At 71.7% G+C, this 101,413-nt stretch carries 82 protein-coding genes, 2 tRNA genes and 3 pseudogenes (1 of these 87 only partly in view); 51 read left to right on the forward strand and 36 right to left on the reverse strand.

Annotated elements, in window-relative coordinates:
* The 5 genes from AC067M_RS24825 to AC067M_RS24845 form a co-directional block, all read left to right on the forward strand.
* Positions 1-801, forward strand: the 3' portion of a protein-coding gene (locus AC067M_RS24825; RefSeq protein ID WP_478699219.1) for a permease. It extends 234 nt beyond the left edge of the window; the window shows 801 of its 1,035 coding nt (coding positions 235-1,035); the start codon falls outside the window, past its left edge; the stop codon is at positions 799-801.
* Positions 798-1,562 (forward strand): TIGR03943 family putative permease subunit, encoded by a 765-nt coding sequence (locus AC067M_RS24830; RefSeq protein WP_478699220.1) that lies wholly within the window; start codon positions 798-800, stop codon positions 1,560-1,562. Before AC067M_RS24825 ends, AC067M_RS24830 begins: the two co-directional genes overlap by 4 nt.
* Before the next feature lie 40 nt (positions 1,563-1,602).
* Positions 1,603-2,670 carry an effector-associated domain 2-containing protein gene (locus AC067M_RS24835; RefSeq protein ID WP_478699221.1) on the forward strand — a complete coding sequence of 356 codons (1,068 nt, stop codon included), beginning with the start codon at positions 1,603-1,605 and terminating at the stop codon, positions 2,668-2,670.
* A 127-nt stretch (positions 2,671-2,797) separates the two neighbouring features.
* Positions 2,798-2,962 carry a hypothetical protein gene (locus AC067M_RS24840; RefSeq protein ID WP_393624871.1) on the forward strand — a complete coding sequence of 55 codons (165 nt, stop codon included), beginning with the start codon at positions 2,798-2,800 and terminating at the stop codon, positions 2,960-2,962.
* A gap of 38 nt (positions 2,963-3,000) precedes the next feature.
* Positions 3,001-4,872 carry an HEXXH motif domain-containing protein gene (locus tag AC067M_RS24845; protein ID WP_478699222.1) on the forward strand — a complete coding sequence of 624 codons (1,872 nt, stop codon included), beginning with the start codon at positions 3,001-3,003 and terminating at the stop codon, positions 4,870-4,872.
* A 44-nt stretch (positions 4,873-4,916) separates the two neighbouring features.
* Here the strand turns inward: AC067M_RS24845 and fxsT are convergent, their stop codons facing one another.
* The 3 genes from fxsT to AC067M_RS24860 form a co-directional block, all read right to left on the reverse strand.
* Positions 4,917-8,939 carry an FxSxx-COOH system tetratricopeptide repeat protein gene (fxsT, locus tag AC067M_RS24850; protein WP_478699223.1) on the reverse strand — a complete coding sequence of 1,341 codons (4,023 nt, stop codon included), beginning with the start codon at positions 8,937-8,939 and terminating at the stop codon, positions 4,917-4,919.
* Between the two features lie 273 nt (positions 8,940-9,212).
* Positions 9,213-10,730: a VMAP-C domain-containing protein gene (locus AC067M_RS24855; protein ID WP_478699224.1), complete on the reverse strand. Its 1,518-nt coding sequence runs from the start codon at positions 10,728-10,730 to the stop codon at positions 9,213-9,215.
* A gap of 108 nt (positions 10,731-10,838) precedes the next feature.
* Positions 10,839-11,147 (reverse strand): trypco2 family protein, encoded by a 309-nt coding sequence (locus AC067M_RS24860; protein ID WP_478699225.1) that lies wholly within the window; start codon positions 11,145-11,147, stop codon positions 10,839-10,841.
* Between the two features lie 551 nt (positions 11,148-11,698).
* Between AC067M_RS24860 and AC067M_RS24865 the strand changes: the two genes are divergently transcribed.
* Entirely contained in the window at positions 11,699-12,661 is a 963-nt protein-coding gene (locus tag AC067M_RS24865) for a glycosyltransferase 87 family protein (RefSeq protein ID WP_478699226.1), read from the forward strand.
* 74 nt (positions 12,662-12,735) lie between these two features.
* Here AC067M_RS24865 and AC067M_RS24870 read toward each other — a convergent pair whose 3' ends face one another.
* Positions 12,736-13,644: an NAD(P)-dependent oxidoreductase gene (locus AC067M_RS24870; protein ID WP_478699227.1), complete on the reverse strand. Its 909-nt coding sequence runs from the start codon at positions 13,642-13,644 to the stop codon at positions 12,736-12,738.
* Between the two features lie 114 nt (positions 13,645-13,758).
* Between AC067M_RS24870 and AC067M_RS24875 the strand changes: the two genes are divergently transcribed.
* Both AC067M_RS24875 and AC067M_RS24880 read left to right on the forward strand, forming a co-directional pair.
* Positions 13,759-14,355 (forward strand): TetR/AcrR family transcriptional regulator, encoded by a 597-nt coding sequence (locus tag AC067M_RS24875; RefSeq protein ID WP_478699228.1) that lies wholly within the window; start codon positions 13,759-13,761, stop codon positions 14,353-14,355.
* 294 nt (positions 14,356-14,649) lie between these two features.
* A complete protein-coding gene (locus AC067M_RS24880; protein WP_478699229.1) occupies positions 14,650-15,777 on the forward strand; it encodes a hypothetical protein in 1,128 nt (375 codons plus the stop codon).
* 53 nt (positions 15,778-15,830) lie between these two features.
* On the opposite strand, the gene AC067M_RS24885 is transcribed toward AC067M_RS24880, so the two are convergent.
* Genes AC067M_RS24885 through modA form a run of 3 tightly spaced genes read right to left on the reverse strand, consistent with a single transcriptional unit; the run spans position 15,831 to position 18,576 of the window.
* Positions 15,831-16,919 (reverse strand): ABC transporter ATP-binding protein, encoded by a 1,089-nt coding sequence (locus AC067M_RS24885; RefSeq protein WP_478699230.1) that lies wholly within the window; start codon positions 16,917-16,919, stop codon positions 15,831-15,833.
* Entirely contained in the window at positions 16,916-17,764 is an 849-nt protein-coding gene (modB, locus tag AC067M_RS24890; protein WP_478699231.1) for a molybdate ABC transporter permease subunit, read from the reverse strand. Before modB ends, AC067M_RS24885 begins: the two co-directional genes overlap by 4 nt.
* Positions 17,761-18,576: a molybdate ABC transporter substrate-binding protein gene (modA, locus tag AC067M_RS24895; RefSeq protein WP_478699232.1), complete on the reverse strand. Its 816-nt coding sequence runs from the start codon at positions 18,574-18,576 to the stop codon at positions 17,761-17,763. Before modA ends, modB begins: the two co-directional genes overlap by 4 nt.
* A gap of 167 nt (positions 18,577-18,743) precedes the next feature.
* Here modA and AC067M_RS24900 point away from each other — a divergent pair, with 167 nt between their 5' ends.
* Together AC067M_RS24900 and AC067M_RS24905 are read left to right on the forward strand one after the other, a co-directional pair.
* Positions 18,744-19,715 (forward strand): ATP-binding cassette domain-containing protein, encoded by a 972-nt coding sequence (locus AC067M_RS24900; protein WP_478699233.1) that lies wholly within the window; start codon positions 18,744-18,746, stop codon positions 19,713-19,715.
* Positions 19,712-20,506: an ABC transporter permease gene (locus tag AC067M_RS24905; RefSeq protein WP_478699234.1), complete on the forward strand. Its 795-nt coding sequence runs from the start codon at positions 19,712-19,714 to the stop codon at positions 20,504-20,506. The genes AC067M_RS24900 and AC067M_RS24905 overlap by 4 nt, the downstream gene beginning before the upstream one ends.
* Here the strand turns inward: AC067M_RS24905 and AC067M_RS24910 are convergent.
* Genes AC067M_RS24910 through AC067M_RS24925 form a run of 4 tightly spaced genes read right to left on the reverse strand, consistent with a single transcriptional unit; the run spans position 20,484 to position 25,866 of the window.
* A complete protein-coding gene (locus tag AC067M_RS24910) occupies positions 20,484-23,675 on the reverse strand; it encodes an ATP-binding protein (protein WP_478699235.1) in 3,192 nt (1,063 codons plus the stop codon). The two genes, AC067M_RS24905 and AC067M_RS24910, sit on opposite strands and share 23 nt — an antisense overlap.
* A gap of 42 nt (positions 23,676-23,717) precedes the next feature.
* Positions 23,718-24,047 carry a TfoX/Sxy family protein gene (locus AC067M_RS24915; RefSeq protein ID WP_478699236.1) on the reverse strand — a complete coding sequence of 110 codons (330 nt, stop codon included), beginning with the start codon at positions 24,045-24,047 and terminating at the stop codon, positions 23,718-23,720.
* 7 nt (positions 24,048-24,054) lie between these two features.
* Positions 24,055-24,504, reverse strand: coding sequence for an SRPBCC family protein (locus AC067M_RS24920; protein ID WP_478699237.1), 450 nt, complete (start codon positions 24,502-24,504; stop codon positions 24,055-24,057).
* Between the two features lie 30 nt (positions 24,505-24,534).
* Positions 24,535-25,866, reverse strand: a complete 1,332-nt coding sequence (locus AC067M_RS24925; protein ID WP_478699297.1) for a hypothetical protein — start codon at positions 25,864-25,866, stop codon at positions 24,535-24,537.
* A 161-nt stretch (positions 25,867-26,027) separates the two neighbouring features.
* On the opposite strand from AC067M_RS24925, the gene AC067M_RS24930 reads away from it, so the two are divergent.
* Complete coding sequence (locus AC067M_RS24930) at positions 26,028-27,269, forward strand: molybdopterin-dependent oxidoreductase (RefSeq protein ID WP_478699238.1); 1,242 nt, start codon at positions 26,028-26,030, stop codon at positions 27,267-27,269.
* 316 nt (positions 27,270-27,585) lie between these two features.
* Here AC067M_RS24930 and AC067M_RS24935 read toward each other — a convergent pair whose 3' ends face one another.
* The 3 genes and pseudogenes from AC067M_RS24935 to AC067M_RS24945 all read right to left on the reverse strand — a co-directional run bounded on the left by AC067M_RS24935 (position 27,586) and on the right by AC067M_RS24945 (position 29,998).
* Positions 27,586-28,350: a class I SAM-dependent methyltransferase gene (locus AC067M_RS24935; RefSeq protein WP_478699239.1), complete on the reverse strand. Its 765-nt coding sequence runs from the start codon at positions 28,348-28,350 to the stop codon at positions 27,586-27,588.
* A 293-nt stretch (positions 28,351-28,643) separates the two neighbouring features.
* Positions 28,644-29,252 (reverse strand): annotated as a pseudogene (locus AC067M_RS24940) (TIGR04282 family arsenosugar biosynthesis glycosyltransferase); the annotation flags it as partial.
* A gap of 50 nt (positions 29,253-29,302) precedes the next feature.
* Positions 29,303-29,998, reverse strand: coding sequence for a glycosyltransferase family 2 protein (locus AC067M_RS24945; RefSeq protein WP_478699240.1), 696 nt, complete (start codon positions 29,996-29,998; stop codon positions 29,303-29,305).
* Between the two features lie 122 nt (positions 29,999-30,120).
* On the opposite strand from AC067M_RS24945, the gene AC067M_RS24950 reads away from it, so the two are divergent.
* Complete coding sequence (locus AC067M_RS24950; protein WP_478699241.1) at positions 30,121-30,870, forward strand: response regulator transcription factor; 750 nt, start codon at positions 30,121-30,123, stop codon at positions 30,868-30,870.
* A complete protein-coding gene (locus AC067M_RS24955; protein WP_478699242.1) occupies positions 30,863-31,975 on the forward strand; it encodes a sensor histidine kinase in 1,113 nt (370 codons plus the stop codon). The genes AC067M_RS24950 and AC067M_RS24955 overlap by 8 nt, the downstream gene beginning before the upstream one ends.
* Before the next feature lie 20 nt (positions 31,976-31,995).
* Here AC067M_RS24955 and AC067M_RS24960 read toward each other — a convergent pair whose 3' ends face one another.
* Entirely contained in the window at positions 31,996-32,997 is a 1,002-nt protein-coding gene (locus AC067M_RS24960) for an NAD-dependent epimerase/dehydratase family protein (protein WP_478699243.1), read from the reverse strand.
* A gap of 144 nt (positions 32,998-33,141) precedes the next feature.
* On the opposite strand from AC067M_RS24960, the gene AC067M_RS24965 reads away from it, so the two are divergent.
* The gene (locus AC067M_RS24965; RefSeq protein WP_478699244.1) at positions 33,142-33,873 is read left to right on the forward strand and encodes a flavodoxin family protein; all 732 of its coding nucleotides are present in this window, start codon (positions 33,142-33,144) and stop codon (positions 33,871-33,873) included.
* Positions 33,874-33,995: 122 nt separating this feature from the next.
* Positions 33,996-35,228, forward strand: coding sequence for a PP2C family protein-serine/threonine phosphatase (locus AC067M_RS24970; RefSeq protein WP_478699245.1), 1,233 nt, complete (start codon positions 33,996-33,998; stop codon positions 35,226-35,228).
* 130 nt (positions 35,229-35,358) lie between these two features.
* Here AC067M_RS24970 and AC067M_RS24975 read toward each other — a convergent pair whose 3' ends face one another.
* Positions 35,359-37,278 carry a WD40 repeat domain-containing protein gene (locus AC067M_RS24975; RefSeq protein WP_478699298.1) on the reverse strand — a complete coding sequence of 640 codons (1,920 nt, stop codon included), beginning with the start codon at positions 37,276-37,278 and terminating at the stop codon, positions 35,359-35,361.
* On the reverse strand, positions 37,278-39,320 hold the full coding sequence (locus AC067M_RS24980) for an nSTAND1 domain-containing NTPase (RefSeq protein WP_478699246.1): 2,043 nt from the start codon (positions 39,318-39,320) through the stop codon (positions 37,278-37,280). The genes AC067M_RS24975 and AC067M_RS24980 overlap by 1 nt, the downstream gene beginning before the upstream one ends.
* A gap of 200 nt (positions 39,321-39,520) precedes the next feature.
* Here AC067M_RS24980 and AC067M_RS24985 point away from each other — a divergent pair, with 200 nt between their 5' ends.
* Together AC067M_RS24985 and AC067M_RS24990 are read left to right on the forward strand one after the other, a co-directional pair.
* Complete coding sequence (locus AC067M_RS24985) at positions 39,521-39,952, forward strand: hypothetical protein (protein WP_478699247.1); 432 nt, start codon at positions 39,521-39,523, stop codon at positions 39,950-39,952.
* 170 nt (positions 39,953-40,122) lie between these two features.
* Entirely contained in the window at positions 40,123-40,698 is a 576-nt protein-coding gene (locus tag AC067M_RS24990) for an AMIN-like domain-containing (lipo)protein (RefSeq protein WP_478699248.1), read from the forward strand.
* 156 nt (positions 40,699-40,854) lie between these two features.
* Here the strand turns inward: AC067M_RS24990 and AC067M_RS24995 are convergent, their stop codons facing one another.
* Complete coding sequence (locus tag AC067M_RS24995) at positions 40,855-41,790, reverse strand: helix-turn-helix domain-containing protein (RefSeq protein WP_478699249.1); 936 nt, start codon at positions 41,788-41,790, stop codon at positions 40,855-40,857.
* Between the two features lie 127 nt (positions 41,791-41,917).
* Between AC067M_RS24995 and AC067M_RS25000 the strand changes: the two genes are divergently transcribed.
* Together AC067M_RS25000 and AC067M_RS25005 are read left to right on the forward strand one after the other, a co-directional pair.
* A complete protein-coding gene (locus AC067M_RS25000; protein ID WP_478699250.1) occupies positions 41,918-42,961 on the forward strand; it encodes a saccharopine dehydrogenase family protein in 1,044 nt (347 codons plus the stop codon).
* A gap of 31 nt (positions 42,962-42,992) precedes the next feature.
* Positions 42,993-43,172 (forward strand): annotated as a pseudogene (locus AC067M_RS25005) (site-specific integrase); the annotation flags it as partial.
* Between the two features lie 278 nt (positions 43,173-43,450).
* Here the strand turns inward: AC067M_RS25005 and AC067M_RS25010 are convergent.
* The 3 genes from AC067M_RS25010 to AC067M_RS25020 all read right to left on the reverse strand — a co-directional run bounded on the left by AC067M_RS25010 (position 43,451) and on the right by AC067M_RS25020 (position 45,368).
* A tRNA-Pro gene (locus AC067M_RS25010) sits at positions 43,451-43,524 on the reverse strand.
* Positions 43,525-43,566: 42 nt separating this feature from the next.
* The gene (locus AC067M_RS25015) at positions 43,567-44,355 is read right to left on the reverse strand and encodes a Pr6Pr family membrane protein (protein WP_478699251.1); all 789 of its coding nucleotides are present in this window, start codon (positions 44,353-44,355) and stop codon (positions 43,567-43,569) included.
* A 77-nt stretch (positions 44,356-44,432) separates the two neighbouring features.
* Positions 44,433-45,368 (reverse strand): metallophosphoesterase, encoded by a 936-nt coding sequence (locus tag AC067M_RS25020; protein WP_478699252.1) that lies wholly within the window; start codon positions 45,366-45,368, stop codon positions 44,433-44,435.
* A gap of 283 nt (positions 45,369-45,651) precedes the next feature.
* Between AC067M_RS25020 and AC067M_RS25025 the strand changes: the two genes are divergently transcribed.
* A complete protein-coding gene (locus tag AC067M_RS25025; RefSeq protein ID WP_478699253.1) occupies positions 45,652-46,116 on the forward strand; it encodes a GatB/YqeY domain-containing protein in 465 nt (154 codons plus the stop codon).
* Positions 46,117-46,216: 100 nt separating this feature from the next.
* Here the strand turns inward: AC067M_RS25025 and AC067M_RS25030 are convergent, their stop codons facing one another.
* Entirely contained in the window at positions 46,217-48,484 is a 2,268-nt protein-coding gene (locus AC067M_RS25030; protein WP_478699254.1) for a transglycosylase domain-containing protein, read from the reverse strand.
* A gap of 408 nt (positions 48,485-48,892) precedes the next feature.
* Here AC067M_RS25030 and wblA point away from each other — a divergent pair, with 408 nt between their 5' ends.
* Complete coding sequence (wblA, locus tag AC067M_RS25035) at positions 48,893-49,231, forward strand: transcriptional regulator WblA (RefSeq protein WP_478699299.1); 339 nt, start codon at positions 48,893-48,895, stop codon at positions 49,229-49,231.
* Positions 49,232-49,285: 54 nt separating this feature from the next.
* On the opposite strand, the gene bagB is transcribed toward wblA, so the two are convergent.
* Together bagB and bagA are read right to left on the reverse strand one after the other, a co-directional pair.
* Positions 49,286-50,653: an ATPase BagB gene (bagB, locus tag AC067M_RS25040; RefSeq protein ID WP_478699255.1), complete on the reverse strand. Its 1,368-nt coding sequence runs from the start codon at positions 50,651-50,653 to the stop codon at positions 49,286-49,288.
* Positions 50,650-51,627 carry an ATPase BagA gene (gene bagA, locus AC067M_RS25045; protein WP_478699256.1) on the reverse strand — a complete coding sequence of 326 codons (978 nt, stop codon included), beginning with the start codon at positions 51,625-51,627 and terminating at the stop codon, positions 50,650-50,652. Before bagA ends, bagB begins: the two co-directional genes overlap by 4 nt.
* 107 nt (positions 51,628-51,734) lie before the next feature.
* Here bagA and AC067M_RS25050 point away from each other — a divergent pair, with 107 nt between their 5' ends.
* The 4 genes from AC067M_RS25050 (at position 51,735) to AC067M_RS25065 (ending at position 54,118) form a co-directional block, all read left to right on the forward strand.
* Positions 51,735-51,896, forward strand: a complete 162-nt coding sequence (locus AC067M_RS25050; RefSeq protein ID WP_003975360.1) for a Sp36 family protein — start codon at positions 51,735-51,737, stop codon at positions 51,894-51,896.
* On the forward strand, positions 51,893-52,360 hold the full coding sequence (locus tag AC067M_RS25055; RefSeq protein ID WP_478699257.1) for a RidA family protein: 468 nt from the start codon (positions 51,893-51,895) through the stop codon (positions 52,358-52,360). The genes AC067M_RS25050 and AC067M_RS25055 overlap by 4 nt, the downstream gene beginning before the upstream one ends.
* A 61-nt stretch (positions 52,361-52,421) precedes the next feature.
* The gene (locus AC067M_RS25060) at positions 52,422-53,291 is read left to right on the forward strand and encodes an NUDIX hydrolase (RefSeq protein WP_478699258.1); all 870 of its coding nucleotides are present in this window, start codon (positions 52,422-52,424) and stop codon (positions 53,289-53,291) included.
* Positions 53,288-54,118 carry an MBL fold metallo-hydrolase gene (locus AC067M_RS25065; protein WP_478699259.1) on the forward strand — a complete coding sequence of 277 codons (831 nt, stop codon included), beginning with the start codon at positions 53,288-53,290 and terminating at the stop codon, positions 54,116-54,118. The genes AC067M_RS25060 and AC067M_RS25065 overlap by 4 nt, the downstream gene beginning before the upstream one ends.
* Positions 54,119-54,245: 127 nt before the next feature.
* Here the strand turns inward: AC067M_RS25065 and AC067M_RS25070 are convergent, their stop codons facing one another.
* Complete coding sequence (locus AC067M_RS25070; RefSeq protein WP_478699260.1) at positions 54,246-55,064, reverse strand: nucleotidyltransferase domain-containing protein; 819 nt, start codon at positions 55,062-55,064, stop codon at positions 54,246-54,248.
* 73 nt (positions 55,065-55,137) lie between these two features.
* Positions 55,138-55,812, reverse strand: coding sequence for a Crp/Fnr family transcriptional regulator (locus tag AC067M_RS25075; RefSeq protein WP_389422541.1), 675 nt, complete (start codon positions 55,810-55,812; stop codon positions 55,138-55,140).
* A gap of 276 nt (positions 55,813-56,088) precedes the next feature.
* Here AC067M_RS25075 and nth point away from each other — a divergent pair, with 276 nt between their 5' ends.
* The 3 genes from nth (at position 56,089) to AC067M_RS25090 (ending at position 59,085) form a co-directional block, all read left to right on the forward strand.
* Positions 56,089-56,964: an endonuclease III gene (gene nth / locus AC067M_RS25080; protein WP_478699261.1), complete on the forward strand. Its 876-nt coding sequence runs from the start codon at positions 56,089-56,091 to the stop codon at positions 56,962-56,964.
* Positions 56,965-57,103: 139 nt separating this feature from the next.
* Positions 57,104-57,799, forward strand: a complete 696-nt coding sequence (locus tag AC067M_RS25085) for an NUDIX hydrolase (protein ID WP_478699262.1) — start codon at positions 57,104-57,106, stop codon at positions 57,797-57,799.
* Between the two features lie 86 nt (positions 57,800-57,885).
* On the forward strand, positions 57,886-59,085 hold the full coding sequence (locus tag AC067M_RS25090; protein ID WP_478699263.1) for a MarP family serine protease: 1,200 nt from the start codon (positions 57,886-57,888) through the stop codon (positions 59,083-59,085).
* Between the two features lie 43 nt (positions 59,086-59,128).
* Here the strand turns inward: AC067M_RS25090 and AC067M_RS25095 are convergent, their stop codons facing one another.
* From AC067M_RS25095 to acs, 5 genes are all read right to left on the reverse strand, one after another.
* Positions 59,129-59,308 (reverse strand): hypothetical protein, encoded by a 180-nt coding sequence (locus AC067M_RS25095; RefSeq protein WP_133928446.1) that lies wholly within the window; start codon positions 59,306-59,308, stop codon positions 59,129-59,131.
* 128 nt (positions 59,309-59,436) lie between these two features.
* Positions 59,437-60,375 (reverse strand): alpha/beta fold hydrolase, encoded by a 939-nt coding sequence (locus AC067M_RS25100; protein WP_478699264.1) that lies wholly within the window; start codon positions 60,373-60,375, stop codon positions 59,437-59,439.
* Positions 60,372-60,860 carry a phage holin family protein gene (locus tag AC067M_RS25105; protein WP_478699265.1) on the reverse strand — a complete coding sequence of 163 codons (489 nt, stop codon included), beginning with the start codon at positions 60,858-60,860 and terminating at the stop codon, positions 60,372-60,374. The genes AC067M_RS25100 and AC067M_RS25105 overlap by 4 nt, the downstream gene beginning before the upstream one ends.
* Before the next feature lie 106 nt (positions 60,861-60,966).
* A complete protein-coding gene (gene nhaA / locus AC067M_RS25110) occupies positions 60,967-62,436 on the reverse strand; it encodes a Na+/H+ antiporter NhaA (RefSeq protein WP_478699266.1) in 1,470 nt (489 codons plus the stop codon).
* 171 nt (positions 62,437-62,607) lie between these two features.
* A complete protein-coding gene (acs, locus tag AC067M_RS25115) occupies positions 62,608-64,566 on the reverse strand; it encodes an acetate--CoA ligase (RefSeq protein WP_478699267.1) in 1,959 nt (652 codons plus the stop codon).
* Between the two features lie 235 nt (positions 64,567-64,801).
* On the opposite strand from acs, the pseudogene AC067M_RS25120 reads away from it, so the two are divergent.
* Positions 64,802-65,143 (forward strand): annotated as a pseudogene (locus AC067M_RS25120) (RNA polymerase sigma factor); the annotation flags it as partial.
* A complete protein-coding gene (locus tag AC067M_RS25125) occupies positions 65,121-65,693 on the forward strand; it encodes a hypothetical protein (RefSeq protein WP_478699300.1) in 573 nt (190 codons plus the stop codon). The pseudogene AC067M_RS25120 and the gene AC067M_RS25125, both read left to right, overlap by 23 nt.
* Positions 65,694-65,750: 57 nt before the next feature.
* Here AC067M_RS25125 and AC067M_RS25130 read toward each other — a convergent pair whose 3' ends face one another.
* A complete protein-coding gene (locus tag AC067M_RS25130) occupies positions 65,751-68,315 on the reverse strand; it encodes a bifunctional SulP family inorganic anion transporter/carbonic anhydrase (RefSeq protein ID WP_478699268.1) in 2,565 nt (854 codons plus the stop codon).
* Between the two features lie 334 nt (positions 68,316-68,649).
* On the opposite strand from AC067M_RS25130, the gene AC067M_RS25135 reads away from it, so the two are divergent.
* Positions 68,650-69,927 carry a polysaccharide deacetylase family protein gene (locus AC067M_RS25135; RefSeq protein WP_478699269.1) on the forward strand — a complete coding sequence of 426 codons (1,278 nt, stop codon included), beginning with the start codon at positions 68,650-68,652 and terminating at the stop codon, positions 69,925-69,927.
* A gap of 3 nt (positions 69,928-69,930) precedes the next feature.
* On the opposite strand, the gene AC067M_RS25140 is transcribed toward AC067M_RS25135, so the two are convergent.
* Positions 69,931-70,911 (reverse strand): ATP-binding protein, encoded by a 981-nt coding sequence (locus tag AC067M_RS25140; protein WP_478699270.1) that lies wholly within the window; start codon positions 70,909-70,911, stop codon positions 69,931-69,933.
* Positions 70,912-71,012: 101 nt separating this feature from the next.
* Between AC067M_RS25140 and AC067M_RS25145 the strand changes: the two genes are divergently transcribed.
* Positions 71,013-71,837, forward strand: coding sequence for a Fic family protein (locus AC067M_RS25145; RefSeq protein WP_478699271.1), 825 nt, complete (start codon positions 71,013-71,015; stop codon positions 71,835-71,837).
* Positions 71,838-72,253: 416 nt separating this feature from the next.
* Here AC067M_RS25145 and AC067M_RS25150 read toward each other — a convergent pair whose 3' ends face one another.
* On the reverse strand, positions 72,254-73,087 hold the full coding sequence (locus AC067M_RS25150) for an HAD family hydrolase (RefSeq protein WP_478699272.1): 834 nt from the start codon (positions 73,085-73,087) through the stop codon (positions 72,254-72,256).
* Positions 73,088-73,658: 571 nt separating this feature from the next.
* Here AC067M_RS25150 and ssd point away from each other — a divergent pair.
* From ssd to AC067M_RS25185, 7 genes are all read left to right on the forward strand, one after another.
* Positions 73,659-74,771, forward strand: coding sequence for a septum site-determining protein Ssd (gene ssd, locus AC067M_RS25155; protein ID WP_478699273.1), 1,113 nt, complete (start codon positions 73,659-73,661; stop codon positions 74,769-74,771).
* Positions 74,768-75,955, forward strand: coding sequence for a TadA family conjugal transfer-associated ATPase (locus AC067M_RS25160; protein WP_478699274.1), 1,188 nt, complete (start codon positions 74,768-74,770; stop codon positions 75,953-75,955). The genes ssd and AC067M_RS25160 overlap by 4 nt, the downstream gene beginning before the upstream one ends.
* A complete protein-coding gene (locus AC067M_RS25165; protein WP_478699275.1) occupies positions 75,955-76,815 on the forward strand; it encodes a type II secretion system F family protein in 861 nt (286 codons plus the stop codon). The genes AC067M_RS25160 and AC067M_RS25165 overlap by 1 nt, the downstream gene beginning before the upstream one ends.
* A complete protein-coding gene (locus tag AC067M_RS25170) occupies positions 76,812-77,597 on the forward strand; it encodes a type II secretion system F family protein (RefSeq protein ID WP_478699276.1) in 786 nt (261 codons plus the stop codon). Before AC067M_RS25165 ends, AC067M_RS25170 begins: the two co-directional genes overlap by 4 nt.
* A 90-nt stretch (positions 77,598-77,687) precedes the next feature.
* Positions 77,688-77,897 carry a DUF4244 domain-containing protein gene (locus AC067M_RS25175; RefSeq protein WP_478699277.1) on the forward strand — a complete coding sequence of 70 codons (210 nt, stop codon included), beginning with the start codon at positions 77,688-77,690 and terminating at the stop codon, positions 77,895-77,897.
* Between the two features lie 22 nt (positions 77,898-77,919).
* Entirely contained in the window at positions 77,920-78,249 is a 330-nt protein-coding gene (locus AC067M_RS25180; protein ID WP_478699278.1) for a TadE family type IV pilus minor pilin, read from the forward strand.
* Positions 78,250-78,280: 31 nt separating this feature from the next.
* A complete protein-coding gene (locus tag AC067M_RS25185) occupies positions 78,281-78,820 on the forward strand; it encodes an Rv3654c family TadE-like protein (protein ID WP_478699279.1) in 540 nt (179 codons plus the stop codon).
* Here the strand turns inward: AC067M_RS25185 and AC067M_RS25190 are convergent.
* The gene (locus AC067M_RS25190; RefSeq protein WP_478699280.1) at positions 78,763-81,333 is read right to left on the reverse strand and encodes a DEAD/DEAH box helicase; all 2,571 of its coding nucleotides are present in this window, start codon (positions 81,331-81,333) and stop codon (positions 78,763-78,765) included. The two genes, AC067M_RS25185 and AC067M_RS25190, sit on opposite strands and share 58 nt — an antisense overlap.
* Before the next feature lie 82 nt (positions 81,334-81,415).
* Between AC067M_RS25190 and bldG the strand changes: the two genes are divergently transcribed.
* The 12 genes from bldG to AC067M_RS25250 all read left to right on the forward strand — a co-directional run bounded on the left by bldG (position 81,416) and on the right by AC067M_RS25250 (position 99,852).
* Complete coding sequence (gene bldG / locus AC067M_RS25195; protein WP_010986038.1) at positions 81,416-81,757, forward strand: anti-sigma factor antagonist BldG; 342 nt, start codon at positions 81,416-81,418, stop codon at positions 81,755-81,757.
* A gap of 146 nt (positions 81,758-81,903) precedes the next feature.
* Positions 81,904-82,335, forward strand: a complete 432-nt coding sequence (locus tag AC067M_RS25200; protein WP_478699281.1) for an ATP-binding protein — start codon at positions 81,904-81,906, stop codon at positions 82,333-82,335.
* 276 nt (positions 82,336-82,611) lie between these two features.
* Positions 82,612-85,017 (forward strand): sodium-translocating pyrophosphatase, encoded by a 2,406-nt coding sequence (locus AC067M_RS25205; RefSeq protein WP_478699282.1) that lies wholly within the window; start codon positions 82,612-82,614, stop codon positions 85,015-85,017.
* A 194-nt stretch (positions 85,018-85,211) separates the two neighbouring features.
* Positions 85,212-85,814 (forward strand): small secreted protein, encoded by a 603-nt coding sequence (locus tag AC067M_RS25210; RefSeq protein WP_478699283.1) that lies wholly within the window; start codon positions 85,212-85,214, stop codon positions 85,812-85,814.
* Positions 85,815-85,853: 39 nt separating this feature from the next.
* Entirely contained in the window at positions 85,854-87,371 is a 1,518-nt protein-coding gene (locus AC067M_RS25215) for a DUF7059 domain-containing protein (RefSeq protein WP_478699284.1), read from the forward strand.
* A 191-nt stretch (positions 87,372-87,562) separates the two neighbouring features.
* Entirely contained in the window at positions 87,563-89,728 is a 2,166-nt protein-coding gene (locus AC067M_RS25220; protein ID WP_478699285.1) for a serine/threonine-protein kinase, read from the forward strand.
* A 141-nt stretch (positions 89,729-89,869) separates the two neighbouring features.
* Positions 89,870-90,067: a hypothetical protein gene (locus tag AC067M_RS25225; RefSeq protein ID WP_478699286.1), complete on the forward strand. Its 198-nt coding sequence runs from the start codon at positions 89,870-89,872 to the stop codon at positions 90,065-90,067.
* Between the two features lie 276 nt (positions 90,068-90,343).
* Positions 90,344-93,172, forward strand: coding sequence for a type I DNA topoisomerase (gene topA, locus AC067M_RS25230; protein WP_478699287.1), 2,829 nt, complete (start codon positions 90,344-90,346; stop codon positions 93,170-93,172).
* A gap of 172 nt (positions 93,173-93,344) precedes the next feature.
* Positions 93,345-96,593 (forward strand): dTMP kinase, encoded by a 3,249-nt coding sequence (gene tmk, locus AC067M_RS25235; protein ID WP_478699288.1) that lies wholly within the window; start codon positions 93,345-93,347, stop codon positions 96,591-96,593.
* 110 nt (positions 96,594-96,703) lie between these two features.
* Positions 96,704-97,909, forward strand: a complete 1,206-nt coding sequence (locus AC067M_RS25240; protein WP_478699289.1) for a DNA polymerase III subunit delta' — start codon at positions 96,704-96,706, stop codon at positions 97,907-97,909.
* 181 nt (positions 97,910-98,090) lie between these two features.
* Complete coding sequence (locus AC067M_RS25245) at positions 98,091-99,671, forward strand: alpha/beta hydrolase (RefSeq protein ID WP_478699290.1); 1,581 nt, start codon at positions 98,091-98,093, stop codon at positions 99,669-99,671.
* A 107-nt stretch (positions 99,672-99,778) separates the two neighbouring features.
* Positions 99,779-99,852, forward strand: a tRNA-Thr gene (locus tag AC067M_RS25250).
* Between the two features lie 45 nt (positions 99,853-99,897).
* On the opposite strand, the gene AC067M_RS25255 is transcribed toward AC067M_RS25250, so the two are convergent.
* A complete protein-coding gene (locus AC067M_RS25255) occupies positions 99,898-101,304 on the reverse strand; it encodes a tyrosine-type recombinase/integrase (RefSeq protein ID WP_478699291.1) in 1,407 nt (468 codons plus the stop codon).
* Positions 101,305-101,413: the final 109 nt, after the last annotated feature.

The following is a 101,413-nucleotide window of genomic DNA, read 5'->3' on the forward strand; positions in this document are numbered from 1 at the left end:
CTGGTGCTCGGGGTCCTGCTGTCGGCGGCGATCGCCGTGTTCGTACCGCCGTCCTTCTTCGCCCGCGCCCTGCCGAAGCGGCCCGCGCTCGCGGTGCCGGTGGCCGGTTTGGCGGGCGCGGTGCTGCCGGGCTGCGAGTGCGCGTCGGTCCCCGTGGCCGGGGCGCTGGTCCGGCGGGGAGTGACGCCTGCGGCCGCGCTCGCCTTCCTGCTCTCCGCTCCCGCCATCAACCCGATCGTGCTGACCGCGACCGCCGTCGCCTTCCCCCGCAACCCCGAGATGGTCCTGGCCCGGTTCGTCGCGAGCCTGCTGGTGGCGTGCGCGATGGGCTGGCTGTGGCAGCGGCTCGGCCGCACCGACTGGCTGCGGCCGCCGTCGCACTCCTCGTACGAGGGGCAGGGCAGGGGCGCGGCGTTCTGGGGCTCGGTCCGGCACGACGTGATGCACGCGGGCGGTTTCCTGGTCGTGGGCGCCATGGCCGCCGCCACCCTCAAGGCGGTCACGCCCGAGAGCTGGCTCCGCACGGCCGCCGACAACCCCCTCTTCTCCATCCTCGCGCTCGCGATCCTGGCGGTGGTGCTGTCGATCTGCTCGGAGGCGGACGCGTTCGTCGCCGCGTCACTGACCCAGTTCTCGCTCACCGCCCGCCTCGCCTTCCTGGTCGTCGGCCCGATGATCGACCTGAAGCTGTTCGCGATGCAGGCGGGCACCTTCGGCCGCGGTTTCGCCGTGCGCTTCGCCCCGGCCACGTTCGTACTCGCCGTCACCGTCTCGGTGCTGACCGGGGCGGTGCTCCTTTGAACCGCCAGGCACAGGCGGCGGTCCTGTTCCTCCTCGGCGCGGCCCTGCTGCACGCGGGCTTCACCGACCTCTACCTGCGCTACGTCAAGGCCGGCCTGCAACCCCTGCTCCTGGCGTCCGGCGCGGTACTGATCGCGGCGGCGCTGGCGACGGCGTGGTACGAGTGGCGACAGACGAAGGGGGCACGCTCGGACGAGGCGGCGCGTGCGGACGAGGCGGCACACGCGGACGGTGAACACGGTCACGGACACCGCGAGCCCCGGGTCTCCTGGCTCCTCGTCCTCCCCCTCTTCGCCCTCATCCTCGTCGCCCCGCCCGCCCTCGGCTCCTACAGCGCGACCCGCACGGGTACGGCCCTGCAAGAGCCCCTCGCCTACCCCTCCCTCCCGGCGTCCACCGGCCCCCTGCGCCTCGCCGTGGCCGACTACGCGGGCCGCGCGGCCTACGACCACGGCCGTTCCCTCGCCGGTCGCCGCATCGAACTCACCGGCTTCGTCGCCCTGGACCGCGCCGGCACCCCCTACCTGGTGCGCATGGCCCTCAACTGCTGTGCCGCCGACGCCCAGCCGGTCAAGGTCGGCCTGACCGGCCGGATCCCCCCGGTGCTGCAACCGGACACCTGGCTGACGGTGACCGGCACCTACACCGCCCGCCAAACCAGGGACCCGGTCAACAACGGCCGGATCCCGTTCATCGAGGTCACCGCGGCCAAGCCGGTACCGGTGCCGCACGACCCGTACGACGAGACGTGGAACAACTGACACCGGCGTACCCGCGTGGGGCAGCGGGTAAGGGGGCCCCATGGGGGAAACGGGGCAGGGGCTCCAGCCGGGGCGGGTCGCCGAGGTACTGGTGCGAAGGCCGGGCGGGTTGCCCGGGGCGCGCGGTTCCGGTTACCGGGTGAGTGAGTCGTCTGTGCTGACGGCCGCTCATGTCGTGGGCGGCCCGGTGCGGTCGGTACAGGTCCGCTTCGACGCCGACCTGCCGGGGGAGTGGAGCGCCGAAGCCCGCGTGGTCCTGCGGTCCGAGGCCGCGGACGTGGCCCTGCTGGAGCTGGCCTACGTACCCGCCGCACGACGTGACCAGGCCCTGCCGCCCCGCTACGCCGCGGTCCCCGACGCCGACGTGGTGCTGCCGTTCACGGCGGTCGGCTTCCCCCGCTTCAAGCTGCGCAAGGACACGCTGAGGCCGCACCTCGACGACGCGTCACCGGGCCAGTACCGCGACTCCTGCCACCTCTGCGGAACCGTCTCCGTGCTGTCCAACCGCCGCGAGGGCACACTCGAACTGGCCGTCGTCGCCCCGCCCGCCGACGTCGAACCGGAACGCTCGCCCTGGGAGGGGATGTCGGGGTCCGTGGTGTGGAGCGAGGGTGCCGTGATCGGTGTGGTGAGCGCCCACCACCGTGCCGACGGCCTGGGTCGGCTCGCGGCCCGCCGTCTGGAACGCTGGTACGACACCCTGTCGCCCATCGAACTCGACCTGCTGACCCGCCACGCCGGCCTGCCCCCGCGCGACTCGCTCGGCGCGCCCGGCGAGACCCACCAGGTCAGCTCCCTCGCGCGCCTCCCGACCGACCTGCCGCTGCGCGAACTGATGCCCCTCGTCGACGCCCTGACGGCCCTGCCGACCCTGCGCGGCCCCGGCGGCATGGCCCTCGTCCTGGACTGCATCAGCTCCCAGATCGCCGCCAACAGCCCACGCGACCCCCGGCTGCGCCTCGACGTCTTCGGCATCGTACGCACCTGCCTGAGCTACCCGGGAACACTGGACCAGCTCCTGGAAGCCGTACGACTCCTGGAGGGCCCGTCGACGGAAGTGGAACGAGTGAACACCGCGGCGGACCAACTGTCCCGGCACCACAGCTGACTTGATCTCGCGGGCGCGGCGTGGATATGGGGTTTCGCGGGGTGGCCCGCTGGGCCATGATGGTTGAGGCACCGGCAGCGCTGACACATCGTTAACGGGAGGGGACTTGGCAGCCTTGGAGGAACCGATGTCTGCCGTCGAGTCCGCTGTCGTGGATCTCTCGGGGGTCTCTCTCGCAGCGCTGCGCTCCATGGACGACACGGCCGTCGCCGAGTCGCTGGAGCAACTGCTGCACCACATCGACGGCCCGCAGGCCATCACGGTCTCGTACAACCCGTCCCGCTTCGACTGACTCGACCGAGGGGATCGGCACGGTGCTGTGGAGGACGCGTGGCCGCTGACGCCACGACAACGGGGGATCCCCTGACGTTCCACCGGCTCTCGGCGTCCGCCGCCCTGGCCCTCGCGCGCGGTGAGGGCGACGAAGCGGTGACGGACGAGCTGCTGAACGCCGAACGCAGCCGACGGCTGTTGCTGCTACGCGCGTTGGACAGGGAACTCGCCTCACTCACCCGGGACGACGGCCCCGAACTGCCGTACGCCGAGGCGTGGGCGCTGCTGGAGCGCGCGCAGCAGAAGGTACCCGAGGTGTTCGAGGACGTGCTGATGTCCCCGGGCACCGGCATGTGGGTGTCGCTGGCGCTGCGCCGGCTCAGGGGCCGCTCCTACGAGGACGCGCCGGCCTGGGTGGTCCTGGGCCATCTGACCTCACTGGCCGCGGCCGCCGGAGCGCGGGCCGGGCTGGACTTCGAGATCACCGTACCGGTGCGGCGCGGCCTCGTCCCCCTGCCGACGCTGGGCTGCGCCCGGTTGCCGGCCCCGCAGGCCTGGGGCACGGCGCGGGTCGTGGCGCGTGAGGGTCGGCTGCGGATCAGTGCGGCGGGCGGGGAGGTCGAGGTCGCTCCGGACGGTGGCGGCCCCGGGTGGCTTCCGGTGCGCCGGTTGTCGCTGGGGTCCGGGGAGCGGGCGAAGACGATGGTGCTGGAAGAGCTGGACCCGTACCGCACGTTCCCCCGGCCGAGTGAGCCACGGCTGTTGTCCGAGGACGAAGCGGAATCCTGGCAGACGCTGCTGGCGGGTGCCTGGGACGTGCTGCTGCGCGACGAACCGGAGAGTGCCGGGGCGATGCGTCGCGGACTGAAGTCGCTCGCGCCGACGCCGGGGAGAGAAAGGTTTCGGCCGTACAGCGGCACGGCCGGGGACGCGTTCGGCGGGGTCACCGCGTCCCGCCCCGACGACGTCCCCCAGCTGGCCGCGACCCTCCTCCACGAGTTCCAGCACACCAAGCTCGGCGGCCTGATGCACCTGGGCCAGCTGAGCCTGCCCGCCGACCGGGAGACGCCCGAGCAGCTCTTCTACGCCCCCTGGCGCGACGACCCCCGCCCACTCGGGGGCCTCCTCCAGGGCATCTACGCCTTCCACGGCGTGACCCGCTTCTGGCGCACCCACCGACACGTCGCCGACCCGGGATACGCGCCCCTGGCCCACTTCGAGTTCGCGCTGTGGCGCGCCCAGGTGTGGCCGACGCTGAACGCGGTGCGCGGGCACGCACGGCTGACACCGCTCGGCCGCGATGTCTTGGACCGCCTGGGTGAACGGCTGGCGGAGTGGATGACGGAAGAGGTGCCCGAGACGGAACTGCGCCTCGCCCTGGAGTGCGCCGCCGACCATCGGGCCCGCTGGCGCGCCCATCACCTGCGGCCGCCCGCCGAGGCCGTCGACGAGGCGGTACGGGCCTGGCGGCGTGGTGACGCCCTGCCGCCTGCCGCCCTGGGCGCCGCGCCCACGATCGTTCCCGACACCGAGATGCGGTTCCTGGACGGCGCTGCCGTCCTGGCCCGCCACCGGCTCGCCGACCCCGACGGCGACTGGCGGCACCACGCCGCGTCCCGCGACGGCGACTCCGGGGGCGTCGACGGCGCCGACACGGCCGACGTCCTGCTGGCCTGCGGCGACCACACCGCCGCCCGCGCCGACTTCACCGCACGCCTCGCCACGAAGGGCGCCCCGGTGGCCGCGTGGGTGGGGCTGGGACGCACGCTCCCCGCCGACACCCCCGCCGCCCTCCTCCTCCGCGACTTCCCGGAGCGGGCCCGCGCCGTCCAGGACGCCCTCCAGGCGACGACGGACGACGGCGCGGACCCGGTGGCACTGGCGGCCTGGCTGGCGGGCGGGGAGCCCACGGCGAGCCGGCGGGCGTAGGCGGGCATAGGAGAAAAGGGGGGCCGGTCCAGGCCCCCCTCACTTCACAGCGGCAGCGGGTCGATGTCGCAGTTGGCCCGCTCGCCCGCTCGGTACTGGACCGTCGCCGGGTGTGGCGTGCCCGACTCGATCTGTAGGCGTGGGGCGTCGAGCACACGCTCCATGCGCTCCAGGGTGTCCTCGCGCAGGGCCCTTGCCTGGGCCTCGGCGCCGGTGGCGGCGAGGTCCAACGCCAGGTTCCCGGCGCAGGCCAGCGTTGTCGGGTGGTCCTCCCCGAACGTCACCCGGCACAGCGCCAGCGTGTCCTCGCCCCGGCGCCGCGCCTCCTCGTACTGCCCCAGCGCGGCCAGGTCGCTGGCGAGGTTGATGGCGCAGACGAGGGCGAGGGGGTGCCCCGCGCCGAGCCGGTCGGTGAGCGAGCCGAGCGCCGTCTCGTCGAGCCGCCGCGCCTCCTCCGCCTGGCCGAGCAGCCGCAGGGTCACGGCGAGGTCGACGTCGGCGGAGAGCACGTGCGGGTGGTGCGGGTCGTAGATCTGCCGGTACCCCTCGGCCGCCTTCACGCCCCGCGTCCGGGCCGCCTGCAGATCGCCGTTCTGACGCAGGGCCACCGAGAGGGTCAGCGCCGCGGACAGGGAACGCGGGTGGGTCTCGCCGTAGCGCCTGATGAACTGGGCGTGCGCCTCGGTCGCCAGCTCCAGCGAACGCGTGTGGTCGCCCTCCTTGCGGCAGGACTCGCTCAGCTGGCGCATCGCGTCGACCGTCGTGGGGTTGCCGAGCCCGAACACGTCCCGGTACGCCCCCTGCACGGACTCGTGCAGGGAACGCGCACCGACGTAGTCGCCGGTCTCACGCACGTCGATGGCCATGTTGTACTCGGTGATCAGCGTCCGCCGGTCGTCCCGTCCGAACAGCCGCAACTTCAGGCCCAGCGTGCGCCGGTCCAACTCCAGGGCCTGCCGGAAGTCACCCGCGAGGCGCAGGCTCACGCCGAGGTTGTGGGTGATGTTGAGCGTGGTCGGGTCGTCCTCGCCGAACGCCCTGCGCGCCCGCTCGTAGGCGATCTTGTCCAGCTCGGCGCCCGTGGCGAACCTGCCCTCGACCCGTCGTACGGCGGCCTCCAGCTGGATCGCGTCGAGCGCGTCCTCCCGGATGTCGTCGCCGTCGGGCGGGGCGGTGCGCTCGTAGACCTCGCGGAGGTGGGAGACCAGCCGGGCGGCGTCGTCGAAGCGGCCCACCACCCAGTACATGAAGCAGAGCCACTGCCCCATCAGCAGCGTCTGCTGGTCCTCCTCGCCGAAGACGGTGAGCCAGGCCTCCCACGCCTGCTCGGAGAAGTCGAGCGACACGTCGTGGTCGCCCCAGTAGTACAGGTACTCGGCGACGTTGCGGACCAACTGGCGCACCCAGGGCTGGTCGGACTTGATCGCGTCGGAGGCGATGACATGGCTGTACAGCTCCGCGTACCGGGGCCAGCTCCCGGGATTCGAGGGAGTCTTCGGGTCGGCGGCTGCCAGCAGGGTGTGAGCGCCATGGCGCATACGGGACTGCTCCTGGGGAGACATGCGGTTGTTCAGGACGAGCTGCACCAACCGATGCATCTCGATCGAGTTCGTACGATGATCGATCCGCGCCAGCGAATACCGGTTCACCTCCCTTATCGCACGCGCAAGCCGGATCGGGTCGTTCAGCGCCGCATCGAGCTCGGGGAAGATGCTGCTGTTCCCGAGCCCGGAGAAGATGGACCGGGAGATCGGGTCGGGCGCGAAGTAGGAGCACAGCTGCAACAGCCGCAACGCCGCGGGACTGCGGGTCTCCAGGTGGTCGAGGGAGACGTTCCAGGCGGCGGCGACGGGGAGTTGGTAGTCCGGCGGAGGGGCGACCTCCAACAGCTCCATGCGCTTGGACTCGAACAGGCGTAGGTATTCGGACGCCGGCATGCCGGTCTCCGCACGCCACGCCGCCGCCTGTTCCAGCGCCAGCGGCAGATCGCCGAGCGCCTCGGCCAGCTGGTCGGCCTCCTCCTCCTGGAGCGGCGGCCCGGAGCGGCGCAGCAGCTCCTTGCTCTCCTCGCGGGTGAACACGTCCACCTCGAGGGAGCCGCCGACCTGCCCCCAGCGCCGGTTGCGGGAGGTGACGAGGATCGTGCCGTTGCCGCCCTGCGGGAAGTAGTGGCGGACCTGTTCGGGGTTGTCCGCGTTGTCGAAGATCAGCAGCCACCGCGAGTACGGCCGTCCCTCACGCAGCGCCTCCCGGACCGCGGGGCCCGCGATGTTCGCCTCGGGGGAGGTCTCCAGGCCCAGCCGCTGCGCCAACTCGACCAGCGCCTGGCCGATCTGGCCGGGCCGCTCGGCGGGGATCCACCACACGACGTCGAAGTCACTCTGGTGGCGGTAGGCGTACTCGATGGCGAGCTGTGTCTTGCCGACGCCGCCCATGCCGTGGATGGCCTCCGGCAGCACCGTCGTCGTGCCCTCCCGCAGCCGCTGGTCGAGCAGCTCCAGCAGGGCGCTGCGCCCGGTGAAGTTCGGATTGCGGGGCGGCAGATTCCCCCAGACACGCGGTTGTGCCGTGCGGTCCCCCTCCACGGTCCGCTGGGGTGTTGTCGACATCTGAGGGGCTCCTTCGGAAGCGGTCCGGGATGCGCGCGCCGCTTCGGGGCCGACCGCCGCCGAGGTCGGGCCTGACGGCGCTGGTCCCGTCGGAATGCGTGATGGTTTCTCCAGGCTGACTGCGTATCGCCGATCGTGCCAGCTCAGCACCTTCGCCAACATGGCGGCACGCTGGGCGTACCTGCCCGACAGGGCTCGTAGAGCGGTCAGCTCCACGCGGAGGAAGGCGATGTTGCGGCGGTTGACGCGGGGCATCGCCAGGGTGTCCAGCGGTTCTTGTGGAGAGGGCAACAACGCGCTGCTCGACCGGTGTTCGGCGAACAACGCGCGTACGTCGTGCAGGACCCGTGCGGTGGCGCTGCGGCGGCCCAGCGCCAGCAGTTCCTCCCGGGTGTTCGGGGCGAACCTGAAGGTCACGTCGGCCGGGCCGGCGCCCTCCGTACGGGTGGGCCGGACCAGTCCGCTCATCAGCAGTTCGGAGACGTGGACGGGGCCCGCTTCCGGGGTGGTGTCGACGACCCTGCGGATGGCGGGCAGGCTCAGCGGCGCGGCGGCCAGCCGGGTGGCGAGCGCGAACGCCGTGGGGCTGGCGGCGGCGCGGAAGTCGGAGACACGTTCGGCTGCGGGCACCGTGCTGTGCGGGTCGGGCACGTCCTCGGCCCAGGGCAGGGCGCGCGCCGCGTCGGGCCTGCGCTTCCACTCCCTGGCCTGGATGGCGGACAGGTCCAGCCACTCGGGCTCCCGCCCGGACACCAGCCGGGTCAGGGCCTCGGCCCAGCGGTTGGTGAGGGCGAGGACGGGGACGACGACCGGGTCGGACGCGGCCTCGGAGGAGTCGTTGCGAGCGTCGGTCTCGGCGCCGGCTCCCGCCTCAGCCTCCGCGTCGGCCCCCGTCTCGGGGCCGGGTGTCTCGGGCGCGTCCCGTAAGCCCGCCGGAACCTCCCGCTCCGCCCAGTCCCAGGCGCTGTTGGCCGACCACGGGCGGGCTGCGCGGATGCGGACGCGGTACACGTCGAGGCCGGTGCGGAACCACAGGTGCTGGGGAAGCAGATGCACCACGGCGACGGGACAGGTGCGCCCCCACTCGCGCAGCAGCGGCTGCACGGCGCCGAGCCGCCACCCGAGTGCGAGCGCGTCGGTCAGTACCAGCACCACCCGGCGCACGTCGGCCGGCGTGGCACCGAGGGGTTCCTCCGGGGCCACCCGGGCCGGGTCGGTCTCGTCGGTGCCCAGGAGTCGTAACACCCGCACCCGGGTGAAGTCCCCCGCTTGGCGCAGCTCTTCGGCGAGGTCGTCGACGGCCCGGTCCCACACCCGCATCGTCGGATGGGCGTCGATGACGAGGACCGCCTCGGCGGGCTCGGGCCCGTCCGGCTGTGCGAGCCTGCTCAGGACGTGGGCGGCCTCCCGTCGCGCCCGCGCCGCCTGTGCCGGTCGCCGACCGTCGTCATCGTGCATGGGAGCTCTCAAGGCGTCGCGGGGACGGCGAGAGTGACGCGGAGTCGCGCAGACCCCGGGCATGCGTGACATCCACGGGCAAAGCCTTGCAGTGCGTCCACCTCCGAGGCAAGTGCGTACGGGGGCTCATGCGCAGGGTGCGCACAAGCATGCCGGAGGCAGGAAGACCGGCTCGGGACCGATACCGGCCGGTGGATGCGCGTGGGTTCATTGCGGGGCACGTCCTCTCGCCGTCGGGCCACGGTCCGCGCCCCCGTGACCCGGCCGACCGGTTCACCGCTGCACCGGCGCATGGTCGGTGCCCGGCGGGCCGGGTCTGCGCTCCGGGTCGTCGAGCAGGATCGCGAGGTGGCGTCCCACGTGGTTGTCCCATCCCTCGGGGCCGACCGCCAGCGCCTCTCTGCGCCATCTTTCGGTCCGCTCCAGAAGGCTGCCCAGTCCACGGTCCTGCACGATGTCCGCGACGGCCTCCCGGAACGCGGGATCGGAGCAGTCGCCGCGGTGCCAGATCATGGCCGGGATCCCGGCCCGCAGACCCGCCTCGAACTCCTGGCGGCTGGCGGGGGAGTCCCCGCCCGGCGGCTCGCTGAGCACCAGGCAGACGGCCTGCTCGTCCTCCTTCAGCTCCCGCTCCAGATGGAAGTGCGAGCTGCCCGGACGGTTGCGGTAGGCACTGCTGTTCGCGGGCTGGTCCTTGAGCCGGCGCCACTTGTTGTGCCAGGGCCGGTGCCAGGACGCCTTGCGCAGGCGTTCGAAGCTGCGGAGCAGGACGGTGTAGTCCAGTACCAGGGGCGTCGGGGAGGTGGAGTCCGACTCCTTGTTCCACCACTCGACCGGCTCACCGAGCAGTTCCCACGGCAGGATGAATTCCAGGACGACCGGTTGGCGCAGGTCCGACCAGCGTTCCTCGGTCTGTTCGACGAGCCGCTCGACCTCGGAGGGCAGCTCGTCGCGGTGCAGGTGCACCGGCTCGCCGGGGACGGGGTGCCAGCCCTCCGCGTCCGACTGCCGCCAGTGGGAGAGGAAGTAGCGGTCGGTGTCCACGCCGTCCGGCTCGAACTGGATCATCAGATACGCCGGTACCAGTGACGGCGGCGGCAGGACGGCACCGGTGTGCTGCCACTCGGCCATCCGGTCCTCCAGGCCCCGGGCGAGGGCCTGCTTCCGGTTCCAGCGCCGCAGCTCCTCCGCGGCCTCGGCCTTGCCGTCCTCCATGAGCTGGTCGGCGGCCAGGGACAGGAACGCCATGCTCACGGGCAGTTCGTTCGCCGCCGCGTTGTCGCCGGCCAGTCGTAGGAACACCGCCCAGGCCGTGTCGCACCACACCGGCAGCTCCTGGGTGCGTGACCGGCTCGCCCGGCGCGCCATCGCCGTCAGGGCGGCCGTCGACCGCATCTCCAGCAGGACGGGCCGCAGCGGGTGCAGGTCGGCCCCTTCGTAGAAGTCCACCGCCTCCCACTCGTCCACCAGGCGCCGCAGCGCCGTGACGGCCGCCGACTGCTGCTCCACGTATCCCAGGCACCGCACCAGGACGGCCAGCCCGTCCGGGAACCCCGCGCAGCGCTCGACGAGTTGGAGGAGCTCCGTCCGCAGCATCCCGCTGCGTTCGAGTTCCACAGGAGCGCCCAGCTCCTGGCCGAGCATGCGCAGCACCAGGTCGGAGCCGGCCGTGTTCCGCATCGCGTTCGACTGCTGGAGCACGTCGACGACCTCGGCCACCAGCTCGTTGCGAACTCGCGCAGGGCTGCGCCCTTCCACCCCCGTGACCTCCCGATCGCCCGCGACCGTCATCGAGCCCGTCCTGACCGCGCGGACCAGCGTACGGCCCGGCGTCCCCCCACGTCAGGAGGGCGCAAGGCCGGAACGGGTGCCCGGACTGCCAGGCCGTGTCCCAGTCGGTCAGCGCTCATCGTCGGCCTCGTCCCCGGAGATCAGCACGGTGTGGTGGACGCCGTCGGGGGCGACCAGCTTCGGTTGCAGGGTGAGGTTGACGCGGTGGGTGCGCAGGGTTCCCGTCGAGCCGTCGGCGCCCGCCTCGACGACGTAGAACCGCACCTTGCCGGCCGCCCCGCCCTTCCGGTCGACCGCGACGGTCGCCTCGATCTCGACGGGCCCGAGCTCGAACCGCACCGGTCCGCCCGCCCCGTCCGCCATCGCCGCGTTCAGCTCATGCCTCAACTGCCGGATCATCTCCGCGAGTTCGATCACACTGCCCTCCCCAGAGGATGCACGAGGATGCACCTCCCTCAGTTCTACAGGTGTCGGCTGAGGCACGCCCGGGCTTGGCTCAACAGGCCCCTCACCAGTGACGGGCGGACGTCGGCCGAAAGGCCGACCGGCGCGGCTTCGGGCCGGTGAACGGTGGCCGATCGGCCGAGGTGACGACCCCGTCCCTGACGCGAGATTGGTGCTCCCCTCCTCCAGGAGTACGCCCATGCCGACCCCTCTCGTCGCCGAAGAACCAGCCGTCACCGCCCTCGCCCCCGCCCGTGTGCTGGGGCGTGACGCTCCTTCGCGCACCGCCGCCGTCGTCATCCGCTGGGACGCGCTGTACTGGCTGGGATGCGCGGTGTTCGCAATGCTGCTGGCGCTGCTGACGACCCTCACCCCGCACCGCGTATGGGGTGCCTGCGCGGCGGTCGGGTACGCCACGGCGGCCGTGCTCGCCCGCCGGGCGCCGCGCGCCTGGAGCAGCCGTACCGCTCCGGTCGCCGCCCTCGCCGGGGCGGTCGTCCTGCCGCTGCTGATCCTCATCGGGGGTGGGCGCCGCACAGACGGAGGTCCACGTCGTCGAGCGCGCGGGCGGCCTGCTGCTGCACTCGGGCAGCCCCTACGTCCCCCATCCGACCGACGTCGACGACTACAACCCGTACCTGCCCGGAATGGCCGTCCTCGGCATCCCCCACGCCCTGCTGGGCGACACCCCGCCGGCGGACGCCCGGCTGTGGTTCTGCGCGGCGTTCCTGGCGGCGATGGGCCTGGCGACGGCGGGCCTGGCGGCACGCGGCGGTGGGGTGAGACGACCGAGCGGCGACGGGGGGAGGTGGCCGAGCGGCGGCGGGGGGAGGCGGCCGGGTTCTACGTCCGCCGCCGTCCCCCTCCTCGCCGCCTTCCCCGCGGTCGCGCTGCCCCTGGCCGTCGGCGGGGTCGACCTGCCGGTGATCGGTCTGATGTGTCTGGCGCTGGCCCTGGCGTGCCGGGGCGGCACCGGTACGGCTGCCGGGCTGGCGATGGGCGCGGCGGCCGCCCTGAAGTGGACCGCGTGGCCGCTGCTGCCGGTGGGCCTGGTGCTGCTGGCGCACACCGCCGGGCGCAGGGCGGCCGTACGCGCCGCCGTGGTGGCCCTGCTGCCTGCCGCCGTGGCCGTGATACCGGCCGCCCTGGCCGATCCGCACGCCTTCCTGGAGCAGGTGGTGATGTTCCCGCTGGGCAAGGGCGGCGTCCACTCGCCCGCGACGAGCCCGCTCCCCGGCCACCTGCTCGCCACGTACGTCCCCGGCGGTTCCTTCCTCGCCCTGGCGGCCCTGGCGGCGGCGGCTGTGGCCGTGGCGGTGTCCCTGCGGGTCCGCCCGCCCCGAACCGTCGTGGCGGCGGCCGACCGTCTGGCCCTCGGCCTCGGACTCGCCATGTGCCTGATCCCGGCCACCCGCTTCGGCTACCTCGTCTACCCGCTGGTCCTCGCGGCCTGGTTTAGTCGGCCGGGGGTGCCCACCCGTGACTGAACACGACAGGCGGCACCTCGTCCTGGTCACGGTCCTCGCGGTCGTCGCCCTGCTCGCGACACTGTGCCTGCCGCTCAGGTGACAGGCCCCTCAGCCCCGGCCCCGCGTGCCTCGGGGCCTGTCCGGACCTCCAGCGCACGCAGCACCGCCACCATGTCCTCCCCGCCGTGCCCCTGTGCCACGGTCTCCTCGAAGAGGGCGTGGCAGACGTCGAGGAGCGGCGAGGCCAGGTCGGCCTTCCGGGCGGCCTGGGCGATCAGGAGGTTGTTCTTCAGTACGTCCGCTGCCGCGGCCTGCACGGTGAAGTCACGCGTGAGCAGCTTGGGGGCCTTCATGCGGGAGACGGAGCTGGCCATCGGGCCTGCGTCCAGCACGTCCAGGAGCAGGCGTTGGTCGAGTCCGTGCCGGTCGGCGAAGTGGAACGCCTCGGTCAGGCCGGTCACCAGCGTGATCAGGAACAGGTTCACCGAGAACTTCATCAGCAGCGCCCCCGGGACGGCACCGCAGTCGAACGTCTCCCGGCACATGGGGGCGAGCAGGGGCCGTACGGCCTCCCGGGCGGGACCGTCACCCGCCAGCATCGCCACCAACTGCCCCTGTTCCGCGGGCACGCGGGAACCGGAGACGGGCGCCTCGACGTAACTCCCGCCCGCGGCACGGATGTCGGCCTCCAGGCCGCCCGAGTACTCCGGCGAGGTCGTGCCCATGTGGACGAGGGTGCGCCCGCCGGCGCGCGCGGCGAACTCCGGGGTGCCGCGTCCCAGGACCGCGTCGATCGCGGTCTCGTCGGCCAGCATGAGGATCACGACGTCGGCTCGCCCGAAGACCTCCGCGGGGTCCGCCGCGACCTGCGCACCGGCGGCCCGCAGGGGCTCGCAGCGGGCGGGGGTGCGGTTCCAGACGACGAGGGGCGTCCCGGCGCGGGCGAGGTTGAGCGCCATGGGCTGCCCCATGACGCCGAGGCCGACGAAACCGACGTACACGCTGCACCGCCGTCCACTTGTGGTCGTGAGTTATGACGACGGTCATAGTAGCTGCTGCTATGACAGCGGTCATAGAGTGAACGCCGGGTTGTTCGAGTGAGGTGGAGGTCGAGGATGGCGACGCCCGAGAGAGGCCCACGCGAGCGGATGGTCTTCAGCGCGGCCCAGCTCATACGGCGCGACGGTGTCGCCTCCACGGGGATGCGCGAGGTCGCCGCCCACGCGGGGGCGCCGCGCGGGTCGCTCCAGCACTACTTCCCCGGCGGCAAGGAACAGCTCGTCAACGAGGCGGTGGGCTGGGCCGGCCGCTACGCGGGCAACCGCGTCGCCCGCTTCCTCGCGGCGCTGCCGGAGCCGACCCCCGGCGGGCTGTTCGCCGAGATGGTCCGCCAGTGGACCGACGAGTACGAGACCAGGGGCTTCGCGGGCGGCTGTCCCGTCGCCGCCGCCACGGTGGACTGCGCGGAGTCCACCGAGTCCACGCGGGAGGCGGCGTCCGCCGCGTTCGCCACCTGGACCGGTCCGGTGTCCCGCGCCCTGACCGACATGGGCGTCCCCCCACACCGCGCCGAACCCCTCGCCACGCTCATGATCAGCACCCTGGAGGGCGCGATCCTCATCGCCCGCGCCGAACAGGACACCCGCGCCCTGACGGCCGTCTCCCGGGAGCTCGGTCCCCTTCTCGACGCGGCGGTGACCAGGAGCGACTGAGCGCCGCCGGCCTTGAGCACCCGGAGGCTCCGGTCGCGCAGTTCCTCGATGAGACCGAGCAGCTGACTGGTCTGCTCCAGGCCCAGGGAAGTGGTGGGCTCGTCGAGCAGGAGCAGCCGGGGCGCGCCGAAGAATGCGCGAGAAGCCCCGCCCCCGGCACCGAGACCCATCTTCGGTTCCTTCGATCTGGCCGACTTTGCCCCGCAAAGGGAGCTTGGTCCCTAACCTGTCCGTGCCGTCGCCGCCCACCCGTTCCCGCACGTGGAGCGGCCGCCACCTGCCAAGCTCGGGTACGTGACGTACGTAGTGACCGTGGACACCTGCATCCCGGAGGACACTCCGGAGATGGACGCCCTGCAACGAGCGGGCGCCGTGGCGCTCATCGAGGAGGGATTCGAATCCGTCAGGTCCGTCGAGGGGCCGGACGGCGTGGAGGTCGATCTCCTCGACAGCATGGTGGCCGTCCACCCGGGCGGCGCCCTGCTGAAGGTCGTCGTGGACGCTCCGGCGCTGGAGGCCGCCGAGGAGGCGGTGCACGCGCTGGCGGACGAGCTGCTGGAACGCTCCGAACTCCTGGCGGACTGGAAGATCGAACGGTGCGAGGTCGAGCTCCACCAGGACCTGGCCAAGGTGAGCCTCGACGCGGCCGACGGGCCCGACGCCCCGCCCGACGACCCGGCCGCTCGCAAGGCCCGGCACACCGCGAGCGTGACCGCCGAGAGCGTCGACGAGGGCCACGAGGTCGAGGCGAAGGCCACGGCCGTGCGCAGCCAGATGCTGGAGTCGGCGGCCCAACTCCGCTCGTTCTCCCCCGCGATGTTCGGCGTACTCGACGACGAGGACGGCCACGCGGGAGTCGCCGTCTCGCCGGAGGCCGCCGAACTCGCCGCCGGCGCCCTGGTCCACGCGACCGACATCCTGGTGGACGAGCTGTTCGAAGACCTGCAGGTGCTGACCCAGGAGGACACCAGCGTCGCCGAATGCGAGGGCCCCCTGTGGCACTTGGAGCGCCTGCCCGACCGGTACGCCCTGCGCTACGACGCCCCTTTCGCCCGCCGATTCCTGGTGACCGTGATCGCCATGACCACCCGCCTCACCGACGGAAGCTTCCAACGGCTCAGCTGCGTGGCCGAGGAGCTCGCCCTGAGGTTCCTGCTGGGCGCGGCGACCACGGCGCTGGAGCTGTACGGACTTCTCGACGACGAGGTGTCCGCCGCCCTCGACGCGTTCGCCGCCCACGTGTACGAGGACATGGACCACGAGTGGCTCTACGACGACTCGCTGGACGGCATCGACGAACAAGCCACCGGCACGGCTCTCGGGGGCGTGCCCATAGCGCTCGGTTCGTGGTTCACGCCGTTCGACGAAGGCAGGTACGTCCACCCGTCCGCGGCGGACGAACCGGAAACGGCGCAGCAGTGACGTGGCGGAACGTTCATGCGGAACACTCGCGCGGGCACCGCACTCGTGCGCCCTCAGACGGGGTACGCGTGCGTCTGCGCCGCCTTCACCGTCGCCCAGACCTCCGCGCCCGGGTGCAGATCGAGTTCGGCGGCGGCGACCGTGGTGAGGTCGGCGGCGAGGGGGAGTTCGCCGGTGAGGTCGGCGCGGATCTGGTCGCCGTGGGTCTCCAGCCCGGCCACCTCGCAGCGCCAGAGGTTACGGGCGCTGGAGCCGGTCGGGCGGTCACGGTAGAGGGTGACCGCGCTCGGCGGGAACGCCACGAACACCGGGCCGGACAGCACCTCCGTCGTCGTGATGGGCGGCCCGGAATCGAGCCGGACGGTGTGGCCGTCGGACTGGCCCCGGTAGAGGTTCAGGCCGACCAGCTGGGCGATGTAGTCCGTACGGGGATGGCGGGCGATGTGGGACGGGCTGCCCTCCTGGACGACCCGTCCGTGCTCGACGACGACCAGACGGTCGGCCAGGACCATGGCGTCCAGGGGGTCATGGGTGACGAGTACGGCGACTGCCTCGAACTCGGCGAGATGGCGGCGGAGTTGGGCGCGCACCTCCAGGCGGGTACGGGCGTCCAGCGCCGCCAGCGGCTCGTCGAGGAGCAGCAGGCGGGGGCGGGTGGCCAGGGCGCGGGCGAGGGCGACGCGCTGGGCCTGGCCGCCGGAGAGCCTGCGGGGCTTGGCACCGGCGTGGTCGGCGAGGCCCATCCGCTCCAGCCACTCGGCGGCCCGCGCTCGCGCCTGAGCCCGGGTCGCGCCCTGGCAGCGCGGCCCGAAGGCCACGTTGTCGAGGGCGGTGAGGTGAGGGAAGAGCAGGTAGTCCTGGAAGACGACGCCGACCGGCCGGGACTCGGGCGGCGTACGGTCCAACTCCGTGCCGTCCAGCCGCAGACGACCACCGGTGAGCGGGGTCAGCCCGGCCAGGGCGCGCAGGGCGGTGGTCTTGCCGGCGCCGTTCGGGCCGAGCAGGGCGACCACCTCGCCGGGTGCGACGGTCAGCGCCACGTCGAGCCGGAAGGCACCGCGGTCCACCACGAGGCGGGCGTCGAGCCCGTCCGCGACGGGGTCGGTGTGGACGTCGTGGGCGGCGTCGTGAGGCCCGGTCATCGCGCTGTCATCCAACGGTCGCGCAACCCGGCCAGCACCGCGATCGACACGGCCAGCAGCACCAGGCTGAGGGCGATCGCGGCCTCCGGGTCGCTCTGCAGGGCCAGGTAGACGGCCAGCGGCATGGTCTGGGTCCGGCCGGGGAAGTTGCCGGCGAAGGTGATCGTCGCGCCGAACTCGCCGAGCGCGCGGGCCCAGGCGAGTACCGCGCCGGCCGCGATGCCGGGGGCGATCAGCGGCAGGGTGACCCGGCGGAACGCGGTGAAGCGGGAGGCGCCCAGGGTGGTGGCCGCCTCCTCGTAGCGCGGATCGGCGGCACGCAGCGTGCCCTCGACGCTGATGACCAGGAACGGCATGGCCACGAACGCCTCCGCCACCACGACCCCCGCCGTGGTGAACGGCAGCGTGATCCCGAACCACGAGTCCAGCCACTGCCCGACGACGCCGTTGCGGCCCAGCGCCATCAGCAGCGCCACACCGCCGACGACCGGCGGCAGCACGAGCGGCAGGGTCACGAGAGCCCGTACGACACCACGGCCGGGGAACTCGACCCGGGCCAGCAGCCAGGCCAGCGGCACACCGAGCACCAGGCTCACCGCGGTCGCCGCGGTGGCGCAGACCAGGGACAACTGGAGCGCCTGCCACACCTCGGCGCTGGTCAGCTGCTCGGGCAGACTGCGCCAGGGGGCCCGTACGAGCAGGGCGATCAGCGGCACGATCAGGAACGCCAGGCCGATCAGCGCGGGGAACAGCAGGGGCAGCGGAACGCCCGCCCGGACGCGCCGACGCCGCGGCCCGCCCCTAAGGGTGTCGGTCGCGGCGTCGGCTTTGCCGGTCGAGGTCACGGCTTGAGGAACCCGGCCCCGCTCAGGACCTTCTGGCCCTGCGCGGACCGCACCAGCGCGATGAACGCCTGGGCGGCCTCGGCGTGCTTCGCGTCCTTGAGCTGGACGATCGGGTAGTCGTTGACGGCGTCGGCGGACTCGGGGAACTCCACGCCCTCAACCTTGCCACCCGCCGCGCGCACGTCGGACTTGTACACCACCGCCGCGTCGGCCTCCTTCAGTTCCACCTTCGTCAGGGCCGCCTTGACGTCCTGCTCATAGGAGACGGGGGTGAGCTTGAGCTTGCCTGCGTCGAGGGCCTTCTGCGCGGCGGCGCCACAGGGCACCTCCTTGTCGCAGAGCACGACCTTCAGGTTCGACGTGGTGAGGTCCTTCAGGGAGGAGACCTTGTCCGGGTTGCCGGGCAGGGTGGCGATCTCCAGCTGGTTGCGGACGAAGGTGGCGGGCGGGCCCGAGGCGTCCCCCGCATCCGTGACGATCTTCATCGTCTTGGGGCTGGCCGAGGCGAACACGTCCGCCGGGGCACCGCCGGTGATGCTCGCGGCGAGGGAGTCGCTGCCACCGAAGCTGAAGGTGACCTTCGTACCGGGGTGCTCCTTCTCGAACCGCCGGCCCAGCGTCGTGAAGCTCTCCTTCAGAGACGCGGCGGCGAAGACGGTCACCGTGCCGGAGAGCTTCGACGACGAGGAGGCCGAGGAGTCGGACGTGTCGGAGGAGCCCGAACAGGCGCTCAGAGCGAGGACGGCGACGGCGCCCACACCGGTCACCCGCAGGCCCCTGCGGTGCCGGTGCGCGGTACGGGGGGTACGCATGCGCCGATGATAATGCCGCAGATGCCAGGTGAAACCCTCTGTGGATGCGTATGAGCAGCAACTGTGACCTATGAGGCTGGCATGTGCGTTTCTACGAGATGTGGGCCCCGGGGCGCTGAAACCGCGCTGAAGCCGACCTGAACCGCCCCGGCCGCACGCTGTGCCGCATGAAGACGACAGGTGACGAACACGCGATCGCGGCCACCGGACTGCGCAAGTCCTACGGGGACAAGACGGTCCTCGACGGCATCGACATCGAGGTGCCGGCGGGCACGATCTTCTCGCTTCTCGGGCCGAACGGCGCGGGAAAGACCACGGTGGTCAACATCCTGTCCACCCTGATCGCCGCCGACGGCGGACAGGCGCGGATCGCCGGGCACGACCTCGCCGCCGACCCACAGGCGGTGCGGTCCGCGATCGGTGTCACCGGGCAGTTCTCCGCCGTGGACGGCCTGATCACCGGTGAGGAGAACATGCTCCTGATGGCGGACCTGCACCATCTCTCCAAGCGCGAGGGACGGCACGTCACCGCCGAGCTGCTGGAGCGCTTCGACCTCACCGAGGCCGCGAGGAAGCCCGCCTCCACCTACTCCGGCGGCATGAAGCGCCGCCTGGACATCGCCATGACGCTGGTCGGCGACCCGCGGATCATCTTCCTCGACGAGCCGACCACCGGCCTCGACCCGCGCTCCCGCCACACCATGTGGCAGATCATCCGCGAACTGGTCTCCGGCGGCACCACCGTCTTCCTCACCACCCAGTACCTGGAGGAGGCCGACGAACTCGCCGACCGCATCGCCGTGCTCAACGGCGGCAAACTCGTCGCCCAGGGCAGTGCCGAAGAGCTCAAACGGCTCGTGCCCGGGGGCCACGTACGACTGCGGTTCTCCGACCCGGTGGCGTATGAGCAGGCGGCCACCGCACTGCGCGAGACCACCAGGGACGACGAGGCGCTGGCCCTGCAGATCGCCAGCGACGGAACCCAGCGCGAGTTGCGCGCCATCCTCGACTGGCTCGACACGGCCGGGATCGAGGCCGACGAACTGTCCGTGCACACCCCGGACCTGGACGACGTGTTCTTCGCCCTGACCGGCAGTTCCGTACCCGCCCAGCCCGCTGACAAGGAGACCGTCCGATGAGCGCCGCTCCCCACGCCTCCCGCGACAACCTCACCATGCTGCGGCGCAACCTCCTGCACGCCCGCCGCTACCCCTCCCTCACCCTCAACCTCCTGCTCACCCCGGTCGTCCTGCTGCTGCTCTTCGTGTACGTCTTCGGCGACGTGATGAGCGCCGGCATCACCGGCGGCCCCGCGGACCGTGCCGACTACGTCGCCTACCTGGTCCCCGGCATCCTTCTCCTGACCGCGGCCATGACCACGCTCGGCACCGCCGTGTCCGTGGCCAACGACATGACCGAGGGCATCGTCGCCCGGTTCCGCACCATGGCGATCTCCCGCGCCTCCCTGCTGATCGGCCATGTGATCGGCAGCGTGATCCAGACCCTGATGGCCCTGGCCCTGCTGTTGGGCATCGGGCTGGCCATCGGGTTCCGGCCCGACGCGACGCCGGTGGAGTGGATCGCGGCGGCCGGACTGCTGGCCCTGTTCAGCCTCGCGCTGACCTGGCTCATGGTCGGCGTCGGCCTGGTGAGCCCCAACGCGGAGGGGGCCAGCAACCTCGCACAGCCGGTGGTGATGCTGCCGTTCCTGTCCAGCGCGTTCGTGCCGGTGGACGCCATGCCGGGCTGGTCCCGCTGGTTCGCCGAGTACCAGCCGTTCTCGCCCGCCATCGAGACCCTGCGCGGGCTGCTGCTGGGCACCGAAATCGGCACGACGAACGCCGTGCTCGCCGTCGGCTGGAGCCTGGGCCTGACCGTGCTGGGCTACCTGTGGTCCACGGCGCGGTTCAACAGGGAGCCCCGGCGCTGAGCTCCCGCAGGGCCACCGCCCGCAACTCCTCCCGCCCCAGGGCGGCGTATCTCGACACCGCGTCGGCGTACGCCGCCCTGTCGGCGTCCTGGGCCGCCTTCCGGGACCGGGCGTAGGACAGGGTGGGGAACTCCCGCACCGCCGGCATCCGCTCCGCCAGCGCCACCAGCCGTACGGCCGCCGCGTCACCCCGGGCGAGCCCGACGAAGCCGAGCGCCAGCAGTACGCTCCCGTACACCGGCAGGTCCACGGGACCACCGCCACCGGGGGACTTGGTGGAGCGGGGTGAGCCGGAGGGCCCCGCGGCACCGGGCGGGCCCGAGGGGCCGGCCAGCATCTCCAGCAGGCGTTCCCGCAGTTGGCCGGCGAGCTCCGTCACCGGCTCCAGCCGGCCGTGCTGGGCGTGTGCCGCCAGTGCGGCCGACCGTATCTGGAGCGACCACGGGTCCAGGAACGGATCGTCGTTGTGCCGCAGGCTGTACTCCCGCATCTGTTCCGCCGCCTGCCGCCACAGCCCGAGCCCGACCTCGGTCAGCCCCCGGGCCAGCGCGATCTCCGCCCGCGCCGTCAGCTCGTTCATGGCGCCCTCCGGCTGCTGCTGCAGGGTCGCGAGTCCCAGCCAGTACTCCGCCTCGTCGACCTCCCCGCGCTGCAGACAGGCCAGCACCAGCCCCCAGTGGACGCCGATCAGGTCCGGCCAGTCGCCGAACCCGCCGAGCGCGTCCAGCGCGGCCCGCAGATGCCCGTACGCCTCCGCGCCCCGTTCGGACTGCAGGCACAACTCGCTCAGCCGCCCCCGACTCAGCAGCTGCAGAGCCGGATTGCCGAGCGGCACCAGGGCGTCGAACATCCGTCGGGCGGACTCCAGCGCACGCTCCACGTCGTGCTCGGATTCCCATACATAGCCGGCGACGCCCGAGGCGATGCCCGCCAGCAGCGGCTCGTCGGCGTCGCAGAGCTCCCGCAGCCGCGCGTAGTCGGGCGGGTACATGTCCGGGACGGCACACAGCACGACGGCCAGCGCCCGTGCCGCGGTGTCCGGCGCGGCGGGTGGCAGCCGGCGCAGCGTGACGAGGTGTCGTACGGCGTGCGGGCCGAGACCCATGAAGAGGCTGGCGGTGCACACCGCCGCCGCACTGCGGGCCGTCTCCACGTCATCCGTGTCCTCGGGGTCCGGGCGGAAGTGGGACAGCGGCCCTGCGGTCTCGGCGGCGAGGGTGACGAGCCGGGCGTAGTTGGAGCCGGTGGCCCACAAGGAGGACAGCACGGCGGTGGTGGCCGCGATCGTGGGCCCGTCGTCGCGGGCCAGCGCGAGCCGCAGGGCCAGGACGAGGTTGTCCTGCTCGGCCCGGGCGGGCCTCCAGGCGGACAACGGGCCGTCCCCGAACAGCACATCGCGGTGGGCGCGGCCGAAGTCCCGGGCCCAGCTGAGGAACCGGTCGGTCACCGCCTCCTCCTCGCCGGCCTCGGCACGCCGGGCGGCGCTGAACTCGCGCAGCGTCTCCAGCATGTGGAAGCGCGTTCCGGAAGGGCTGTCGCCCACCCTGATCAGGGACTGGTCGGCGAGCTGTTCCAGCAGGACCAGCGTGTCCCCGGTCCCGTCGAGCACGTACTCCGCCGCGTGCTCGGTGAAGCCGCCGGGGAACACCGACAGCGCGCGGAGCGCCGCCCGGCCGTCGGGCTCCAGCAGGTTCCAGGACCACTCGACCACGGCCCGCAGCGTGCGATGCCGTTCCGGTGCGTCGCGGGCGCCGCCGCGCAGCAGCGCGAAGCGGTCCCGGAGGCGGTGGGAGATGTCGGCCACGGACAACACCCGCACCCGGGCCGCGGCGAGTTCCACGGCGAGGGGCAGTCCGTCCAGGTGGCGGCAGATCTCGGCCACCGTGCCGGCGGGGAGTTCCACGCCGGGCCGGGCCGCCCGCGCCCGCTGCCCGAACAGCTCGACCGAGGTCGCCAGGGACAGTTCCGGCAGGGCGTACACGGACTCCGAGGTCAGCCCGAGCGGAGCCCGGCTCGTGGCCAGCACCCGCAGCTCCTTGGACCGCGACACCAGCGCCTGTACGAGAGCGGCCGCGCCGGCGATCACATGCTCGCAGTTGTCCAGCACCAGCAGCGCGGGGCCGCTGCCCAGCGTGGCGACGATCCCGCTCACCGCGTCCCCGCCGCCGGCGAACTGCCGGCCTTCCCCCGCGCCGACGGCGGAGGCCACCTCACCGGCGACGTCGTCGTCGGTGGTGACACCGGCCAGGGGCACGAAGTGCACCACAGGCTGCTCGGCCGCGCGGCTCACCGCGTGGGAGAGACGGGTCTTGCCCAGACCGCCCGGCCCCATGACCGTGACCACGCGGGCCGCGCGCAGCAGCCCGGCCACGGCGGCGATGTCGGTGTCCCGCCCGAGCAGTGCGTTGGGCTCGTGCGGCACCCCCTGGCGGACCCGAGGCACATCCGCGCTCAGCAATTCCTGATGCACGGATTTCAGCTCAGGACCCGGATCCGCACCCAGTGCCTCACGCAGCCCGCGGCGATAGGTGTCGTACCGGGTCAGCGCCGCGGCCCGACCCGCCGTGCGGGCCTCGCAGCGCAGCAGCTGCGCCAGCACCTCCTCGTCCCGCGGCAGCTCCCGGGCCAGCTCGGCGAGCGGCCCCGCCGCCTCCTCCCGCCGCCCCAGCCGGGCGAGGGCGAGCGCCCGGGACCGGACCAGCGAACGGAAAGCCCGCACCCGATCGGCGCGAAGCGCCACCACCGGATCGTGCAGAGTCTCTCCGGCCCCCGCGCCCACATTCCCGTCCCAGAGAGCCAGGCCCGCCTCGGCCTGCGCCAGGGCGCCGTCGTGATCCCCCGCCCGCGCGCGCTCGGTGCTCGCCGCCTCGTGCAGCAGCAACGCGGAACTGTCGACCTGCGTCCCGTCCAGCGCCAGCCGGTACCCCGTCGCCGTGCTCACGATCAGCTCGGCACCCACCTGCGCCCTGAGCCGCGACACCAGGATCTGCACCGCCTTGCCGGGCCGCTCGGGCAACTCCTGCGCCCACAGCCCCTCCACCAGCCGCCCCGTGCTGCACCCGGTGCGCAGATCCTCCGCGAGCAACGCGAGCAGCCCGCGCAGCCGCGGCGCGGTGATCTCCCTCCCGCGGCAGGCGACCCGGGACAGCAGAGCCAACTCGGTGGTCACGCCTGAAGGTTAGCCAACAGGCGTTGTCTCACCGGCGCTGCCTCACTTGGGCGGCAGGCTCGCGGCGAAGGCGCGTCCCTCGTCGAGCCATGCGCCGAGCGTGTCGTCCTCCGCGACCGCGGGGCCGTCGACCACGACCCAGCCGCGCATCGGGCGGCCGGTCATGTCGAAGACACGCGTCCCCGGCCTGGCCAGTGCTGCCTCGGTCGCGTCCGGGCCGACCCTGACCATGAGGTCGTCGCCGGTGACGCCGACGGCCATGTTGCCCCGGTACAGGAACGCCACCCCGCCGAACATGTGCTTCTCGTCGGCTTCGGGGTCCGCTGCCCAGCGCTCCCGGATCCGCTGGGCGAGTCCTTCGTCGTACGCCATCGTCGGCTCACTCCTGTGCCACGAGTCTCGCTTCGAGGTCGCGCAGGTCCTTGGCCAGGTTGCCACGGACCTGCCGGGCCAGCAGCGGTGCCGCGAGCCGGTAGAAGCCTCCCTCGCCGCCGCGCACCCGGATGCGGGCGTGGGTGCCGCGCGGGTGGGGCTCGAAGGTGTAGGTGACGTGCATGGGCATCGGGCCGGCCACGGAGACCATGTCCAGCTGCCGTGGCGGGTCGTAGGTGGCGACCCGCAGGACGTAGTCGATACGGCGGCCCAGGAAGTACGCCGTGCGGGTGACCTCGGCGCCGGTTCCGAAGCCGCCCCCGGCCGCCTCCGCGGTGAGTTCCGCCGTGCGGATGCCCTGGGTCCAGTCGGCGTCATGGCGCCAGTCCATGGCGTACGCGGCCACGCGTTCGGGCGGCAGGGGGATGACGCGCTCGGCCGTCACGTCGATCGTCATGGGATCGAGCCTGCGCCTCCTCGGGAGCGGTCACCAACCGGTGAGCAGCAGATGGTTGAGGAGGAGGGCGAGTACCGCCTGGGCGGTGAGCCAGGCGCGGGGGCGGGTGAGGAACGCGCACGCCGGGAGCAGCCACAGCGCGAAGGGCAGCCAGATGCGTTCCGTCTCCGCCTTGCTCATGCCGGACAGGTCGGCGACCAGCAGGGCCAGCAGGGCGGCGGCCACGAGGAACGCGAGCCGGACGTCCCCGCGAGGCTCGGTTCGCCGCCGGATCAGCACCGCACCGGTCCGCCGCAGCCCCGCCGCCGTCGCCAGACCCACGATGAGCACCGTGCAGGCCACGTTGGCCCACACCCAGTAGCCGTAGGGACGGATGCCGCCCGCGCCCTGGTAGTAGCGCGTGACCAGCAGGTGGTAGGCCTCCCACCAGTCGAACCCGGCGAGCGTGAACGCCGTCGGGACGACGGCCAGTCCGGCGAGCAGCGGCACCAGCAGGGCCGGGCGCTCCCGGATCCCGTGCCGGCCGAGCGCCAGCACCGCCGCCGCGATCAGGGCGACGAGGGTGAGGCCGTACGACAGGTAGCAGGTCAGGCCGAACAGCAGGCCGGACGCCCCCGCACACCCGAGAGACCGTCGCGTGACGGCCAGTGCCAGCAGCGCCACCGCCCACGCCGCCACCGCGGCGAAGTACGCGTCCGCCGAGGTGCCCATCCACACGGCGGCCGGGGCCAGGACCAGGAAGGGGGCCGCTCGGCGCGCGAGTGCCTCGTCGGTCAGGGCGCGGATCGTGACTAGCACGGCCACACAGGCCGTGGCCCCGACGGTGATGCACCACACCCCGGCCCAGCCACCGCCCCGCAGCCCGATCCGGTCGAGCAGGACGAAGGTGAGCGTGGCGGCGGGCGGGTGGCCCGCGATGTGGGCGGGCCAGTTGTCGGGGGAGTGGAGGAGGATGTGGTGGGTGAAGTCCCGCAGGGCTGCCGGGATGTCGTGGAAGCGGTCGATGACCTGGAGGTACTCGTAGCGGGTGGTGAGCCTGCGCGCGATGCCCCGGTCCCAGCCGTCGATCAGGGCGAGGGAGAGGATCCAGCCCGTCGAGGTGCCCCAGGCCACCGGCAGCAGGGCCCGCCAGGGGAGACGGGTCGCGAGGGCGGGGCCGTACGCCACGACGGCGAGCGCCACCAGGACGGCCGCCGGAGTGCCGGGGCCCAGGTGAGGTCCCCAGGACGCGAGCAGCGGGGGCCAACTGACGAACAGCGTGCGGCTGTTCCCCTGGATGTGGCGGCCGACCAGCACGGCCGCCGTCACGAGGAGCACGGCGGCCCCGGCGGCGTACAGGTCACGGCGCGGACCGCGGGGCACGTCGGCGTGCGCGGCGTCGGGCTCGGCGGAGGGCAGGGTGCGGATCACACCGGCACGCTAGGCCGCGCGGCCGGGCCAGGACCGCCGTCCGGGCCTCATGTCAGCGTTTCGTCATGGGTTGGGAACCCCTTCGCGGGGTGGTCCCGGCCTACGGTCGGCTCATGCGAGACGATCCACGCGATCCGCGGCTCCCCACGTCCCCCGGCTTCTGGCGCAGCCCCCTGCGCGGCCCCTGGTTCACCTCGGTGCTGGGGCTGGTCCTGCTGCTCGGCATCACCGTGCTGTTCGTGACGGGCCTGGTCTCGTACGCCGCCTACAACCCGGACCTGTCGCCGGTGAACGACAAGACTCCGGACAAGGGGATCCTCGGCTTCTACCTCTTCGCCTGGCCGACGAACCCGTACTGGCTGTACCGGCTCAACCAGGGCGTCCACGTCACCCTCGGCATCACCCTGATCCCCGTCCTGCTCGCCAAGCTGTGGTCCGTGGTGCCGAGGCTGTTCGCGCTGCCACCGGCACGCTCGCTCGCGCACGCCCTGGAGCGGATCTCGCTGTTGCTGCTGGTCGGCGGCGGCCTGTTCGAGTTCGTGACCGGCGTCCTCAACATCCAGCTGGACTACGTCTTCCCCGGCTCCTTCTACCCCCTGCACTTCTACGGAGCATGGGTGTTCTTCGCGGCCTTCGTCGCCCACGCGCTGCTGAAGATGCCCACGGCGCTGCGCAATCTGCGGCACCTGCGGGAGGAGAGCAACGACCTGGTGTCCCCGCGCCCCGCCGAGCCGACCGTCTCCCGGCGCGGTGCCCTGTGGTTCGTCGGGGGCGGCTCGCTGCTGCTGTTCGCGACGACGGCGGGGCAGAACTTCGGTGGTCCGCTGCGGCGCACCGCCCTCCTCGCACCGCACGGCGGCGACGACCCGGGCAGCGGCCCGAACGGCTTCCAGATCAACAAGACCGCCGCGTACGCCGGTATCGACGCGGCTCAGACGGGTGAGGACGCGTGGCGGCTCGTCGTGACGGGACGCACCGGCACCGTCCGCCTCAGCCGCGCCCAGCTGCTCCGACTCACCCTGCACAGCTCGGCGTTGCCCATCGCCTGCGTGGAGGGCTGGTCGACGTCGGACCAGTGGTGGCGCGGGGTGCGGTTGCGCGACCTGGCGGCGCTGGTCGGCTACGACGACGACCCGCCGGACGTGTTCGTCGAGTCACTCCAGCGGCACGGCGCCTTCCGACGTGCCGCCCTGCGCGCCAACCAGGTGGCCGACCCGCGTTCCCTGCTCGCCCTGTACGTCAACGGCGAGGAGTTGTCCCCCGACCACGGCTACCCGGCGCGCATCATCGTGCCCGCGGCGCCCGGTGTGCTGAACACCAAGTGGGTGGCCCGGATGACGTTCGGAGACCTGTGATGCGCCGACCGCGGATCCCTGTCGGAAGCCCCTTCCACCTTCTTCTGCTCACGGCTTCGTTCGCGCTCGCCGCCTACGCGGGCGTACGCCTCCTCGCCGACGACTGGTTCGGCGTGGCGCTGTGGCTCGTGGGCGCGGCGCTGCTGCACGACCTGGTTCTGCTGCCCCTGTACGCGGTGGCAGACCGGGCGGTCGTACGGGGGCTCGGCGCCGTCCGGCGCAGGGAGTGGGCGCCGTACGCGCGCGTACCGGCGGCCCTCTCCGGGCTGCTCCTTCTCGTGTGGTTTCCGCTGATCAGCGGCATGGTGGAGCGACGCTACCGGCTGGGCACGGGACTGTCGCCGGACGGCTTCCTCGCCCGCTGGCTGCTGATCAGCGCCGTCCTCTTCGGCGGCTCGGCGGTGCTGCTGGCGCTGCGGCTGCTGCGGCTGCGCAGTGCGGTGAAGCGGCGGCCGCCGGCCGTCCACTGATCGGTCTGCTGCCAGCCCTGTGCGTACCTGAGCAGCGCCCGTGTGCCGAGCCGCGCCCAGGGGAAAGGGGCGTCACTTCCGCCGAAGTCGGTGAGGTCGACGACCTGTACCTGGGCGCGTTCGTCGATGTCCGCCGGGGCGGTCTCGGCGATCAGCAGGCCGCCGGGGCGCAGGAGCGCCGCCACCCGGTCCAGCAGGGCGCCGGGGTCGCCGCCGATGCCGACGTTGCCGTCCATGAGCAGGACGGTGTCCCAGCGGCCCTCGCCGGGCAGCGGCTCGAACACCGAGCGCCGCAGCGCCTGGCCCCCGAGCCGCACGGTGTGCTCGACGGCGGCCTCGCTGACGTCGATGCCGAGGGCCGCCCGTCCCCGGGCGGCGAGCTCCGCCACCAGCCGCCCCGGCCCGCACCCCACGTCCAGCACCGTTCCCTCACACCGGTCCAGCACGTCCCGGTCGACCACGTCGGCCCGGGCGCACCAGCGCTCCACCTCCAGCGGCAGCAGCCAGCCGTCGTCCCGCCGCAGGAAGAGCGGGCCGTGGCCGGCGCGCAGGGCAGCGGCGTAGGGGTCGGCGGTCGCCCAGGCGAGAGCCGTGGCGGTCGGGGCGCTCATCGAAGAACGCCGAGACGCGAGGCCGGCTCCGCGACCGGCAGTGAGTCACCCCCGGCGACCGGTCGCGATGCGTGCTCCGTGACCGGCCGTGAGGCGTCCCCGGCGACCTCACGCGAGCCGCCTCCCGTGGTTGGCGGTGCCTCGTCTGCGGTGGTCCGGCGGGCGTTCTGCCCTGTGGCCGGCCGTGAGTTGCTCCCGGCGGCCTCTCGCGAGCTGTTTCCCGTGGCTGGCGGTGAGTCGTCTCCGGTGGTCTGGCGTATGTACGGCCCTTCGCCCCTTCCGGCGTTCGGCTCCGTCGCCGCCGTCCACCGGGCCAGCCGCGCCGCGAAGTGGCCGTGTGGGGCCAGGGTGGCGACGGCGTGGGCGTCGGCGGCGGTGTCGACGTCGCGCAGGCGTGGCAGGTCGCGAACCCGTAGACCGGCGTTGACGAGCCGGTCGCGTTGGACCGCTCCCGTCTCGGCGGTCGACATGGGCACGCCCCGCAGCAGGTCGGCATCGGGGTGCGCCAGCCCGAGCGCCCAGAAGCCACCGTCCTCCGCCGGGCCGAAACACGCGTCGCAGTCGGCGAAGTCCACGGCGAGCAGCTCCGGCGTCACTTGAGGAGTGTCCATGCCGATGAGCAGCGCCGGGCCGTCGCAGCGCGCGAACGCGTCCGCCAGCCGTTCGTCCAGCCCGCCCGCGCACTGCGGTACGACGTCGAAACCGGGCGGCAGCCAGGCGCCGGGGGCGCCGTCGAGGACGAGGACGCGCCGGGAGGCGGGCGTGGCCGCCACGGCACGCAGGGTGTCGGCGAGGGCCGCCTCGGCCAGCTCCGCCGCCTCCCTGGGCGTGAACGGCGGGGTGAGCCGGGTCTTGACCCGGCCCGGCCGTGGCTCCTTGGCGATGACAAGGAGCGTGGGCAATGGACTCGACGAGCTCAACGGACTCGACGAACTCAACGGACTCAACGGACTCAACGGACGGTTCCTCCTCCGTGCGCGGGGGTCTCGCTCAACACGCGGCTCATGTCCCGTACGGCCTGCCAGGTGCCGCGCCACGTGCCCGTCACCTTCGAGGCCCCGGTGCGCGGCAGGTACGGCACGTCGTGCTCGGCGATCCGCCAGCCGGCGTCCGCCGCGTGGACCACCATCTGGAGCGGATAGCCGCTGCGCCGGTCGGTGAGGCCGAGGGCGAGCAGCGACTCGCGGCGGGCGGCGCGCAGGGGACCGAGGTCGTGCAGGCGCAGCCCGGTGCGGCGGCGCAGCATCCGCGCGAGCGCGAGGTTGCCCGCGCGGGCGTGCGCGGGCCACGCGCCCCGGCCCTGCGGACGCCGCCGGCCGAGCACCAGATCCGCCTCGCCGCCCCGCACTTCGCGGACGAAGGGGACCAGGAGCGACGGGTCGAGGGAGGCGTCGCAGTCGCAGAAGCACACCACGTCGGCGGTGGCGGCGCTCAGCCCGGCGTGGCAGGCCGCGCCGAAGCCCCGGCGCGGCTCGTGCACGACGGTCGCGCCGAGCGAACGGGCGATCTCCGCCGAACCGTCGGTGGAACCGTTGTCGACAACGAGCGCGCGCCAGCCCGGCGGGATCCGTTCGAGGACCCAGGGAAGGGCCTCGGCCTCGTTCAGGCAGGGCAGCACCACGTCGACGTCGGAAGGTGTCGTCGTCACGGTTTCACCCTACGAACGCGAACAAGACATACCGGACTTCCGCTCCTTACGAAACGCGGACGTCGAGGGCCGAGGCAGCTTCGGGCGCGGCACCGGCGGCGGCGGGGTGCCAGGCTGGAGGCATGCAGCAGCAGCCGTACGAGCCCCTCGGGGCGGACGACGGGTCCCCCCGGATCCTGGTCGTCGACGACGATCCGACCGTCGCCGAAGTCGTCGCCGGATATCTGGACCGCGCCGGTTACGCCGTCGACCGCGCCGACGACGGCCCGACGGCCCTCGCCCGCGCCGCCGCGCACTGGCCGGACCTGGTCGTGCTCGACCTGATGCTGCCCGGCATGGACGGCCTGGAGGTGTGCCGTCGGATCCGCGGTCACGGCCCCGTGCCGGTCATCATGCTCACCGCCCGCGGCGACGAGGACGACCGCATCCTGGGCCTGGAGGTCGGCGCCGACGACTACGTCACCAAGCCCTTCAGCCCCCGCGAACTGGTGCTGCGCGTGGAGTCGGTGCTGCGCCGCAGCAGGCCCGCCGTCACCGGGCACCGGCTGGGCGCGGCGGGCCTGACCGTCGACCCCGCCGCCCGCCGGGCCACCAAGAACGGCTCCGAACTAGCCCTCACCCTGCGGGAGTTCGACCTGCTCTCCTTCTTCCTGCGCCACCCGGGGCGGGCGTTCAGCCGCGAGGACCTGATGCGCGAGGTGTGGGGGTGGGACTTCGGCGACCTGTCGACCGTCACGGTCCACGTCCGCCGCCTGCGCGGCAAGGTCGAGGACGACCCGGCCCGGCCCCGCCTGGTCCAGACCGTGTGGGGCGTGGGCTACCGCTTCGACCCCACCGGACACGCCGCACAGGAGGAGACCGACCTTGCGTGACACCCTGCTCATCGCCCTGTACGCCTTCGCCGGTGCCGCCGCCACCGGTCTGGTCGGAGCGGGCCTGCTGCGCCTGATCCGGCGCCGCTCGCTCACCGCCTCGCTCACCGTGGTCGCGGCGGTCGGGGTCGTCGCGATGCTCGCGGGCACGCTCGCCGTGGCCTGGGCGATGTTCCTGTCACCTCACGACCTGACCGTGGTCACCACGGTCGTGGCGATGGCCGCGGTCGTCTCCCTGGCCACCGCGCTGCTGCTGGGCCGCTGGGTCGTCGCCCGCAGCCGCGAACTCGCCGTGGCCGCGCGCTCCTTCGGTGACGGCGGGAACTTCGCCGCCCCCGACGGGCCCGCCACCGCCGAACTCGCCGCCCTGAGCCGTGAACTGGCGTCCACCAGCGCCCGGCTCGCCGAATCCCGTGAGCGGGAGCGCGCGTTGGAGACCTCCCGGCGCGAACTCGTCGCCTGGATCTCGCACGACCTGCGCACCCCGCTGGCCGGTCTGCGCGCCATGTCGGAGGCCCTGGAGGACGGTGTCGCCGCCGACCCCGACCGCTATCTGAGGCAGATGCGCACCGAGGTCGAACGCCTCAACGGCATGGTCGGCGACCTCTTCGAACTCTCCCGCATCCACGCCGGCACGCTCCTCCTGGCGCCTACCCGGATCTCCCTGTACGACCTGGTCGGCGACGCGTTGGCGGGAGCCGACCCGCTCGCCCGGGAACACGGGGTGCGGCTGGTGGGTGGCCGTATCGAGCCGGTGCCGGTGGAGGTGGACGGCAAGGAGATGAGCCGGGTGCTGGGCAATCTGCTGGTCAACGCCATCCGCCGGACCCCGGCCGACGGCACGGTCGCCATCGCCGCGGAACGCTCCCCCGAGGGCGTGGTGCTGTCGGTGACGGACGCCTGCGGCGGCATCGCGCCCGAGGATCTGCCGCGGGTCTTCGACACCGGCTGGCGCGGCACGCACGCCCGGACGCCCCCGGCCGGCGCGGGCCTGGGCCTCGCCATCGTCCGGGGGATCGTGGAGGCGCACCAGGGCCGGGCCACCGTACGCAACATTCCCGGTGGCTGCCGCTTCGAGGTGGTGCTGCCCGCGGCCGCTTCATGAACGCGGGCAGCACCACCGGTCTATGCCGCGCGCATCCCGGCCCGCGCGAACTCCGCCATGCCCTCCTCGAACCCGACCTCCGGCTTCCACCCGAACTCGGCCCGCAGTCGCGACGAGTCCGCGGTGATGTGCCGTACGTCCCCGAGCCGGTACTCGCCGGTGACGACGGGATCGGGCCCGCCGTACGCGGCGGCGAGGGCCCGCGCCATCTCGCCGACGGTGTGCGGGTCACCGCTGCCGGTGTTGTACGCCGTGAGGGCGCCCGGGGCGGCGTCCGCCTCCAGCGCCACCGCGTTGGCCGCCGCCACGTCCCGGACGTGCACGAAGTCCCTGCGTTGCAGCCCGTCCTCGAACACGCGTGGTGCCTCGCCGCGGGCGAGCGCCGAGCGGAAGAAGGAGGCGACGCCGGCGTAGGGGGTGTCACGGGGCATTCCGGGCCCGTACACGTTGTGGTAGCGCAGCGACACCGCCGATCCGCCGGTGCAGCGGGCCCAGGCGGCCGCCAGGTGCTCCTGGGCGAGCTTGGTCGTCGCGTACACGTTCCGGGGGTCGGCCGGGGCGTCCTCGCCGACCAGGCCCGGCGCCAGTTCGCCCGCGCACACGTGGCAGCGGGGCTCGAACCGGCCGGCCGCGAGGTCGTCGGCGTCCCTGGCCTTCGGCCGCACCGGCCCATGCGTCGGGCACGTGTACAGACCCTCGCCGTAGACGACCATCGACCCGGCCAGCACCAGATGCCCTACGCCCGCCTCCGCCATGGCGGCGAGCAGCACGGCGGTGCCCAGGTCGTTGCGCGAGACGTACTCCGCCGCGTCGGCGACCCCGGCGCCCAGTCCGACCATCGCGGCCTGGTGACACACGGCGTCCACACCGGCCAGGGCGCGGCCGACGGCCGTGGGGTGCCGCACGTCGGCGCCGGGATCCTGCCGCACGTCGAACACGACCGGCTCGTGCCCGCGCTCTCGGAGCGCGGTGACGACATGGGACCCGATGAACCCGGCACCGCCGGTGACCAGTACACGCATACGGCCACGCTAGGCCCGCCCCGGCGCCGGGCCACCCGACCGCGCCCGTACGTCATGACTCCGTAAGGCATGGCATGACTCCGTAAGGCACGGCACGGTGCGTCGAACCGGCATAAACCGGACAGCGCGCGAGACGCTGCCCTCATGACAACATCACCCTCCACCGATGGCGCCTACCGTTTCGACGACCTGACCGCCCTCTACGTCAACTGCACCCTCAAGCCGTCGCCGCAGCTCAGCCACACCCAGGGCCTGATCGACAAGAGCCGGGCCCTCATGGACGTGGTCGGCGTGACCACGGACCAGATCCGCGCCGTGGACCACGACATCGCGCCCGGCGTCCACCCGGACATGACCGAGCACGGCTTCGCCACGGACGCCTGGCCGGCGCTGTACGAGAAGGTGATGGCGGCGGACATCCTGGTCCTGGCCGGCCCGATCTGGCTGGGCGACAACAGCTCCGTCACCAAACAGGTCATCGAGCGCCTGTACGCCTGCTCCTCGCTGCTCAACTCCCAGGGGCAGTACGCCTACTACGGCCGTGTCGGCGGCTGTCTGATCACCGGCAACGAGGACGGTGTGAAGCATTGCGCAATGAACGTCCTCTACAGCCTCCAGCACCTCGGCTACACGATCCCGCCCCAGGCGGACGCCGGTTGGATCGGCGCGGCCGGCCCCGGGCCGTCGTACCTCGACCCGGGCTCGGGCGGCCCGGACAACGACTTCACCAACCGCAACACCGCCTTCATGACCTGGAACCTCATGCACCTCGCCGCCCTGCTCAAGCGCACCGGAGGCATCCCCGCCCACGGCAACCAGCGCTCACAGTGGGACGCCGGCTGCCGCCCGGGTGCTGACAACCCTGAGCACCGCTGACCGGCCGGCGATGAGTTGCCGCTCGCCTGTGCGTGTCCCCGCCGCGCTGCGACGGGCCCGTCAGCGCGTTCCCTCTTATCGTGGAGCAGCACAGTGACGGTCGGCGCCGAGGCGGGCAGCACATGACGGAACCGCAGATCGACTACGCGGCGGTCTTCCACGCCCTGCCCGGCATGGTGGCTCTGCTCACCCCCGACCTGGTGTACGCCGAGGTCAACGAGGACTTCGTCCGGCTGACCGGGCGCAGTCGCGAGCAACTGCTGGGCCGCTACATCTTCGACGTCTTCCCGGAGAACCCCAACGACCCGGCCGCGGCCGGGATGCGGGAGACCCAGGCGTCGATGCTGCGCGTGGTGGCCACCGGCGAGCGCGACACCATGGCGCTGCTGCGCTACGACATCGAGGATCCCGAGCGGCCCGGCCACTGGGTGGAACACTTCTGGAGCCCGGTCAACGCACCCGTGCTGGACCAGGACGGGCGGGTGGCGCTGATCGCGCACCGGGTGGAGGAGGTCACCGAACTCATCCGCGCCCGCGGCGGCGCCGGCAGTGACAGCAGCCGGGCCCGTGTGCTGGAGGCCGAGCTCTACACCCGCTCCCGTGAACTGCAGGAACTCAACGAACGCCTGCGTCGGGCCCATGCGCGCGACCGCGAGGTGGCCCTGGCCCTGCAGGCGGCGATGCTGCCCGCACCCACGCCGGTCGGGCACCACCGGGCAGCCGTCCGCTACCGGCCCGCTGTCGGCACCCTGAACGTGTGCGGCGACTGGTACGACCTGGTCGACCTGCCCGGCGACCGCATCGCGGTCGCTGTCGGCGACGTCGTCGGCCACGGCCTGGAAGCGGCCGGCGTCATGGGACAGCTGCGCAGCGCGCTGAGCGCGGCCTCCCGTGTCGCCGACGGCCCGGCCCAGGCCCTGGAGGCCCTCGGACTGTACGCCCGCCATGTCGACGGTGCCGAGTCGACCACTGTGGTGAAGACGTACATCGACTGGGACACCCACACCCTCACGTACAGCAGCGCGGGCCATCCTCCACCCGCCCTGCTCCACCCCGACGGCACGGTGACCTTCCTCGACCAGGCGACCGATCCGCCTCTCGGCGCGCGCCCCGAACACGTCCCCCGGCCGGAGGCCCGAACGGCCTTCACCGAAGGCGCCACCCTGGTCCTCTACACCGACGGCCTGATCGAACGCCGTCACGAGGACATCGACACCGGCCTGGCCCGCCTCGCCGCCTCCCTGGCCCGCCACGGCCGAGCCGCCCCCGAGATCCTGGCCGACGCCCTCCTGACCGACCTCCTCCCACCCACCGGCAACACCGACGACACGGCGCTGGTCATCATCCGCCTGTGACCCGCCCCGCCTGCGGCCACAGCCGCGTCCGCCACGCCGGAACGTCTCCGGCCGAGGTAAGTCCGGCTCAGCCGGCCGCGCGGAGACGGTTTCCCGTCACCCCGCCTGTGCAGGCACACCCACGGCCCCGTCACCCGCACACCTTTCCGTTTCCGGCCTGCGGCAGCAGATGCCTGTCGCTGCGGTGCAGGCCCGCCTCGCCCAGTACTGCGCAGAGCGTGGCTTCCGCGTCGGTGTAGGACGTGGGCCAGCGGCGGACAGCGGTGCCCGTGGTCCACAGTCGGCGGCCGGTCGGTGTGAGGTGGGCGGACGTGAGCGCCGGGTCCTGTGCCTGTAGCCGGTAGCGGATGCGCAGAGCGTGGTCGGAGCCGTTCCAGACCGCGGCGGAGCCATCCGCGGAGGAGCTGGCCACCTGGCTGCCATCAGGGGTGGAGGTGAGCGCGGTGACGGCGCTGCTGTGCAGGACGACCGCGTCGCCGTCGGGGGACAGCGGGAGCGGTACGGAGTTGTCCAGGTGCCAGAGCCGTACTGTGCCTTGTCGGTCACCGGTGGCCAGGCGGAAGCCTCGCGTGCCGAGGAAGGCGAGCGCCGTGACGGCGTCGGAGTGGACCGGGCGGACCTGCAGTGCCGGGGTGTCCCGCCTCCCGCCGGACATCGCCGGTTCGTAGGGCGCCGGCCAGGTGTTCCACACGGCGAGTGCGCCGTGCTTGGTGCCCCCCACCATGCGGGTGCCGTCGGGCGAGAAGGCCAGGGACAGGACATGGCTGCGGTGGCCGGAGCCGAGCGAGAAGCGGGTGCTCGGGACCGGTGCACCCTCGTTCGGTGCCAGGGGCACCTTCCACAACTGGACGTCCTTCTCGTCGTTGCCGAAGGCGAGGCGATCGCCGTCGGGGGAGAGAGCGACGGAGTACACCGGTCGCAGCGGGGAGAACTGTCCGGCCGCACCGAGGTAGCGGGGGCGGGCAGGGGCGGAAGTGTCGTAGAGCAGAACCACGTTGTTGCTTGTCGCCAAGGCCAGCCGAGTGCCTTCGCGGTCGGCGGCCAGCGCGGTTACTTCCCCGGGCGACGGCAGGTGATCGGCGGGGTGCAGTTCGGCCCCGGCACGGGTGGCGCGGTCGGCCGGCGCCGACAGCCGTACCGTGTGCCGGTCGGCGGTGGCCAGCCACGCCCCGCGCGCGGGCACGGCCGACGTCACGACCGGCTCGGTGTGCCCGAGCAGCGTGTTCAACGGCAGCCGCCACACGCTGATCTCGTCGCCGCGGGCGGCGCCCGCCAGCAGCATGTCGCCCCGAGGGGAGAAGGCGAGGGAGATGACGCTGCCCGGATGCGGCAGGGTGAGGAGCAGGCGACCGGTCAGCCGATGACGCAGACGCACGGGGCCGTTGTGGTCGGCCTCCGCCAGCAGCGTGTCGTCAGGGCTGTAGGCCATACCCGCCGCGTATTCGCCCAGGCGTGGTGCTTCGACCGACTCCTTGCAGACGAACGGCGCCTTCAACCCGGCCACCGGGCAGATGAGCAGCGAGCCGTCGCCGACCGACACGGCCAGCCGCGTCCCGTCGCGGGAGAGCGGCGCCTCGGTGGCGGTCGCCTTCAGGCGCAGCGTCCCGTGCGGCGAGAAGTCCGCCACGCGTCCGGCGGCCGGGCGCTGCCACACCGCGGCGACTCCACGGCCCCGGCCGGTGGAACTGCTGTGGGAGCCCGCCGCCGAGAGCAGCCGTCCGTCGGCGGAGAAGGACACCGCGTAGGGATTGCCGTACTTCTGCCGGTCCTCGGGAAGGACCTCGTCCTGCGGCGTGGGGTTCGGCAGCCTGACCGAGTGCATCGAGCCGCGGCGCGGGCCGTGAGCGTCACAGTCCCACAGCAGGACCTGCCCGCCGGTCCGATGCGTCGCCGCCGCGGCCAGCGCCGTGCCGTCGGCGGACAGCCGCAGGTCGTCCACACTGCCGTGGCCCTCGCCCCGGCCCTGCCACCACACCCTGCCGTCACTGAGATGCGGGGTCGGCCGGTTCACCACCCGCCAGAGCCACACCCGGTCGTTCGCGGCGGCCATCAGAGTGCTCCCGTCGCGGCTGAACGCCAACCCCGACACCAACGTCTTCTCTCCCTGCCCGATGCGGCGGTGCCACGCGGGCCGCGCATCCGGCAGACCGCCGTCCGTGTACGCCCTGCGCAGGGTGAGGATGCCGTCCTCGGTCCCGGTCGCCAACAGCGCCGGCCTGCCCGGTGCCGCCGGCTCACAGCGATCGACGACAGCCGTTTGCCGCCGGCGCCCTCCAGTCGCCGCGGCACCGGGACGCCCGCCGCCGCCGCAACGGCTTCCTTCGCGGCCTGGGACTCGGGGGCCTGCCGACGCGCGGCGACTGCCAGCGCCGCTGCCCTCGCCGGATCCGTGGCCAGCAGTCGGCCCGCGATCGCAGCCGCCTGGCCGGACCTGGCCTTCGTCGTCTCCTGCCGCGCGCGGCTCAGGGCGAGCCCGGCCAGCACGGCGGCCAGCACGGCGAGCGCCGTCACCGCGGCCAGTGCCGCCAACAGCCGGCGGAGTCGGCGGGTCCCCCGCTCCGCTGCCTGTGCCGAAGCATCCAGGAACGCACGCTCCCGTGCGGAGAGAGCCTCAGGCCCGGGATGGTCGGCCGCCCATTGCCCGGCCACCGCCAGCGTGGCGCCCTGCAGCAGCAGGGACGGTGGACGGCCGGTCCGTTCCCAGGTGTGTGCGGCCTCGGTGAGGCGTTGGTGGATGCGGATGCCGTCGCGGTCGGCGTCGATCCATCCGGCCAGACGGGGCCAAGCCCGCAGCAGCGCTTCATGGGCGATCTCCACCGCGGTGTCGTCGACGGTGAGCAGCCGGGCGCGAGTGAACGCCTCCAGCGCGCGCTCCTCACTGTCGCCGAGAAGGCGGCGTTCGGCGCGGCGACGGCTGTCGGACCCCTCCTCGCCGACGTGTACCAGTCGCAGCATCAGGCGGCGCGCGGCAGACCGGTCATCGGGAGGCAGGTCGCGGTAGACGCGCTCGGCGGTGGTGGCGACAGCGCCGCGGATCCCGCCGGTGCGGTGGTACCCGGCGAGGGTGAGCCGTCTGCCGACGCGCTGCTGCCAGGTGGCCAGCAGCGCGTGGGACAGCAGGGGCAGCGCTCCGGGTTCGTACCCGCGGGCCCCGGGGTCGAGGTCCTGGAGGAGGACATCGACGAGGCCGTCCTCCAGTTCGAGACCGGCCAGCCGGGCCGGGTGGCGGATGGTCTCCGCGAGCTCGCTCCTGCTCATGGCCCCCAGGGCGACAGGGTGACTCTGCAGGGCCCGGACCAGACCGGGATGTGTCAGGCAGCTTGCGGTGAAGTCGGCGCGCACCGCCAGCACGGCCAGCGGTACGGCGCAGAGCACGTCGAGGAACGCGGTGCGCTCGGCGGTGTCCTGGCAGAGCGTGAACACCTCCTCCAACTGGTCCACGACGAGCAGCAGCCGCCTCATCCCGGCCGCGCAGTCCGCCGGTAGACGGCCCGTCCGGATGCCGTCCGCCAACTCCGTCCGGGTAGGGGGAGGCACGGGAAGCACAGTGGCCAGTGCGCCGGCCAGGGACTCGGCCGGGGCGGCGCCCGGGGTGACGACGAGGCTGCGCCACGGCCCATCGCCGCCCTGCGGCTCCAGCGTCCCGCCGGCCATCTTGGGCAGGAGCCCGGCCCGCAGCAGCGAAGACTTGCCGGCCCCGGAGGCGCCGACCACGATGACCGGTCCGCCGCCCCGGCTCGCGCGCACCACCTGCTCGACAAGGGTGGCCGTCGCCCTGTCACGGCCGAAGAACCAGCGCGCGTGCTGCTCGTCGAACGCGGCCAGGCCTTGGAACGGGCAAGGCACGGCTCGCTGCTCGGAGAGCGCCGCCGCCGTCTCGCAGAGGCGAGTCAGCTCGCCGCCCGCACCGAGTGCGTCGTCCAACCGCTTGGCAAGGTCACCATGAGCACGCTTGCGGTCGTTCTCGATGTTCGAAAGATGGCTCTTGCTGTACCGGGTCGCGGCGGCCAGCTGGGACAGTGACAGTCCGTGTGCGGTACGAAGCCTGCGCATCGTCGCGCCGAAGCTGTCTCCAGCCGTATTCTCATCCATCACGTTCTCCCAGGTCATGCCGCGTATTCCGGCCCTCCCTCAGAGGGGATACGCGATGCTCGTAGCGTGCCGCGACACCGCCGGGCACGGTGGGACCAGCGAGCCGGATCAGCACATCGAGTGACGATCCCGACGACCGGCTCGCGCACCCCATCCCACCGAGGCGCCACAGCGCGCCCTGCCCGAAGGAACCTCGCACCATGAATCCGAAGATCAGGAACAGCGTCTTCGCCGCCACCACGCTGGCTGCGCTCGCCGCATCCGTCGTGACTCCGACGATCTCCGCCGCGGCGGAGCCCACGGAGGCCACGCGGTCCACCGCGGTCGTGAAGGAAGCCGTGCCGGCGGCACCCAAGCGTCTGACGGTCGACATCCCCAGGGGCGAGCGCATGAAGGTGGCCGCCGGGATCAAGATCCCGCCCCACAAGACCCTCTGGGTCCTGATCCACGACACGGACGACACCACGAAGATCAGCACCTGCGCGACCGTCTGCAAGAGCCTCAGGGAGGGAGGCTCTGCCGACAAGGTGGCGTCCGCCGGCAACCGCCCCGTGTCGGTGGACCTGACGATGCGAGCCATCACCCCGACCGGGCGCGCCACCACCGTCACCTTCAGCTACTGGGTCGCGTGATCCACAACTGAAGGATTCCGGTCGAGGTGGCAGTCCCCGCATCGAGGGTGCCACCTCGACCCTCGTCACAGGTCCTTCATCCGGATGACACCCGTGCCGGAATCAACCGCGTGCTCGTTCCTGTCGTCTAAAGGGGCACCGAACGATCAGCAAGTGCCCTAGGAGGACTCATGCGTAAGGCATCACGCGGAGCGTTACTCGCCGCGACCGCGGTTGCGAGCCTGTCCCTGGCCGCGGCGGCTCCGGCCGCGTCCGCCGCCGACAGCGCCGGCACGACCGCACGCGCCTGCCAGACTGGCTGGGGCAGCCAGCCGAAGACGGCCGAGAACAACGCACCGGCGTTCCTGACGAACATCAGGACGGGCAGTCACGACTGCTACGACCGCATCGTCTTCGACATCCCCGCCGGGAGCACCAGCCGGCTCGGCTACTACGTCCAGTACGTCGACGCCTTCGCGCAGGACGGCAGCGGGGACCCGATCCCGGTGTCCGGCGGAGCGATCCTGGAGATCCGTGTCGCCGCCGCCTCGTACGACCTGGAGAACCACAAGACGACCTACCCGGGCAAGGGCAAGCAGCCGCTGCCGGGCGTAAACCTGACGGGCTACAAGACCTTCCGGGACGCCAAGTTCGGCGCCAGCTTCGAGGGCTACAGCCAGGTCGGTCTGGGTGTGCGCACCCGACTGCCGTTCAAGGTGACCCAACTGTCCGACAAGCTCGTGGTGGACGTCGCCCACTCCTGGTAGGCGCCACCGACGGCCCCTCCACCTCAGCCCGGCCACGCGCCGTCCGGCCGACGGTGCGTGGCGTGCGGTCGTTCGGGAAGCAGTGGTTCAGCACTTCGGACAGCACCGTGCCGTGGCGCTGTTCGGTTCCCTGGTTGGGGTCTTGGGGGCCACTCCTCAGGGGCGGAAGGTGCGGCGGTAGGTGTCGGGTGGGACGCCGACGCTGCGGTGGAAGTGGCGGCGCAGGGTGGTGGCGGTGCCCATGCCGGTGGCCGCGGCGATGGTGTCCACGGTGGCGTTGGTGGTCTCCAGTAGTTCCTGGGCGTGGCGGATGCGCTGGGTATGAAGCCATTGCAGTGGTGTGGTGCCGGTGAGGTGTTTGAAGTGGCGGCCGAGGTGGCGTGAGCTCATGCGTGCCTGGCGGGCCAGGTCCTCCACGGTGAGCGGTTGGTCCAGCCGCTCCAGCGCCCAGGGGAAGAGCTCGTCCAGTGGGTGGTTGCCCGGGGCGGGGAGCGGGGTGGCGATGAACTGGGCCTGGCCGCCGTCGCGGTGGGGTGGAATGACCAGGCGGCGGGCGATCTTGTTGGCGTTGGCCGAGCCGTGGTCGAGGCGGACCAGGTGCAGACACAGGTCCATGGCGGCGGCCTTGCCCGCGGAGGTGAGGACGTCGCCGTTGTCGACGTAGAGGACGTCCGGATCGACGGTGGCCGCTGGGTGGCGCCGGGCCAGCTCCCCGGTGTGGGCCCAGTGTGTGGTGGCGCGCCTGTCGTCCAGCAGTCCTGCCGCGCCCAGGACGAAGGCGCCCGTGCACAGTGAGGCCACGCGAGCGCCGGCCTCGTGGGCGCCACGTACCGCCTCGACCAGCTCGGCGGGCGGGTCTCGGTCGGTGTCGGCCCAGCCGGGGACGATCACCGTGTCTGCGTGCTTGAGGTGGTCGAGTCCGTGGTCGGGTTCAAGGCGGAAGCGGTCGACGTGTACCGGACCGCTTCCGCAGACGGAGAAGTCGTACCAGGGGTCCACGACGTGGGTCAGGTCGGCTCCGAAGATCTCGACGGCCACGGACAGTTCGTAGTGGAGCATGCCGTCGGTGACGGCCAGTGCGACAGCAGGCATGTCCGAAACTGTACGCGTCATGTCGTTTCCGACTGTCGTGCGGGGTGCTGCCGTGAGGACAGGATGTGGATGTCAGGCCGCAGCGGTTCGACATCGCGGCGAGCGTTCGAGGACAGGGGAGAGTCTCATGGGGTCAGGTCAGCTGGTGGCGGTGTTCGGCGCGTACGGTCACACCGGGCGGTTCGTGGTCGCGGAGCTGGCCGCGCGTGGGTTCGTCCCGGTGCTGTCCGGGCGCAACGCGCAGACCTTGGAGGAGCTGGCCCGCGAACACCGGCTGGAGGCCCGGGTGGCCTCGGTCGATGACCCGGCTTCGCTGGACCGGGCCTTGGCGGGTACCGAGGCGGTCATCAACTGCGCCGGCCCCTTCGCATCGACCACCGGCCCCGTCATCGAGGCCTCGCTCCGCGCGAGCATTCCCTACCTGGACGTGGCCGCCGAGCTCGAGGCCAACCTCGACACCTTCGCCCACTACCGCGAGCGGGCCGGGGAGGCGGGAGCGGTGATCGTCCCGGCCATGGCCTTCTTCGGCGGCCTCGGCGACCTGCTGACCACCGTGGCAATGGGCGACTGGACCGAGGCCGACGAGGCTCACATCGCCTACGCGCTCAGCAGCTGGCACCCCACCGCCGGCACCCGGCTCTCGGGCGCGGTCTCCCGCGAGCGGCGCGGCGACCACCGCCTGCGCTACAGCGGCGGACAATGGGAGCACCGCACCGACGCCGCGCCCACCCTGGAGTGGACCTTCCCGGAACCGATGGGACCGCGGCAGGTGATCGGGGAGTTCACGATGGCGGACGCCGTCACCGTTCCCCAGCACCTGTCCATCCCCGACGTGACCACCTACATGAGCGCCGAGGCGGCCCGCGACGTCGCCGCTCCCCACACTCCGGCCCCGACCGCCGCCGACGAGAGGGGGCGCTCTGACCAGACCTTCCTCGTCGACGTGGTCGTGCGCTCCGGCGGAGCCGAACGCCGGGCCACGGCCAGCGGCCAGGACATCTACGCCGTCACCGCGCCCCTCGTCACCGAGGCCCTCGAGCGCGTCCTGACCGGCCGCACCAAAGCCGTCGGCGTCGTCTCCGCCGGCGAGATCTTCGATGCCGCCGACTTCCTTCACGCGCTCGCCCCGCACATCGCACTCGACCTGCACCCGCAGAAGCAGAGCGCCTGACCCCACCCACCCGCCGACCGTCGTGCACGCCCTCAGCGCGGAGGACGTAGACCGCTGGCTGGCCACCAAGGCGAAGACGCTCAGCACCCGTACCCTCCAGGCGCTTCACTCGTGCCTGAACCGCGCGGTGAAGCGAGCCATGGCGCGGGACAAGGTGAGGCGCAACGTCGTCGAGCTGTGTTCGGTCCCCCAGGGGCAGGCTGGACGCCCCTTTTCTCGGCCGTCGGCAAGCCGCTCGACGCTGCCAGGTGATCTCCCGACTCGTCGGGCATTCGGGTACCGCCGTGACTGAAGGGGTCCACCGGAAGCAGATCCGGCCCGTGATCCACAACTGGTGCCGTGGTCATGGACGGCATCTTCCGGGCCACCCCGCAGCAGCCGTAGTCACTCAGCAGCACTCAAGAATCGATAGTCACGCAGTCAGACACGCAGCAACGCCAGAGGGCCCTTACCGAGTCGGTAAGGGCCCTCTGGCCTGCTACTTAGCTGTCGGGGTGGCGGGATTTGAACCCACGACCTCTTCGTCCCGAACGAAGCGCGCTGCCAAGCTGCGCTACACCCCGATGTCGCTGCTGGCACTGCTTGTCGCGGCGACGTCGTTTACTTTAGCCCACTGGTGGCTGGAGACGAAATCCGGTTTTGGTGCGGTGGTGGCGGGTCAGGTTCGGGCGGGTGTGGTCGAGGGCTACGAGGAGGATGGCGAGGGCGTAGAAGGAGAGGCCGAGGAGGAGGGCGTTGGCGAGGGCGCTCTTGTAGCCGTGGAGCCCGACGTCCAGGAAGGGGTAGAGGTAGCGGCCTGGGGTGCTGGGGAGGAGCAGGTCGCCGCGGGCGAGGGTGAAGATCAGGTAGGCCAGGGGGTAGAGGAGCCAGGTCGCGGCCTGGCGGAGGCGCAGGCGGCCGGGGGCGGTGAGGAGCAGCCAGTCCAGGACCGCGGCCGCCGGGGCCGCGGTGTGGATGATGTGGCCGGCCAAGGCCTGCCAGACCGTGTGGGAGGCGGGCGCGCCCGTGAGGGAGTACGGGGGCGTCGTGTCCGCCAGGAGCAGGTGGTGGACCAGCGCCGTGATCATGGCGTAGAGCAGGGCCGCGCCGGTCAGGGCGGACGGCAGCGGGCGGCGGGCCGTCCAGGCGCGGCGGGCCGAGACGGTCAGGACCAGGGCCAGCAGGATGCTGCTCTGGATCGCGAAGTGGCTCAGGACCAGGAGCGGGCTGCCGATCAGGAGGTCGATCGTCACCCCCGCCGCCGCCAGTGCGGCGGCCAGGAGGCGGAACACGGCCGTCAGGGGATGGCGCACGGGTCCCACCACGGCGGAGGCGGGGACCCGTGGGGGCAGCAGCGGAGACGTGCCCGGGATGGCGGGGAGGTCCGGGATGTCCCTGGGTATCGGGGCGGTCATGCCCTCAAGCTAGGCATAACAGGAAAAAGGGGCGATGCGGGTGACCCGGGTGGGTTACCCGCCCGGGTCGCCGAAGCTCAGTCCCGCCCGTCCCGCGCCACCAGCGTCAGCAGCGTCGCCTCCGGCGGGCAGGCGAAGCGCACCGGGGTGTAGCGGTTCGTGCCGCAGCCGGCCGAGACGTGGAGGTAGGCGGTACGGCCCTGCGCCGTGTGGGTGGACAGGCCCTTCACCCGGTCGGTGTCCAGGTCGCAGTTGGTGACCAGGGCGCCGTAGAAGGGGATGCAGAGCTGTCCGCCGTGCGTGTGGCCGGCGAGGATCAAGGGGTAGTCGTCCGCGGTGAAGGCGTCGAGGGTGCGCAGGTACGGGGCGTGGACCACGCCCATCGAGAAGTCCGCCGAGTCGGACGGGCCGCCGGCCACCCGCTCGTAGCGGTCGCGCTTGATGTGCGGGTCGTCCAGGCCCGTCAGCTCCACGGTCACCCCGTCGACCTTCAGCGTCCCGCGCGTGTTCGTCAGGTTCAGCCAGCCCGCCGCGTCGAAGCTGTCGCGCAGGTCTTCCCACGGGTTGTGGATCGCTCCGACGGCGGGCGGGTTACCGTTCAGGCCGTGGCGGCCCCGCGTCTTGTCCAGCAGGTAGCGGGCCGGGTTGCGGAGCTTGGGGCCGTAGTAGTCGTTGGAGCCGAAGACGTACGCGCCCGGGAAGTCCATCAGAGGGCCCAGCGCGTCCAGGACCTCGGGCACGCCCTCGGGGTCGGACAGGTTGTCGCCCGTGTTGATCACGAAGTCGGGGCGCAGGCCCGCCAGCGAGCGCAGCCAGCGCTGTTTCTTGCGCTGGCCGCCGACCATGTGGATGTCGGAGACCTGGAGTACGCGCATCGGGCGCATCCCGGCGGGCAGGACGGGAACCGTCACCCGTCGCAGGCGGAAGGAGCGGGCCTCGAAGCCCGCCGCGTACACCACACCGGCGGCACCGGCCGCCGCGATTCCCAGAGGTACTCCGTATCGAGCGCGCATACGACCATCGTGTCAGACCCCGAGGCGTCCCAGCGTCCGTCCCCGTACTCGACCGTCTGACCGACCGTCTGACCGATCGCCGGACCGGCCGCCCGACCGGTCGCGTCACCGTCCGGCCTCGAACTGCCCTCCCCGCGGCCCCCCTTAAGCCCTCCCCGCAGCCCCCTTCAGCCCTTCCCAAGCCCCTCTCCCCAAAGCCCCCCTGAGCCTCTCCCCAAGCCCCCTGAGCCCCTCCCCGAATATGACAGGCGTTCCGTCCGCCGCACCTGCGACAATCAAACCCATGACCACGCTCAAGTCGAAGCTGCAGGAAGACCTCAACGCCGCGATCAAGGAGCGCGACGAGCTGCGCTCCTCCACGCTCCGGCTGACGCTCGCCGCGATCACCAAGGAGGAGGTCGCGGGCAAGGAGAAGCGCGAGCTCTCCGACGACGAGGTCCTCAAGGTGATCACCAAGGAGGCGAAGAAGCGTCGCGAGGCCGCGGACGCCTTCGCGCAGGGTGGTCGTGCCGAGTCGGCCGAGCGGGAGAAGGCGGAGGGCGAGGTGCTCGCCGCGTACCTGCCCAAGCAGCTCAGCGACGAGGAGCTGAACGACATCGTCGCCCAGGCTGTCGAGGAGGCGAAGGCGGCCGGGGCCGAGGGGCCGCGGGCCATGGGCGCGGTCATGAAGATCGTGAACCCGAAGGTGGCCGGCCAGGCGGAGGGTGGCCGCGTCGCCGCCGTGGTGAAGAAGCTTCTGGCCGGCTGACACCCTCGTAAGCCATAAGGCCCCTTCCTTCCGACGTACGTCTCCGTACGTCGGAAGGAAGGGGCCGTTGCAGTCTCAGGCCGGCCGGTGGCTCAGTGCCTCAGCCCCGCCTCCCACCGTTCCCGTTCCCGCCATTGCCCTGCCCCTGGAACAGGTTCTCCGGGAACGAGAACGTGGGCGTCGGGAACGTCCCGCCGTCGTTGCCGCCGATGAGCTGGTCGTCGTCCCCGTTGTCGCCACCGTTGCCGTTGCCACGGCCGTTCCCGTCGCCCTTGTCCTTCTCCTTCGGCTGCGGGTCGGGGATGTGGATCAGGTTGAACGGCGGGGCCTCCTTGCCATCGAGCGCGCCGGTCATGGCGTCGCGCCAGATGGGGCCGGGGGTGTCACCGCCGTAGACATGGTCGTGGAAGACGCCGCCGATGGAGATGTAGTTCATCTCGACCTTCTGGGTGGCGCTGCCGACCCAGACCGCGCCCGAGAGGTTCGGGGTGTAGCCGACGAACCAGGCGTTCTTGCGCTCGTCCGTCGTACCGGTCTTACCGGCGTTGTCGCGGCCCGACAGACCGGCCGTCCGGCCCGTACCGGAGTCGACCACGCCCACCAGCAGGGAGTTGATGGTGTCGGCCGTCTTCTCCGACATGGCACGCGAGCAGGTCGACTTGGGGACCTCGAGCGACTTGTGCTGGTTGCCGACCTTCTGGGTGATGGACTCGATGGCGATCGGGGTGCAGTACATGCCGCGCGAGGCGAAGGCGGCGTACGCCGACGCCATCGTCAGCGGGGAGATGCCCTTGGAGCCGAGGGCGATGGCGGGCACCTCGGGGAGCTTGGTGTTGTTGCCCTGCACCACGTGCAGCGCGTCCGTCATCTTCGCCACGGGGCACAGACCGATGTCGGAGATCAGCTGGACGAAGTAGGTGTTGACGGACTTCTCCATCGCCTTCTTCATCTGGTACGGGCCGACCTCGGACTCGTCCTCGTTCTCCACGGACGCGGGCTGCTCGCGGCTGTTGACCCACGGCTTGCCGTCGCAGGTCTGGACGGGGCTCGGGTACTCCATCTTGTACGGCGACGAGTACTCCTGCGTCGCCGGCCGGCCCTCCTCCAGCGCGGCCGCGGCGACGAACGGCTTGAACGTCGAACCGGTCGGGAAACCGAAGTTGGAGCCGCCCATGTCGTTGCCGACCGAGTAGTTGATCTCGGTCTCGTTCTTGCCGTAGCCGTACGGCTTCGACTGGCCCATCGCGAGGATCTTGCCGGTACCGGGCTCGACCAGGGTGGAGGCGGCGGCGACCTTGTCGGACTTGTAGATGTGGTCCTTGAGCGAGGCCTGCACCGACCTCTGGGACTGCGGCTCCAGCGTGGTCCGGATGGTCAGGCCGCCCTGGTTCCAGATCTTCGCCCGGGCCTCCTTGGTCTTGCCGAAGACCGGGTTGCTCAGGAAGACGCGCTCGACGTACTTGCAGAAGAAGCTGGCGCCCTTGAAGGCCGTGATGCAGCCGTTCTTCGGCTTGCGGACCTTCAGGCCCAGCGGCTTCTCCTTGGCCGCGTCGGCGTCGGCCTGCGAGACGTCGCCGACCTCGGCCATGCGCTGCAGCACGGTGTTGCGCCGCTTGGTCGCCTCGGCCTCGTCGTTGATGGGGTCGTAGCGGCTCGGCGACTGGACGATGCCCGCGAGGAGCGCGGACTCCGCGAGGGTGAGGTTCTTGGCGTGCTTGGAGAAGTAGCGCTGGGAGGCGGCCTCGACGCCGTAGGCCTGCTGGCCGAAGAACGTGATGTTCAGGTAGTTCTCGAGGATCTTCTTCTTGCCGAGCTCCTCCTCCACCTGGATCGCGTACTTCAGCTCCTTGATCTTGCGGCCGATCGTCTGCTGGGTGGCCTGCGCGACCTTCGTCGGGTCGTCGCCGGCCTCCTCGATGTTGACGTTCTTCACGTACTGCTGCGTGAGGGTGGATGCGCCCTCGGACACCCCGCCGCTCTGCGCGTTCTTGTTGAGCGCGCGGAGGATGCCCTTCAGGTCCACCGCGCCGTGCTGGTAGAAGCGCGAGTCCTCGATCGCGACGATCGCCTTCTGCATGTACGGCGAGACGTCCTTGAGGTCGACCACCGTGCGGTCGCGCGAGTAGACGGTGGCGATCTGGCCGCCGTCGGCGTCGAGGATGGTGGTGCGCTGACTCAGCGGGGGCGTCTTGAGGTTGGCCGGGAGTTCGTCGAAGCTCTCCACCGAACCCTTCGCGGCCAGGCCCAGCGCGCCGACGGCCGGCAGCGCGATGCCGGCCAGGACGGCTCCCGAGAGCACACTGACACCGAGGAACTTGGCGGCCTGCTGCGTCGCCGTCAGACCGCCGCCCGAGCGCTTCTTTGGCATGGGGGCAGCCTACGTTCTCATTCGCCGGACACGCGTACAGGCATTGGCCTAAGCTGCTCTCAACTGTCACAGCAGTAGGGCCACGTATCAATACGTCCGGCGACCCCGAATCGTTCCGGAGGTTCCCCAACTTTTTTGGTGGGGGTGTGTCCGAATCAGCCTTGTGTGTCAGTCGGTGTCCGTTGCGACCCAGCAGAACTGTACCGGTTTGCCGGGAAAGTCACGCATGTCGCAGGCTCACTCCCCCGGGTGATCTGCCGCTTACGCATAGTCCGTTCGGGCCATTCAAGATTGGGCCCGAAGGGGGTGTTGCGCTGTGCCCACCTTCCGTAACGTCCTCAACTGGTGGCGGTGAATATGCCGCTGCCGCCGTGGGGGAGCCTCGATTCGGGAGAGGACGGCGCCGGTATGGGCTGGGTAGTCGACTGGAGTGCGCAGGCGGCCTGCCGCACTACCGATCCGGATGAACTGTTCGTTCAGGGAGCAGCGCAGAACAGGGCCAAGGCGGTGTGCAGCGGATGCCCGGTGCGCACGGAGTGCCTGGCCGACGCGCTCGACAATCGTGTCGAGTTCGGTGTGTGGGGAGGAATGACCGAGCGGGAGCGCCGCGCACTGCTGCGCAGGCGGCCCACCGTGACCTCCTGGCGCCGGCTGCTGGAGACCGCGCGGACGGAGTACGAGCGCGGGGTGGGCATCGTGCCCCTCGACAGCGACGAGGTGTACGAGAACTATGCGGCGGTGAGCTGAGGGGGGCACCCTCCGGTCACCACACGACGCTGAGTCGCGGGGGGCACCCCCCGCTCAGCCGTCGGCAGTCCCGGGCAGCTCCGGCCGGTTGGCCGCGAGCCGTTCCCCGATGTCCCGCAGCCCCCCGAGGTCGTGTACGTCGCCGGGCAGCGCGGCCACTTCGGCCACCGCCACTTCGGGGTGCAGCGCGGTGAAGCGGTCACGCGTGCGCTGCTCCCGGGAGAGCAGTTGCATACGTTCCGCGTGCAGCCTCAGCAGGCCCGCCGTGAGTCCGTCGACATCCGAGGTGTCCGAGAGGAGTCCATCGGCGCCCAGAACCGCCTGATCCGCGCTGGGGGAGTCGGTCTCGGAAGCGGGTGGTTCTGCGTCGCCGGACGCGGGAGATTCTGAACTGCCGTACGAGTCGGGAGAGTTACGAAGTCCAGCTTTCCCGCCGTCCTGATCCACAATGCGGGTCTCCTCAAGATTTTCGGCGGCGGCGAGCGCCCGCTCGGCCGACAGCCGGTCGGCGCCGCTGCCGTGGACCCGGTTGAGCACCAGACCGGCGAGCGGCATGTCCTCGGCGGCCAGCCGCTGCACGAAGTAGGCCGCCTCCCGCAGCGCGTCCCGCTCCGGCGCCGCCACCACCAGGAACGCCGTCCCGGGCGCCTGGAGCAGCTTGTACGTGGCGTCCGCGCGCGTGCGGAACCCGCCGAAAGTGGTGTCCATCGCGGCCACGAACGTCTGGACGTCCTTCAGGAGCTGTCCGCCGAGCAGCTTGCCGAGGGTGCCGGTCATCATCGACATCCCGACGTTCAGGAACTTCATCCCCGCGCGCCCGCCCAGCTTGGCGGGCGCGGTGAGCAGCCGGATCAGCCGCCCGTCCAGGAAGGACCCCAGTCGCTTGGGCGCGTCCAGGAAGTCGAGCGCCGAGCGGGACGGCGGCGTGTCGACGACGATCAGGTCCCACTCGTCCCGCGCCCGCAGCTGCCCCAGCTTCTCCATCGCCATGTACTCCTGCGTGCCCGCGAAGCCCGCCGAGAGCGACTGGTAGAAGGGGTTGTTCAGGATCGTGGACGCCCGCTCGGCGTCCGCGTGCGCCTCGACGATCTCGTCGAAGGTGCGCTTCATGTCGAGCATCATCGCGTGCAGCTCGCCGTCCCCCTCGACGCCCTTCACGCGGCGCGGGGTGTTGTCGAGCGAGTCGATGCCCATCGACTGGGCGAGCCGGCGCGCCGGGTCGATCGTCAGCACCACGACTTTGCGGCCCCGTTCGGCCGCCCGCAGGCCCAGGGCCGCCGCGGTGGTCGTCTTGCCGACCCCGCCCGAGCCGCAGCACACCACGATGCGGGTCTTCGGGTCGTCGATGAGCGGGTCGAGGTCGAGCACACGCGCGGGGGACAGATGGTGGTGCCCGTGGTCCTGGGCCGCGTCCGGACTCATGCGATCCCCTGCTTCCGCAGCTCGGTGGCCAGTTCGTACAGACCCGCCAGGTCCATGCCCTCGGCGAGCAGCGGCAGTTCGTGCGACGGCAGGCCCAGCTCGCCCAGGACGCCGCGCTGCTCCTGCTCCAGCGCGTACCGCTCGGCGTACTCCCCCGCCTGCGTGAGGAGAGGGTCCACCAGCCGCTCGGCGTGCCCGCCGCGCCGCGCCCCGCCCAGCCCGGCGGCCGACAGTGACTTGGCCACGGCGGTGCGTGGAACGCTCCGTACGAGGTCCAGGTCGGCCGCGTCCAGGATCTGGGGGCGCACCATGTTCACGATGACCCGTCCCACCGGCAGCCGCGCGGAGCGCAGTTCGGCGATCCCGTCCGCGGTCTCCTGGACGGGCATCTCCTCCAGCAGCGTCACCAGGTGCACGGCCGTCTCCGACGACTTCAGCACCCGCATCACGGCCTGCGCCTGATTGTGTATCGGCCCGATCTTGGCGAGCCCGGCGACCTCGTCGTTGACATTGAGGAAGCGGGTGATGCGCCCGGTGGGCGGCGCGTCCATCACGACGTAGTCGTAGGCGAACCGTCCGGACCTGTCCTTGCGGCGCACCGCCTCGCACGCCTTGCCGGTCAGGAGTACGTCCCTGAGGCCGGGCGCGATGGTGGTGGCGAAGTCGATCGCGCCGAGCTTCTTCAGGGCCCGACCGGCGCCCCCCAGCTTGTAGAACATCTGGAGGTAGTCCAAAAGGGCCAGTTCGGGGTCTATGGCCAGGGCGAACACCTCCCCGCCCCCTGGAGCGACGGCGATCTTCCGCTCCTCATAAGGCAGCGCTTCCGTCTCGAAGAGCTGCGCGATGCCCTGCCTCCCCTCGACCTCGACGAGAAGCGCCCGCTTCCCCTCTGTCGCGAGGGCGAGCGCGAGGGCCGCGGCGACCGTCGTCTTTCCGGTCCCGCCCTTACCGCTGACGACCTGGAGCCTGCTCACGTCTTCGAGCGTAACCAGTCCGCGCCCCGACCAATCGGGAGGCTGTGGATAACGGCGCTCGGGGTCGTCCGTCGGTGCCACCCGCGACAGCGGATACAGTCGGCCCCATGACCAAGTGGGAATACGCAACCGTGCCGCTGCTCGTCCATGCCACGAAGCAGATTCTGGACACCTGGGGCGAGGACGGCTGGGAGCTCGTCCAGGTCGTGCCCGGCCCGAACAACCCCGAGCAGCTGGTGGCCTACCTGAAGCGGGAGAAGCAGGCGTGAGCGCGGTCGAGGCCCGCCTCGCCGAGCTGGGGCTGAGCCTGCCGGCGGTCGTCCCGCCGCTGGCCGCGTACCAGCCGGCCGTTCAGTCCGGCCCGTACGTCTTCACGGCCGGCCAGCTGCCGATGGTGGACGGCAAGCTGCCGGTCACCGGCAAGGTCGGCGCGGAGGTCACCGCCGAGGAGGCCAAGGAGCTGGCGCGTACGTGCGCGCTGAACGCCCTCGCGGCCGTCAAGTCCGTCGCGGGTGACCTGGACCGTATCGCGCGCGTGGTGAAGGTCGTGGGCTTCGTCGCCTCCGCGGCCGACTTCACGGGCCAGCCGGGTGTGCTGAACGGCGCGAGCGAGCTGCTGGGCGAGGTCCTCGGCGACAAGGGCGTGCACGCGCGCAGCGCGGTCGGCGTGGCGGTGCTGCCGCTGGACGCGCCGGTCGAGGTGGAGATCCAGGTGGAGCTGACGCAGGCGTAAGCCCTGGGCGAGTGATCGTTGCCTCTCGAACATCCGCTCACTACGGGATAGCCTCGCGCCCATGGCGAATGGGCAGTGGTACCCCGCGGACTGGCCGGACCTCATCCGGGCGCTCGCGGACGGCACGCTCACTCCGGTCACCCCGAAGCGAGCGGCCACTGTGATGCTCCTGAAGGACACCGACACCGGCCCGGCCGTCCACATGCTGCGCAGACGCGCCTCCATGGCCTTCGCCGGAGGCGCGTACGCGTACCCGGGCGGCGGCGTCGACCCCCGCGACGACGACCGCCACGTCCGCTGGGCGGGCCCCACGCGCGCGTGGTGGGCGGACCGGCTCGGCGTCGACGAGACGGCGGCCCAGGCGATCGTCTGCGCGGCCGTACGGGAGACGTACGAGGAGGCCGGCGTCCTGCTCGCCGGGCCGGCCCCGGACTCCGTCGTGGGCGACACCACGGGCGAGGACTGGGAGGCCGACCGCGCGGCTGTCGTCGCGCGGGAGATGTCGTTCGCCGAGTTCCTGGATCGCCGCGGCCTGGTCCTGCGCTCCGACCTGCTGGGTGCCTGGACGCGCTGGATCACCCCGGAGTTCGAACCGCGCCGCTACGACACGTGGTTCTTCGTGGCCGCCCTGCCCGAGGGCCAGCGCACCCGCAACACCTCCACGGAGGCGGACCGCACGGTGTGGATCCGGCCCGAGGACGCGGCCGTCGGCTACGACAAGGGCGAGCTGCTGATGATGCCGCCCACCATCGCCACCCTGCGCCAGCTGAGCGTGTACGGCACGGCCGCCGACGCCCTGGCCGCCGCCCCCGGGCGCGACCTCACCGCCGTGCTGGCCGAGGCCCGCATCGAGGACGGCGAGATCGTGCTCACCTGGCCAGGACACGACGAGTTCACCAAGCACATCCCGACGGGTGGAGCCCCCGCATGACGGACGCAGCAGCCCTTCCCGGACAGCCCCGCGGCGGTGTCCTCTCGGGACCGGCCACCGCGCGGGCCGTCAACGTCCTCGCGCCCAACGCCTCCGCGATGACCCTGGACGGCACCAACACCTGGATCCTGTCCGAGCCCGACTCCGAGCTCGCCGTCGTCGTCGACCCGGGCCCGCTGCACGACGGACACCTCCGCGCGGTCGTCGATACGGCCGAGAAGGCCGGCAAACGCGTTGCCCTGACCCTGCTGACCCACGGCCACCCCGACCACGCCGAGGGCGCCGTACGCTTCGCCGAGCTGACCGGTACCAAGGTGCGGGCCCTGGACCCGGCGCTGCGGCTGGGCGACGAGGGCCTCGCGGCCGGTAACGTGATCTGCGTGGGCGGCCTGGAGCTGAGCGTCGTATCGACGCCCGGCCACACCGCGGACTCCCTGTCCTTCCACCTCCCGGCCGACCAGGCGATCCTCACGGGCGACACGATCCTCGGCCGCGGTACGACGGTCGTGGCGCACCCCGACGGCCGCCTGGGCGACTATCTCGACACCCTGCGGCGGCTCAGGTCCCTCACGGTCGACGACGGCGTGCACACGGTCCTCCCGGGCCACGGGCCCGTCCTGGAGGACGCCCAGGGCGCCGTGGAGTACTACCTGGCCCACCGCGCCCACCGCCTCGCCCAGGTCGAGACGGCCGTCGAGGACGGCTACCGCACCCCCTCCGAGGTCGTCGCCCACGTCTACGCCGACGTGGAACGCTCCCTGTGGCCGGCGGCGGAGCTGTCGGTACGGGCCCAGCTGGACTACCTGGAGGAGCACGGGCTCATCTAGTGCGGTGACCGGAGAGGTCTTCGCGCGCCGGCGGACCTGTCCGGTCACAGCACTAGGGTCTTTCGTTTGGATCAGGCCGGATCAGGGGCCGGACCCCGCGAGCCCGGCATGATCCAAACGAGAGGCCCTAGCCCGCCTGGTCGGGCCGTGGGGCTTTGACGCCGTGCACGCGCGTGTACTCCTGCGCGAGCCACGGCCCCAGGTCGTCGACGTAGGACCTGAGCGCGGCCGCGTCGCCGGTCGGCTCGTAGCCGCGCTTGGCCGCCGCCCGCAGTTGGTCCGCCCGCGCGGGGTAGTACGGGGCGAAGGCGTCGGCCATCTCGTGCAGGTCGCTGGTCCAGCCGTTCCAGCGGGGCATGACGAGCGTGAACGCGGTGCGGACCAGACGCCGGGACATGAACCTTACGAGTGGCCGCCGTGCCTCCTCGCTGTCCTCGGCGGTGGCGATCCGCTGACGCCAGCGCGGGAGGTGCAGCGTGAGGTCGCCGTTGGTCTCCCGGGCGAGCAGGGAGTCGGGCCGGTAGCGCGGCAGGAACGCGGCGAGGTCCTCACCGAGCAGCGGAGTGCACAGGCAGGCGACGAACCACCCCAGGTCGTGCCTCTCCAGGTCGCTCAGCGCTTGCGCGCGGCTGACCAGCAGGGCCCCGCCACCGTCGACCTGCGGGAACTCCTCGTCGACGGCCTCTTCCAAGGCGCGAGCGTCGGCCCGGTCGTCGTCGGTCGGCTCCTCGTGCAGGACGATCAGCAGGTCCAGGTCACTGCGGCCCACGCGCGCGGTGCCGCGCGGTATCGAGCCGTAGAGGTACGCGCTGTGCATGCGCGCCCCGAAGGCGTCCGCCAGCCGGACCCGCACGGCGGCGACAACGGGGCGGAAGGGGACGGGGACACGCGCGAGGGAGCCTTCGCGCGCGATGTACCCCTCTGAGTCCAGTCCTGGACGGTTCATGCCTGCTGAGTCCAGTCCTGGACGGTTCATGCCTGCGTGGGAACTCGGCAGCCTTCTTGAACGAGATCCGGCGTCAGCGCGACCGCTTCGCCAGCCGCTCCACGTCCAGCAGGATCACCGCGCGGGCCTCCAGGCGGAGCCACCCGCGCCCGGCGAAGTCCGCCAGCGCCTTGTTGACCGTCTCGCGCGAGGCACCGACCAGCTGGGCCAGCTCCTCCTGCGTCAGGTCGTGCACGACGTGGATGCCCTCCTCGGACTGCACGCCGAAGCGGCGGGAGAGGTCCAGCAGCGCGCGGGCCACACGGCCGGGGACGTCCGAGAAGACGAGGTCGGACATCGCGTCGTTGGTCTTGCGCAGCCGACGGGCGACGGCGCGCAGGAGCGCGGAGGCCACCTCGGGGCGGGCGTTCAGCCAGGGCTGGAGGTCGCCGTGGCCCAGGCCGAGCAGCTTGACCTCGGTGAGCGCGGTCGCCGTCGCCGTACGCGGGCCCGGGTCGAAGAGCGACAGCTCGCCGATGAGCTCGCTGGGGCCCACCACCGCCAGCATGTTCTCCCGGCCGTCCGGGGATGTGCGGTGAAGCTTGACCTTGCCCTCGGTGACGACATAGAGCCGGTCACCTGGGTCGCCCTCGTGGAACAGGGAGTCACCGCGGGCCAGGGTCACCTCACTCATGGAGGCGCGAAGCTCCGCGGCCTGCTCGTCGTCGAGAGCCGCGAAGAGCGGGTTGCGCCGCAGAACGTCGTCCACGAGTTCTCTCCTTGTCGACCTGCTCAGGGGATCTTGCTTCCCCTTGGTACCAGGGGACCCTGGTGCCCATTTTGCCGGACGGTCCAAACAGTGTGATCTGTCACAAGGATGCCGTACACGTGTCCCGGGGTAAGCGGCAGGGGTCCAATTGGGGGCCGATCAGGAGGGTCCGGGGCGGATGTCGGTGCCTGGCTTTAGGCTGGCCGGGTGTCCAAAACGCCGGTGAGAGCACAGGCCAAGGGGGCTGCGCGGGTGGTTGTACGTCGCGATTCCGCCGTGGGCGAACAAGCCTCCGGCGGCGGCAAGAAAACGACAAAGACGACAAAGGGGGTGGCGGCTGCGAAGAAGGCCGTCGCCCCTGCCAGAAAGCCGGCCAAGGACGAGTCCCGTACCGCCCTCGTGCGCCGCGCACGCCGTATCAACCGCGAGCTCGCCGAGGTCTATCCGTACGCGCACCCCGAGCTGGACTTCGAGAACCCCTTCCAGCTGGTCGTCGCCACGGTGCTCTCCGCGCAGACCACGGACCTCAGGGTCAACCAGACGACCCCCGCCCTCTTCGCCAAGTACCCCACGCCCGAGGACCTGGCCGCCGCCAACCCGGAGGAGGTCGAGGAGATCCTCCGCCCGTGCGGTTTCTTCCGGGCCAAGACCAAGTCGGTGATGGGCCTGTCGAAGGCCCTGGTGGAGGAGTTCGGCGGCGCGGTGCCCGGCCGCCTCGAGGACCTCGTCAAACTGCCCGGCGTCGGCCGCAAGACCGCCTTCGTCGTCCTCGGCAACGCGTTCGGCCGCCCCGGCATCACCGTGGACACGCACTTCCAGCGGCTGGTGCGGCGCTGGCGGTGGACCGAGGCGACCGACCCGGACAAGATCGAGGCGGCCGTCGGCGCGCTCTTCCCCAAGAGCGAGTGGACGATGCTCTCGCACCACGTGATCTTCCACGGCCGCCGGATATGCCACGCCCGCAAGCCCGCCTGCGGCGCCTGCCCCATCGCCGCGCTCTGCCCGGCCTTCGGCGAGGGTGAGACGGACCCCGAGAAGGCGAAGAAGCTGCTCAAGTACGAGAAGGGCGGCTTCCCCGGCCAGCGCCTGAAGCCCCCGCAGGCGTACCTGGACGCGGGCGGCAAACCGGCGCCGCCGCTGGGGGCCGGATGACGGGACGTACGCATCCGGCGAAACGGTCGTGGAGGGGACGTACCTGCCCGGCGAAACGGTCATGGAGGGGACGTACGGACCCAGCGGAACGATCTCGGGCAGGTCGGGCGTTGAGTACGACAGAACGACGGGGGTGGCGATGACACGCGCGAGCAACACACAGGGCGGTCCGGTGACGCTCAGCAAGGACGGGCTGCCTGCCTGGCTGGACCCGGTGGTGCGGGCCGTCGAGACGGTCGAGCCGCTCCAGCTGAGCCGCTTCCTGCCCCCGGCGAACGGCGCCGGACGTCAGTCGGCCGTCCTCATCCTCTTCGGCGAGGGCGAGTACGGCCCCGAGCTGCTGCTCATGGAGCGGGCCGGATCACTGCGCTCGCACGCCGGTCAGCCCTCGTTCCCCGGTGGTGCCCTCGACCCCGAGGACGGGGACCCCAAGGGCGACGGGCCGCTGCGGGCCGCCCTGCGCGAGGCAGAGGAGGAGACCGGCCTCGACCCGGCCGGTGTCCAGCTCTTCGGTGTGCTGCCCAAGCTGTACATCCCGGTCAGCGGTTTCGTCGTCACCCCGGTGCTGGGCTGGTGGCGCGAGCCCAGCCCCGTCGGAGTCGTCGACCCCAACGAGACCGCCCGTGTCTTCACGGTTCCCGTGGCGGATCTCACGGACCCCGCCAACCGCGCCACCACCGTCCACCCCAGCGGCCACCGAGGACCGGCATTTCTGGTCGAATCGGCCCTTGTGTGGGGCTTCACGGCAGGCGTGATCGACAGGCTCCTGCACTACGCGGGCTGGGAACGCCCCTGGGACCGAGACAAGCAGGTCCCGCTCGACTGGCGGTCATGACAGGGTGAGCTCCGTGCTGTGCCGACCCGGGGACACCCCCCGGCCGACCCGGGTGATCGCGAACTGATGAGGCGAGGCTTGAAGCGGTGAACGTGCTGGACATCCTGTTGCTGGTCGCCGCCGTGTGGTTCGCGATCGTCGGCTACCGCCAGGGCTTCGTCGTCGGCATCCTGTCGGTGACCGGTTTCCTGGGCGGCGGCCTCGTGGCCGTCTACGTACTCCCCGTGATCTGGGACGCACTGACCGACAAGGCCGAGGTGAGCACGACCGCCGCCGTCGTCGCGGTCGTCGTCGTGATCGTCTGTGCCTCGGTCGGCCAAGCCCTGACCACCCACCTCGGCAACAAGCTGCGCCGGTACATCACCTGGTCCCCGGCTCGTGCGCTGGACGCCACGGGCGGGGCCCTCGTCAACGTCGTCGCGATGCTCCTCGTCGCCTGGCTGATCGGTTCCGCCCTCGCCGGCACCACCCTGCCGACGCTCGGCAAGGAGGTCCGCAGCTCCAAGGTGCTGCTCGGCGTTTCCCGGGCGCTGCCGGACCAGGCCGACACCTGGTTCGCGGACTTCTCCTCCGTCCTCGCCCAGAACGGCTTCCCGCAGGTCTTCAGCCCGTTCTCCAACGAGCCGATCAAGGACGTCCAGCCGCCCGACCCGGCCCTGGCCAACAGCCCGGTGGCCACCCGCGCCCAGCGCTCCATCGTCAAGGTCACGGGCACCGCCCAGAGCTGCGGCAAGGTCCTGGAGGGCACTGGCTTCGTCTTCGGCGATCGCCGTGTCATGACCAACGCGCACGTCGTGGGCGGCGTCGACGAGCCCACCGTCCAGATAGGCGGTGAGGGCAGGAAGTACGACGCCACGGTCGTCCTCTACGACTGGAAGCGCGACATCGCGGTACTCGACGTACCGAACCTGAAAGCGCCCACCCTGCAGTTCACGTCGAAGGACGCGGCGAGCGGCGACAGCGCCATCGTGGCCGGCTTCCCGGAGAACGGGTCGTACGACGTCCGCGCCGCACGCGTGCGGGGCCGCATCACGGCCAACGGCCCCGACATCTACCACCGCGGCACCGTCCGCCGCGACGTCTACTCGCTGTACGCGATCGTCCGCCAGGGCAACTCCGGCGGCCCGCTGCTCACACCCGACGGCAAGGTGTACGGCGTGGTCTTCGCGAAGTCCCTCGACGACGCCGACACCGGCTACGCGCTCACCGCGGACGAGATCCAGCAGGCCATCACCCAGGGGCGTGCCGCGAACCAGCAGGTGGACAGCGACAGCTGTGCCCTCTGAATTCCGTGCCCTCTGATCCCATGCCCGGGCGGCGAGCGGGGCGTCAGCCTCGAGGGTGACGCAGACGGACCGAGACCCAGCGGGCCCGGCGGCGCAGGATGCGCGGGATGCCCACCCTGAGGTCCGTGCCTTCTTGAGGTGCACCGCCTCGCTGGTGGGAGCTCAGGCCTGAGGCCGAGCGGCGATTGCGTGCTGCGTCACTGTAGTCGTGCGTCCAGCCCATACCCGGACGTCTGCCCGGGCCCCAAGGTCGATAACCGCCCGCGCGCCCCCCAATTGGCCTATGCGCCAGGCAATTGGCTGTTCGTAGGACAGGTGTTCAGGTGGCGGATACCGGCCGCATCAATTCGGTCACCGATCGGGTTCGGGATCCTTCAGCCAATTGATCAGTTCGGTGGAGAAAGCGACCGGATCCTCCTCGTGCGGGAAGTGTCCGAGCCCGTCGAACAACCGCCAGCGGTACGGCGCTTCGACGTACTCCCCCGAACCGGCCGCGCTGCGCGTGCGCATCACGGGGTCGAGCGAGCCGTGCAGGTGCAGCGTCGGCACCCGCACCGGCCGCTTCATGCGCCGGTTGAACTGGATGCCGTCGGGCCGCGCCATCGAGCGGACCAGCCAGCGGTACGGCTCGACCGAGCAGTGCGCCGTGGAGGGGATGCAGATGGCCCGCTGGTACGTCTCCACCGCCTCGTCGTCCGGCAGACGCGGCCCGGACCACTCCCGGATCAGCCGGCCCACCAGGGCGCCGTCGTCGGCGGTGAGCCGGCGCTCGGGGATCCAGGGCCGCTGGAACCCCCAGACGTAGGAACCGGCGCGCGTCTGCTTGACGTCCGCGAGCATCGCCGAGCGCCAGCGCCGGGGGTGCGGCATCGAGGCGACCGCGAGCCGTCGCACGAGCTTGGGGCGCATCGCGGCCGCCGTCCACGCCAGGTATCCACCCAGGTCGTGGCCGACCAGCGCGGCGTCCGGCTCGCCGAGGGAGCGGATCACGCCGGTGACGTCGAGGGCGAGGTTGGCGGGGTCGTACCCGCGCGGGGTGCGGTCGCTGCCGCCGACGCCCCGCAGATCCATGGCGACGGCGCGGAAACCCGCGTCGGCGAGCGCCACGAGCTGGTGCCGCCAGGCCCACCAGAACTGCGGGAAGCCGTGCAGGAGCAACACCAGCGGCCCGTCGCCCACCTCGGCGATGTGGAAGCGGGCGCCGTTCGCGGCGACCTCCCGGTGCGTCCAGGGGCCGTCCGGGCGTACGACCGAAGCGGGTTGCGCCGAAGGTGTGGCGGGGTCCGTCATGACGACGAGCGTGCCACAGCCTCGATGGCCTCCGGCACGCGGTCCTTGGGAAGCTCCGGGCGCGGGTGCGGCTTGGCGTTCTGCAGGACGCCCGCGGACTCCTTCATCGACGCGGCGACCTTCTGCGGGCCCTGGCTCTTCTTGGCCTTCTTCGCGAACACCACGCCGATCAGGGCGAGCAGGCCCGCGAGGAGCACGTTGGCGGCGAAGGACAGCAGGAAGCAGACGGCGAGGTTCCAGCCGCTCCAGGTCCGGATGCCGTACGCCAGGGCGAAGTTCAGCATCGGCAGGGAGAAGATCAGGACCGCGCCGGCCAGCGAGAACGCGCCGCCGCTCGTCGCGCCGCGCTTGACGTCCTGCTTGAGCTGCGCCTTCGCCAGCGCGATCTCGTCGTGCACCAGCGCCGACAATTCGGTCGTCGCCGATGCGAAGAGCTGGCCGATGCTGCGTTCGGCGCCGACCGGGCTGCCGTCGGGTGCGCTCATGGCGGTCTCTCCCTCTTCCGTCTGACCTCTGCCTGACCTTTGCCCGTCCGACTGCTGCCCGACCGGCCTGTTCGAACGGTCCTGTCCTTTGTACCGTCCCGTCAGATCATGCCGGACCGTCGTTGTCCTCGCTTGCCCCGCCCGGTACTTCGGCAAGCCCGTGGCGTGTCGCGGTCTCCCGGCCGGCTGCCTCGGCGGCCTTCTGCTCGGCGATGCGGCGGTGTTCGGCGGCCTTGCGGTCGTGGATGTCGGCCATCCGCAGGTGGTACGCCGGGTCGTCCTGCTCGTAGATGTCCGGGATGCCGTCGAGGTCCTCATCGCGCTCCTCGGCCTCGAACAGGTTGCGGTACTTGGCGTTGCGCAGCTTCAGCAGGACCGTCGCCAGCGTCGCCGCGATGAGGGAGCCCAGGAGTACGGATGCCTTGACCTCGTCGGTCAGCGCCGCGTCACCCTCGAAGGCGAGCTCGCCGATGAGCAGCGAGACCGTGAAGCCGATGCCGGCAAGGCATGCCACTGCGAACACGTCGGCCCAGGCGAGGTCGTCGCTGAGCGAGGCCCGGGTGAAGCGGGCGGTCAGATACGTCCCGCCGAAGATGCCGATCGTCTTGCCGACGACCAGCCCCAGCACGACCCCGAGGGTCTCCGGCTGGGTGAACACGTCCCCGAGCGCGCTGCCGGAGACGGTGACACCCGCGCTGAACAGCGCGAACAGCGGCACGGCGAGGCCCGCGGAGAGGGGGCGCACCAGGTGCTCGATGCGCTCGCCGGGGGAGTGTTCGTCGTTCGCGTCGTTCCCGCGGGTCGTGCACCGCAGCATCAGGCCCATGGCGACGCCCGCGATGGTGGCGTGGATGCCGCTGTTGTACATCAGCCCCCAGACGACGAGGGCGAGGGGGACGTACACGTACCAGCCGCGTACGCCCTTGTGCAGCAGCAGCCAGAAGAGGGCGAGGCCGAGGACCGCGCCGCCCAGTGCGGCGAAGTTCAGGTCGTCGGTGAAGAAGACCGCGATGATCAGGATCGCGAACAGGTCGTCGACGACGGCCAGCGTCAGCAGGAAGGCGCGCAGGGCGCTCGGCAGGGACGTCCCGATGACGGCGAGCACGGCGAGCGCGAAGGCGATGTCCGTGGCGGTCGGCACCGCCCAACCGTTGGTGGAGCCACCACCGGTGAGGTTGGTGAGGGTGTAGACGAGCGCCGGTACGGCCATGCCGCACAGGGCGGCCACCACCGGCAGCACGGCGGCCTTGGGGTCCCTGAGGTCGCCGGCGACCAGTTCGCGCTTGAGTTCGATGCCGGCGACGAAGAAGAAGACGGCGAGGAGGCCGTCGGCGGCCCAGTGGGCGATCGACAGGTCCAGGCCGAGGGCGGCGGGGCCGAGGTGGTAGTGGCTGACGGTCTCGTAACTGTCGTGCAGCGCCGGTACGTTCGCCCAGACCAACGCGGCGATCGCGGCGACGAGCAGCAGCACGCCACCGACCGTCTCGGTGCGCAGCGCGTCCGCGACATAGGTCCGCTCCGGCAGGGACAGCCGGTCGAGAACCTTGCGGGGAGTTGAGGTGCGGGGCGCGGTCACGGGGGAGACCTCCGGTCGGTGGGCAGGACGGAACACATGCCGACCAGACTTCCCGGCGCACCTATTTTGTTAGCTTACCTAATGTGCGTGGGGAGGAATCCGGCGATCCCTACGTTAGGCGCCCAAAGGGCACCCGGCGCACTGGTCGCCGGGTGCCCCTTCCGTCGTATCTCAGTCCTCGCTCGGCGCCGCCGGCAGCTTCGCCTGGATGAGGTCCATGACCGTGGAGTCGGTCAGGGTGGTGACGTCCCCGAGCTGGCGGTTCTCGGCGACGTCCCGCAGCAGACGGCGCATGATCTTGCCGGAGCGGGTCTTCGGCAGCTCCGCCACCGGCAGGACCCGCTTCGGCTTGGCGATCGGGCCGAGAGTGGCGCCGACGTGGTCGCGCAGCTGGGCGACGAGCTGCTCGTCCTCGGCGTTCGCCGTGCCGCGCAGGATCACGAAGGCGACGATCGCCTGCCCGGTCGTCTCGTCCGCCGCGCCGACCACGGCCGCCTCGGCGACCGACGGGTGGGACACGAGCGCCGACTCGACCTCGGTGGTGGAGATGTTGTGGCCCGACACGAGCATCACGTCGTCGACGCGCCCGAGCAGCCAGACGTCGCCGTCGTCGTCCTTCTTCGCCCCGTCACCGGCGAAGTACTTGCCCTCGAACCGTGACCAGTAGGTGTCGAGGAAGCGCTGGTCGTCGCCCCAGATGGTGCGCAGCATCGACGGCCACGGCTCGGTCAGGACCAGGTAGCCACCGCCGCCGTTGGGCACCTCGTTCGCCTCGTCGTCCACGACGGTCGCGGAGATACCGGGTAGCGGAGTCTGCGCCGAGCCGGGCTTGGTCGCGGTGACACCGGGCAGCGGCGAGATCATCATCGCGCCGGTCTCGGTCTGCCACCAGGTGTCGACGATCGGGGTGCTGTCTCCTCCGATGTGCTTGCGGTACCAGATCCAGGCTTCCGGGTTGATCGGCTCGCCGACCGACCCCAGGACGCGGAGGGAGGACAGGTCGAACTTCGCGGGGATGTCGTCGCCCCACTTCATGAACGTACGGATGGCCGTGGGCGCCGTGTACAGGATCGTCACCCCGTACTTCTGCACGATCTCCCAGAACCTGCCCTGGTGCGGGGTGTCCGGCGTGCCTTCGTACATGACCTGGGTGGCGCCGTTGGCCAGCGGCCCGTACACGATGTACGAGTGCCCGGTGACCCAGCCGACGTCGGCGGTGCACCAGTACACGTCCGTCTCCGGCTTGAGGTCGAAGACGGCGTGGTGGGTGTACGCGGTCTGCGTGAGGTAGCCGCCGGAGGTGTGCAGGATGCCCTTCGGCTTACCCGTCGTACCGGACGTGTAGAGGATGAACAGCGGGTGCTCGGCCTCGAACGCCTCCGGCGTGTGCTCGGCGGACTGCCGCTCGACGATCTCGTGCCACCACACGTCCCGCCCGTCGTTCCAGGCGACCTCCTGGCCGGTACGGCGGACCACGAGCACGTGCTCGACGTTGTCGACCTTGGTGATCGCCTCGTCGACGGCCGGCTTCAGCGCGGACGGCTTGCCGCGCCGCCAGCCGCCGTCGGACGTGATGACGACCTTGGCGTCGGCGTCCTGGATGCGCGTGGCGAGCGCGTCCGCCGAGAAGCCGCCGAAGACGACCGAGTGCGCGGCACCGATACGGGCGCAGGCCAGCATCGCGATCGCGGTCTCGGGGATCATCGGCATGTAGACGGCGACCCGGTCGCCCGCCTGAACTCCCAGCTCCAGCAGGGCGTTCGCGGCCTTGGAGACCTCGTCCTTGAGCTCGGCGTAGGTGATGGCGCGGCCGTCACCGGGCTCGCCCTCGAAGTGGATGGCGACCCGATCGCCGTGCCCGGCCTCGACATGCCGGTCCACGCAGTTGTACGCCACGTTCAGCGTGCCGTCCTTGAACCACTTGGCGAACGGCGGGTTCGACCAGTCCAGCGTCTCGCTCGGCTCCTTGGCCCAGGCCAGCCGCCGGGCCTGCTCGGCCCAGAAGCCGAGCCTGTCAGCCTTGGCCTGTTCATACGCCTCCGCCGTGACGTTGGCGTTCGCGGCCAGCTCGGCGGGGGGCGCGAACCTGCGCTCTTCCTTGAGCAGGTTGGCCAGGCTTTCGTTGCTCACGACATCTCCCTCTCGAAGGGTGTCCGTTGTGTCCCAGGCCACAGCTCATCAGACCCGGGGGCCCGGTGACAAGGGCCGATGGAAAATTGGTTTAGACCTGTGGGTGGGGGTTCGGGTCATCCCTTCCCACGGGCGGTGGCGTCCCCCAGTTCATCGTTTGTAACGCCTCTCACATCCCGGCCCAAGTACAGGTGAAGCGCCACCCACGCGACCGTCAAGGAGAGGGGACAGGGGAGTGGAACGGATACGGGGCGGGCCGGCTGAGGCGGCACGCGACCCACAACTCTTCGAAGAGTTCTACCGGCGCCATGTGGACGCGGTGACGTCTTTCGTGGCCCGGCGTGTCACCGACCCGCACACCGTGGCCGACCTGACCGCCGAGATCTTCCTCGCCGTCCTGGACTCGGCCCACACCTTTCGCCCCGGCCGGGGCAGCGAGACGGCCTGGCTGTACGGCATCGCGCGCAACGTCGTCTCCTCCGAGCGCCGCCGCGTGGCCCGCGAGACCCAGCGCGACCTGCGCATCTCGGGGCGGCGGTTGCTGGAGCCCGACGGTGTTCACCATCCGCCGGATCGCCCTCGCCGCCGGGGTGTGCGCCGTGGCCGGGCTCGCGACGGTCCTGGTGCCGGGTTCTCCGGCCGACTCGCCGGCCTACGCGGTCGACCGGCATTCCGACGGCAGTGTCACGCTCACCATCCGGGAACTCGACCTGACGGAGGAGGCCGAGCGCGAACTCGCCGCCCGTCTGCGTCCCGTGGACATCGAGGTGGAGATCCGGAACCACGACTTCGGCCACCACTGCCGACAGCCCCGCGGGAAGACCCTGGGCACGGTCGACTTCCTCCGGCTCGTCCCCGACAAACCCTCCCCGGCCCCCAAGGCCCGGCAGAGCGGGCCCCGCCTGAGCCCCTCTTCCCCCGTCCCCTGGAACCCTTCCCCCGTCCCATGGCGGATGACCCTCCATCCCGGTGACTCCCTGGCCTTCGAGAACTGGGACTTCGGCCCCACCAGGGGCACCGACGTCGGCCCCCAGGTCTTCAGCCTCTACGCGGTCAAGGGCGAACTGAAGCCCTGCGTAACGGAGAAGGGCCCCGGGCACACCCCGCTCGCCGGCCCGTCCTCCTGATCCTGACCCGGTGAGCGCGGCCCCCTCGCCCTGGGGCCGCGTCTCATGAGGACCGGCTCAGGCGGACAGGCCCGCCTCCACCTCTCGCACGTGGTCGAACACCTCCTCGCCCTCCATCGCGGTGAGCAGATAGGCCTGCGCCTCGCCCACGTGGAAGTACATCCCGTGGAGCTCCAGCGCCCCCGCGCCCAGGGCGCGGCTCACCGACTCGTGCGCCCGCAGGTGATCCAACTGCTGGACCACGTTGGTCAGGCCCAGCTGCTCGACCGCGTCGGCGGACGCCCGCCCGGCCAGGCGCGCCCACGGTCGCCCGTCGTCGGCCATGCGCTCCAGGCTGGGCACCCCGTGCCGCAGCCACCGCTTGAGCGGGGTCTGGGCGCCGCCCGGCTCGGCGTTGAGCAGTGCCTGCATGGCCCCGCACCCGGAGTGCCCGCACACCGTGATGGACCGTACGTGCAGCACGTCCACCGCGTACTCGATCGCGGCCGCCACCGAGTCGTCCCCGCTCTCCTCACCGGGCAGCGGCACGAGGTTGCCCACGTTGCGCACCACGAACAGGTCACCGGGACCACTGGAGGTGATCATCGAGGTGACCAGGCGCGAGTCGGCACAGGTGAGGAAGAGCTGGGCCGGTTGCTGCCCCTCCCGGGCCAGCCGGGCCAACTCGCCCCGCACGAGGGGCGCGGTGTTGCGCTGGAAGGCGCTGATGCCGCGGAGGAGTTGGTGACTGCCGGTGGCAGTGCCGGTGCCTGTGCCTGTGCCGGTGCCTGTGTTGCTGGTCCCTGTGCCGGTGTCGCGCGGTGCCGTGTTGGTGGGAGTGGTGGGGTGGGCGTCGGGTCGGCCGTTCGTGTCGCTGGCCGCTGGTTCTTTCGCTTGTCTGGTCGCTTGTCCTTCCGGTGAGCCTCCGGGGCGGGCACCAAGATGTTCGTCCGCGTCGGGCGTCGCTGCGGACGGTGGACGCTCGCACTGGTGGTTGCGCCAGGCCGTCCAGGGGCGGCATCGGCACTCGGCGGAGGACGTCGGCCCGGTGCTTCCGTCCTCGGCATGGAGCTCGGCGAGAATTCCCGGCTCGGCGATCCTGATTCCGGCGCGGCGGCCCGTCAGCTCCACCGCGCCACCCTGCGCGGTGTGCGTCTTCTGCCAGTCCTGCAGTGACTCGTACGCCGCGTGGTCCATGAAGGACCCGTCCAACTCGACGACGACGTGGGCCCCTTGGGGGACGAGATGCAGGGCCCGGCTGAGCCGGGGCACCGCGAGGAACGTCAGCTGTCCTCGTACGTGTACGTGATGGACTCCTTCCTTCTCGTCGTGTGTGATCCGGGTGCGGGTGAGGCGGTGCAGGGCGACCGCGACGGCGGCGGCGATTCCCAGCGCCACGCCCTCCAGGACGCCGAGGAGGACCACCCCGAGTGTGGTGACGGCGTACACCAGCACTTCGCGGTGGCGGGTCACCGTGCGGATGTGGTGCAGGGACACCATCTGGATGCCGACGGCCATCACCAGGGCGGCGAGCGAGGCGAGCGGGATGAGCTCCAGGAGCGGGACCATCAGCAGCGCGGCGACTACTACGAGAACGCCGTGCACCATCGTGGAGTTCCGGCTCACGGCACCGGCTCGCACGTTCGCCGAACTCCGCACGGCCACACCGGCGACGGGCAGTCCGCCGAGCGCGCCGGAGACGACGTTGGCGGCGCCCTGTCCGAGCAGTTCGCGGTCGAGGTCGGAGCGTCCGACGCGGGCCGACAGGCCGGGGCGTCCGGCGACCAGCTTGTCCACGGCGACCGCGCCGAGCAGCGACTGCACGCTGCACACCAGGGTGGTGGTGAGGACGGCGGCGACGAGGCCGGCCGTCGGCCCCTCGGGAAGCCCGGCCAGCGCATGGCTGCTCCACGACGGCAGGTCGACCTTGGGCAGTGTCAGCCCCGCCAGTGTGGCCGTCACGGTGGCGGCGGCCACGGCGACGAGCGCGGTCGGCACCGTGCGCAGGACGCGCCCGGCCCGGCCCGGGATCCGGGGCCAGAGCAACAGCACGCTCAGAGTGAGCGCGCTCGTGGCCAAGGCCGCCGGGTGCAAGTCGGCCAGCTGGGCCGGCAGCGCCTGGAGGTTGGCGAGGACGGAGCTCTGTGGATTGCCGCCGAGGACGATGTGCAGCTGGGCGACGGCGATGGTGACGCCGATGCCGGCGAGCATGCCGTGCACGATGGCGGGGCTGACGGCGAGCGCGGTGCGGGCCACGCGCAGGCAACCCAGGCCGAGTTGGGCGAGTCCGGCGAGAACGGTGATGGCGCAGGTCGTACGCCATCCGTAGCGGTGGATGAGGTCGGCGGTGACCACGGTGAGCCCGGCAGCCGGCCCGCTGACCTGGAGGGGGCAGCCACTGAGTCGTCCGGCGACGATGCCGCCGACGGCCGCGGACACCAGGCCCGCCTGGAGAGGCGCGCCGGTGGCGAGGGCGATGCCGAGGGACAGAGGCAGCGCGATCAGGAAGACAGCGATGGATGCCGACACGTCGGCGCCCTCGACACGGAAACGGGATCGCTGGGGCGGTGGCGGGCCGGGGGGCCGGCGGACAGGTCCGGCGTGGGTCGAGTCGGTCGGGCGGGTGGGGGTGCAGGCTGACATTTTTCCCGTCTCCTCCGGGGCAGCGCGGTCGCGGAAGTGGTGGTGCCCGCTCGACGGCGGGGCGGGTCGCGGCCGTGGGTCACGGCGTGCAGCGGCGGGATGATTCAACTCTCGGTAAATGAATCGTAATGCAGAGTAAAGGGCAAGCATGAACATTACGGGCAAATGGGGTAATCAATCACCCTGATGAGTGAACTGAGTATTCGATCGGCTTGTCGTACTAATTCCTTCTCGGCCCCGTGCGACCTTGGCGGCGCTGTCGGCTCATTCCGGCACATCACCAGAAAGCGCCCTTGTCGGCGTCGGTCTGAGAGAAGGAAGTAGGTGGGCGGACATGGCCGCCAACCAGAGAATCGCCGCGGGTGTCGTGGTCGCGGCCGTCGCCGTGTCGCTCGCCGGGTGCACGACGGGTGTCGGCGCTTCCCGCGACGCCGAGGAGGGGGCGCTCGGCCCGGGGAAGGTGAAGCAGGCTCCGGCGCCCAAGAGCGTGGTCCGGCTCATCGGCGACGGCTCCACCGCCTACACCGGAGCCCAGCCCCACCTGCCCAGACCGGACCGTCTCAAGGCCGGCCAGAAGCCCCCGCAGTTCGTGGTGTTCTCCTGGGACGGCGCGGGCGAGGACAGCCAGAGGCTGTTCTCCCACTTCCGCAAGGTGGCCAGGGCCAACCACGCCACCATGACGTACTTCCTCAGCGGCGTGTACATGCTGCCGGAGGAGAAGCGCGACCTCTACAAGCCGCCACAGCACTCACCGGGCCGCTCCGACATCGGCTTCAACGACGAGCAGGGCATCGCCGACACCGTGAAGCAGCTGCGCCTGGCGTGGCTGGAGGGCAACGAGATCGGCACCCACTTCAACGGCCACTTCTGCGGCAGGAACGGCGGTGTCGGTGAGTGGTCGGTCGAGGAGTGGAAGGAGGAGATCGCCCAGGCGAAGCAGTTCGTGAAGTCCTGGAAGACCAACACCGGGATGGTGCAGGCGGCCCCGCTCCCGTTCGACTACGACAAGGAGCTCGTCGGCGCCCGCACCCCGTGCCTGGAGGGTCAGAAGAACTTCATGAAGGCCGCTCGCGACCTGGGCTTCCGCTATGACACCAGTGGAGTGAACGACCAGGTCTGGCCGGAGAAGAAGAACGGCCTGTGGGACCTGTCCATGCAGCTCGTGCCCTTCCCCGGCCATTCCTACGAGCAACTCACCATGGACTACAACTTCATGGTCAACCAGTCCGGCACCTCGACCCAGGGCAACCCGGCCAAGCACGAATTCTGGGGCGACCAGATGCGGGACGGCCTGCTGCGGGGCTTCCGGCGGGCGTACGACGGAAACCGCGCGCCGCTGATCATCGGCAACCACTTCGAGTCCTGGAACGGCGGCACCTACATGCGTGCCGTCCAAGAGGTCGTCGAGTCCGTCTGCACCAAGCCCGAGGTGCGGTGCGTCTCCTTTCGGCAGCTCGCCGACTGGCTGGACGCCCAGGACCCGCGGACGCTGGCGCAGCTGCGCACGCTGGACGTCGGCGAGTCCCCGAAGCAGGGCTGGGCGGCCTTCCTGTCGGGCCGCCCGGCCCCGGCCCCGAAGGGCGCGCCGGGGGCGCCGGCGGCCGGGCAGTAGCCGTCAGACGGAGGCGGCGACGCTCTCGCTGAGCACGAACGCGGGGTCGACCTGCGCCGCCAGGTCGACCCCGGTGCGCTCGTTGCCCCAGGACTGGGCGTTCTTCAGATGGAAGTGCACCATCTGGCGCGTGTAGCGCTCCCAGTCGCGCAGCTCGTACGCCGCGTCGACCGTCGTGTGCAGCAGGTTCAGGGCGCGGCGGTTGACGTCCTCCAGGAGCTCGAACCGGGGTGGCCGGCCCTTCTCCATGGCGCGCACCCAGTTCGAGTGCCCGACCGTCACGAGCAGGTCGTCCCCGACTTCGGCGTGGAGGAAGTCGAGGTCGTCCTGGCCCTGCACCTTGTTGCCGACGACCTTCAGCGTGACGCCGAAGTCGCGGGCGTACTCCTTGTACTGGCGATAGACGGAGACCCCCTTGCGGGTCGGCTCGGCGACGAGAAACGTGACGTCGAAGCGGGTGAACATGCCGGAGGCGAAGGAGTCCGAACCCGCCGTCATGTCGACCACGACGTACTCGTCGGGGCCGTCCACCAGGTGGTTCAGGCACAGTTCCACCGCTCCCGTCTTGGAGTGGTAGCAGGAGACCCCCAGGTCGGCGTCCGTGAAGGTGCCCGTGACCATCAGACGGACGGCGCCGCCGTCGAGTTCCACCGGCCGGGCGCAGGCGTCGTACACCGGGTTGTCCTCGCGTACCCGCAGCAGCCGCGAACCCTCGCCGGGAGGGGTCGTCTTGATCATCGTCTCGGCGGAGGGGACGCGGGGGTTGGAACCGCGCAGATAGTCCTTGATCAGGCCCAACCGATCGCCCATCGCGGGCAGCGCGGCGGCCTCCGCCTCGTCGAGGCCCAGCGCGGGCCCCAGGTGCTGGTTGATGTCGGCGTCGAAGGCGACGACCGGTGCGCCCGAGGCCACCAGGTGGCGGATGAACAGGGAGGACAGTGTGGTCTTGCCGCTGCCACCCTTCCCAACGAAAGCAATTTTCATATTCACCAAGGGTAGCGGCGCGATAGCTGTATGTGGCAGACGTGGTGAAGAAGACCACTCCATCGTGGGGTTCGGCCCTCAGGGTGCGTAATGTCGTACTCATGAGTACGACAGGCGCGACCGCCGATCCGCTCGCGGCCCTGGGTTCACTGCCCGGCGTGGCCGAGTCCGTCGAGTCCGTGCGCAAGGCCGTGGACCGGGTCTACGGGCACCGGATCATGCGGCGCCGCAGCACTGCGATCACCTCTGAGGCGGCCCTGCGCGGCGCGCGCGGCTCAGCGGCGCTGTCCGGCGGGGACTGGGCCCTGGAGGAGGTGCGCCGGCGCACCGACTTCGGCGCCGACGACGAGGCGCGCGTGGTGGGCGCCGCCCTGCGGCTGACCGCAGAGGCCGGCCAGCTGCTGTCCGTCTGGCGGCAGTCCCCCCTGCGGGTGCTGGCCCGGCTGCACCTGGTGGCCGCCGCGACCCCGGGTGACGAGGTGGGGCGGCCGCGTCAGGCGAGCGAGAGCGTCGACGAGCCGCTGATCGAGCTGCCGCTGCCGAGCGCCGACGAGGTCTCCGGACGTCTGGAGGGGCTGTCCGAGCTGGTCATCGCCGGCAGCGCCGCGCCCGCCCTGGTGACGGCCGCCGTCGTTCATGGCGAACTCCTCGCGCTGCGCCCCTTCACCTCCCACAACGGCCTGGTCGCGCGCACCGCCGAGCGCATCGTGCTGATCGGCAGCGGCCTCGACCCGAAGTCCATCTGTCCTGCGGAGGTCGGGCACGCCGAACTGGGCCGCGCGGCCTACCTGGGGGCGCTTGAGGGGTATGTGTCCGGCACCCCGGAGGGGATGGCGGCCTGGATCACCCACTGCGGCAGGGCCGTCGAGCTGGGAGCCCGTGAGTCGACGGCGGTGTGCGAGGCGCTGCAGCGCGGGGCGGCGTAACTCGAGGGGCGTAACGAGGTGGCGTCACGCGAGGGTGGCTCAATGTGAAAAAGCCCCCGAAGGGGCTTAACAAGGGTTGCGGCGGTACGAGAGTTCGTACCGCCGCTGGCATGTTCACCGGGTTACCAAGCGTCCTCGATATATTGCCCATCAGGTCGGGAACTTTGCCCGTCACCTGGTGCGGCTGGCCCGTAATCGACGGGTCGACGTCGCGTGGGTGCTCGATGTCCATGCTCGGTCCGTGGGGCCAAATGCGTTATTAAGGTGATCCTCTCGGATGTCCTTGGTCTCGCGGGCCGTTGAGTCCTTTGTACTCCAGGACCAGGGCAACCGGAAGCCCTGGCTGCACTTCTTTACTTTTAATCTCAAACAGGCAATAAACGGTCGTTTATATCGTGGGCCGGTGAAAGCGCAGGTCAGGCGACCGTCGTGCGGCGGCGGCTGGCGTACCAGACGAGGCCCGCGGTGGCGGCCGCGGCTCCTATGGCGGCGGCCGCGACGAGCGTCGGCCGGGGCGGCACGGAGAAGGTGGGAAGCCGCTTCTTCAGCCGCACCGGCCGGTGGAAGTCCAGGATCGGCCACCCGCGCGCGAGGGCCTCGCGCCGCAGTGTGCGGTCCGGGTTGACGGCGTGCGGGTTCCCGACGGCTCGCAGCATCGGCAGATCCGTCGCCGAGTCGCTGTAGGCGTAGCAGCGGGTGAGGTCGTATCCCTCGGACGCGGCCAGTCCCTCTATCGCCTCGGCCTTCGTCGGGCCGTACGCGTAGTACTCCACCTCCCCGGTGAAGCAGCCGTCGTCGCCCACGACCATCCGGGTGGCCACCACGCGGTCCGCGCCGAGCAGCTCGCCGATCGGCTCGACCACCTCGGCGCCCGACGTGGACACGATCACGACGTCGTGCCCGGCGGCGTGGTGCTCCTCGATCAGGGAGGCCGCCTCGTCGTAGATGATCGGGTCGATCAGGTCATGCAAGGTCTCGGCGACGAGCTCCTTCACCTGCTGGACGTTCCATCCGCGGCACAGGGAGGACAGGTACTCGCGCATCCGCTCCATCTGGTCGTGGTCCAGGCCGCCCACGAGGAAGACGAACTGGGCGTACGCGGTGCGCAAGGCCGCCCTGCGGTTGATCAGTCCGCCTTGGTAGAAGGACTTGCTGAAGGTGAGCGTGCTCGACTTCGCAATGACCGTCTTGTCCAGGTCAAAGAAGGCCGCTGTGCGGGGCAAGGAGTGGTTTTCCACGCCCTTGAGCATAGGTGCAGCCCATTCGGCGTAAGGTGGGCGCGTGGGTTTGCCTGAGAGGCCTCTCGGGTACACCATGGAAGTCACGGATCGTTCGCGACCGTGCTAACCCGGCCCGACTCCTCCCCCCCGAGTCGGCCGTGGAGACGACCCCCGCTCTCCCCCCCGGCGGGGGTCGTCGCATGTCCGGGTGGGTTTTCCCCTTCTTCTCGCGGCCGCGGTGCCGTACCGAGGCGGCTGCGGCCGCCTCTTTCGCATGTTCACGAACCGTCACGGTGTGTAGCTGTCGGACTGCTCTGCGGAAGTCGCACAGGGGACGGTGCGGGCGTCACCGGTTTGGGTGACGGAGATATTCACAGGCCCCTGGTTGTCCACAGTTATCGACCAAGATCCACAACATTTCCGGGATCGCTGCACCGTGATTCCAACGCGTCCCGCTCGCGGCGAGTTCATGGCCGGGTTCGGTTTGTCGGGCGCGTTTGGCCGGTTTCTGTCGGCCGTTCAGAGGAGGCCCGTTGCCGGTTCTCCACAGGTTCGGGAAATCGCGGGGCCGCAGGGGCTGCGCGAGATGCAGCGAAGGGGGATGGAAACCGTGGCCGGAACCATCACACACGACCCGCCGCCCACGACTGGAGGGCGGCAGGGCAGGCCGCTGATCGTCACCGAGGACACCGACCTCCTCGACGATCTGCTGCGCCTGTGCGCCGCTGCCGGCGCCACACCCGAGGTGCACCACGGGGTGCCGGAGCGCCGGGGCAGCTGGGAGGCCGCACCGCTCGTCCTCGTCGGCGACGATGCCGCGCCACGCGTGCGTGGAGCGGTGCGCCGACGCGGCGTGGTGCTGGTCGGGAGGGATCAGGACGACTCCGGGGTGTGGCGGCGGGCCGTCGAGATCGGTGCCGACCACGTCCTGATGCTTCCCGACGGGGAGCAGTGGCTGGTCGACAGGATCGCCGACGTCGCCGAGGGAGTCGGCCGGCCCGCGCTCACCGTCGGCGTCATCGGCGGGCGCGGCGGGGCGGGAGCGTCCACGCTCGCGTGCGCCCTCGCCGTCACCTCCGCGCGGGAGGGGCTGCGCACCCTGCTCGTGGACGCCGATCCGCTGGGTGGCGGACTCGACGTACTCCTCGGCGGTGAGACCGCCGAAGGCCTGCGCTGGCCCGCCTTCGCCGCCTCGCGCGGGCGGGTCGGCGGCGGGGCCCTGGAAGAGTCGCTGCCGAAGCTGCACGCCCTGCGGGTGCTCAGCTGGGACCGCGGCGATTGCGTCGCCATCCCGCCCCAGGCCGTCCGCGCGGTGCTCGGCGCCGCCCGGCGCCGGGGCGGCACGGTCGTCGTCGACCTGCCCCGCCGCGTCGACGACGGCGTCGCGGAGGCCCTTTCCCAACTCGACCTCGGCATCCTCGTCGTTCCGGCGGAGCTGCGTGCCGTCGCGGCGGCGGGCCGGGTGGCGTCCGCCGTCGGCATGGTGCTGCGCGACCTGCGCGTGGCGGTACGGGGGCCGTACACGCCCGGACTCGACGACCGCGAGGTCGCCCGACTGCTCCGACTGCCACTGGCCGGAGAGGTGCCCGTCGAGTCGGGACTGCTGCGCCCGAACGAGGGAAAGTCACCGCCCGGCGCGACTGCGCGCGGCCCTCTGGCCCGTTTCTGCAAGGAGTTCTGGGAGCGGGCGCTCGTCGAGGCGGGTGGCGTATGAGCGCGCCGGCCGGCGTTGATGCGGCGGGCGTCGGTGGGCTGCTCGACGGTGTACGGCAGTGGCTGGCCGAGAGTGGGGCCGAGCCCACACCCGCGCGGGTGGCGCAGGCGCTGCGGGAGCAGGGGCGGGTCCTCGGCGACACGGAAGTCCTCGGCGCGGCCGAGCGGTTGCGTTCCGAACTGGTCGGCAGCGGTCCGCTGGAGGCGTTGCTCACCGATCCCTCGGTGACCGACGTGCTGGTGTCGGCCCCGGACCGGGTCTGGGTGGACCGGGGCGGCGGCCTGGAGCTGACCGAGGTGTCCTTCCCGGACGCGGCAGCCGTACGACGTCTCGCGCAGCGTCTGGCCGCGGTGGCCGGGCGGCGCCTGGACGACGCCAGGCCCTGGGCCGACGCCCGGCTGCCCGACGGGACCCGGCTGCACGCCGTGCTGCCCCCGGTCGCCGTCGGCTGCACCTGCCTCTCCCTGCGCGTCGTACGACCGCGCGCGTTCACGCTCGACGAACTGGTGGCGGCGGGCACGGTGCCGCCGGGCGGGGACCGTCTCCTGCGGGCCCTGGTGCGGGCACGGTTGTCGTTCCTCGTGAGCGGAGGCACGGGTAGCGGCAAGACGACCCTGCTGAGCGCGTTGCTCGGATCGGTCGGGCCGGGTGAGCGGATCGTGCTGGCGGAGGACTCGGCGGAACTACGGCCCGACCACCCACACGTCGTCCGGCTGGAGACCAGACCCGCCAACCAGGAGGGCGCGGGCCTCGTCACGCTCGAGGACCTGGTGCGGCAGGCGCTGCGCATGCGGCCGGACCGGCTGGTCGTCGGCGAGGTCCGTGGGCCCGAAGTGGTCCATCTGCTGGCCGCGTTGAACACCGGTCACGAGGGCGGCTGCGGGACTGTCCACGCCAACGCGGCCGCGGACGTACCGGCCCGGCTGGAAGCGCTCGGTACGGCGGCCGGGCTCGATCGGGCAGCACTGCACAGTCAGTTGGCGGCCGCCCTGTCGGTCGTCCTCCACCTCGTGCGCGACCGGACGGGGCGGCGGCGGATCGCCGAGGTGCATGTCCTGGAGCGGGACCCGTCGGGACTGGTGCGGACCGTGCCGGCGCTGCGGTGGGGCGCGGCGGCGTTCGCCCACGAGCGCGGGTGGGAGCGGCTGCGGGGGCTTCTCGAGAGCGAAGGAGGTGCCGGGTGATGGGCGAGATCCACCTGGGGGCGGTCGCGGCTTGTGCCGGGGCGGCGGCCTGGCTGCTGAGTGGCCGGGACTCCGGTGCGCGGCGGGCCCGGTTGCTGCTCGCGGGCGGTGGAGTGGTGGCCACGGGGCCGCCCTCCTGGCAACGGCTCGCCCACGAACTGCGGGGGGCCCGGGGCCGTTGGCGGGTCGAGTGGTGGTCGTTGGCCGCGGGGCTGGCGCTGGCTGTGCTGGGTGCGTCGGTGCTGCCGGTCGTCGCGGGGGCTGCCGGAGTGCCACTGCTGCGACGGGTACGGCTGGCCAGGGAGGCCCGGCACGCGCGCGAGCGCCGAGGGGACGCGGTCATCGCGCTGTGTGCGGCGCTCGCCGGGGAGGTACGCGCCGGACGGCAGCCGGGAGAGGCCCTGCTGCGGGCCGCGCGCGACTCCAAGGGGCTCGGTGACGCCCAGGCGGCGGTGCTGGCGGCTGCGCGGTTCGGCGGGGACGTACCCGGAGCCCTGGCGTCCGCGGCGCGGCCAGGGGCCGAGGGGCTGCGGGGGCTCGCCGCGTGCTGGCGGGTGGCCGTGGACCAGGGTGCGGGCCTCGCCGCCGGACTCGACCGGCTCGAAGGGGCATTGCGTACCGAGCGCGACCAACGCGCCGACCTCAGCGCGCAGCTGGCGGGCGCCCGCTCGACAGCGGTCATGCTCGCCGGTCTGCCGGCCCTGGGCCTCGTGCTCGGCACGGCGATGGGTGCCGACCCGCTGCACGTCCTGCTGCACACCGGGGCGGGGCTCGGCTGCCTGCTCGTCGGCGGTCTGCTGGAGGGCGCGGGGCTGTGGTGGGCGCTGCGGATCGTGCGGGGAGCGGAGGTGGCGGCGTGAGTGCGGAAGTTGTCCACAGGCTGTGGGTGGCGATGGGGGCTGTGCTCCTCCTCGGATGGTCGGCGCGGTGGTCGGCCACGGTCCGACGCCGGCGCAGGGCGCGGCACCGGTTGGCCACGCTGCTGGCTGTGGAAGCCGTCGCCGCCAAGCCTCGCTTCGAGGTACGGAGCGCTGCCCGGCGATGGTTGCCGCTGGCGGGGGTCGCTGCCGCCGGGTGGGTCATGGTCGGAGGCGTGGCGGGTGTCGTGGTGGGGATGGCCGTCGCGGCGGGACTGTGGCGGTGGCGGCTGAAGCGGCGGACCGCCGTGTTCGCCAAGGAGGCCGAGGGCGGGGACGCGGCCCGGCAACTCCCGCTCGCCGCCGATCTGCTGGCCGCCTGCATCGCCGCGGGAGCTGGACCGGTGGTCGCGGCGCAGGCCGTCGGAGAGGCCCTGGGAGGCGCCGTGGGGGAGGGGCTGGCCCGCGGGGCGGCGGAGGTGCGGCTCGGCGGCGAACCCGGCGAGGCGTGGCGGAGGTTGGCCTCGATACCGGGCGCGGGCGCGCTGGCGCGGCTGCTGGAGCGGGCCGACGTGTCCGGGCTCCCGGCGGCCGGACCGGTCGCCCGGCTCGCCGCGGACGCCCGCGCCGACTGGGCCCGCACCGCGACGGTACGGGCACGCCGGGCGGCCGTCATGGTCACCGCGCCGGTCGGGCTGTGCTTCCTGCCCGCCTTCATCGCGGTCGGCGTCCTGCCCGTGGTGATCGGGCTCGCGGGCGAGGCGATGGGAGGGGGTGGCCGGTGACGGTGCGGGGCGCGTGACGACGTACGACATGCGCCGGAAGAGCAAGCGAACAGTGGGAACGAAACAGTCGGAACCTTTACGGGGGTTGAGATGTACAAGGCGGTACGGGCGCGGCTGTGCGCCCTGGTGTGCAGGGCCCGGGCGGCGCGGAGGGACGCGGGGATGGTCACCTCCGAGTACGCGATGGGGATCGTCGCGGCGGTGGGGTTCGCGGTGCTGCTCCACAAGGTGGTGACGAGCGGGGAGGTCACCGCGCAGTTGCAGGCCATCGTGAAGAGGGCGCTCAGTGCAGGGATGTGAGCGGCGGTCGGACAGCGGGTTCGTGACGGCGGAGTCGGCCGTGGTGCTGCCCGTGCTGGTGGCGTTCGCGATGGCTCTGGTGTGGGCGCTGCTCGTCGTGGCCGCGCAGATCCAGTGCGTGGACGCGGCCAGGACGGGCGCCCGCGCAGCCGCCCGCCAGGACCCGGCCGACGCGGTGGTCCGGGTGACCCGCGAGGCGGCCCCGCGCGGGGCGAAGGTCACGGTCAGCCGCGAGGAGGACCGGGTCCGCGTGGTGGTCGTGGCGAAGCCGCCGGTAGTCAGCGGGTTGCCCTTCGAGGTACGGGAGGAGGCCGTGGCGTCGGCGGAGGAGACGGTGGGGGCGGGGTCGTGAGGGGCCGTGGGCCGATCGCGGGGAGCGGGCCATGAGAGGGCGATGGCTGGAGCGGGATGGCGGTGTCGAACGCGGCCGTGGGCCGGAACGTGAGGGGGTGACGCGAGGGCTCCGGTCGGGCGGCCAGGACGGGGGTCGGACAGGCCGTTGCTCGGACCGTGGCTCCGCCACCGTCTGGAGCCTCGCTGTGATCGCCGTGCTGTGCGTGGTGTTCGGCGCGGTGCTCGCCCTGGGGCAGGCCGTCGTGGCCCGGCATCGTGCGGCGGGGGGTGCGGATCTCGCGGCACTCGCGGCGGCGGACCACTGGGCGGACGGGGAGGCGGCGTGTGCCCGGGCGGGCCGGGTGGCGGAGGCCCAGGGCACGCGGCTGGTGCGGTGCGTGATGGTGGGCGAGATCTCCGACGTGACGGCGGCCGCCGGCGTGGGACCGCTGGAGGCTCGGGTCAGGGCGCGGGCGGGTCCTGCCGAGCCGGCTCCGCAGGGCCCTGCACCGCCGTCAACGGGCCCGCAGGGCTACGCCTCCGCTGACGGCGACGGTTCCGCAGGCCCTGTCGGCGACGGCCCCTCCTGAGCCGGCGCGCGATCCTCCGGGAGCTCCTCGGCCTCTCCCTCCGAACGCTCCTCCGCCTGCTTCTCCTCCGGCGCTCCCCGCAGCAGCACGGTGAGCAGGCGCACGGCGCCCCTCTTGTGCAGCGGATCGTTGCCGTTGCCGCACTTGGGGGACTGGATGCAGGACGGGCAGCCGGCGTCGCACTCGCAGGACGCGATGGCCTGTCGGGTGGCGGTGAGCCAGGAGCGGGCGGTGTGGAAGGCGCGCTCCGCGAAGCCCGCGCCGCCGGGGTGACCGTCGTAGACGAAGACCGTCGGGAGGAGGGTGTCGGGGTGCAGCGGGATGGACACGCCGCCGATGTCCCAGCGGTCGCAGGTAGCGAACAGCGGCAGCATGCCGATGGACGCGTGCTCGGCGGCGTGCAGGGCGCCGCCGAGGATCTCCGGGTTGATGCGGGCCTCGTCCAGTTGGTCCTCGGTGACCGTCCACCACACGGCGCGGGTGCGGAGCGTACGGGGAGGGAGGTCGAGCTTCGTCTCGCCGAGGACCTCACCGGTGATGACACGCCGGCGCAGGAAGGAGACGACTTGGTTGGTGACCTCGACGGAGCCGTAGCAGAGGCGGCCGTCGCCCCACGGGATCTCGACGTCCGTCTCCAGGACGGAGATCGACGTGGTGTCTCGGGCGACCGTCGCGTAGGACGGGCTGGCCTCCTCGACGAGGGCGACGGAGTCCTCCAGGTCGAGGGAGCGGACGAGGTAGGTGCGGCCCTGGTGGAGGTGGACGGCGCCCTCGTGGACGGTCGTGTGGGCGGCGCCCTCGTCGACCGTGCCGAGCAGCCGTCCCGTGCCCTCCTCGACGATCTGGACCGGTCTTCCGCCCTCGCCGCGGATGTCGGTGAGGTCGGCGGCCCGCTCCCGGCGCGTCCAGTGCCATGCCCTGGCGCGGCGGCGCAGCAGCTTCGCGGCCTCCAGCTGCGGCAGCAGCCCCTCGGTCTCGGGGCCGAACAGCGCCAGGTCCTCGTCCGTCAGGGGCAGCTCCGCGGCGGCCGCGCACAGGTGCGGGGCGAGGACGTAGGGGTTGTCGGGGTCGAGGACGGTGGACTCCACCGGCTGGTCGAACAGGGCCTCCGGGTGGTGGACGAGGAAGGTGTCCAGCGGGTCGTCGCGGGCGACCAGGACGGCCAGGGCTCCCTGACCGGACCGTCCGGCCCGGCCCGCCTGCTGCCACAGCGAGGCGCGGGTGCCCGGGTAGCCGGCGATCAGGACGGCGTCGAGGCCCGACACGTCGACGCCGAGTTCGAGCGCGGTCGTGGCGGCCAGGCCGAGGAGCTCGCCGGAGTGCAGGGCGCGTTCGAGGGCGCGGCGCTCCTCCGGGAGATAGCCGCCGCGATACGCAGCGACACGCCGGGCCAGTGGGCGGTCGATCTCGGCCAGGCGCTCCTGGGTGATCACCGAGATCAGCTCGGCGCCGCGCCGGGAGCGTACGAAGGCGACCGTGCGCACGCCCTGGAGGGTGAGGTCGGTCAGCAGGTCGGCGGTCTCCGCGGTGGCGGTACGGCGGACGGGTGCGCCCTTCTCGCCCTGCATCTCCGTGAGTGGGGGCTCCCAGAGGGCGAACACCAGTTCCCCGCGCGGGGAGGCGTCGTCGGCGACCTCGACCACCGGGAGGCCGGTGAGGCGGCCGGCGGCCACCGAGGGCTCGGCGGCCGTCGCGGAGGCCAGCAGGAACACGGGAGAGGCACCGTAGCGGGCGCACAGGCGGCGCAGTCGGCGCAGCACCTGGGCGACGTGGGAGCCGAAGACACCGCGATAGGTGTGGCACTCGTCGATGACGACGTACTTCAGCGCCTTCAGGAAGGAGGACCAGCGGGGGTGGGACGGGAGTATGCCCCGGTGGAGCATGTCCGGGTTGGTCAGGACGTAGTTCGCGTACTGGCGGATCCACTCGCGTTCCTCGAACGGGGTGTCGCCGTCGTAGACCGCGGGGCGCACCGAATGGCCCAACGGTTGTGAAAGTTCCTTCACGGATCGGCACTGGTCCGCCGCAAGGGCCTTGGTGGGGGCCAGGTAGAGGGCGGTGGCGCCGCGGCCGTTGGGGGCCTCGGAGCCGTCCAGGAGCGTGGAGAGGACGGGGACGAGGTAGGCCAGGGACTTGCCCGACGCGGTGCCCGTGGCGACGATCACAGAATCGCCGTCCAGGGCGTGCTCGGCCGCCTGGGCCTGGTGGGCCCACGGGTGCTCGATGCCCGCCTCCCGCACGGCCGCGACGATCTCGGTTCGGATCCGGTCCGGCCAGCGGGCATGGCGGCCCTCACGTGGGGGCAAGTGCTCCGTATGAGTGATGCGCGATGCCCGGCTCGGCCCCGCGGCGAGCCGGTCCAGGACCGTGCCCGGCGAGGGGCTGGATGCGGTGTCCGTCGAGGGTCGATCGGATCGGTGATTCTTGGCCATCGGCACCGAGTGTGTCACTGGCGTGACGGACAATGGAGTCAAGGCGTCGTGCACGCCTGCCGGTAAGTGATTGAATGCCATCGCGGCTGGCGAACCGTCCCGGGGGCTCCAAGCCGAGGTGTCCCGAGGGGCGACCGCTCGATAGCAAGGTGCTGGAGGATCCGTGGACCTGTCCCTGTCGACCCGTACCGTCGGCGATCGTACGGTCGTCGAGGTCGGTGGCGAAATCGACGTATATACCGCGCCCAAGCTGCGCGAGCAGCTGGTCGAGCTGGTGAACGACGGGAATTTCCACCTCGTCGTCGACATGGAGGGCGTGGACTTCCTCGACTCCACCGGACTCGGCGTGCTGGTCGGCGGCCTGAAGCGAGTGCGTGCCCATGAGGGCTCGCTGCGCCTGGTCTGCAACCAGGAGCGCATTTTGAAGATCTTCCGCATCACCGGTCTGACCAAGGTGTTTCCGATCCACACCTCGGTCGAAGAAGCGGTGGCGGCCACCGACTGACCCACCGGTCCCGGGCCCTGTGCCCGGGTCGGGCCGAAGTTCGGTGGCAGTGAAGACAGAGCTTCGGCAGAAGTGAAGAAGTGCGGGGGTCCGGGCTTCGGCGGCCCGGCCCCCCGACAGCACGCCCGTAGTTCTGAGGGGGATGCATGGCCATCGTCGAACTCCGTTTCAGCGCGCTGCCCGAGCACGTCAGGACCGCCCGACTGGTGGCGGCAGCGGTGGCGCGAAGGGCCGGAGTGGACGAGGCCGTCCTCGACGAGGTCAGGCTCGCCGTCGGTGAGGCCTGCTCCCGTGCCGTCGGACTGCACCGCAACAGCGGTGTCAGCGAGCCGGTGAAGGTGGTGCTGATCGAGGAGGAGAAACAGTTCTCCATCGAGGTCGGCGACGAGGCGCCGCATGCGGCCCCCGGTGATCGGGCGCCCGGCGACCCGGTCGACGACATCGAGGTCGAGGAGGACGACATGGGCCTCGCGGTCATCAGTGGTCTCGTCGACGACGTCGAGGTCACCACCGGGGAACACGGCGGACAGATCCGTATGACCTGGCCGACCACTCCGTCGGCCCCCGTTCTGGCCTGACGCCACCCCCTCGTACCACCCGAAAGGCCCTGCTCAGCAGGGCCTTTTCGCGTTTATAAGATCGACACGCCGAATTCGTGAAGGAATTCACGATCAATGCCTGATAATTTGATCAAGCATCAATGTGCACGTCAATGCTTTCAAGGCGTTACCACTTTCGGGTTCACTGGTGGGTATGGGAAGGCTAATTCCGTTTACCGCCACCTGTTTTGATCAGGTTCCGGTACCTACAATCCGTCCACATCTTGAGCTCAGCCCAAGCGTCAAGGAGGACGAATGGCGGGGCTTTCTACCCCTCATCAGTTGGATCAGCACACAACCCTCGCAGCCGCAGTACTGACCGACGACAACCGCGTCCTCGTGATGGTCATCGGCCTGGTCGCGCTGGCAGCGCTGGTCGTCGCGGGCGTTCTGTTGCGCCAGGTGCTCGCGGCGGGCGAGGGCACCGACAGCATGAAGAAGATCGCGGCGGCGATCCAGGAAGGCGCGAACGCCTATCTGACCCGGCAGTTGCGCACGGTCGGAGTATTCGCCGTGGTCGTGTTCTTCCTGCTCCTGCTGCTGCCCGCGGACGACTGGAGTCAGCGTGCCGGGCGGTCAGTGTTCTTCTTGATCGGCGCGGCGTTCTCGGCGGCCACCGGCTATATCGGCATGTGGCTTGCCGTGCGCAGCAATGTGCGGGTCGCCGCGGCGGCCCGGGAAGCGACCCCGGCGGAGGGCGAGCCGGAAAAGGATCTCATCACCGTCTCGCACACAGCGATGAAGATCGCTTTCCGTACGGGCGGCGTCGTCGGCATGTTCACGGTGGGGCTCGGTCTGCTGGGCGCCTCCTGTGTGGTGCTGGTGTACGCGGCCGACGCGCCGAAGGTGCTCGAGGGATTCGGTCTCGGGGCCGCCCTGATCGCCATGTTCATGCGTGTCGGCGGCGGCATCTTCACCAAGGCCGCCGACGTCGGCGCCGACCTGGTCGGCAAGGTCGAGCAGGGCATTCCGGAGGACGATCCGCGCAATGCCGCGACCATCGCCGACAACGTGGGCGACAACGTCGGCGACTGCGCGGGCATGGCGGCCGACCTCTTCGAGTCGTACGCCGTGACCCTGGTCGCCGCGCTGATCCTCGGCAAGGTGGCCTTCGGCGACGCCGGTCTTGCGTTCCCGCTGCTCGTTCCGGCGATCGGCGTGATCACCGCGATGATCGGCATCTTCGCCGTGTCCCCGCGCCGGACGGACCGCAGCGGCATGAGCGCGATCAACCGCGGCTTCTTCATCTCCGCTGTGATCTCACTCGCACTGGTCGCCCTGGCCGTCTTCATCTACCTCCCCGGCAAGTACGCCGACCTCGACGGCGTCACCGACGCGGCGATCAGCGGCAAGAACGGCGACCCGCGGATCCTCGCGCTGGTCGCGGTGGCGATCGGCATCCTGCTCGCGGCCGTCATCCAGCAGCTGACCGGGTATTTCACCGAGACCACCCGCCGCCCGGTCAGGGACATCGGCAAGACCTCGCTGACCGGCCCGGCCACCGTCGTCCTCGCCGGTATCTCCGTCGGTCTCGAGTCGGCCGTCTACACCGCCCTGCTGATCGGCCTCGGCGTGTACGGGGCGTTCCTGCTCGGCGGTACGTCGATCATGCTGGCGCTGTTCGCCGTGGCCCTCGCCGGAACCGGCCTGCTCACCACGGTCGGCGTGATCGTCGCCATGGACACCTTCGGCCCGGTCTCCGACAACGCGCAGGGCATCGCCGAGATGTCCGGCGACGTCGAGGGCGCCGGCGCGCAGGTGCTCACCAACCTGGACGCCGTCGGCAACACCACCAAGGCCATCACCAAGGGCATCGCCATCGCCACCGCCGTGCTGGCGGCGTCGGCGCTCTTCGGGTCGTACCGGGACGCGATCACGACCGGCGCGCAGGACGTCGGCGAGAAGCTCTCCGGAGCGGGCGCGCCGATGAGCCTGATGATGGACATCTCGCAGCCCAACAACCTCGTCGGCCTCATCGCGGGCGCGGCGGTCGTCTTCCTCTTCTCGGGGCTGGCGATCAACGCCGTGTCGCGGTCGGCGGGTTCCGTGGTGTTCGAGGTGCGGCGGCAGTTCCGCGAGAAGCCCGGGATCATGGACTACAGCGAGACGCCCGAGTACGGCAAGGTCGTCGACATCTGTACCAAGGACGCCCTGCGTGAGCTCGCCACCCCAGGTCTGCTCGCCGTCATGGCGCCCATCTTCATCGGCTTCACACTCGGCGTCGGAGCGCTGGGCGCGTACCTCGCGGGCGCGATCGGCGCGGGCACGCTGATGGCGGTGTTCCTCGCGAACTCCGGTGGCGCCTGGGACAACGCCAAGAAGCTCGTGGAGGACGGTCACCACGGCGGCAAGGGCAGCGAGGCCCACGCCGCGACGGTGATCGGCGACACCGTCGGCGACCCCTTCAAGGACACCGCGGGGCCCGCGATCAACCCGCTGCTGAAGGTCATGAACCTGGTGGCCCTGCTCATCGCGCCCGCGGTGATCAAGTTCAGCTACGGCGACGACAAGAGCATCGGGGTACGGGTCACGGTCGCGGTCCTCTCGCTCCTGGTGATCGTCGGCGCGGTCTACGTATCCAAGCGGCGCGGCATCGCCGTGGGTGACGAAGACAACGCCGAGCGGGTGGCCAACTCGGCCGATCCGGCGGTGGTTTCGTAGATCACCGTCACGAGCCCCAGCTCACGGGGCGGGCGGGAGGCGCGCATGTCGCGTCGTCCGCCCGCCCTGTCCGCGTTCGCGCCCGCATCGTGACCCTTCTCTCGCATGGTGCAAATGGTCGTAAGAACTTACAAACCAGCCATCTTTCACACGACTGCCACCCCCATGCCGTGTATGTTCCGGGGCCGAGAGCCATGGAAGGGACCGATCCGGTGAACAAGAAGCTCGCGGCCGCACTGTCCGGCGGTGCGGTACTGGTAGTGGCGCTGACGGGATGCACCAGCGGCGACGACGGCAACAAGGAACTCGACGCCTGGGCCAAGCAGGTCTGCGACGCGCTGCCCGCGCAGGACACGAAGGTCGACGCGGCCAACGAGGCGATCAAGCAGGCCGCCACGGACAACAAGTCGCCCAAGGCCGTCCAGGAGACCGACTCGCAGGCTTTCCAGGACATGTCCGACGCGTACAAGGCGCTCGCCACCGCCGTCCAGCAGGCCGGGCCGCCCCCCGGTGTCGAGACGGGCGACAAGAAGCAGCAGGGAGCCGTCAAGGCGCTCAACGCCCTCTCCACGTCGTACGCCGACCTGAAGAAGCAGGTGGACGCGCTCGACACCAAGGACCAGGGGAAGTTCGCGGACGGCCTGCAGGACGTCGCGACCGAGCTCGGGAAGCTCAGCAAGAGCAGCAACACCGCGCTGAAGAACCTGGAGCAGGGCGACGTGAAGTCGGCGATGGCCAAGCAGCCCAGCTGCAAGAAGGTCGCCGCCTCCGGATCGGCCAACGCGACCCAGGGCTGATTCCGCCCGCCCGGCCGGTCGCGGGACACAATGGGGGGCGTGAGTAACGCCACCCAGTCCCCCCTGCCCTCCTCCGACCGCCCCGACGTCGCCGCGCGGCTGCGGGACGCCCTGCTCGGGGCCTCCTTCACCGCGGACGGCCTCCTCGAGCTGCTCGGCGCCCCCGCGTACGCGGCCCTCGCCCGCAGCGAGACCGTCCCCGCCCTGCGGGCGACGCGCGGGGACACGCCGCTGGAGGCCCTCGTCCGGCTTTTCCTGCTCCAGCAGCCCGTGCCGCACGCGCGCGTGGAGGGCGTTCTGCCCGTCGACGTGTGCGTGGAGAGTGGGTGGCTGGTGCGCGTCGGCGGCGACGAGCTCGCCGCGACCGTGGACGTGCGGCCGTACGGCGGACCCGACGGCGAGGACTGGTTCATCGTGTCCGACCTCGGGTGCGCCGTCGGCGGCGCCGGGGGCATCGGCAGTCGCGACGAGGGGGTTGTCCTGGGCGTGGGCGGTGCCTCCACCACCCTGGCCGGCATCACCGTGCGTACGCCCGTCTCCTGCGCCCTCGACCTCGGCACCGGCTCCGGGATCCAGGCGCTGCACGCCGTGCAGCACGCCACGCGCGTGACGGCGACCGACCTCAACCCGCGCGCGCTGCACATCACCGCGCTCACGCTGGCGCTGTCCGGCGCCTCGGACGCGGACCTGCGCGAGGGCTCCCTCTTCGAGCCGGTCGGCGACGACGAGACGTTCGACCTGATCGTGTCGAACCCGCCCTTCGTGATCTCGCCGGGCGCCCGGCTCACCTACCGCGACGGCGGGATGGGCGGGGACGATCTGTGCCGCACGCTCGTTCAGCAGTCGGGGGAGCGGCTCAACGAGGGCGGGTTCGCGCAGTTCCTCGCCAACTGGCAGCACGTGGAGGGGGAGGACTGGCAGGACAGGCTCAGGGCGTGGGTGCCGCGCGGGTGCGACGCGTGGATCGTGCAGCGCGAGGTGCAGGACGTATCGCAGTACGCCGAACTGTGGCTCAGGGACGCCGGCGACCACCGCGGTGACCAGGCCGAGTACCAGACGCGGTACGACGCGTGGCTGGACGAGTTCGAGGCGCGCAAGGTGAGGGCCGTCGGCTTTGGCTGGATCACCCTGCGCAGGACGGCCGCCGCCGAGCCCGTCATCACGGTGGAGGAGTGGCCGCACTCGGTCGAACAGCCCCTCGGCGACACGGTCCGGGCGCACTTCGACCGCCTCGACTACCTGCGCGCGCACGACGACGCGGCCCTGCTTGAGGGGCACTTCAGGCTCGCCGCCGAGATCGTGCAGGAACAGGTCGGCCTGCCCGGCGCCGAGGACCCGGAGCACGTCGTGCTGCGCCAGCACCGCGGCATGCGCCGGGCGACCAAGGTAGACACGGTCGGCGCGGGGTTCGCGGGTGTCTGCGACGGCTCGCTGAGCGCGGGGCGCATCCTGGACGCGATCGCCCAACTGGTGGGCGAGGACCCGGTGATGCTGCGCGACCGCACGCCCGCGCAGATCCGGCTGCTCGTGGAACAGGGCTTTCTGGACCCGGCCTGAGCCCGACGGACGTCCGGCCCGGGGCCTGCGTGCGTCACGCCTGGGCCGTGTCGTCGCTTCCGTGACCCAAGTGCCCGACCTGACAGGATTTACCCGGAAAAGGGCTCCTGTCAGTGGTGGGTGCGAAGCTACCTTCGAGGGACAAACCTCGCGCGTTCTCGGGGGAGGCGCGCTGTCTCGGGGGAGGCGCGATGGTGGGGGAGACGCCGGACCAGGGTGAGGGCCGGATCATCAACGGGCGGTACCGGCTGCTCAGGACACTCGGAGCGGGCGGCATGGGCCGCGTCTGGCTCGCTTACGACCAGGAGTTGGCCTGCCAGGTCGCCGTGAAGGAGATCGCGCTGTCGGACGTGCCGACGGACGCGGGCGAGCCGGCCCCGGGGGTCCCCCCGCTCGAGCGAAGCCGAGAGTGGGGCAGGATCGCGCGGGCTCGTAGCGAGGCGCGGCACGCGGCACGGCTGCGCGCCCACCCGCACGTGGCGACGGTTCACGACGTGGTGGTGCACGAGGGCCTGCCGTGGATCGTCATGGAGTACGTGCCGGACGCGGTCGACCTCCAGGCGGTCGTACGGCGGTCAGGTCCGCTGCCGCCCGATCAGGTGGCCCGCGTCGGGCTCGCCGTCCTCGACGCGCTCACCGCAGGGCACCGCATCGGCATCCTCCACCGGGACGTGAAGCCGGCCAACATCCTGCTCGCTCCGGATGCTTCGGGCGACGCCTGCGCGCGCGTGCTGCTCACCGACTACGGCATCGCGCTCCAGCCCGAGTCCCGTGAGCCCCGGCTCACGGCCACCGCCGGCATCCTCGGCACGCCCGGCTACCTCGCCCCGGAGCGGGCCCGCGGTGAGCCGCCCACCCCGGCCGCCGACCTGTTCTCCCTGGGCGCCACCCTGTACTCCGCCGTCGAGGGACGCGGCCCCTTCGACCGCCCCGGCGAGTACGCGACCCTCACCGCCCTGCTCGGCGAGGACCCGACGCCACCGACCCGCGCGGGTGAACTGACGCCGGTGCTGATGGGATTGCTCGTCAAGGACCCTGTGCGGAGGTTCTCTCCGGAGACGGTGGCCAGGGGGCTGGAGCGGATCCTGCGGGGCTCCGGGCCCACAGGGGCGCCCGCAGGCGGCTTCGGCCCGCCACCCGAGGGCTTCGGCACGCTCGCGGTGGGGGTGGCGGGGGTGCCGCCGGGATACATCGCCGGCACACCGCCGGGCGCGCCCCCGACACCGAACACCCCGCAGACTCCGCTCACTCCGCCCGGTGGGCCGGGGCTGTCAGAAGCCGGGAGCGGTGGCGGTCCCGGCCAGGGCGATCCCTACGCGCAGACGGTCGGTCCCTTCGCGGCCCCCGTCAGCCAGTCACCTCCCCCGGGGAGCCTGCCTCCGCCGCCGTACCCGGGAAGCGGGAGCCCGCCGCCGTACGGGGGCGGCGGGGCCCCACTGCCCCCGTACGGGAAAGACGGTCCCGGCAGGAAGAAGCGGCTCGCTCTCGTCGCTCTCGTCGTGGCGGCCGTGCTCGTGGCCGTGGGTGGTACCTGGGCGGCGGTGTCTCTGACCGGCGGAGACGGCGCCGGCGGCGAGGACGCCACGACGAAGAAGTCGGCTTCCCCGAGTGCGTCGCAGTCGTCGACCGGGCCGGTGTACCCGTACGGCGAGGTCGTGGGGCTCACCGAGCCGCTGGAGACCGGGGACTGCGTGAAGGCGGTCTGGTCGGGGACGCCGTTCAGGTCGGTGCCGAACCTGGGCGTGGTGGACTGTGTCGACGACTGGCCGGACGGACAGGTGGTGGCGGTCGACACGGCCATCGACCATGCGGACGCCCGCGCCCGGGGTGCCAAGCGGTGCGAGAGCCAGAGCAGGGCCGTCGTGGACGCGTTGCCCGACGCGGACGGCTATGCCGTCGTGCCGACGAGGGAGGGCTTCACCGCGGCCAACAGCGGCACAGCCTGTCTCGTCCTCGGACGTCATGCCGCGATAGGCGGCGAGGTGGGCCGCTTCCGTGACGCGGGCATGAGCCTCTGGGTGGGGCAGATGAGCATCGGCGACTGCTGGGTCTACGAGGAGCTGGAGGAGGGGTACAAGGCACCGCTCACGGACTGCGCCAAACCGCACACCGATCAAGTGATCGGAACCGTTCAGGCTCCCGACAAAATGAGCTACAAGAAGGGCGCCGACAATGCGACCAAGTTGTGCGGCAACAAGTTCGAGTCGACCTGGGCGCCCGGTTCGGAGCGCCTCGTGATCGGTTGGGTGACCGATGCGGACGACTGGAAGGCGGGTTTCACGAAGATCGTGTGCACGGTCAGTCAGGTCGAAAACAAGAAGACGACCGGAAAGATACCCACGCCCGGCTCCGTCTGAGACGGGCCGGGACACGGGCGGGTCGGGTCAGTGGCGCCGTCATCCCTCCGTTCACCTCCGGTTCGCCTGGGCGCCGTCCGCGCGTGTCAGCCTCCCGGGGCGAGCGCGCGTGGGGCGGATGCCGAGGGGGTGCGGACGATCATGGAGAGCGGACCGGCGATCTTCGCAGGAGTGGTGTTCGCCCTGTTCGGGGGCGGGCTGCTGGTGTGGACCGCGACCCGCGTGCGGCATCGCGAGCCCGTGGCCCTCGGTGTGAGCCCCGTCGCATCGGCGACCCTCGCCACCCTTGCCTCGGTGGCTTCGCTGGCTCTCGGCGCGTGGTGCTTCACCCGCCTTTGAGGAACGGGCCGGTGGCCCCGGGAGGGGTTTCTCGAACCGGGAACCGGAGACTGCGTCCGTAATTGAGAGGTCACGCTCCGGATGGGCCGGAAAGACCTGGTGGGCACTCCGGGCGGCAGGAATGGCGGTAGTCGGGTTACCGTTCGAGTGGCCGTTGTGGGCTTTTCCCGTTTGACACGGGGGCGGGATGTACCGTCACACTCCGCAGCGTCACCACGACCCAGCCCCGGGACGAAACCCGGGGAGCCCCAGCGTCGACCGGAGAGAAGAGCGAAGTTGTCCCCCACCAGCGAGACCGCGAAGGGCGGCCGCCGACTCGTCATCGTCGAGTCGCCTGCCAAGGCGAAGACGATCAAGGGCTACCTCGGCCCCGGCTACATCGTCGAGGCGAGTGTGGGGCACATCCGCGACCTTCCGAACGGCGCCGCAGAGGTGCCCGAGAAGTACACCGGCGAGGTCCGCCGCCTCGGTGTGGACGTCGACCATGACTTCGAGCCGATCTATGTCGTCAACGCCGACAAGAGGGCCCAGGTCAAGAAGCTCAAGGATCTGCTGAAGGACTCCGACGAGCTCTTCCTCGCCACCGATGAGGACCGCGAGGGCGAGGCCATCGCGTGGCACCTTCTGGAGGTCCTGAAGCCCAAGGTGCCGGTCAAGCGGATGGTCTTCCACGAGATCACCAAGGACGCGATCCGCGAGGCCGTCGCCAACCCGCGCGACCTCAACCAGCGCATGGTCGACGCCCAGGAGACCCGCCGCATCCTCGACCGCCTCTACGGCTACGAGGTCTCGCCGGTCCTGTGGAAGAAGGTCATGCCGCGGCTGTCCGCCGGTCGCGTCCAGTCCGTGGCCACCCGGCTCGTGGTCGAGCGGGAACGCGAGCGCATCGCGTTTCGTTCCGCTGAGTACTGGGACCTGACAGGCACCTTCGGTACCGGCCGCGCCGGGGACCCGTCGGACCCCTCGTCGCTGGTCGCCCGCCTCCAGACCGTCGACGGCAGGCGGGTCGCGCAGGGCCGCGACTTCGACTCCCTGGGACAACTCAAGAGCGCGAACACCCTCCACCTCGACGAGGCGAACGCCCGCGCCCTCGCCGCCGCCCTGGAGAACACCCGGTTCTCGGTGCGGTCCGTCGAGTCGAAGCCGTACCGCCGCTCGCCGTACGCCCCGTTCCGTACGACGACCCTGCAGCAGGAGGCCAGCCGCAAGCTCGGCTTCGGTGCGAAGGCCACCATGCAGGTCGCGCAGAAGCTGTACGAGAACGGCTACATCACGTACATGCGTACGGACTCCACGACGCTGAGCGACACCGCCGTGGCCGCCGCCCGCGCCCAGGTCACGCAGCTGTACGGCGCCGACTACCTGCCGGCCCAGCCCCGCACGTACGCCGGGAAGGTCAAGAACGCGCAGGAGGCGCACGAAGCGATCCGCCCTTCGGGTGATCGTTTCCGCACGCCTGCCGAGACCGGTCTGACCGGCGACCAGTTCAAGCTCTACGAGCTGATCTGGAAGCGGACCGTGGCCTCCCAGATGAAGGACGCGACCGGCAACAGCGTCACGGTGAAGATCGGTGGCACCGCCGCCGACGGCCGGGACGTGGAGTTCAGCGCGTCCGGCAAGACGATCACCTTCCACGGCTTCCTGAAGGCGTACGTCGAGGGCGCCGACGACCCGAACGCCGAGCTCGACGACCGCGAGCGCCGCCTGCCCCAGGTCAACGAGGGCGACGCGCTCAGCGCCGACGAGATCACGGTCGACGGGCACGCCACCAAGCCCCCGGCCCGTTACACCGAGGCCAGCCTGGTCAAGGAGCTCGAAGAGCGCGAGATCGGCCGCCCGTCGACGTACGCGTCGATCATCGGCACGATCCTGGACCGCGGGTACGTCTTCAAGAAGGGCACCGCCCTCGTGCCGTCCTTCCTGAGCTTCGCCGTGGTCAACCTCCTGGAGAAGCACTTCGGGCGGCTCGTCGACTACGACTTCACCGCCAGGATGGAGGACGACCTCGACCGCATCGCCCGCGGTGAGGCGCGGGCCGTGCCGTGGCTGAAGCGGTTCTACTTCGGTGAGGGCAGTGGCGAGGGCGCCGCCGCCGACGCCGGCAACGGCGACGGGGACCACCTCGGCGGCCTCAAGGAACTGGTGACGGACCTGGGCGCGATCGACGCGCGCGAGGTGTCGTCGTTCCCCGTCGGCAACGACATCGTGCTGCGGGTCGGGCGCTACGGCCCCTACATCGAGCGCGGCGAGAAGGACTCCGACAACCACCAGCGTGCGGACATCCCCGAGGACCTGGCGCCCGACGAGCTGGACATCGAACTCGCGGAGGAGCTGCTGGCCAAGCCGAGCGGCGACTTCGAACTGGGCGCCGACCCGGAGACCGGCCACCAGATCATCGCCAAGGACGGTCGCTACGGCCCGTACGTCACCGAGGTGCTCCCCGAGGGCACCCCGAAGACGGGCAAGAACGCCGTCAAGCCGCGCACGGCCTCCCTGTTCAAGTCGATGTCCCTGGACACGGTGACGCTCGAGGACGCGCTGAAGCTGATGTCGCTGCCGCGCGTCGTCGGCACGGACGCGGACGGCGTGGAGATCACCGCGCAGAACGGCCGCTACGGCCCGTACCTGAAGAAGGGCACGGACTCGCGGTCCCTGCAGTCCGAGGACCAGCTCTTCACGATCACGCTGGAGGAAGCGCAGGCGATCTACGCCCAGCCCAAGCAGCGTGGCCGCGCCGCCGCCAAGCCGCCGCTGAAGGAGCTGGGCGCCGACCCGGTCAGCGGCAAGCCGGTCGTCGTCAAGGACGGTCGCTTCGGGCCGTACGTGACCGACGGGGAGACCAACGCGACCCTGCGCTCCGGCGACAGCGTCGAGACGATCACCCCGGAGCGTGGTTTCGAACTGCTCGCCGAGAAGCGGGCCAAGGGCCCCGTGAAGAAGACGGCGAAGAAGGCGCCCGCGAAGAAGGCCCCGGCCAAGAAGGCGACGGCCGCTAAGAAGACCGCGGCGAAGAAGACCACAACCGCGAAGACGACGACGGCGACGAAGAAGACGGCCGCAAAGAAGGCCACGGCTGCGAAGGCGGCCGGGGCCGCGGAGGACTGAGCCGCTCGGCGCCGCGCTTCCTGCACCGCACTTTGCGCACCGCCGCTTTCTCGCCGCACTTTCTCCACCGCGGCTTCGCAAAAAGAACGCCCCGGCATCACTTTGGTGTCGGGGCGTGCGCACGTCAGGACGGGCTCCACGCGCTGTCGGTGCTGCCCGATAGGCTGAATGCATGACGCGAGCCGAGCAGCCTACGGCCCACAACCCGGCCCCAGACGACGCCCTGGTAGCGGACTCCCGCGAGCGCGCCGTTCGCGCCCTGCTGCGCCAACCTCAGCTCAAGCGGCTGTGGAGCGCCCAACTCGTGGGCGGCATCGGTGACGCCCTCGGGCTGCTGGTGCTGGTCCTCCTCGCCCTCCAGGCGGCCATCGCCGAGGGCTCGTTCGGGGGCGGCTATCGAGGCGTGGCGTTCGCAGTGGCGACCGTCTTCGGGGTGCGAGTCCTCGCCACGCTGCTCTTCGGAGCCGTGCTCCTGGGACCGCTCACCTCGCTCACCTCCCAAGAGGGCCCGCTCGACCGCCGCTGGACCATGGTCGGCGCGGACGGCGTGCGCGCGGCGCTGCTGATCATCGCGCCGCTGTGGATCGACTGGACGCCGGACGACGCGCTGGCCTTCCTCCTCGTCACCGCCTTCGTGGCCGGTGTCGCCGAACGCTTCGGGACGGTGGCCCGTGAGAGCGCCGCCCCCGCGCTGCTGCCCGCCCCGCCCCCGGAGGGCGCGACGGTACGGCCGCTGCCGGACCACATGGACGCGCTGCGCCGCCTGTCCCTGCGTACGAGCTTCGCGGCGATCCCCCTCGCGGCCGCCGCGCTCGTCGTCGCGGCGCTGATCAACAATCTGCTCGGCGCGGGAATCGACTGGTTCGACCAGCACCAGGCCGCCCTCGGCTCGTACGTGGCGGCGGGGCTCTTCGCCGCCTCCCTGTCCGTGCTGACCTTCCTGGAACTGCCCGACACGCGCACCCCGCGCGCGCGGTCGCCGCTGGAGGGCCTGCGCCGTCCCAAGACCGGCTCGGGCGTCGACAAGGGCCGCACGGGTGCGATCCCGCTGCTCGTGCTCGCCTGCGCTGCCGTCGCCGGGTCCATCGCCGCCGCCGTCGCCGTGTCGGTGCTGCACGCCAAGGACCTGGGCGGCGGCCCGGTGCTGTACGGGCTGCTGGTGCTCGCGCTGACCGGCGGCGTCGTGGTCGGCATCCGTACGGCGCCCGCCCTGCTGCCCGCTCTGTCCCGCCGCCGGCTGCTGGCGCTGTTGATCGCCTTCACCGGCGTCGCCCTGCTGGCCGCCGGACTCGTCCCGGACGTCACCACGGTGCTGCTCATCGACGCGCTGGCCGGCGTCGGCGCGGGCATGGCCGCCAACATCGGGCACACGCTCCTCGACCAGGAGGCCGAGGACTTCCGCCGCCCGCGCACGACCGAGCACCTGCACGCGGTCGTACGGGTCTCCGTGGCCCTCTGCGCGCTCCTGGCGCCCGTGGTGGCGGGGGGCATCGGCCCGCACCGCCTGGAGAACGGCAAGTTCGTCTTCGCGCACGGCGGAGCCGCGTTCACGCTGATGCTGGTCGGCGCGCTGCTGCTGCCCGTGGCCGCGCTGGTGCTGGCCAAGGTCGACGACCGCTCCGGGGTGCCGCTGCGGCACGACCTGCGGGACGCGCTGCTGCGCGGCGACGACCCGGCGCAGGCCCCCGCCGCCACCGGTTTCTTCATCGCCCTGGAGGGCGGCGACGGCGCCGGGAAGTCCACGCAGGCTGAGGCGCTGGCCGAGTGGATCCGGGGCAAGGGCCACGAGGTCGTGCTCACGCGCGAGCCGGGAGCCACTCCCGTGGGCAAGCGGCTGCGGTCGATCCTGCTGGACGTGTCGAGCGCGGGCCTCTCGCACCGCGCGGAGGCACTGCTGTACGCGGCGGACCGCGCGGAACACGTCGACACGGTGGTGCGGCCCGCGCTGGAACGCGGCGCGGTCGTGATCTCCGACCGGTACATCGACTCGTCCGTGGCCTACCAGGGCGCGGGCCGTGACCTGTCCCCGACCGAGATCGCGCGGATCTCGCGCTGGGCGACCAACGGCCTCGTGCCGCACCTGACCGTGCTGCTGGACGTCTCGCCGGAGACGGCCCGCGAGCGCTTCACCGAGGCGCCCGACCGGCTGGAGTCCGAGCCCGCCGAGTTCCACGCGCGCGTACGGTCCGGTTTCCTGACGCTGGCCGCCGCCGACCCCGGCCGCTACATGGTCGTCGACGCCGGGCAGGAGCCGGAGTCCGTGACGACGGTGGTCCGCCACCGCCTCGACCAGATGCTGCCGCTGTCCGAGGCCGAGGTGAAGGCCCAGGAGGAGGCCCGCCGCAAGGCCGAGGAGGAAGCGCGCCGGAAGGCCGAGGAGGAGGCCGCCCGCAAGGCCGAGGAGGAGCGCCTGGAGCGCGAGCGCCAGGAGCAGCTCGCGCGGTTGCGTGCCGAGGAGGAGGAGCGCAAGCGGCGCGAGCTGGAGGAGGCGCAGCGGCGCGAGGCCGAACGGCAGGCGGAGGAGGCCCGGCAGCGGGCCGAGGAAGCACGCAGGCGCGCCGAGGAGGAGCGGGCCCGGCTCCTCGCCGAGGAGAAGGCCCGAGCCGAGGAGGAGGCCCGCCGCAAGGCGGACGAGGAGCGGCGCCGCAAGCAGGCCGAGGAGGAGGCCCGGCTGCGGGCCGAGGCCGAGGCGCTGCGCCTGGAGAAGCAGCGGAAGGCCGAGGAGGCGCTGCTGCGCGCCGAGGAGGCACGCCGGGCTGCCGAGCAGGCCTCTGCGGCCGCGCAGGCCGGTCCGCGGCCGACGGCGCCCGCCGCTTCCACCGCACCAGCCGCACCAGCGGTTCCGTCGGACGCGGCGACCGTGCCGACGCCGGTCGTGACCCCGACGAACGCGTCGGGTGGGCCGGCGGAGGACACGGCGGTGCTGCGGCCGGTACGGGACGGGAAGGGGGCGGACCGGGAACAGGCCCCCGGTGGGCCCGATTCCGAGGTCACCGCGGAGCTGCCGCAGCCGCCGGTGCCGGGGGCGGCGGACGAGACGGCGGTGCTGCCGCCGGTGCCGCCGGGGGCCGCGGACGAGACCGCTGTGCTGCCGCCCGTGCCGCCGGGGGCGGCCGATGAGACGGCCGTCTTGCCGCCCGTACGGGGGGATGATCCCGCTGACCGGGTGCCGCCGGGGTTCTTCCGCGACGAGCGGGCCGGGGCCGGGCCGGACGGATCCGACGACCGCACGCGGGAGCTGCCGCAGGTCGACGAGGACGGTGCGCCCAGGCGACGGTCTCGGCCCGACTGGGCGGAGGAGACGCCGTTGGACGATCTGCCGACGTTGGCGGATGAGCTGCTCGGCCCGCGCGGGGACGAGGAAGGGTTCGGCGGCGACGACCGGGGCGGGCGTGGTCGTGGTCGGGGGCGGCGGGGCTGAGCTCGGTCCGGGGCGCAGCTACGTCACAGGTCGTGGCGCCCGTTGTCAGTCGTTCCCCGCACAATGGATCCCGCAGCGCGAAGTGTGACGAAAGGGCGGGGTGAGGCGGGATGACCGTCTGGGACGACCTGGTGGGGCAGGAGAAGGTGAGCGAGCAGCTCGATGCCGCCGCTCGGGATGCCGATGCCCTGGTCACCGCGGCCGGTGCGAACACACCACCGCCGGAGGCGTCGAAGATGACGCACGCCTGGCTGTTCACGGGGCCGCCCGGTGCGGGGCGGACGCAGGTGGCGAGGGCGTTCGCGGCCGCGCTGCAGTGCGTGAGCCCCGACCGCGCGCTCGGCGGCTCCCCGGGCTGCGGCTTCTGCGACGGCTGCCACACGGCGCTCGTGGGCACCCACGCCGACGTCACCACGGTCGCCGCGGTCGGCACGCAGATCCTCGCCGAGGACATGCGCGACACCGTCCGCAAGTCGTTCACCTCGCCGGCCACCGGCCGCTGGCAGATCATCTTCGTCGAGGACGCCGAGCGGCTGAACGAGAAGTCCGCCAACGCCGTGCTCAAGGCGGTCGAGGAACCCGCCCCCCGCACCGTGTGGCTGCTGTGCGCCCCCTCCATCGAGGACGTCCTGCCCACCATCCGCTCCCGCTGCCGCCACCTGAACCTGCGTACGCCCTCCGTCGAGGCCGTCGCCGACATGCTCGTCCGGCGCGAGGGCATCGAGCCCGAGGTCGCCGCGTCCGCGGCCCGCGCCACGCAGGGCCACGTCGACCGGGCCCGCCGCCTCGCCACCGACCCGGCCGCCCGCGCCCGCCGCGCCGCCGTGCTGAAGCTGCCGCTGCGCGTCGAGGACGTCGGCGGCTGCCTCAAGGCCGCCCAAGAGCTCGTGGACGCAGCCTCGGAGGACGCAAAGGTCCTCGCCGAGGAGATGGACGGCAAGGAGACCGAGGAGCTCAAGGCGGCGCTGGGCGCGGCCCAGGGCGGCCGGCTGCCGCGCGGTACGGCCGGCGTGATGAAGGACCTGGAGGACAAACAGAAGCGCCGGCGAACCCGTACCCAGCGCGACAGCCTCGATCTCGCCCTCACCGACCTGACCGCCTTCTACCGGGACGTCCTCGCCCTCCAGCTCGGCTCGCGCGTGGCCATCGCCAACGGCGACGCCGAGGACGCCCTGGAGCGGCTCGCCCGCGGCAGCACCCCCGAGTCCACCCTGCGCCGCATCGAGGCGGTCGCCGCCTGCCGCGACGCCCTCGACCGCAACGTGGCCCCGCTGCTGGCGGTGGAGGCCATGACGATGGCGCTCAGAGCAGGCTGAGAAGGCTGAGGGCGACTGGGGGTGACTGGGTGACTGGGAGCGAGAGGGAAGGCGAGGGCGCGGGGAGAGGGCCGGGCGGCACCGGAGCGGAACAGATCACGGCACGTTGACCGCGTAACTCATCCGTGGCAGTTTGCGCACACAGCGCTTTCATTCGGTCGCTCAGAGTTACGCTCGATGGATGTACTTCAGGCGCTCCCCCCGCAGGTTCCGTCCTGGTGTCGCTCTTCTCGGCGCCGCCGCGCTGCTCGTCTCCGCCTGCTCCGCCTCCGGGGCGCCGACGGGTTCCGCCGGTGCGGCCGAGGCGGCGCTGGCCGCGCTGCCGCGTGCCACGCCGTCCGTGCTGTCGCCGTACTACGGGCAACGGCTGAACTGGAGCAGTTGCGGTGTCTCCGGCTTCGAGTGCGCCACGCTGAAGGCGCCGCTCGACTACGCAAGGCCCGACGCGGGGGACGTGAGGCTCGCCGTGGCCCGCAAGAAGGCCACGGGGCCGGGTAAGAAGCTCGGCTCGCTGCTGGTGAACCCGGGCGGGCCGGGTGGCTCGGCGGTCGGTTACCTCCAGCAGTACGCCGGCATCGGCTACCCGGCCGAGGTCCGCGCCCGGTACGACATGGTCGCCGTCGACCCGAGGGGCGTGGCCCGCAGCGAGCCCGTGCAGTGTCTCGACGGGCCGCGGATGGACACGTACACGCAGGTGGACGTGACGCCCGACGACCGGCGGGAGACCGATGCGCTCGTCGCGTCGTACCGGAGGTTCGCGCACGGGTGCGGGGCGGACGCGCCCCGTCTCCTGCGCCATGTGTCGACGGTGGAGGCGGCGCGGGACATGGACGTCCTGCGGGCGGTGCTGGGGGACCGGAAGCTGACCTACGTCGGGGCGTCGTACGGCACGTTCCTCGGGGCGACGTACGCGGGTCTCTTCCCGGACCGCGTGGGACGGCTCGTCCTGGACGGCGCGATGGACCCGTCGCTGCCCGCGCGCCGGCTGAACCTGGATCAGACGAAGGGGTTCGAGACGGCGTTCGCGTCGTTCGCGAGGGACTGCGTGCGGCAGGCCGACTGCCCGCTCGGCGGTGCGGGCGCGACGCCCGGCCAGGTCGGTAAGAACCTCAAGGCCTTCTTCGGAAAGCTGGACGCGCGCCCCCTCCCCACCGGAGACCCGGACGGCCGCACACTCGGCGAGGCCCTGGCCACCACGGGCGTGATCGCGGCGATGTACGACGAGGGCGCATGGGAGCAGCTGCGCGAGGCGCTGACCTCGGCGATGAAGGAGAACGACGGCGCGAGCCTGCTCGCCCTCGCCGACAGCTACTACGAGCGGGACCCCGACGGCCGCTACACCAACCTGATGTTCGCCAACGCGGCGGTGAACTGCCTGGACCTGCCCGCCGCCTTCTCCTCACCCGGGCAGGTACGCGACTCCCTCCCCACCTTCGAGAAGGCTTCCCCGGTCTTCGGCCCGACCCTCGCCTGGTCCACCCTGAACTGTGCGTACTGGCCGGTCGGGCCGACGGGTGAGCCGCACCGCATCGAGGCGAAGGGCGCCGCCCCGATCGTCGTCGTCGGCACCACCCGCGACCCGGCGACCCCGTACCGCTGGGCCCAGTCCCTCGCCGACCAGCTCTCCTCCGGCCGCCTCCTCACCTACGAGGGTGACGGCCACACCGCCTACGGCCGCGGCAGCAACTGCGTCGACACCGCGATCAACACCTACCTCCTGCGCGGCACTCCGCCCCCGACCAACGGAAAGCGCTGCTCATAGCCCCTCCCACCGCCCCCGCAGGGTCGCTCCGGGGGCATGGTCAGAGCGCTCCCGGAAACTGTGTAGACTTACCGACGTTGCTGATCGCACCATAGTGCGGACAGCGCGCCGCCTTAGCTCAGATGGCCAGAGCAACGCACTCGTAATGCGTAGGTCTCGGGTTCGAATCCCGAAGGCGGCTCTTTCTAAGCCCAGCCCAGACAGTGTCTGAGCTGGGCTTTCTCGTTCAGCGGATGCGGCGACGACGTTGTGCGCGTGCTGCGCGGGTGTCAGCGGTCTCAGTTCTGGTCTCAGTGGGGCCCGGATTCGGGACCGGTGGAGGCGACTGCGGCGGCACGAAGAACTCGCCCATCCGCCGCATGGCGTCCTTGGACAGGTGGGACCGGCCCTTGACGTACCGCCGGGTCTGGCTGATCTGTGTGTGCCTCAGGATCTCCATGATCGTGGGCATGTCGACGCCCAGCTCGTTGAGGATCGTGCCGGCGGTGTGACGGCTCCCGTCGTACAGGCGGCGGTCATCGATCCCGGCCTCCTTAAGCAGTTCCTTGAACTCCTCGTAGTCGGCACGCGGGTCCAGTGGTCGACCGTCCGGCCGTGCGAACACCACGTCGTGCTCCTGCCACAGATCCCCGGCGGCCTCCCGTGCCGCTTCCTGCTGGGCCTTGTGGTCGTGCAGGATGGGAACGAAGACGGGCGGGATCGGCACGGCGTTCCAGCTCTTCTTGGTCTTGGGCCGGGTGAAGGTGAGCCCCCCTTCCTTCCGCTCCGGACAGGCGCTCGCATGCTTCGTGCACGTCTTGGCGCATGGCTTCGGGCAGCCACGCTTGTAGCCCTTGTGCGCGGTGCAGTTCGGCGCGCACGGCTCGAAGCGGTGCAGACGCCCCCCACAGGTGTGCGGGTCGTTGCAGCCGTGCCGCCATGTGAGGCGCTGAAGCTGCCACTCGGGGCGGAACAGTTCCGCTTCCAAGTCGACGTACGACCAGCGCAGGCCGAGCGTTTCGCCCTGCCGGAAGCCCATGCCGACACCTACGATCCACCGCATGAAGGTGGGCCGCTTTGCCGCGGCTTCGAGGAACGCTTTCGCCTCCTCCTTGGTGAAGGGATTGGCCTCGGTCTCGTCGATGCTCGGTGGGTCCACGAGCGTGGCGACGTTCTCGCCGACGATGCGGCGGCGGTGGGCGATCTTCAGGGCGCGGGACAGGATGCGGTGCACCTTCACGACGTGTGAGGGAGCGTGGCCAGCGTCAAGCATGGCTCGGTACATCCGCTCCAGGTGTTCAGGCTGCAACTTGTCGATGCGGTGCTTGCCCACGCCGGGGATGATGTCGTTCCGCGTCTTCGACCAGTAGTCATCGAGCGAGCGCGGCTTGAGCTTCAGGCTCGCGATGTCGGTCAGGTAGGTCTCCATCCACCCGGCGACGGTCGGCTTACGGCCCGCTGCGGGTGCTCGCCCTTGGTCCCGTTGGCGTTCGAGCTCCTTCACCTTGCGCTTGATCTCGGCCTCGGTCCGGGCCCGGCGGTGGCGACGGTCGGGGCCGCCGTCACTCTTGACGCCCATCGTCACGCGGCCGTGCCACCAGCCATCGGCGCCGAAGTAGATGGATGACTCCATGTTGGGCTTGCGGGGGCTCATGTGCTCCTCCATGCGGGAGGGGGGGGGGGGGGGGGGGGGGGGGGGGGGGGGGGGGGGGGGGGGGGGGGGGGGGGGGGGGGGGGGGGGGGGGGGGGGGGGGGGGGGGGGG

This window comes from Streptomyces sp. NPDC043427, assembly GCF_056436655.1.

What these genes read in the sequence shown, in the direction of transcription:
- bagB (WP_478699255.1), bottom strand. Translation starts at nt 50,653, where the DNA reads ATGAGTCCGGACGCGGCCCAGGACCACGGGCACCACCATCTGTCCCCC.
- AC067M_RS25025 (WP_478699253.1), top strand. Translation starts at nt 45,652, where the DNA reads ATGACCACGCTCAAGTCGAAGCTGCAGGAAGACCTCAACGCCGCGATC.
- AC067M_RS24975 (WP_478699298.1), bottom strand. Translation starts at nt 37,278, where the DNA reads ATGGCCGCCGCGAACGACCGGGTGTGGCTCTGGCGGGTGGTGAACCGG.
- AC067M_RS25190 (WP_478699280.1), bottom strand. Translation starts at nt 81,333, where the DNA reads ATGGCATTCAATCACTTACCGGCAGGCGTGCACGACGCCTTGACTCCA.
- modA (WP_478699232.1), bottom strand. Translation starts at nt 18,576, where the DNA reads ATGCGTACCCCCCGTACCGCGCACCGGCACCGCAGGGGCCTGCGGGTG.
- AC067M_RS25060 (WP_478699258.1), top strand. Translation starts at nt 52,422, where the DNA reads ATGGCGAATGGGCAGTGGTACCCCGCGGACTGGCCGGACCTCATCCGG.
- AC067M_RS25225 (WP_478699286.1), top strand. Translation starts at nt 89,870, where the DNA reads ATGGAGAGCGGACCGGCGATCTTCGCAGGAGTGGTGTTCGCCCTGTTC.
- fxsT (WP_478699223.1), bottom strand. Translation starts at nt 8,939, where the DNA reads ATGCACGATGACGACGGTCGGCGACCGGCACAGGCGGCGCGGGCGCGA.
- wblA (WP_478699299.1), top strand. Translation starts at nt 48,893, where the DNA reads ATGGGCTGGGTAGTCGACTGGAGTGCGCAGGCGGCCTGCCGCACTACC.
- AC067M_RS24935 (WP_478699239.1), bottom strand. Translation starts at nt 28,350, where the DNA reads ATGAGCGCCCCGACCGCCACGGCTCTCGCCTGGGCGACCGCCGACCCC.
- AC067M_RS25020 (WP_478699252.1), bottom strand. Translation starts at nt 45,368, where the DNA reads ATGCGCGCTCGATACGGAGTACCTCTGGGAATCGCGGCGGCCGGTGCC.
- AC067M_RS25185 (WP_478699279.1), top strand. Translation starts at nt 78,281, where the DNA reads ATGAGAGGGCGATGGCTGGAGCGGGATGGCGGTGTCGAACGCGGCCGT.
- AC067M_RS24980 (WP_478699246.1), bottom strand. Translation starts at nt 39,320, where the DNA reads ATGGATGAGAATACGGCTGGAGACAGCTTCGGCGCGACGATGCGCAGG.
- AC067M_RS24835 (WP_478699221.1), top strand. Translation starts at nt 1,603, where the DNA reads ATGGGGGAAACGGGGCAGGGGCTCCAGCCGGGGCGGGTCGCCGAGGTA.
- AC067M_RS24970 (WP_478699245.1), top strand. Translation starts at nt 33,996, where the DNA reads ATGACGGAACCGCAGATCGACTACGCGGCGGTCTTCCACGCCCTGCCC.
- AC067M_RS24995 (WP_478699249.1), bottom strand. Translation starts at nt 41,790, where the DNA reads ATGCCTGCTGTCGCACTGGCCGTCACCGACGGCATGCTCCACTACGAA.
- AC067M_RS25140 (WP_478699270.1), bottom strand. Translation starts at nt 70,911, where the DNA reads ATGAAAATTGCTTTCGTTGGGAAGGGTGGCAGCGGCAAGACCACACTG.
- AC067M_RS24990 (WP_478699248.1), top strand. Translation starts at nt 40,123, where the DNA reads ATGCGTAAGGCATCACGCGGAGCGTTACTCGCCGCGACCGCGGTTGCG.
- AC067M_RS25150 (WP_478699272.1), bottom strand. Translation starts at nt 73,087, where the DNA reads ATGCTCAAGGGCGTGGAAAACCACTCCTTGCCCCGCACAGCGGCCTTC.
- AC067M_RS25220 (WP_478699285.1), top strand. Translation starts at nt 87,563, where the DNA reads ATGGTGGGGGAGACGCCGGACCAGGGTGAGGGCCGGATCATCAACGGG.
- AC067M_RS25030 (WP_478699254.1), bottom strand. Translation starts at nt 48,484, where the DNA reads ATGCCAAAGAAGCGCTCGGGCGGCGGTCTGACGGCGACGCAGCAGGCC.
- AC067M_RS24985 (WP_478699247.1), top strand. Translation starts at nt 39,521, where the DNA reads ATGAATCCGAAGATCAGGAACAGCGTCTTCGCCGCCACCACGCTGGCT.
- AC067M_RS25085 (WP_478699262.1), top strand. Translation starts at nt 57,104, where the DNA reads ATGACACGCGCGAGCAACACACAGGGCGGTCCGGTGACGCTCAGCAAG.
- AC067M_RS25130 (WP_478699268.1), bottom strand. Translation starts at nt 68,315, where the DNA reads ATGTCAGCCTGCACCCCCACCCGCCCGACCGACTCGACCCACGCCGGA.
- AC067M_RS24840 (WP_393624871.1), top strand. Translation starts at nt 2,798, where the DNA reads ATGTCTGCCGTCGAGTCCGCTGTCGTGGATCTCTCGGGGGTCTCTCTC.
- AC067M_RS24920 (WP_478699237.1), bottom strand. Translation starts at nt 24,504, where the DNA reads ATGACGATCGACGTGACGGCCGAGCGCGTCATCCCCCTGCCGCCCGAA.
- AC067M_RS25210 (WP_478699283.1), top strand. Translation starts at nt 85,212, where the DNA reads ATGGAAGGGACCGATCCGGTGAACAAGAAGCTCGCGGCCGCACTGTCC.
- AC067M_RS25015 (WP_478699251.1), bottom strand. Translation starts at nt 44,355, where the DNA reads ATGACCGCCCCGATACCCAGGGACATCCCGGACCTCCCCGCCATCCCG.
- ssd (WP_478699273.1), top strand. Translation starts at nt 73,659, where the DNA reads ATGGAAACCGTGGCCGGAACCATCACACACGACCCGCCGCCCACGACT.
- AC067M_RS25065 (WP_478699259.1), top strand. Translation starts at nt 53,288, where the DNA reads ATGACGGACGCAGCAGCCCTTCCCGGACAGCCCCGCGGCGGTGTCCTC.
- AC067M_RS25105 (WP_478699265.1), bottom strand. Translation starts at nt 60,860, where the DNA reads ATGAGCGCACCCGACGGCAGCCCGGTCGGCGCCGAACGCAGCATCGGC.
- AC067M_RS24855 (WP_478699224.1), bottom strand. Translation starts at nt 10,730, where the DNA reads ATGACGGTCGCGGGCGATCGGGAGGTCACGGGGGTGGAAGGGCGCAGC.
- AC067M_RS25255 (WP_478699291.1), bottom strand. Translation starts at nt 101,304, where the DNA reads ATGAGCCCCCGCAAGCCCAACATGGAGTCATCCATCTACTTCGGCGCC.
- AC067M_RS25095 (WP_133928446.1), bottom strand. Translation starts at nt 59,308, where the DNA reads ATGGGCTGGACGCACGACTACAGTGACGCAGCACGCAATCGCCGCTCG.
- AC067M_RS25165 (WP_478699275.1), top strand. Translation starts at nt 75,955, where the DNA reads ATGGGCGAGATCCACCTGGGGGCGGTCGCGGCTTGTGCCGGGGCGGCG.
- AC067M_RS25070 (WP_478699260.1), bottom strand. Translation starts at nt 55,064, where the DNA reads ATGAACCGTCCAGGACTGGACTCAGAGGGGTACATCGCGCGCGAAGGC.
- AC067M_RS25050 (WP_003975360.1), top strand. Translation starts at nt 51,735, where the DNA reads ATGACCAAGTGGGAATACGCAACCGTGCCGCTGCTCGTCCATGCCACG.
- AC067M_RS25200 (WP_478699281.1), top strand. Translation starts at nt 81,904, where the DNA reads ATGGCCATCGTCGAACTCCGTTTCAGCGCGCTGCCCGAGCACGTCAGG.
- AC067M_RS24875 (WP_478699228.1), top strand. Translation starts at nt 13,759, where the DNA reads ATGGCGACGCCCGAGAGAGGCCCACGCGAGCGGATGGTCTTCAGCGCG.
- AC067M_RS25175 (WP_478699277.1), top strand. Translation starts at nt 77,688, where the DNA reads ATGTACAAGGCGGTACGGGCGCGGCTGTGCGCCCTGGTGTGCAGGGCC.
- AC067M_RS24885 (WP_478699230.1), bottom strand. Translation starts at nt 16,919, where the DNA reads ATGACCGGGCCTCACGACGCCGCCCACGACGTCCACACCGACCCCGTC.
- AC067M_RS24965 (WP_478699244.1), top strand. Translation starts at nt 33,142, where the DNA reads ATGACAACATCACCCTCCACCGATGGCGCCTACCGTTTCGACGACCTG.
- AC067M_RS24960 (WP_478699243.1), bottom strand. Translation starts at nt 32,997, where the DNA reads ATGCGTGTACTGGTCACCGGCGGTGCCGGGTTCATCGGGTCCCATGTC.
- AC067M_RS25160 (WP_478699274.1), top strand. Translation starts at nt 74,768, where the DNA reads ATGAGCGCGCCGGCCGGCGTTGATGCGGCGGGCGTCGGTGGGCTGCTC.
- AC067M_RS24950 (WP_478699241.1), top strand. Translation starts at nt 30,121, where the DNA reads ATGCAGCAGCAGCCGTACGAGCCCCTCGGGGCGGACGACGGGTCCCCC.
- AC067M_RS25135 (WP_478699269.1), top strand. Translation starts at nt 68,650, where the DNA reads ATGGCCGCCAACCAGAGAATCGCCGCGGGTGTCGTGGTCGCGGCCGTC.
- AC067M_RS24900 (WP_478699233.1), top strand. Translation starts at nt 18,744, where the DNA reads ATGAAGACGACAGGTGACGAACACGCGATCGCGGCCACCGGACTGCGC.
- AC067M_RS24915 (WP_478699236.1), bottom strand. Translation starts at nt 24,047, where the DNA reads ATGGCGTACGACGAAGGACTCGCCCAGCGGATCCGGGAGCGCTGGGCA.
- AC067M_RS25205 (WP_478699282.1), top strand. Translation starts at nt 82,612, where the DNA reads ATGGCGGGGCTTTCTACCCCTCATCAGTTGGATCAGCACACAACCCTC.
- AC067M_RS25100 (WP_478699264.1), bottom strand. Translation starts at nt 60,375, where the DNA reads ATGACGGACCCCGCCACACCTTCGGCGCAACCCGCTTCGGTCGTACGC.
- AC067M_RS24905 (WP_478699234.1), top strand. Translation starts at nt 19,712, where the DNA reads ATGAGCGCCGCTCCCCACGCCTCCCGCGACAACCTCACCATGCTGCGG.
- AC067M_RS24930 (WP_478699238.1), top strand. Translation starts at nt 26,028, where the DNA reads ATGCGAGACGATCCACGCGATCCGCGGCTCCCCACGTCCCCCGGCTTC.
- AC067M_RS25240 (WP_478699289.1), top strand. Translation starts at nt 96,704, where the DNA reads ATGACCGTCTGGGACGACCTGGTGGGGCAGGAGAAGGTGAGCGAGCAG.
- tmk (WP_478699288.1), top strand. Translation starts at nt 93,345, where the DNA reads ATGACGCGAGCCGAGCAGCCTACGGCCCACAACCCGGCCCCAGACGAC.
- AC067M_RS25145 (WP_478699271.1), top strand. Translation starts at nt 71,013, where the DNA reads ATGAGTACGACAGGCGCGACCGCCGATCCGCTCGCGGCCCTGGGTTCA.
- AC067M_RS25245 (WP_478699290.1), top strand. Translation starts at nt 98,091, where the DNA reads ATGTACTTCAGGCGCTCCCCCCGCAGGTTCCGTCCTGGTGTCGCTCTT.
- AC067M_RS25000 (WP_478699250.1), top strand. Translation starts at nt 41,918, where the DNA reads ATGGGGTCAGGTCAGCTGGTGGCGGTGTTCGGCGCGTACGGTCACACC.